This window comes from Amycolatopsis pithecellobii (assembly GCF_009707865.1).
Classification (GTDB): domain Bacteria; phylum Actinomycetota; class Actinomycetes; order Mycobacteriales; family Pseudonocardiaceae; genus Amycolatopsis_E; species Amycolatopsis_E pithecellobii.
Map to the genome: position 1 here is coordinate 1 of NZ_WMBA01000031.1, position 82341 is coordinate 82341.

An 82341-nucleotide genomic window follows, 5' to 3' on the forward strand; every position below is an offset into this window, starting at 1 on the left:
CCCCAGTACGGCTCACGTTCGAACAGTTCGACCTCGACGCCGCGCTCGGCGAGCGCGGTCGCCGCGGTCAGCCCGGCGATCCCGCCACCGACCACGGCGACGCGTTTGCGTCCCGGCACCCGCTCATGCCCGCCGGGCGCCTCGACCCGGACGCGCCGGGAGTCCCTCACGGTTTGCCCGCGCGGAAGGTGTGCACGATGCCGCGCTGCCAGCCGGTCATCGTGCGCGTGTGCACGCGCCCGAACCCGGCCCCGCGCAGCCGTCCGGCGAGCGCGGTCGCCCCGTCGAAGTCCCGCACGCTGCGCCACAGGTACCGGTAGAGCCCCGCGTCACCGGACACGACCCGGCCCAACGGGATGATCACCGACCAGCACACCGCGTGCCAGATCAGCCGCGCCCGCCGGCTGTCGGCGACGCTGTAGTCGTGCACGACGAGCACCCCGCCCGGGCGCAACAGGGCGAACATCGCGGCGAGCGTGGTGTCCGGATCGGGCAGGTTCCGGATGAGATACGCGGCGAAGATCGCGTCGAACGGCCCGTCGAGGGCCACGTCCTCGATCCGGCTGTGCACGAAGCGCACCGTGTCCGGCCAGGGTTTCCGCCTCGCTTCGGCGAGCATGCCCGCCGAGCCGTCCACCCCGACGATCTCCGCGCCCGGCACGACGCGCAGCAACGCGCTCGTCGACGCGCCCGTGCCGCACCCGGCGTCGAGAACCCGCTTCGCGTCAACGGGAATCGCCGCGGCCGAGCGCCGCAGGTGCGCGTGATACCCGGGGTTGAGGCCGACGAGCCGGTCGTAGGCGCGGGCTCCGCGATCGAACGCCGCCGCGAGGGTCATGTGGTTTTCCTTCCGCGAAGCCAAAGCAGCAGGGTGAGCGTGACGAGACTGAAGCCGAACAGGTAGTCCTCGACCGGGATGTCGAACGGGAACCGCAGCCCCGTCAGCTGGTCCGGCTCGTACCGGACGATGGGCGCGGACAGTTTCGTCAGCCAGCCGTCGGCGAGAACCTGGAACGCCACCACGATGACCATGGAAATCCAGTACCCGGGGCGGCGGAACAGGCCCGTGCGCAGCCAGCACAACTCGACCGCGACCACGGCCGGTACCGACAGGACCGCGGGCAGCGTGTAGCCGATCACCGCAGCATCCGCTCCACGGTCTCGAACGTCAGCAGCCCGCACACCGGGATCACCAGGAAGAACAACGCCTCCTCCAGCGGCACGCCGAACGGCAGCGTGACGCCGAGGAGAAAGCGTGGGTTGTAGTTCCACACCCCGCCCGCGATGGCCAGCACGTCCCACACCAGGAACACCGCGGCGGCCGGGAGCACGGCCCGAGCCAGCCGCGCCGGCTGCCGGTACACGCGTGACCCGGTCAGCTCCAGTGGCAGCGTCACGACCAGGCACGCGGCCAGCAGGAGCAGGTACTGCCAGTGATCCATTCCCCTTGCCTTCCCGTTCAGCCCGCGGCCCGTGCCCACAGCGCGCGAGCCGCCGCTCCGCCGGCCAGCGCCAGCCGCCGCCCGCCGCCGACCTTCGCCCGCACCGCGAACACGTTGTGCCCGTGGTCCTCGATGCGGTCGAGGATGCGAGCGTAAAGGCTGAACGCCGTCGCCACACACGGGCGCGACACGGGGTCGAGCAGCGCGATCCCCGGCCGGGCGCGCCGGTACACCGAGCGGGTGACCGCGATCTGGTGGGCGAGTGCGCGCCGCACCCGCGAATCGGCCTCTCCGCTCCGGCGGCACCGGAGGAGCAGCTCCCGGTCGACGCCGAACGCACGCAGTTCGTCGGCCGGCAGGTACACACGGCCGCGGTCGAGGTCCTCGGCGACGTCGCGCAGGAAGTTGGTCAGCTGGAACGCTTCCCCGAGCGCCGCGGCGTAGGGCGCGGCCTCGGCCGGGTCGGTGACGGTGCCCAGGACCGGCAGCAACTGCAGCCCGATGACCTCCGCGGACCCGTGCACGTAGCGGTGCAGGCTTTCCCGGTCCGGGTAACCGGTGACGGTCAGGTCCATCCGCATCGACTCCAGGAACGCCGCGTGCAGTCCCGGGTCGATGCCGAACCGGTTCGTCGTGTCGATCACCGCGGCCAGCACCGGATGCGCCGAGCGCCCGGTGCGCAGTCCCTCCGCCAGCTCGGCCTGGACCCGCTTGAGGCTTTCCGCCACGTCGGCTCCGGGCTCGGGGTGGTCGACGAGATCGTCGGTGTAGCGGGCAAATCCGTACAACGCGTGGATCGCGGGACGCTGGCGGGGACGCAGCAGCCGGGTCGCCAGGAAGTAGGTGCGCCCGTGCTCGGCGTTGAGCGTGCGGCATTGCGTGTACGCCGCGCGCAGCCACGGGTCGGTGATGCGCGCCGCCGCGAGTTCTCGCCGGGACAAGGGCCGCTCCTGGGAATGAGGGGTCTGTCCTCATGATCCCTGCCCCGGCGTGCGGCGGCAGTACGGGGAGTCCGCGTCAGGACGGTGACTTCGGCGGAGCGGTGCGGAGCCCATCGACGAGCAGGTCCAGCTGCCGTCCGGCTTGAGTGCGGTCTTCGGCGGTGAGGAAGATGCCGGCCAACGTGGCGACGACGTCCTCGACCCGCACGTCCGCTCGCAACGTGCCCGCGTGCACACCGGCGGTGATCAGGCTGCCCACCGCGGCGGTAAGGGCCGCTTTCGCATCGCCGGACGGGACGGTGCCCACGGGGATCGCTGTCGCGCGGGTCTTGGCCATGCCGTGCTTGACGGCGACGAACCCGGCGTAGAAGTCCATCCACCTCCGTAACGCGACCACGGGTTCGTGCTCGTCCAGCAGCGGTTTTACCCGCGCGCACAGCTCTTCCCGTTCGGCGCGGAACACCGCGTCGACCAGTGCTTCCCGGGTCGGGTAGTTCCGGTACACCGTGCCCACACCCAAGCCCGCTTCGCGGGCCAGCGCCTCGATCGACGGCATCCGGCCGCTGAGAAAGGCGGCTCGTGCGGCGGCAAGTAAGCGCTCGCGGTTGCGCCGGGCATCGGCCCGTGCGGGGGATCGATCACCAGCCGGCACAAGCGGAATCCCTTCCGGTTATTCTTCGTTGCGGAAGGCCTTCCGCTTATCGTGAACCTACCCGAACGTCAGGAGCGTCCGCCATTGACAGCCATCAACGCGTCGTCACCACGCAACCCCCCGAGCGGCCTTGCCCGCCTGAACGCACGATCCATCGCCCGGATCGGCTACGGCGCGATGCAGCTCGAGCACGGCGACGACGAGTCCGCCCACGCTGTACTGCGCCGCGCCGTGGAGCTGGGCGTCGAACACATCGACACGGCCCAGTTCTACGGGGCGGGGCGGGTGAACGAACGCATCCGCGCCGCCCTGCACCCGTACCCGGAGCGGCTCGTGCTGGTCAGCAAGATCGGCGCCACGAGCGATCCGGACGGTGAGTACGGGCTGCGCCCGGCGCAGCGGCCCGCCGAGATGCGGGCCGCGGTCGAGGACAACCTGCGCTCGCTGCGCCTCGAACGCCTCGAAGTGGTCAACTTCTATCCGATGTACCGGACCGACGGGGTGCCCGCCGCCCAGCGGGTGGACTTCGACGACCAGCTCGCCGAGCTGATCGCCCTGCGGGACGCGGGAAAGATCGGCGGTTTCGGGCTCAGTCACATCGGTGCGGATGACCTGTACCGCGCGCTGCCCGCCGGCGTCATCTGCGTCCAGAACAGCTACAGCATCGTCGACCGCTCGGCCGAACCGCTGCTGCGGATCTGCCGCGAGCACGACATCGCGTGGGTGCCCTACTTTCCGCTCGGGTCGGGGTTTCCCGGCCTGCCGAGGGTCACCGGCCAGGCCGCGGTCAGAACGGTCGCCACGCGGCTGGGCGTGACCCCCGCCCAGGTCGGGCTCGCCTGGATCCTCACCCGCAGTCCTCAGGCGCTGCTCATCCCCGGTACCCGCACGGTCGCGCACCTCGAAGAAAATCTCGCCGCGGGCAGGGTAACCCTCGACGAGGAGTCGCTGAGCATTCTGGAGTGACGACGGTGGCCGCCCCCCCGCGGGCGGCCACCGCCTCCCTCAGTCCGCGAGGATCTTTCCCGTCTCCAGCAACGATTTCAGGTCGCTGAGGATCCACGGCCAGCCGCCGCCGGCACCCTCCTGCTCGCCGGCGCCGTCCACCATGGCGGCCAGTTTCGGCATGCCGTCGAGCTCGTGCACGACGGTGAGTTTCGTCCCGCCCGCGGTCGCGGCCAGTTCGTAGGTCAGCGTGCTGAAACCCTCCTCGGCGACACCGGGGTCCATCAGCATCCGCCAGGTCAGCACCAGTCTGTGTGGTGGCGTCGCCTCGACGACCTCGCCGTCGATGATCACGTCGGGAATCGGGAAACCCTGCTCTTTCGACGCGTCGATCATCGACTGGCTCGGCCGGGTGCCGAACTTCGCGCCCGGCGTCAGGTCGTAGTCGGTGAGCCCGCCGTACCCGTAGCGGTCCGTCCACTCCGGCTTGGTGATGGCTTCCCACACCTTCTGGGGCGCGGCCTTGATGTAGATCCGGTGCACCTGTGTCGTGGTGGTCATGGTTCCCTCTCCAGTTCTTCCTTGAGCTCCGTCAGCGCCGCGGCTTGGCGCTCGGTGTACTTGTCGATCCACCGGTCGTGGATCGACCGGATCGGCACCGGGTTGAGAAAGTGCAGCTTCTCCCGCCCGGACCGGCGTGTGACCACGAGATCGGCGTCCTCGAGCACCTTGAGGTGCTTCGCCACGCCGAACCGGGTCATCTCCAACTCGGACTCCAGCTCGGTGAGCGTGCGGCCGTCACGCGCGAACAGCAGATCGAGCAGGAAGCGACGAGTGGGGTCCGCGAGTGCCTTGAACACCCGGTCGTCGTCGTTCACCGAGCCAGAATAGGTGACCGGAAGGTCACATGTCTACCTTGGACGTATGACACGCGAGCATGCCGACGTTCTCATCATCGGAGCCGGGCTGGCCGGCGTCGGCGCCGCGTGCCGGCTGCGGGACGAGGCGCCCGGCAAGACGTTCGTCGTCCTCGAGGCGCGCGGCGCGGTCGGTGGCACCTGGGATCTGTTCCGCTACCCGGGCATCCGCTCCGACTCGGACATGTTCACCCTCGCCTATGATTTCCGGCCGTGGACCCAGGTACAGTCCATTGTCGACGGTGACGCGATCCGTGGGTACATCCGCGAAACCGCGGCGCAGTACGGCATCGAGGACCGGATCCGCCTTCACCACAAGGTGGTCCGGGTCGAGTGGTCCAGTGAGAGTGCACAGTGGACGGTGCACGCGGTGCGCTCGGACACCGGCGAGAACGTGGAGTTCACCTGTGGCTTCCTGTTCTGCAACACCGGGTACTACGACTACGACGAGGGCTACACCCCGGATTTCCCTGGTGTGGAACGCTTTCGCGGCACAGTGGTGCACCCGCAGCACTGGCCCGAGCACCTCGACTACGCGGGCAAGCGCGTCCTCGTGATCGGCAGCGGCGCGACGGCGGTCACGCTCGTCCCGGCGCTCGCGGAGCATGCCGCGCACGTGACGATGGTGCAGCGTTCGCCGGGCTACCTGCTGGCCCTGCCCACCGCCGACCCGCTCGACGGGAAGCTGTACCGGTTTCTCCCCGCCCGGCTCGCCGTTCCGATCGTGCGCTGGCGGCACGCGCTGCTGACCGGGTTCGCCTACCAGGTCAGCCGGCGCCTGCCGGGAGTGGTGAAAAAGGTGCTGCGCCGGCGCATCGAGCGGCAGCTGCCGCCGGGCTACGACATCGATCGCCACTTCACCCCGCGGTACGAGCCGTGGGACCAGCGCCTGTGCATCGCACGGGACGCCGACCTGTTTCGTGCCCTGCGCGCCGGCACGGCTTCCATTGTCACGGACCGGATCGAAACGTTCACCGAGCGCGGTATCCGGCTGGAATCGGGACAGGAACAGGAAGCCGACATCGTGGTGACCGCGACCGGGCTGAACCTGCTCGTCGCCGGCGGGATCACGTTCACCGTGGACGGTGAGGCCGTCGATTTCAGCAAAACGGTGGAGTACAAGGGAATGATGTTCTCCGGGGTGCCCAACTTCGCGCTCACGGTCGGCTACACCAATACCTCCTGGACACTCAAGGCCGATCTGGTCGCGCATTACGTGACCCGGCTGCTGCGTCATATGGACACGCGCGGTTACCAGGTGTGCCTGCCTGTCGCCCCGCCCGGAAAGCTGCCCAGCGCGCCGTTCATCGATCTGCAATCCGGATATGTGCTGCGCAGTGCCGCGAAACTGCCACGGCAGGGAGCGGCGAGGCCGTGGCGGCTGCACCAGAACTACCCGCGTGACGTGCTGTTCTTGCGCCTCGGCCCGATCGAGGACGAGGGTGTGGTCTTCTCACAGGTGGCCACCGAAGTGGCCGTTTGACCATTTTTCCGCACGTTTCGTTGACCCCCGGCTATGGACACCTCTAGGTTCGGCGGAATGGCGGATTGCGTGAGCTTCGACCTCATTGTCGGGCACCCGCGGGCCGATCTTTGGCCCGTCATCACCAACCCCGAACTCTATCCACGATTCTTCCGCGGTGTCGGCGCGTGCGAACGGATCGCCACCGAGGGCCGTGGCGCGCGCTACCGGATGCGGCTGGGTGTGTGCGGGCCGCCGGCCGAGCACGAGTGGCGGGTGTTGCTCAGCCGCCGCGGCGAGCAGTTCGTGCTGGACTGCGAACCAGGCGGGCAGGGCAGCGTCTCGGTGAAGCTGGCCGACGCCGGCGGCAGGCAAACCCGCGTCCAGTGCATGTTCTTTCTCCCGCCGGGCTCGCGGGCGACGGCGGCCGAGCTCAAGGAGTGGATCACCGACGGGCTCGACCGGGTCGGCCGCAGCCTCAAGGGGATCGGTGAACCCCTGCCGCCGGAACGCACGCCGTCGACCCTGCAGGTGGCGAACGTGCTGGTACAGGCCGGGATCCTGACCACGGCCCGCCCCGACCGGCTGGTCCGCCAGCTGCGTGCGGCCGTGAAATGGGGCGCGACGCTGGCCGGCGGGTACACCTCGGCCGCGTTGCGCTCGCCGAAAGCGCTTTCTCTGATCGACGAGAAAGGCCCGCGGTGGAGCTTCCTCGACCTCGCCGACCGGACCGACCGGCTGGCGTCGGTGCTGCGCAAGATGGGCGCCGCGCCGGACAACAAGGTCGCCGTGCTCGCCCGCAACTCCAGCGCGCTGATCCAGACCCTCGTCGCGTGCGGCAAGCTCGGCGTCGACGCCGTCCTGCTCAACACCGGCCTCGCCGAACCGCAGGTGCTCGAAGGGGTCCACAACAACAACGTCCGCATCGTCGTCGCGGACCCCGAGTTCACCTCGCTGCTGAAAAACCTGCCGCACACCGTCGCGTGGGTGCCCACCGACGCCCTCGACCCGCTGATCGACCGTCACCCGTCGGGGCCGAAGCTGGCGCCGCCCGCCACGACCGGCCGGCTCGTCGTGCTCACGTCGGGCACGACCGGTAACCCGAAAGGCGCGAAGCGGCCGACGCCGAAGGGCCTGTCCGCGGTCGTCGCGCTGCTGTCGCGGGTCCCGTTGCGCAGTCTCGACCGCATCCTCGTGTCCACCCCGCTGTTCCACACCTGGGGGCTGGCGGCGGTGCAGATCGGGATGCCGCTGCGGGCCACTCTCGTGTTGCAGCGGAAGTTCGACGCCGAGGAATGCCTGCGGATGATCGAGGAATCGCGGTGCACGGCGATGTTCGTGGTACCGGTGATGCTGCAACGGATCATGGCGCTGCCGCCGGAGGTCCGGGCCCGCTACGACACTTCGAGCCTGCGCGTCGTGATCAGCAGCGGCTCGGCGATGCCGGCGTCACTCGTCATCGGGTTCATGGACGCGTTCGGTGACGTGCTTTACAACTTCTACGGCTCGACCGAGGTGTCCGCGGCCGCGATCGCCGCCCCCGAGGACCTTCGCGCTTCGCCGACCACCGCGGGCTATCCGCCGCTGGGTTCGCGGCTGGCGATCCTCGGGCCGAACGGGGAACCGTTGCCACCGGGGGAGATCGGCTGGATCTACGTGGGCAACGACATGCTGTTCGACGGCTACACCGACGGCAGCGGCCGCAACGTCCGGCACAACCTGATGGACACCGGCGACCGTGGCTACCTCGACGCCGACGGCCGCCTGTTCATCGCGGGCCGGGACGACGACATGATCATCTCCGGTGGGGAGAACGTGTTCCCGCGCCCGGTCGAGGAGGCACTGTCCACCCTGCCCGGCGTATTGGACACGGCGGTGATCGGGGTGCCGGACCCGGAGTTCGGCCAGCGTCTGGTCGCCTACCTGGTGGCACATCCGCACGCCGGCCTCGACGAACGTGTCGTGCGTGACTTCCTGCGCCACCGGGTGGCGCGCTTCGAGATGCCCCGCGAGGTGCGTTTCGTGGCGGACCTGCCGCGCACCCAGACCGGCAAGGTGCTCAAACGGCTCCTGCTCGAAGACGGCTGGCTCGCCGGGACGTAGTCGACTGTCCCTTGTGGACGCGTCAGTCGAGCCCGTCGCGATCGGCCCACTCCAGCAGGGTTTCCAGTGAGTACACCGCGTCGTCGATCCCCTCGTGCAGGTCGCCGAGTTTCGCGAACCGGTGCGGCACCGTCGCTATCGTGCAGTCACCCGGTTCGACGTCGTCCACTTCGTCCCACGCGATGGGCGTCGACACCGTCGCCTCAGGCACGCCACGGACCGAGTACGCGCTGGCGATCGTGTGATCGCGCGTGTTCTGGTTGTAGTCGACGAAAACCTTGGCGGGGTCACGATCTTTGCGCCACCACGTGGTCGTCGCGTCCTGCGGGGCGCGCCGCTCCACCTCCATCGCGAAGGCGAGCGCGGCCCGGCGGACTTCCTGGAAACCCCAGCGCGGCTCGATGCGGACATACACGTGCAGCCCGTCACCGCCGGAGGTTTTCGGCCAGCCGGTCGCGCCGAGCTCGTCGAGAACCTCGCGCGCGAGATGCGCAACCCGGCGTACCCGCGCGAAATCCGCCTCCGGGCCGGGATCGAGGTCGATCCGCCACTCGTCGGGCCGTTCGGTGTCCGCGCGGCGCGAGTTCCACGGGTGAAACTCCACAGTGGACATCTGGACCGCCCAGATGACACTGGCCGGCTCGGTCACGCACAGCTCGTCGGCGTGCCGGTTGTAGCGCGGGAAGTGCACGCGCACGGTCTCCAGCCACGGTGGTGCCCCGCCGGGGATCCGTTTCTGGTGCACCTTCTCGCCGCTGACCCCGGACGGGAAGCGGTGCAGCATGCACGGGCGTTCCCGCAGCGCGCGCACGATCCCGTCGCCGACCGCGAGGTAGTAGCGGGCGAGGTCGAGCTTCGTCTCGCCACGCGCCGGAAAATACACGCGCTGCGGGTTCGAGATGCGCACGGTCCGCTCGCCGACCTCGAGTTCCACCGCCGGATCCTTGCCCATGGTCGAAATCTAACCCGCGAGCGCTCAACTCGCCCCCCACGAACGGCCGAGTTGAGCGGTTAGGCGACGGGGAGGAGCGCCTCGCGACGGCCGGGGGCGCGTAGTTCCGACAGCGCATCCTGTTCCAGACGCCGCGCCTGCGAGCGGGTCACCCCGACCTGGTCGGCGGCCTGCTGCAGGGTCCGTTGACGGCCGTCGTCCAGGCCGTACCGCAGCGAGATCACCCTCTTCGCCAGCGGCGGCAGACTGTCCAGCGCGTCGTCGAGCAGCCGCGACGTCATCTCGCGCGCGATCGTGTCCGCGACCGGATCCTCGTCGGCGCCTCCGATGAGGTCACCGAGCGCCACCTCGCCGTCCCCGATCGGCACGTCCAGGCTCGTCGTCACCTTCGCCACCCGCTTCAACTCGACGACCCGGGCCAGCGGCAACGACGACGCCTCCGCCAGCTCCTCCATCGTCGGGTCGTGGTCGGCGTCCGCCCGCAGCGCGTTTTCCGCCCGCTCCAGCTTCACCAGCTGGTCACTCGTGTGCTCGGGCACCCGGATCGCCCGGCTGTTGAACGCGATCCCGCGCTGCATCGCCTGGCGGATCCACCACATCGCGTAGGTGGAGAACTTGTAACCCTTGGTGTAGTCGAACTTTTCCACCGCGTGGATCAGCCCGAGGTTGCCCTCCTGCACCAGATCCAGCAACGGCACCGACCGCTCGCGCCGCTTGCGTGCCGCGGCCACCACCAGCCGCAGGTTCGCCTCGATCATGTGGTCCTTCGCGCGCTGACCGTCACGGACGACCAGTTCCAGGTCGCGCCGTCCGGTGGCCGGCTCCTGCTCACCGGCGTCCGCGCGGCGAAGCAGCTCCGCGGCGTACACGCCCGCTTCGATCCGCTTGGCGAGTTCCACCTCCTCGGTCGCCGTCAGCAGCGGAACCGCGCCGATCGCGTCGAGGTAGTCACGCACGGAATCCGGCTCCTCCGTACGCCGGTCCGTCCTTCTCGCCATGATCATCACCCCCTTCCGGAGCATTCCGTCTGCTTCAACGGACAAAGCATGTCCGGAATTCCATTGGGTGGGAACGCTCAGGCGACCGCGGCGTCGAGGAGGGGAGCGAGTTCGCCGGCGACGGCGTCCAGCGGGGCGAGGTCGTGGTGGGCGCGGGCCAGTACGATCGCGCCCTCCAGCGAGCTGATCATGAGCAGCGCCAGGGAGAGGCTGCGTTCCGGCGGGACGCCCATCCGCCGCAGCTCCTCGGCGACCGGTTCCTGCCAGGCCTCGAACGCCGCGCTGACCGCCGCCCGCAACCGCTCGCTGGCCGCCGCGGTGTCGGCCGTCGTGGCGACCAGCGGGCAGCCCCCGGCGTACCCGAGCTTCGTGAACTCGTCGCGCCATTGCCCGACCATCGCGGCGTACAGCTTGCCCGGCGACGGTTCCTCGAGCGACGCGGCGTAGCGGCGGACCCGGCGGGCGGCGTAGGCCCCGGCCCACGCGAGCGCCTCGTCGACGAGCTGTTCCTTGCCGCCGGGAAAGTAGTGCTGCAGCGAACCGCGTGGCGCCTCGGCGTGCTCGACGACCTCACGCATGCCGGTCCCGCTCACCCCCTGTACCCGGATCAGCTGCGCGGCGCTGAACACCATGCGCTCTCGCGGTGACTTCGTCACCCGGCCACCTCCTCCATGACGCGCGTCATGCTAGCCGCTCCGGGTAACCGCAGTTCGAATTCCCGCGAGCCGTCGGCTGAGGAGATGTGCCGGAATCCTTGCCGCGCCAGGAATGCGAGCGCCGCGTCGTTGCCGGCGCGGGCGGTCGCGTACACCGTGTGCCCGGCCCAGTGGCCCGAGCACCACACCGTCTCGGCGAGGCGTGTCCCGACGCCCTGGCGCTGCCACGGGTCGGCCACCAGCAAGCCCAGCTCGGCCACGCCGGGTGCCGCGGCCGCCACGTTGAGCAGGCCGGCCGGGTGGTCACCGGCCCAGGCCACCAGTGCCTCACCGGTCAGCAGGAACTTCCGGTAACGGCACCAGATGTCCCGAGGGTCCGGCTCGCCACCCAGAAAGAAGCGCTGCCGCAGGCTGTTCGCCGAGCAGGTGGTCAGCAACCGCTCGACTGCGCCCGGGGCCGCCGGTGTTATGACAATCGGCATGACGTCCAGTAGAGCAGAAACCCGGGCCGTTCGCCATGACGATCGTCATAGGATCATTCGCGGCCGCGGACGATCGTCGGCTCGAACTCCAGCTCCTCATCGACCGGCTCGACAGCTTCGGCAGGTTCGGGGATTTCGGCTTCCAGTGGGCTCGGCTGTCGCGGCGTGATGATGTCCATGCAGACTTCAATACCCGCGCGACCGCGTTCGCAAGAAGAGGTTGGCTTCAACCCAGGGGAAAACCGCCGGATCGGGGGCGGACGGTTCGCGCGCGGCCCGGGATTGTCGTCCCTGTATGCGAACATATGTTCGTGTCGAATGAAGGGCCGATCCTGCACGCCGATCTCGATTCGTTCTACGCGTCGGTCGAGCAGCGGGACGACGCGAGCCTGCGCGGCCGCCCGGTCATCGTGGGCGGCGGTGTCGTACTGGCCGCGAGCTACGAGGCCAAGGCGTTCGGGGTGCGCACGGCGATGACCGGCGGGCTCGCGCGAACACTGTGCCCGCAGGCCATCGTGGTGCGCCCACGGATGGCGGCTTACGCCGAGGCGAGCAAGGCGGTGTTCGGCGTGTTCGAGCGGACAACGCCACTGGTCGAGGGGTTGTCGATCGACGAGGCGTTCCTCGACGTGGGCGGACTCGCCCGGATTTCCGGTTCGCCGAGCCGGATCGCGGCGGATCTGCGGCGGGCGGTGGCCGAACAGGTCGGGCTGCGGATCACCGTCGGTGTGGCGCGTACGAAGTTTCTCGCGAAGGTTGCGAGCGGGGTCGCGAAGCCCGATGGCCTGCTCGTCGTGCCGCATGACGGGGAGCTGGCGTTCCTGCACCCGCTGCCGGTCGAGCGGTTGTGGGGCGTCGGCCAGGTGACGGCGGGCAAGCTGCGGCGGCGGGGTATCACGACGGTCGGCGAGGTGGCGCGGCTGGGGGAGGCCACGCTGGTGTCGATGCTGGGCCGCGCGTCGGGGCGGCATCTGCATGCGCTGGCGCACAACAGGGATCCGCGTCCGGTACAGACGGGACGGCGGCGCCGGTCGATGGGCGCGCAGCGGGCGCTGGGGCGCCGGCGGCGGTCGGCGGAGGAGCTGGACGCCGTGCTCGCCGCGCTGACCGACCGGCTGGCGCGGCGGCTGCGCGCGGCGAAGCGAGTGTGCCGAACGGTCACGTTGCGGTTGCGGTTCGCCGATTTCAGCCGTGCCACGCGGTCACACACGCTCCGCGACCCGACCGCCGGCACGGCGGCCATCCTCACGACGGCGCGTGGCCTGCTGGCCGCCGCCCGGTCCATGATCGAGGACGACGGGCTGACCCTGCTGGGCCTCACTCTGTCCAATTTGGACAATGACGGTGCGGTGCAGTTGATGCTTCCTTTCGACGGTGCCGAAACCGGTGCCCTGGACGCCACCCTCGACGAGGTCCGCACCCGCTTCGGCGCCACAGCGGTCACCCGCGCCATGCTCCTCGGCCAAGCGGAGGGCCCGACGGTGCCACTGCTCCCGGACTGAGCCGCACACTGCGCGCCGCCACGGCACCGGTTCGTGCGATGCGAGCGTCACGGCCGGCCGCGCCGGTTGAGGTGGCCGACACGATGCGGGTCACCGGTCGGCGGTGACGATGCCGTACTCGTGGATCTTGCGGTAGATCGTCGCGCGGGAAATGCCCAGCAGCTTCGCGGCGCGCACCTTGTTGCCGCCGGCGTCCTCGAGGCTCCGCACGATCGCGTCCCGCTCCACCGCCTCGAACCGGTTGAGCGGTCGCCGGGTGAGCGTGTGGTACTCCGCCGGCAGGTCGGTCGGCACGATCGTGCCGGTGCGGCGGCGCTGGCCGATCTGCTTGAGCACGCCGCACAGCTGCCGGACATTGCCCGGCCAGCCCGCGCGCATCAGCAGGTGCAGGGCCGCGGGGGAGCAGGTCAGCTGCCCGCCCCCGGCGAGCCGGGACAGCATCAACGGCACCAGCTCGGCCAGGTCCTCCGCATGCCGCCGCAGCGGCGGCACGGTCACCGTGCGCGGGAACAGCGCCAGCAGCCCAGGATCGGCGTCGGTGTCCGCGGACACGGTGACCGTCACCCAGGTGCTGCTCGGCGCCTGCTTCAGCACGGACACCAGCGTCCGCACGTCCGGCGCCGCGAGGCGGTCGACGTGCCGGATCACCAGGGTGTCCACCGGGTCCTCGACCAGCTCGCGGAGTAGATCGTCGTGCCAGTCGGCGGTCACCCGCGCCGCGTCGAGCGTGTGCAGCCGGCCGGCAGGATTGCGCCGCTGGTGCACTCCGCGGGCGAGGGTGAACTTGCCGGTGCCGGGCTCACCCGCGAGCACGAGCCACTCGCCGCGGCTGAAGCTCGCGTCCACATCGTGGCTCGCGCGCAGCCACGGGGCCGCCGAGCCGACCACGCCGGGCAGGAACATCGGCACCATCGGCAGCGAGGACTGGCCGGGTGTGGTGTCATCGGCCTCGATGAGTTTCACCGAAAGCACCCCGCCCGCGATGTCGCCGTCGCGGTGGCCCTTGACCCGGCGGCACACCGCGCGCACCTTGCTGCCGCTGGAAAGGACGATCGTCACCGTCGCGCGGCGGGCTTCGGCCAGCTCGTGCTGGGCCCGGCTGAGCAGCAACGTCTGGTCGGCGGGAGCGAGCAGTTGCCGCGCGCTGTCGTTCATCATCACGATGTCCTTGTTGAAGGCCATCACGATGCCCGTGGTGCGGCGGCAGGCCTGCAGGTAAGCCTGGAACAGCACCAGCTCGCGCAGGTCGCTGTGGGTGAGCAGGGCTTGGCGCACCTGCTCGGCCGTCGTGCGCGCGAGCGCGACCAGCAGCCCGCCGGCGTCCTTGCGCCAGCACGTCAGGTCGACCGCGCCGATCGTCTTGCCGGTGATCGGATGCTGGATCGGCACGCCGGCGCAGGCCAGGTTCTCCAGGTGCTCGGCGTAATGCTCGTGACCGAACACGTAGCTGGGGCGGCCGTCTTCGAGTGCGGTGCCGATGCCGTTGGTGCCGACGAAGCGCTCGCCGTAGCTGTAGCCGGGCACCAGCTCGACATGTTCCAGATGCCGGTGCAGGTCGGTGTCCCCGGTCCGCTGGCTCACCACGATGCCGGTGGGATCGGTGAGAATCAGGCTGATCGGCTGTCCTTCGAGCTGGTCACCCAGCCGTTCCAGGACCGGCGCGGCACCGCGGATCAGGGGCGTGTCGAGGTTCTGCTCGCCGGTGTAGGGCAGGTCGATGCGGTCCGCGGGAACGTGGAACTCGCGCGAGCGCCACCACGAGGCCAGGATCGCCTCACGCACCTGGTCGGGCCCCACAGGTTCCGAGGTCAGGAACCGTTCCCGGGTCCGGGCCAGGCCTTCGTCGTCGGGCAGGATCGCGGTCGTGACACGGTCCACTGGGCCTCCCGGCAGATCGTTGTGTCGCGCATTCCAGACTAGGCCAATCGGACGCTTCACCGTGTCTCAAATTGAGACACGCCGGCCGTCGCGCACGGCTGTCTCATGGACACATGGCCGACGAGACGTACAACCCGTGGACCGTCGTCAACGTGGTCTTTCACCACCTGGTGGAGCAGGGACTGCACCCCGAACTCGGCGAGGGCGGCCATCCGGGTGACCCTGCCGCCGAGCTGCTGCGTGCGTTCGGGATCCAGCCCCATGTCGAGGGCGATGCGCGGGTGCACGACAAGGTCCGGCAACAGCTCGCGGACCTGCGCGAGCGGATGCTCGGCGAGCAATGAACCGGGTGTCTCAAATTGAGACCCGCGTCACATCGACGGGGCCTTGTAATCGTCCCATAAGACGTGTGCCCACGCGCCGAACCTGAACTCGCCCGCGATCACGGGTAAGGAGCCGCAATGAGCCGTCAGAGCGTGGCGAAAGCCCACCAGAAAATCCAGGAACTCTCCTGGGAGCCGGCCTATCACGAGCCGGTGTCCCAGTACGGGACCGACTACACCTTCCGCAAGGCCAAGAAGAAGGACCCGTTGAAGCAGGTGCTGCGGTCCTACTTCCCGATGCAGGAGGAAAAGGACCACCGGGTCTACGGTGCCGAGGACGGTGCCATCCGCGGCAACATGTTCCGGCAGGTTCAGGAACGCTGGCTGGAATGGCAGAAACTGTTCCTGTCGATCATCCCGCTGCCGGAGATCTCCGCGGCGCGGGCGATGCCGCTGCTGTTCCGCACCGTTCCCAACCCGGAGCTGCACAACGGACAGGCCATCCAGATGATCGACGAGGTACGGCACTCGACGATCCAGCAGAACCTCAAGCGCCTGTACATGAACAACTACATCGACCCCGCCGGCTTCAACTCGAGCCTGCGCAACTTCCAGAACGACTACTGCGGCACGATCGGCCGCCAGTTCGCGGAAGGGTTCATCACCGGTGACGCGATCACCGCGGCGAGCATCTACCTGACGATCGTCGCCGAAACCGCCTTCACCAACACCCTGTTCGTCGCGATGCCCGCCGAGGCCGCCGCCAACGGCGACTACCTGCTGCCGACGGTGTTCCACTCGGTGCAGTCCGACGAGTCGCGGCACATCTCCAACGGGTACGCGACGCTGCTGATGGCGCTGTCCGACGAAAGCAACCACCAGCTACTCGAACGCGACCTGCGCTACGCGTGGTGGAACAACCACGCCGTGGTGGACGCGGCGATCGGTACCTTCATCGAGTACGGCACCAAGGACCGCCGCAAGGAGCGCGAGAGCTACGCGGAGATGTGGCGCCGGTGGATCTACGACGACTACTACCGCAGTTACCTGGTGCCGCTGGAGAAGTACGGCCTGGTGATCCCGCACGACCTCATCGAGGAGGCGTGGAACCGGATCTGGAACAAGGGGTATGTGCACGAGGTGGCGCAGTTCTTCGCCACCGGGTGGCTCGCCAACTACTGGCGGATCGACCCGATGACCGACGAGGACTTCGAGTGGTTCGAGTACAAGTACCCCGGCTGGTACGACAAGTACGGAAAGTGGTGGGAGAACTACAACCGGCTGTCCGTCCCGAACGGACACAAGCCGATCGCGTTCGAGAACGTCGACTACGTGTACCCGCACCGCTGCTGGACCTGCATGGTGCCGTGCCTCATCCGCGAGGACATGGTCGTGGACAAAGTGGACGGTCAGTGGCGTACCTATTGTTCGGAGACCTGCCGCTGGACCGACGCCGAGGCGTTCCGGCCGACCTACCAGGGGCGCAGCACCCCGAACATGGGCCAGCTCATCGGTGCCCGGGAATGGGAAACCCTTTACCACGGCTGGAACTTCGCGGACATCGTGCAGGACATGGGCTACGTCCGTGACGACGGCAAGACCCTCGTCGCGCAGCCACACCTGGACCTCGACCCGAAGAAGATGTGGACGCTGGACCACCTGCGCAGGTGCCCGGAGTTCCCCAGCCCGAACGTGCTGCTCAACGAGATGACCGACGAACAGCGGTCCGCCTTCGTCGCCGACTACAACCGGCAGGGCCCGGCGGGGCGTCCCGCACCGGCCGAGGGCTGACGGTTGTGGACCGGGGAGGGCGCACGCGCCCTCCCCGCCTGTAGCGCCGATCGAAGGAGTCTCGTTGGCGGACAAGCATGTGGTGCGGTTCGAACCCGTGGGGATCGAGATCGAGGCGGACGAAGACCAGACGATTCTCCGCGCCGCCGCCGAGCAGGGCGTCATGCTGATGCACGGCTGCAAGGAAGGCCAGTGCGCCTCCTGCAAATCCTTCATTCTCGACGGCGATGACGTCGAGCACGACCGGTACTCCACCTTCGCGCTGCCCGATTTCGAAAAGGAGGAGGGATACACCCTGCTGTGCCGGGCACACGCCTACGAGGACCTCACGATCGAGCTGCTCAACTACGACGAGGAGATGATCCACTCCGGACTCCCGATCCAGCAGGCGGTCGTCGAGGTGGTCTCGAAGGACCGTGTCACCCACGACATGCGGCATCTGATCGTGCGGCTGGTGGAGCCGGAAACGGTGAAGTTCTTTCCGGGGCAGTATCTGGACTTCTCGGTGCCCGGCACCGGCGAGACCCGGTCGTTCTCGATGGCGAACACGTCCTCGCGGGAAGGCGGGCGGCTCGAGTTCGTCATCAAGTGCTATCCGGATGGGCTGTTCTCGAACTTCCTCGACACGCGCCTGGAAGTCGGGGACCGGCTGGACGTGACCGGACCGTTCGGGGTGTTCACCTTGCGGGACAACCCGGACGCGGATCTGGTGTTCATCGGCGGGGGCGCCGGTATGGCGCCGATCCTGGCGTTGCTGCGCTCGATGGCCGAGCGCGGTATCGAGCGGAAGACGACCTTCTACTACGGCGCGCGGCGTCGCAAGGACCTCTGTTTCGAGGAGGAACTTCGCGCGCTGGAGGAGAAGCTGGCCGATTTCCGTTACGTACCAGCACTGTCCGAACCGGACGGTGAGGACTGGGACGGGGAGACCGGGTTGATCACCGACGTGCTGCGCCGGTGCGAAACCGGTCTCGACGGTGCCGACGCGTATGTGTGCGGGCCGCCACCGATGGTGGAGGCGGCGCTGGAACTACTGCCCGCCTTGGGTGTGGCTGAGAAACGAGTCTTCTACGACAAGTTCACGACGACGGGTGAGGGATAACGAAATGTCAGCTCCGACAACTGGGTCGACCACCCAAGAACGCAGCGTGCCGAAGCCTGTTTTCACCGACGCCGAGGCGGGCGCTAAACAGTTCCCGGACTCGCAGCTGCGGCGGTTCAACTACTTCAACCCGGCCAAGCGCAAGCAGAGCCACTACGAGGACGTGACCGTCGAGGTTCAGCCGGATCCGCGGCACTATCTCACCCAGGGCTGGCTGTACGGCTTCGCCGACGGCCGCGGCGGATACCCGCTGGAGTGGACGAAACTGAAGGCATGGGGCACGGACCGGCCGGTGCCCGAGCGGTACCCGGGTTCCGGCGGCAAGGGCTATGACTGGCCGGCGCTCGGCTGGCACGAGTTCCGTGACCCCAACGAGGAATGGGAGCTCACCCTCTACCGCTACAACGCCAACGTGGTCCGCCAGCTCAACCAGAACGTCGACGCGGCACGCCAGTCCAAGGCGTTCGAGCAGTGGAACCGCAACTGGGTGCACTTCGTGGCACAGCACGTCGGCGCGTGGATGCACGTGGACCACGGACTTGGTCTGTACCTGTTCGCCAACGCCAACCGGCGTGCGCCGACCAACATGCACAACAACGCGATCTCGGTGAACAGCATGCACCGGATCCGGGCCGCACAGGACCTGGCGCTGTACAACCTGACCCTGTCCGAGGAGATCGAGGACTTCGACGGCGGCGCGCATCTCGTGACCTGGAACGAAGATCCGGCGTGGCAAGGCGTACGGGAGGTCGCCGAGCAGCTGACCGGGATCGACGACTGGTGCGAGGCGATCTTCGCCGCCAACGTCGTGTTCGAGCCGTTGGTGGGCGAGTTGTTCCGCAGCAACCTGGTGCAGCAGGCGGCACCGGCCAACGGCGACTTCGTGACACCGACCCTGATCGGCGCCGAGGAGTTCGACTACGCCGAGCGCGACCTGCGCTACACCCGCGTGATGTTCGATTTGCTGGTCAACGACAAGGAGTTCGCCGAGCACAACCGGGCGCTGTTGCACGAGTGGCTCGGCACGTGGGTGCCACGGTGCATTCGCGCCGCGCGGACGCTGCAACCGTTGTGGTCGCAGCCCGACGCCAAACCCCGGCGCTTCGAAGACGGTCTCGACCGTGCGAAGAGCCGCTTCGGCGGCATCCTGTCCGATCTGGGTCTGCAAGCACCGAAGGAGCTGGCGCAGTGACCACGTTCAAGACGGCCGAGAGCCCCTACAAGTCCGACAACACCGCCTCCAACAGGTGCGGTTTCACGCTGATGAACAACCAAGTCGGCGTGATCGTCGCCGAGGTGCTGGAGAAACTGCCCAACGTCACCATCACCCACCTGCCTTCGATGATCCGGGTGGACGGTCAGAACAGGTTCGACGTGGTGTACGCCGACGTCGACGAGGCCGCCGGTGAGGAGGAAGGCTGGTTCAACGCGGCCGAGTTCGAGGAGAGCATGTCCACCCACTACGGCCGGATGGTGCACCTCGACGACCGCACGATCATGTTCGCCAACCCCGAGGACGCGGCCGAGTATCTCGACTTCGACCTCAAGCCCATCCGTTAAAACCATGCTGAGCGTGGCTTGCGTGGCGGCGTGGGCAGCAGAGTGCCGGTTAACGGCCCACAGCAAGCGGCTCCGCCGCTTCAACAAGACGATCGAAAGGGGGTCAACCCGATGTACGAGAAGGATGGCGAGAAGTACTTCGTCGTCGACGGGCACACCCATTTCTGGGACGCGAGCCCGGAGAACTGGGTACCGGGACAGGAAGAGTACGCCAAAGGCTGGATCGAGTGCTTCCACGCCTACCAGGGGCTCGGTCCACAGGACACGCACTGGCCGATCGACCGGTTCCAGAAGTACTCCGAGGAACTGATGATGCACGACCTGTTCGAGGTCGGGCACGTGGACAAGGCGATTTTCCAGCCGACGAACCTGCGGCAGTGGTACATCAACGGCTTCAACACCACCGAGTCCGACGGCGCGATGGCCGAGCGGCACCCCGGAAAGTTCCTGGTGAACACCACGTTCGACCCGCGTGAGGGCGACGCCGGGATGCGGGCCTTCGAAGAGCGGGTCAAGCGTTACGGCTGCAAGGGTGTCAAGCTCTACACCGCCGAATGGCGCGGGGACTCGCGGGGCTGGAACTTGAAGGACCCGGAAGCCGCGCGGTATCTGGAAAAGTGTGAGGAGCTGGGCGTCAAGAACATCCACGTCCACAAGGGACCGACGATCTGGCCGCTGGACAAGGACGCCTTCGATGTGTCCGATGTGGACTATGTCGCGACGAACTTCCAGGGGCTCAACTTCATCGTCGAGCACGTCGGCCTGCCACGGATCGAGGACTTCTGCTTCATGGCGACGCAGGAGCGCAACGTCTACGCGGGCCTGGCGGTGGTCATCGGCGGGCTGATGCACGCCCGGCCGAAGTTCTTCGCGAAGGTCATGGGCGAGCTGATGTTCTGGCTCGGTGAAGACAAGCTGATCTTCGGTGCCGACTACGCGATCTGGGAACCGAAGTGGCAGGTCGAAGGGTTCGTCGACTGGAACATGCCCTCGGACGAGGAGCTGTCGGACTTCCCGCCGCTGACCGTGGCGCAGAAGAAGAAGATTCTCGGGCTCAACGCCGCGCGGCTGTACGGCATCGATGTGCCCGCGGAGCTTGACCTTCAGGCGCCGAAGGTCGTCGAGCCCGTCGGCGTGCCGAACCCATGACGGCACTGCACGAGCGGGGTGCCCGCGCCGGCTACGCCGAGGTGTGGTCGGCGCTGGGCACCGTCCGGGATCCGGAACTGGACGAACCGTTGACGGACCTGGGTTTTGTCGCGCGGTGCGAGGTTTCCGCCGGCAGAGCCCAGGTCCAGTTGCGGCTGCCGACGTATTTCTGCGCGCCGAACTTCGCCTTCCTGATGGTCGCGGACGCCTACGACGCGGTGTCCGCGGTGCCGGGCATCGAGGAAACCGAAGTCGTGCTGCAGGATCACTTCGCGGCCGAAGCCATCAACCGGGGCGTCGCGGCACGCTCTGGTTTCGTCGCTTCGTTCGAGGGTGAGGCCGTGGACGAGCTCGATTCGCTGCGCGCGGACTTCCTGCGCAAGGCGGTGCTCGCCGGGACCGACCGGGTATGCCGTGCACTGGTTTCCGCCGGGCTCGACACGGCGCGCCTGGCGGAGCTGACTCTCGGCGAGATACCGTCCACTGTGGACATTACCAGGCTGCGGGAGCGCCGCCACGAGCTGGGTTTGCCTGCCGGCGACGACGCTCCGCTGCTGATCGATCCCGGCAGCGGTACCGGTGTCGGCGCCGGGGATGTCAAGCGGCACCTGGCCTTCGCCCGCCTCACCCGCACCAGCATGGAGGCGAACTCGGGGGTGTGCCGCGGGATGTTGCGCGTCCGTTACCAGTCCGACCGGAAGTAGGCGGACACGGACCGCAGCCGATGCGCTTGTAGCACCCGTTTCCGCCGTGGCTGCCATCGGATTGGTAACAACAGCACAGTCGCAGATCGACAACGAGGAGGGTGCGGGATGAAAGCCGTCCGGCTGCACAAATACCACCAGCAGCCCGTCGTGGAACAGGTGCCGGAGCCGGCCGCGAAGGAACCCTTCGACGTGGTCGTCAAGATCGGCGGAGCCGGGGTGTGCCGGACCGATCTGCACATCATCGAGGAGCAGTGGGCGGAGAAGTCGGGGGTCACCCTGCCTTACACGATTGGGCACGAAAACGCGGGCTGGGTGCACGAAGTCGGTCCCGGAGTGTCCAATGTGGAGGTCGGTGACACGGTGATCCTGCACCCGACGCCGACCTGCGGGCTGTGTCATGCGTGCCGGGCCGGCAACGACATGCACTGCGAGAACAGCAGGTTTCCCGGCATCGACAGTGATGGCGGGATGGCCGAATACCTGCTCACCTCCGCACGGGCGTGCATCAAGCTCGACCCGGGAACGCAGCCAGCCGATGTCGCCGCGCTCGCGGACGCGGGCATCACGGCCTACCACGCCGTCCGCAAGGCCGTACCGCTGCTGTACCCGGGCACCGTATGTGTCGTCAACGGGGCCGGGGGACTGGGGCACATCGGTATCCAGTCGCTGAAAGCGCTGACCGCGACGAAGATCGTGGTGGTGGACCGCAACGCCGACGCGCTGAAGCTCGCGGCCGAACTGGGCGCGGACGAAACCGTGCCGGCGGACGGGAAACAGGTCGGCGCCGTGCTCGACCTGACCGGCGGCAACGGGGCCGAGGTCGTGCTCGACTTCGTCGCCGAGCAAGGCGCGCAGCAGGACGCGTTCGCGATGACGCGTGCGGGCGGCTCGCACTTCGTGATCGGCTATGGCAGCAACATCGACATTCCGACGATCGACATCATCTCCACCGAGCGGAACGTGGTGGGGAACCTGGTCGGCACCTACAACGATCTCGTCGAGCTGATGGTGCTGGCGCAGGCGGGAAAGGTGACCCTGCACACGAAGAAGTATCCGCTGGATGCCGCGCTCGACGCGCTGGCCGATCTCGACGCCGGTCACGTCCGCGGCCGCGCGATCCTGACCCCTTAAGCTGGAGGAGTAGGCGATGGCCAAAGAACTGCGGTTCGGTTCGGACGCCCGCGAGCTGCTGCTGTCCGGAGTGGACAAGCTCGCCGAGGCGGTCAAGTCCACGCTGGGCCCCAAGGGGCGCAACGTGATCATCGAGAAGATCACCGGCTCCCCGGTGGTGACCAACGACGGGGTCACCATCGCCCGCGAGATCCATTTGAAGAACCAGTTCGAGAACATGGGGGCGCAGCTGGTCAAGGAAGCGGCGATCAAGACGAACGACATCGTGGGCGACGGCACGACCACCGCGACGGTGCTCGCCCAGGCCATCGTGCGTGAGGGGATGAAGGCCATCGGCAGCGGCGGGAATCCGGTGCTGGTCAAGCGCGGGATCGACTATGCCGTCGCGAGGCTGGTGGAGCGCCTGGAAGAGGTGGCGCATCCTGTGGTGTCCGAAGCGGACTATGCGCGGGTCGCCGCCATCTCCGCCAACGACGACGACGTGGTCGGCGCCGTCATCGCCACGGCGTTGCACACCGTGGGTGAGGGCGGTGTGGTAACGGTCGAAGAGGCGCCGCAGATCGGGATGTCGGTGGACTTCGTCGAGGGCTTCGAGTTCGACAACGGTTACCTTTCGCCTTACCTGGTCACGGATCCGGGACGGCTGGAGGCCGTGCTCGACGACCCGTACATCCTGATGTGCGCGGAAAAGGTCACCAGCGTCCAGCAGCTGATGCCGGTGCTGGACAAGATCATGCGCGCACCGCGGCCACTCGTGCTGATCGCCGAAACCGTCGAGGGGTCGGCGCTGTCCATGCTGGTGCACAACCACGTCAACGGCACGTTCCAATCCGTCGCGGTGCGTGCGCCCGGGTTCGGGGACCGCCGGCTGCACAAGCTGGAGGACCTCGCGGCGGTCGTCGGCGGCTCTGTCCTTTCGCGACAGTCCTCGTTTTCCATGGAGACGATGACGCTCGAGCATCTCGGCCGCGCGAAGCAGGTCCGGGTGACCGAGAACATGACCACGATCGTCGGCGGTGCCGGTGGCCCCGCCGAGGTGGAGTTCCGCGTGAACCAGCTGCGTGCCGAGCTGGAGCGGGCGCAGTTCGGCATCGACGAGGACGTGCTGACCGAGCGGATCGGCGCGCTCACCGGCAAGGTCGCGATGATCCGGGTCGGCGCGGCCACCCCCTCGGAGCTCAAGGAGCTGCAGCACCGCGTGGAAGACGCGCTCTCGGCGACTCGCGCGGCGATGGCGGAGGGCATCGTCGCCGGTGGCGGCGCGGCTCTGCTGCACGCCGAAAAGGTCCTTGCCGGAGGAGAACTCGAAGGCGACTATGCGACCGGCGCCGAGATCGTGCGGCGGGCGTTGAGCGAGCCGGCGTTCCTCATCGCGCGGAACGCCGGCTACGCGGCGCACGAGGTGATCGAACACATCCGCCGGCTCGGTGACGACGACGGGTTCGACGCCTTGCTGGATCGCTACGGGAACATGATCGACATGGGCATCATCGACCCGTTGCGGGTGTGCCGCTCGGCCTTGCAGAACGGCGCCTCGGTCGCCGGGCTATTGCTCACCACGAACTCGCTGATCGCGGAGGAGCAGACGCCGTGGGGCGGCAGTCCCGCGCTGATGACCGAATACGGGCCGCTGGACGAGGGCCTGCGGCAGCCGTCACCGGACGCGAGCACCCCGCAGTCGCTCGGGCTGGGGCCGTCGGTCGGCTGAGCGTTATCTCGCGGCGCCGCCGGCGTGGGACTTCGGGTCTCACGCCGGCGGCATTTTCTTGCGCGGTCGTGAAGTCTGCACCGGATCGGCTCTTGTTTAGTTGGTTCAGACCATGCATACTTCGTTGTCACCAACAACAAACGTTGATCCGCTGGTGGTGACGCCGATGTCCCTCCGCACGTTGTTTCCGCTTCTTGCGGTCGTGGGTGCGCTCGTATTGACCGTCGTGTCCCCGTTCGCCGCGCAGGCGGCGACCGGGCAGATCACCGGCTACGGCGGCAAATGCGTCGACGTGGCGGGGGCCGCCACCGCGAACGGAACGCATGTCCAGCTCTACGACTGCAACGGTACGGCCGCGCAGCGGTGGACCACCGGCGACGGCACCGTCCGCGCGCTCGGCAAGTGCCTCGACGTCACCGGCGGCGCCACTGCCAACGGCGCCAAGGTCCAGCTGTATGACTGCAACGGCACGAGCGCGCAGAGCTGGACCTACAACAGTGGTACGAAAGCCTTGGTGCACAACGGATCCGGCAAGTGTCTCGACGACACCGACTGGAACACCGCGAACGGGACCCAGCTGCAGATCTGGGACTGTGCCGGCACGGCCAACCAGCAGTGGTCCGCGCCCGGCGGCACCGCCACGGGCGGGTCGATGGCCGTCGCGCCTTACCTTTACGAAGGCTGGGGAAACCCGCCGAATCCGGCCGACATCATGTCCGCCACCGGGGTCAAATGGTTCACCCTCGCGTTCGTGCTGTCCGGCGGCAGCTGCAACCCGCAATGGGACGGCGCGCGCCCGCTGACCGGGGGCGCGGACCAGTCGGCCGTCACCACGATCCGGGCCGGCGGCGGCGACGTGATCCCCTCCTTCGGCGGCTACAGCGGCAACAAGCTCGAACAGTCCTGCGGGAACGCGGGCGCGCTCGCCGGGGCGTACCAGGCCGTCATCAACGCGCTGGGCTTCAAGGCGATCGACATCGACCTCGAAGCCGACGCGTACAACGACCCCGCCGTGCAGCAGCGCACCGTGGACGCGCTCAAGACGATCCGCGCGAACAACGCGGGAATCAAGATCTACGTCACCATCGGCACTGGGCAGGCCGGCCCCGACACGAGCCTGATCAACCGGGCGGCCTCCTCCGGATTCGAGGCCGACGCATGGACGATCATGCCGTTCGACTTCGGTGGCGCCGGCCAGAACATGGGCACCCTGACCACGCAGGCGGCCGAAGGACTCAAGAACGCGTTGAAGAACGCGTACGGCTACAACGACGACACCGCTTACCGCCACAGCGGTATTTCATCGATGAACGGGATCACCGACCAGTCGGAGACCGTCACGGTGGGCGACTTCACCACGATCCTCGGCTACGCGAACGCGCATCACCTGGCGCGGCTCACTTTCTGGTCGGCGAACCGGGACCGCCCGTGCCCCGGCGGCCTGACCGACTCGTGCTCGGGCGTGGCACAGTCCAATTGGGACTACACCAGGGTCTTCGCCCAGTACGCCGGTTAGCCACCCATCACTTCTCCCTGACACGAAAGGTAATCAGTCACCCCATGGCGTGGGGCTCACCGGGTCGGCGGTGGGCCCCACTTCGCGTCGTCCGTCCATAGTGGACGTTAGGTGCGCCCGCGCGTGCAGAGGTACGGTGAACTGGCATCGGTTCGACGACGAAACGAGGTGCACGATGACGGGCAACAAAGCCGTTGCGTACGTCGGCAAGGGCACCGTCGAGGTCGAGGAAATCGACTATCCGACCTTTGTCCTGCACGACGGCCCCGGGGTCAACAAAGCCAACGTGGGACGCGAAGTTCACCACGGCGTGATCCTGAAGAACGTGGCGACGAACATCTGTGGCAGTGACCAGCACATGGTGCGCGGGCGCACGACCGCGCCGGAAGGACTGGTACTGGGCCACGAGATCACCGGCGAGGTGGTCGAAGTCGGCCGGGACGTGGAGTTCGTGCATGAGGGGGACCTGGTCTCGGTACCGTTCAACATCGCGTGCGGGCGGTGCCGCAACTGCAAGGAGGGAAAGACCGGGATCTGTCTGAATGTCAACCCGGACCGGCCGGGCTCGGCCTACGGGTACGTGGACATGGGCGGCTGGGTCGGCGGGCAGGCCGAGTACGTGCTGGTGCCCTACGCCGACTGGAACGTGCTGAAGTTCCCGGATCGCGACCAGGCGATGGAGAAGATCCTTGACCTGGCCATGCTTTCCGACATCTTCCCGACCGGATTCCACGGCTGCGTGTCGGCCGGGGTCACGGTCGGTTCGACGGTCTACATCGCCGGTGCCGGGCCGGTCGGGCTGGCGGCCGCGGCGTCGGCACAGCTGCTGGGCGCGGCGGTGGTCATCGTCGGCGATCTCAACGCCGACCGGCTCGCGCAGGCCCGCTCGTTCGGCTGCGAGACCGTGGATGTGTCGCAGGGTGACCCCAAGGACCAGATCGCGGAAATCCTGCACACACCGGAAGTCGACTGCGGCGTGGACGCGGTCGGGTTCGAGGCGCGCGGCCACGGTCGTGAGGCGGAAACGGAAAAACCGGCCACCGTGCTCAATTCGCTGATGGACATCACCAGGGCCGGCGGTGCGCTGGGCATTCCGGGCCTGTACGTCACCGGTGACCCTGGCGCGGCGGACCCGGCGGCCCGCGAAGGTTCGCTGTCCATCCGGATCGGCCTCGGCTGGGCGAAATCGCACGAGTTCACCACCGGCCAGTGCCCGGTCATGCGCTATCACCGCAAGCTGATGATGGCCATCCTGCACGACCGGGTCCAGATCGCGAAGGCGGTCAACGCGACGCCGATCCCGCTCACCGAAGCGCCGCGCGGGTACCGCGAGTTCGACAGCGGTGCCGCCCGCAAGTATGTGCTCGACCCGCACGGGTCCCTTGCGCGGACCTGACACCGGCGGCGGCACACTCGGGTTCCGCCGGGCCACTGGCTAGAGTGACCCCGGCGGAAACCCGAGCGTGCAGCCGAACCATGAGCCGGCAGCCGCGTGTGACAGTGCGGAGGTCGACTCGTGGACTACGGCCGTGGTCGTCGCGTGCCGCGGCGGGCGTTGTGGCGCCGCGTGCGCCGGACCCTTTACGTCGTACTGGGACTGGGCATGTTCGTGCCGGTGGCGGCCTTCGTCATCGGCTACTTCCTGGTCGACGTGCCGGACCCGAACGCGCTCGCGGCGAGCCTCAACCAGCCGGTCACGCTGTACTACGCGGACGGCTCGACGCTGTATACGAAATCGACCCAGAACAGCCACAGTGTGGTGACCTGGGACCAGATCCCGGCGTCGATGAAGAACGCGCAGATCGCGGCCGAGGACGAGACGTTCATGACGAACTCGGGCTTCGACCTCAAGGCGATCCTGCGCACCGTGTGGAACCGGGTGACCGGCGGCACCGGCGGCGGTTCGACGATCGGGCAGGAATACGTCAAGAACGCCACCGGCAACGACGATCCGACGCTGTCCCGCAAGTTCGTGGAAATGGTCGAGTCGTACAAGATGACCCGTACCTATTCCAAAGAGGACATTCTGACCGCGTACCTCAACACTGTCTATTTCGGACGTGGTGCGTACGGGATCGCCGCGGCGGCGAAGGCGTACTACAACGAGGACGTGTCGCAGCTGAACACCGGGCAGGCCGCGTTGCTTGCGGGTCTCGTGCAGTTGCCGGCGCAGGCGGACAATCCCGCGTACCAGCAGCGCCGCTACGCCTACGTGATGGGGCGGTTGCTGGCCAATCACTGGATCACGGCCGCGGACCTCGCGTCGGCGCCGTTTCCCACGCCGGTACCGGGCCCGGCGAAGAACGGCGGATCGGCGCTGGCCGACCGGCAGTACATCGTGTCGCAGGCCTTCGCGGAACTCGCGCAGGCCGGCTACTCCGAGCAGTCGCTGGCGGCCGAGGGCGCGAAGATCTACCTGACTGTCGAACCGGCCGCGCAAGCCGCCGCGGAGCAGGCCGTCACGAAGATCATGGCCGCGGACAAGGATTATCCCGACGAAGGCAGCGCGCTGGTGTCGGCCGACCCGCGCACCGGGAAGATCCTCGCGTACTACGGCGGCGACGGCTCGACGGCGTACGACCTGGCGACCACACCGCAGCAACCCGGTTCCTCGTTCAAGCCGTACGTGCTCGCGGCGGGAGTGCGGGCGCAGCCGGAGACGATCGGGCTGAACACGATCTACGACGGCAGTGACAACCAGACCATCGCCGGTCAGGTGGTGCACAACTCCGACGGCGAGGGTGCGCCGCAGATCACCGTCAAGGACGCGATGACCCAGTCGGTGAACACGGTGTTCTACCGGATGGGCGCCGACATCGGGGTGCGGGACGTGCGGCAGGCGGCCTGGGACGCCGGAATTCCCCGGCAGATCACCACTTCGCTGGGATCGACGTACGACTCGCTGCAGAACGACGATGCGGATGGGAAGGGCACCGGCACCACGGAACTGGGCATCACACTCGGCCAGTACGCGGTGCGCCCGCTCGACCAGGCGCAGGGGTACGCGACGTTCGCGGCGAACGGGCAGTATGTGCCGCTGCACCTGGTGGCGCGGGTGACCGATGACGCGGGCCGGGCGCTGTACGGGTTCACGGCCACCCCGAAACCCGCGTTCTCCACCGATCCGGAAACGAACTCGGCCATCGCGGCCATCGTGACGCAGTCGATGACATCGGTGTCGGAGTCCTCGGGAGACGGGTTGCCGGACTCGCGGCCGAACGCGGCGAAGACGGGCACCGCGCAGTACCAGGACAGCGGGCACAACTCGGAGGCGTGGATGGTCGGGTACACGCCGCAGGTGGTGACCGCGGTGTGGTTCGGCAACAAGAAGCAGCCGGCGCCGATCTACGGGAACTACCACAACGGCAAGGGAAAGGCGCGCGGGTACGACGTGTACGGGCGCGAGGAGCCGGGCTACATCTGGCAGGCATACATGGGCGGCTACCTGGACGGCAAGCCCGCGATGGCGTTCCCGGACGCGCCGGACCTGACCGCCCCTTCGACGACCGAGGCCCCGCCGACGACCGAAGAACCGACCACGACGGAGCCCGACGAGACGACGACGGAGGAACAGCCGCCCAGCACGGTCCCGTGGACCCGCCCGCCATGGCGCACCTCCACCGCGCCGGACTGCTTCCCGGGCGACGGGTGCGACACGAGCACGGACACCCCGACGTCGAGTTCGCGGCAGCGGCCCGTCACGGGCTGACGGCCTGGCGTCGGCGCGGGTCCGGGTGTGCGGTGGCGTCTCGTCCTGTGCGGCAGCCGTGCGGTGCGTGGTGCAGGGTCGACTCGTGCAACGGCAACGTTCAACTCGTGCAACGGCAACGTTCAACTCGCGCGGCGGGAATGCTCGACTCGTGCAACGGCAACGTTCAACTCGCGCGGCGGGAATGCTCGACTCGCGCGACGGGAATGCTCGACTCGCGCGACGGGAACGTTCGACTCGCGCGAACGGAACGCTCGACTCGCGCGACCGGAACCGGGGGTTAGGTCGGCGGGGTGGTTTGGTGGCGGGTGAGCATGCCGTCGGGTGGGGCGGTCGGCGACCATTTGCCTTCGGCGGCGATCCAGGTCTGGCCGTCGAAGGTGACGCGGTCGACGGCGAACCGGGTCGCGTTGGCGACCAGCCAGGTCGCCAGTGCCCACCCCGGTGCCGGGTCGTGCCTGCCGGTGAACGCCGCCGTGCCGAGTTCCGCGTTCGCGGCCGCGATCAGCGCGGGTGCCGTGGCGGTGCCGAGGACGAGATCGTGGCAGGCGAGCGTGGCCGGGGTCTGACCCGTCAGCGCGCCGGCGAGTACCCGGGCTTCCGGTTCCCACTGGGCATACGCGTCGGGCGCGCCGGAACGCTGCACCAGCTGCGCCGCCTGCGTCACGCTCAGCTGCGTCCAGTTCGGCTGCTGGCGCAACCGCTGATAGAACGCCGTCGTCGCGTAGACCGGGTCGGTCACCTGCTCGTAGCTGCCCCAGCCCTGGCTCGGCCGCTGCTGGAACAACCCCGCCGAATCCCGGTCACCGCCGGTCAGGTTCCGAAGCTTCGATTCCTGCAGCACAGTGGCGAGCGCGACCGTGACGGCGTGGTCCGGCATGCCGAGCCGCATCCCGACCGCCGCGATCGTCGCCGCGTTCTGTGCCTGGTCCGGGGTCAGGCTGTACTGGCCGGCCGAACACGCCGGAGCCGGTGGCTTGCGCAGCACGAGGACCAGCCACGTCACGCCACCGGCCACCACGGCGATGACGAGCACCAGACATCCCCACCGGCGCGCCTGCACATTCTCTTCTTACCAGGGGTCTTGTCACGCCTGGTCAGGGTTCCAGGTCAGCAGCCGCACGCGGCGGACCGTGTCCAGATGCGCCCGCATCGCCTCCGCCGCGGCCGGAGGGTCCTGAGCGCGGATCGCCTCGGCGATCTTCGTGTGCTGCGCGAGCGACCGCGGGGGACGAGCGGGCTGGCGCAACGATTCCCGCCGCGTTTCCGCGATCTGCGCGCCGATCCGGGCCATGAAGTCGGCCAGCAGCTCGCTGTGCGCGGCCGCGGTCACCGCGGCGTGGAACCGGCGATCCCCGTCCTCACCGAAGGCCCCGTCCTCGATTTCGGCGCGCATCGCGTCCAGCGCCGCGTCGATCTCGGCGAGATCGGCGTCGGTTCGCCGGGCCGCGGCCAGCTCGGCGAGTTTCGTCTCCATCGCCTCGCGCGCGTCCAGCACATCGGGCAGTCGCCGGCGCCGTTCGACGAGCTCGTCCACCGGCTCCGGATGCAGGCTGTCGGTGCGCAGGTAGGTGCCGCCGCCGTGCCGGATTTCCACCAGCCCCTGGACTTCCAGCACCACGATGGCCTGTTTCAGCGACGCACGGCTGACCCGGAGCCGGTCGGCGAGATCCCGTTCGGAGGGCAGCCGGTCACCGGAGCGCAGGCCCGCGGCATCGGCGTACGCTCGCAGCTGCCGCACCACCTGTTCGTACAGGCGCAGGCGCGTGACCGGGCGAAGCGGATCGGACATCCGCGTCAGCCTAGTGGATGAGTGGCTCAGCCAGCCGGATTGGCTTGCGGTGTCTCAGATTGAGACGCGCGGCATGGGGGAGCGGGTCTCCAATAGGTCCGATAGGACTGCCCACTCGAAGGTGGATCGCCATGTCACAGGTGCAGCGCAACGAGTCCACACCCACCCCCACCGCCCACGAGGTCCGTTCGATGGTCGAGCGGTCAGGGCCGGCAGGCGTCGTCGTCGGCGCCGGCGGGGACCCGCTGATCATCGGGTTGCCGATCTTCGCCGTCGGTTCGCTCGCGCTCGGCATGGCGCTGATCGGGGTGATCCCGGCGACCGCGCTCGGCGCCGTCGTGCCGATCATCGTGTTCGGCACCGGGCTCTTCCTCACCATCGTGACCGTCTGGGCGGCACTGCTCGCCCAGACGATGGTCGCGGGTATCACCGGCACGTTCGCCGGATTCTGGCTCAGCCTCGGCGCGTTGCTGCTCGGGCTCGGCCACAACTGGTACGGCGTGACCACCGCGCAGGCAGGCTCGGTGCAGGAACTGTTCTTCATCGCGTGGGGGTGCTTGTTCCTGTTCCTGCTGGTACCCACGTTGCGATTGCCGGCGATCTACCCGGCGGTCGTCGCGCTCGTCGTGGCGGCGCTGGCGCTCGCCGCGGCCGGCGCGGCCACCGGTGACGCGAACCTGCTGAAGGCAGCCGGATACGTCATTCTCCTCTTCGCGCTCCTCGGTTTTTGTGCTTTTGTGAACGTCGGACTCACCGCTATGGGCGCGAAAAGGCCGTTCCCGCCGCTCGGCCGGGCACTCGTCGACTGAGGCGATCGGCTCCGCGTGTGCCGCCGCCGGGAGAACCCCGCGTGCCGGTAAGGTTCTGTGGTGGACGGGACCGAGGACCGGCCCGGCACGACGTTGGGGGAGCTGCTGCGACGGCACCGGCGTCGTCGTCGGCTGACCCAGAGCGAACTTGCCGAGACGGCCGGGATCAGCGTGCGCACGCTGAGCAATCTCGAGCGCGGCCGGTCCCGTACCGCGCAGCGCCGGTCCGCCGAGGTACTCGCCGACGCGCTCGGTCTCGACGGCACGGATCGCGCGGTTTTCCTTGCGGCGGCCAAGGAAGGGCGGCGGTTTCCCGAACCCGCACCGGTCGCGGGCGCGCCGCCGCCCGCTGTCGCGGACCTGGTCGGGCGCGTCGGTGAGCTCGCGTTCCTGCGCCACGCCGCCGAGGCCGCGGAGGACGCGCCGGCCGGTGTGGTGGTGCCGGTGATCGGGCAGCCCGGGGTCGGCAAGACCGCACTGGTCCAGACCGCCGCGCACGCGCTGAGTTCCTTGTTCCCACACGGATTCCTGTCGGTGGACCTGCGTGGCATGGACGACCAGCCGGTCGGCCCGCGTGTCGCGCTGGATTCGCTGCTGCGCTCACTGGCCGTGCCCGCCACGCGGATCCCGGCGACCGTCGGCGAACAGGCCGCGCTCTACCGGTCCCTGCTGGCCGGGCGGCGGTTGCTGGTCGTGCTCGACAATGCCGCCGGCGAGGACCAGGTCCGGCCGCTGCTGGCGGAAACCCAGGGCTGTCTCACGCTGATCACCTGCCGCCGCGCGCTCACCGGGCTGCCGTCCGCGCGCCCGTTGCGGCTGAACCCGCTCGCGGAGGCCGACGCCACGGCACTCGTCGGGTCGATCATCGGCGCGGAGCGGGCCGCCGCCGAGCCGGCGGCCACGGCCGAACTCGTCGAGCTGTGCGGGAATCTGCCGCTGGCCGTGCGCATCGCCGGGAACCGGCTGGCCAGCAGGCCCGACTGGTCGGTGACGTACCTGGTCGGCCAGCTGCGTGACGAGCGCACCCGGCTCGGCGCGCTGTCGGCCGGTGATCTGCGGGTGCGGCCGGCGTTCGAGATCTCCCACTGGCGGCTGTCCCCGGACGCGCGGCTGGTGTTCCGGCGGGCCGCGGTGATCCCCGGCCCGGATTTCGGGGTGGCCCTTGCCGCCGTCGCCACCGGGTTGCCCGAAACCGAGGTGCGGCGGCATCTCGACGAGCTGGTCGACGCGAGCATGCTGCGCCCGGCGGCCGCGCCGGGACGCTACGCCTATCACGACCTGATCCGCATCTACGCCCGCGAACAGCTCAAGGACGAGGAACAGACCGGGCGAAGACAGGAACAGGCGGTCGTCGATCATCTGCTCGCCGCGGCCACCGAAGCGGGAAAGATGTTCCTGCCCGAAGCCCGCACGAGCGACGGCCGGTTCGCCACCCTCGACGAGGCCGCCGCGTGGCTCGACGCCGAAGCCGGGAACTGGCTGGCCGCGCAACGCATCGCGGCGCGCGCCGGGCAGCATCGCGAGGTGCTCGATCTGGCCGAGGCGCTGCACTGGTACGCCGACGTCCGGCTCCAGCAGTACCCGTGGGACGAGGTCGCCGAGCTCGGTCTCGCCGCGGCCCGCGCGCTGGGCAGCCGCACCGAGGAAGCGTCGATGCTCAATGCCCTTGGCTGGGCACGGTATTACTGCCTGGGTGACGACGAGGGCGGCCGTGCCGTGCTCGAGGAGGCGCTGGCGCTCGCGAGCCGGATCGGTGACCGGCGTCAGGAGACCTGGGCGCTGGGGTATCTCGGTGCGGTGTTCATGAAGCTGGGCCGTTCCGACGAAGCGCTGCGCCATATCCGCCGTGCCGTCTCGATGTCCGGTGATCTCGGGTTCTGGCTCGGCCAGAGCACGATCCGCAACGCGCTCGGCCGGATCCTGTGCGCCGTCGGGCGCGCCGACGAAGGGCTCGCGGTGCACCGGGCCGTGCTCGTGGACGCGGAATTCAACCGCGACGCGACCAACGCCGATTCCTACCGGATGCTCAAGGCCTACACCATCCAGTGCATCGGCATGGCGCTGGAAGCGCTGGAGGACTGGCTGCGCGCCGGCGCCACGTTCGGCACCGCCCGCGCCCTGTTCGCCTCGATCCCGTTGCCGTTGCGGGAAGCCGAATCCGCGTTGCACGAGGGCATGGCATGGCGCCGGGCCGGACGTCGTTACCTGCCGTTGGCGGCCGGGTCGCTGCGCACGGCGCTGTCGGTGTTCACCGGTCCGCTGAACCGGTGGGACCGGGCACAGACGCTGTCCGAGCTGGCCGCGGTGCTCGAACTCACCAGCGATCCCGCCGGTGCCCGCCAGTGCCGTGCGGAAGCCGTTGCGCTGTATGAAGAACTGGGCACCGACCGGGCCAAGGAGCTCGCGGCGCAACTGGCCGCTCCGCGACCACGGCCCGCACGCCTGTCGGACCGGTTGTCCGCCGCCCGCAACCGCGCGTTCGCCGGGCGCGCCGAAGAGCTGGCACTGGTGCGGGCCGCGCGGCGCGCGCAGGAGCCGCCGTTCCACGTGCTGTGGCTGCACGGCCCCGGAGGGATCGGGAAAACCGCGTTGCTGCGGCGGATCGCCGACGACGCCGGCGCGGACGGCGAATCGTGCGTCATGCTCGACGCCCGCACGTTCACCCCGACACCGCAAGGTTTTCGCGGCGCGCTGGGTTCGCCCGACTGGCCCGCCGGGGTCCGGTTGATCGTGCTGGACACCGCGGAGCTGATCGGGTCGCTGGAAACCTGGCTGCGTGAGGCATTCCTGCCGACCGCGCCACAGGACGCCATCCTGGTCATCGCGAGCCGCGACGAACCGGCGCCCGAGTGGCTGTCGGACCGATCGTGGTGGAAGTCGTTGCGCACCATGCCCGTTCCGCCTCTGGCCGCAGGTGAGGCCGCGGATCTGTTGCGGCAGCGCGGATTCCCGGACAACGCCGTGGCACTGGAGTTCGCCGGCGGTCACCCGCTGTCGCTCGGCCTCGCCGCGGACGTGCTGCGGCAGCACGGTGCGGGCGCCCCGGACTGGGAGATCGGTTCCGATGTCGTCGCGTCACTGACCCGGCACCTGATGGAGACGGCGCCGTCGTTCGCGCATCGCGAGGCGCTGGAGGTCATGGCACTGGCCAGAGCGACCACCGCGGATCTGTTGCGGCACAGCCTTTCCGAGCCGCCGCCGGACGCGGGGACACTGCTCGAATGGCTGCGTGAACTGTCGTTTGTGGACAGTAGCGGCGCGGGGCTGGTGCCGGACCGGGGCGTGCGGGCGGCACTGGCCGCGCAGGTGTCGCAGGACAGTTACCAGCGGGTGTTCCGGTATGTCGCGGAGCGGATGCTCGCGGCACCGCAGGAACACCGCCGGGTGCTCGACTTCCTTTACCTGAGCCGGTTTCGCATCGACGGTGCCGGCGAACTGGCCCCGGACACCCGGGTCGACGCGGCGGCGCCACCGGATGAGCAGGCCGTGCTGAAACTGATCGAGCACACCTCGGGCGCGCGTTCGGCACGGCTGGCGCGGCGGTGGTGGCGGGCGCAACCCGGGGCGTTCACCGTGCTGCGCCGGCGCGACGGCGGGATCGACGGTGTGGCGGTGCTGCCCCGGCTGACGGCAGGGGAGCCGGACGTGCCCGACGACCCGGCGGCGCGGGCGGCGCTGGCGTGGGCGCGGGAGCATGCCCCGCTCCAGCCGGGGCAGCACCTGCTGCTCGGCCGGTGGCTGGCCGGCGACGATCTGTGCGACCAGACCGTGTCGTTGCTCGTGCGCCGGTGGTTGAGCACACCCGGGCCGGCCCTGAGCTACGCCGTGGCCGGGGACGACGCGTCGACGGCGATGTTCTCCTTCCTCGGGCAGCGGCCGTTGCCGCGGATACCCGATGCGGGCACGCCGTTCGTGTTCGACTGGCGGGAAACCCCGCCGGCGGAATGGATCCGGCTCATCGCGAAGTGAACGCCGCCAGCACCGCGTCGGCGGAGCGGTCGACGTCGGCTTCGGTGGTGCGCCAGCTGGACACCGAGATCCGCATGTACTCGCGGCCATGCCAGGTCGTGCCACCCATCCAGCACACCCCGGACCGCTGCACCGCCGCGAGTACTTCCCGGGTGCGCTCGTCGTCGCCGAAGGAGGCGAGAACCTGGTTGAGCACCACGTCGTTGCCGATCGTCACGCCACCATCGGCCAGGCGGGCGGCGAACCTGCGGGCCAGGGCGCAGCAGCGGTCCACGAGCTCGGCGAAACCGGAGCGGCCGAGTTCGCGCAGCACTGCCCAGGTCGCGAAACCGCGGGCGCGCCGCGAGGATTCGGGGGCGAAGGCGCTCGGCGAGCGGAACCCGTCCTGGGCCCGTCAGGTAGGCCGCGTGATACGCGGTCGCGGCGGCGTGCGCGTCCGGATGCGCGCAGAACGCGTAACCGCTGTCGTAGGGGACGTTGAGCCATTTGTGCCCGTCGGTCGACCACGAATCCGCGTCCTCGACGCCGTTCGTCAGCTGTCGCAGGGCGGGGCTGGCGGCGGCCCACAGCCCGACCGCGCCGTCGACGTGCACCCATGCGCCGTGGGCGTGCGCCGCCTCGATCGCGGCGGGGAAGTCGTCGAACGCGCCGGTGTTGACGTCCCCCGCCTGCAGGCACACGATCCGTGGACCGTCCACTTCGGACAGAAGGCGGCGGAGCTCGCCGACGTCGGCGCGGCCCTGGGCATCGGTGCGCACCGGGATGATGGCCGCGGTACCCAGCCCGAGCAGCCGCAGCGCCCTGTCGATGGTCGCGTGCCGGTCGGCGGTGGCCAGCACCCGGACGCGGGGTGCGCCGGAGAGACCGTCACGCTCCACATCCCACCCGGCGGCGGCCAGCACGTGGTGCCGCGCCGCGGCGAGGCAGACGGTGTTGGCGGCCTGCCCGCCGGTGACGAACCCGGCCGACGCGCCGGCGGGCAGCCCGAGCAGTTCCTTGAGCCAGGTCGCGGCGACGTCTTCGACGGCCGCTGCGGCGGGGGAGCTGATGGCGTTGGCGGCGTTCTGGTCCCAGGCGGTGGTCAGCAGGTCGGCGGCGGTGGCGGCGTCGGTCGAACCACCGATGACGAAACCGAAGTACCGTGGGCCGGTGCTGGCGACCAGCGCCGGTTCGGCCACCTTTGCGAGCTCCTCGACGACCTGGGCCGCGGGCGTCGGCCCGTCGGGCAACTCGCCGCCGAGCGCGTCCCGCACGGATTCCGGGCTCGTGGCAGGGAAAACCGGCTCGCCGGCGGCCCGCTCCCGATAGTCGGCGGCCCTCGCCGCGGTGGTCACGAGCAGTTCACGCAGTTCCATGCCCTGAGCCTAGCGAGGGGGAAGGTGCTGTTTCCTCAGCGGCACAGCCGCTTGTTGTGGGCCGTCAGCTTGCATCGCCACCTGCACCGCCACGCAAGCCTTCACCCCATTCTCTAACCTCGGGTCCATGAGCGTTTCGGTGCTGGAGCTGGTGCGGGCGCGAGCGGCGGACGGCAGCGTCCCGGGGGCGCGGGAGGATCCGTACCGGCTGGGGCTGGCGATCGAGGGTGGCGGGAGCCGGGGGACCTACGCCAGTGGGATGGCCGTGGAACTCGAGCGTCGCGGGCTGACGCGGGTGTTCGACGACGTGTACGGCTCGTCGATGGGCGCGATCACCGGGGCGTGGCTGCTGTCGGGCAAGGCCGAGCACGGCACGTCGTTCTGGTGGCATCCCGAGGTCATGCCGAATGTCATCAAGCCAAGGGCCGCGCTGCGCCGGAAACCGGTGGTGGACCTGGAATTCCTGATGAACGAGGTGTATCAGCGCTGGGCCGGGCTCGACTTCGCGGGCGTGCTGGCCGCCCCGGCGCGGTTGCATCCGATCGCCACCGACGCCGACAGCGGTGAGGGCATCGACCTCGCGCCGCACCTGACCGACGCCGAGTCGCTCAAGCTCGCCTTGCGCGGTTCGGCCGGCCTGCCGCTGCTCGCCGGTCCGCTCATCCGGCTCGACGGCCGCCGGTTGCTGGACGGCGGGCTCACCGAGCCGATCCCGTTTCACTCGGCCCTGCGCGACGGCTGCACCCACGTGCTCGTGTTGCGCACCCGCCGCGCCGATGAACGTCCCCTGCCGCCGTCGCGGATGGAAAACCTTGCGGTGACGGCATTTCTGCGCCGGACCGCACCCGCGGCGCTCGGCGCGTGGCGCGAGCGCACCCGCCACCGCCGCGCCGACGACGAACACCTCTCCTCGGCCGGGCCACTGACCCAGGTCCTCGTCCCACCCGGCGCACCGGAGGTCTCCCGCCTCGCCGTCGACCCCGCCCTGCTGCGCCGCGCGCTCGACCTCGGCGCCGCGGCCATGGCCACCGCGCTCGACATCGAGACCTAGGCTTTCCGCCTACAGCAACTTGTCCAGGGTGATGGGCAGGTCATGGACACGGCGGCCGGTGGCGTTGTGCACGGCGTTGGCGACCGCCGCCGCCGAGCCCACGGTGCCCAGTTCGCCGATACCGCGCACCCCGGCCGGATTGAACACGGTGTCCGCGTGCTGCACGAACCGGACGTCGATATCGGGCACGTCGGGATTGACCGGCAGCAGATACTCGGCGAGGTTGGCGTTGGCGAACCGTCCGGTGGCCGCCTCGACCCGGGTGCCTTCCAGGAGCGCCTGACCGATGCCGAAGATGACCCCGCCCGCGATCTGGCTGCGTGCCGCTTTCATGTTGACGATCAGCCCCGCGTCGATCACGGTGGTGAACCGCGACAGCCGTGGTTCCCCGGTCAGCCGGTGGACGCGGACCTCGCAGAAGTGAGCGCCGAACGAGTGGAACGCGTATTTCGCCGGGTCACCGCCGGCAGGTCCGCTCTCGGTGGCTTCCACGGCCGGCGTACCGGTCAACTCCAGCAGGGTGCCGAAACCGATGGTGCGGCCACCCCCGATGAGCGAACCGTCGCCATAGCGCACGTCGTCCGGTGCCATCCCGTGGAACGGCGAACGCGGGTTGTCGAGCGCGAGCCGGGTCAGCGCACGCGTGGCGGAATCGGCCGCGGCACGCACACCCGGCGCGACACCGGCGGTGGAGGCGGAACCGAAAGCGCCGTAGTTGTTCGGCAGCGCCGAGTCGCCGAGGTCCGGCCTGACCCGCTCCAGCGGGATGCCCAGTGCGTCGGCGCCGAGGATCGCCAGCACCGTCCACATGCCCGTGCCCAGGTCGGCGGTGGCGCTGGAGACCGCGGCGGTGCCGTCGGCCTGCAGGCGCACCTTCACCGAGGTCGCGAACCGGTTCGCCGGGTAGATCGCGGTGGACATGCCCATGCCGACCAGCCACTCGCCGTCTTCGTTGGTGACGGAGCGGGGCACCGGGTTGCGCCGGGCCCAGCCGAACGCCTCCGCGCCGACGCGGTAACACTCGTCGAGATGCTTGCTGGACCAGGCCCGGTCGGTGCCGGGCAGGACCGTGGCGTAGTTCCGCATCCGCAGTTCGATCGGGTCGATCCGGAGCCGGATCGCCAGTTCGTCCATGGCGCTCTCGATCGCGAAGGAACCCGAGTTCTCGCCCGGCGCCCGCATGAAGGTGGGTACCGGCACATCGAGGGCGACGACCTTCTGCCCGACATGCAGGTTCGGCGACCGGTACAGCACGCGCGACGTGGTGCCGGGCCCGGACTCGGGACGGCCCCCCGAGGCCGACGTGCTGGAGTAGGCGTCGTGCTTCACCGCGGTGAGCACACCGTCCCGGGTGGCGCCCAGTGCCACGGTTTGCGCCACCGTCGAGCGGTGCCCGGTGACCGTGAACGTCTGCTCGCGGGTGAGCACGGTCCGCACCGGGCGGCCCAGCGCCTGCGCGGCGGCCACCGTGAGCGGGGCGCAGGACCAGGTGGTTGCCTTGTTGCCGAAGCCGCCGCCGACGAACGGGCTGATCACGTGCACCTTCGCCGGATCCACTCCGGTCCACGCCGCGATGTCACCGGCGTGCCTGTTCGGCGACTGGGTGCCGCTGTAGACCGTGACGTGGCCGTCCTGCCACACCGCGGTCGTCGAGTGCGGCTCCATCGCGTTGTGGTTTTCGATCGGCTGGCTGTAGTCGCCGGTCACCGTGACTTCGCTGGCGGCGAGCGCGTCGTCGATCGAGGACACCCCGGGGGCCAGGAAGTCCTGCACCGCCGGCTCGCCGAAACTGGGCGGCGGGATCGTCGCCGTGGGGAAGCCGGCCTCGAACGACGCGGCGGGTGGCCGGGCGTCATAGCTGGTCCGGACCAATGCGGCGGCATTGCGGGCCTGCTCGAACGTCTCGGCCACCACCAGCCCGATGATCTGCCCGTGGTAACGGATTTCGGTGTCCTGCAAGGGCGCCCAGTTCTGCGCGCCCGCCGCGTCCGCGGGGGCGAACAACTTCAGCGGATTGAACGGCGTGAAGACGGCCAGCACGCCGGGTGAGTGCTCCGCGGCGCCGGTATCCATCGACCGGATGCTGCCGCGGCCGATCGTGCTCACCACCAGGTAGCCGTTGGCCAGCCGGTCGAAGCGGAAGTCCGCCCCATACCGGGCGCCACCGGTGACCTTGAGCCGGCCGTCGATCCGGTTGACCGCGGTCCCGAAAGGAGATCGTCGAGGCATGTCTCAGTCCTTCAAACTCATCAGGGCGCGAACGATGGTCCGCTGCAGCAGCGCTACCTTGAATCCGTTGTGTGCCAAGGGATGAGCTCCCTCGACGGCGCGCTGCGCCGCGGATTCGGCCAGATCCTGGCGCAGCGGCCGGTTCCGTAACGCGTCCTCGACCGCGGGCAGCCGCCACGGTGTGGTGGCGACGCCGCCCACCGCGACCCGCACGTCCCGCACGATCGGCCCGTCCAGGTCCACCGCGACCGCCGCCGACGAGAGGGCGAACTCGTACGACGCCCTGTCGCGGATCTTGAGGTAGGCCGAGCGACGTGCCCAGTCGAGCCGCGGTACCAGCACACCGGTGACCAGCTCGCCGGGATGCAGATCGAACTCCCGCTCCGGCGAGTCGCCGGGCCGGAGGTAGAACTCGGCCAGCCGCACGCTGCGCGTGCCCGTCCGGCCCCGGAGTTCGACCGAGGCATCCAGCGCCACCAGCGCGACCGCCAGGTCGCTGGGATGGGTGGACACGCAGGAGCCGCTGGTGCCGAGGATGGCGTGCATGCGGTTTTCGCCGTTCAGCGCCGGACATCCGGTGCCGGGTTCCCGCTTGTTGCACGGCGTCGCGGTGTCCCGGAAGTAGCCGCACCGGCTGCGCTGCAACAGATTGCCGCCGATACTGGCCATGTTGCGCAGTTGTGGCGAGGCACTGGCCAGCAGCGCCTGGGCGAGCACCGGGTAGCCGGCCGTCACCAGCGGATGGGCGGCGACGTCGCTCATCCGCTCCAGCGCCCCGAGGTGCAGACCTCGTTGATCCAGCCGGATCCCGGGCAACGCCAGGTGATTGATGTCGACCACGTGCCGGGGTGTCATCACCTCGAGCTTCATCAGGTCGACCAAGGTGGTACCACCGGCCAGGTAGGCGGAACCGTCCACGGGCGCCGCGAGCGCCTCGTCCACGGTGCGTGCGGTGGCGAAATCGTAGGGCCGCATCAGCGGGCACCCCCGGTGCCATGGACGGCTTTGATCGCGCCGACGATGTTCGGGTACGCCCCGCACCGGCAGATGTTGCCCGCCATGAACTCCTGGATCTCCGCGTCGGACCCGGCGTGTCCTTCGGCCACCACGGCCACGGCGGACATGATCTGACCGGACGTGCAGAATCCACATTGGAACGCGTCGTGGTCGATGAACGCCTGCTGCATGGGATGGAGCCGGTCACCGTTCCCGCCCGCCGGCGGCAGGCCCTCGATGGTGGTGACCGCCCGGCCGTCCGCCGCACCGGCCAGGGTGAGGCAGGACAGCACCCGCCTGCCGTCCACGTGGACGGTGCACGCGCCACATTGGCCGCGATCGCAGCCCTTTTTCGTGCCGGTCAGCCCGAGCCGGTCGCGCAGTGTGTCGAGGAGGGTCGCCCGGGGGTCGGCGCGCAGCCGCTCGGTGTGCCCGTTCACCGTCAGCATGACGTCGACCAGGTTTTCCCCGCCCGGAACGGCGGCCGGTCCGGCGCCGGGGCCCGCGGCGGCCGCCGGTGCCACGTGTGCGCCGGCGGCGAGACCGGCGGACGCGATCGCCGACCGGGTCAGGAAATTGCGGCGGGACACCGGATCGGTCCGGCCCGCCTCGGCCGTCGAATCCGGCAACGGTTCTGTCAAAGCCATTCGTGCTCCCCAGTTTTTCTGATGCGCGGCCGGGATGCCCGGCCCGCCGGCTCACCGTATCTCAAGCGTCGAATTAGCGTCAAACGCTTGATACTGATCAGCATGCCGTATAGTTCTCCGCGGTGGCACGGGAGGGGGCAGGGTGGCGGAATTGGTCTGGGCGCTGCGGAAGGCCGAGGTCGCGGTGGCGGCGCGTAAGGAGCAGGGGCTGCGGAAGGTGGGGATGGCGCCGGCACACTTCTCGCTGCTCATGGCGATCAGCCGCCAGCCCGGCCTCACCGGCGCGGAGATGGCTCGCCGGCTGAACGTGACGCCGCAGGCGGTCGCGTCACTGGTGGCCAGGCTGGAGGGCAAGGGCCAGCTGGAACGCCGGCCGCATCCACGGCACGGCCATGTGCAGGAGCTCCATCTGACCGAGGCCGGCCGTGACGCGCTGCAGGCCGCCAAGCCCGTGGTCGCGGAGATCGAGCGGAAACTCAGGCGGGACCTGGGCTCCGCGGAGGCGGACCGGCTCGCCGCGATGCTCGACCGGGTGGCCGAGGTCGTCAAGGACGATCGGGATCTTCCGCGACGCACGGCCGCCGCCGAGCAGCCCTGAGAATCCGCCTGCCGTCTGCGCACGGTCCATTGTGGACTCGGTTGCGCGACGCCGCGCTGAGCATTCCCGGAAAACGGTGGTGGGAACCATCCGAATCGGGCATCCTGGGCGCACTGGGGAAGGCGCGGCACAGGGGAGGGTGCTATGCGGATCATCGTCGCGGGCGCGGGAATCGGCGGCCTTGTCACCGCGCTCCGGTTGCACCACCTGGGAATCCACTGCGAAATCTACGAGCAGAGCGATCTCGTCCACGAACTCGGCGTCGGCATCAACGCATTACCGCATGCGGTCAAGGAACTGAGCGAACTCGGGCTGCTCGACCGGCTCGACGAGGTCGCCATCCGCACCCGCGAACTGGTCTACAGCCACCGGCTCGGGCACGAGATCATGCGCCGGCCATGTGGGCTGGCAGCAGGATTCGCCTTGCCGCAGTTCAGCGTGCACCGCGGCCGGTTGCAGGGCGTGCTGCTGCGCGCGGTGCGCGAACGCCTCGGCAAGCACGCCGTGCGCACCGGGCACCGCCTGGTCGGTTTCGACCAGGACGCGGGTGAAGTCGAGGTGCGGTTCGCGGGCCGGGAACCGGTGCGTGCCGACGCGCTCATCGCGGCCGACGGGATCCACTCCGAGGTGCGCGCGATGCTGTTTCCCGCCGAGGGCCCGCCCCGGTGGAACGGCGTGCTGATGTGGCGCGGGGCAACGGAATGGCCGCGGTTCGGCGACGGGCACCGGATGGTCATCGCGGGCGGGACCGCCGCGAAGGTCGTCATCTACCCGATCGCCCCCGGCCGGACCCCGGAAACGCGGCTGACGAACTGGGCGATCGGCGTGCTGGCCGGGCAGGCCGGTGACCCGCCGCCGCAGCGCCAGGACTGGTCCCGCCGGGTCGATCCCACCACGCTGGCCGGACCGCTCGCGCGATTCCGCATGCCCCACACCGATCTGCCCGGTCTCGTCGCGGCGACGAGCGAGGTGTACGAATTCCCCATGTGCGACCGCGATCCGTTGCCGTACTGGACACACGGACGGGTCACGCTGCTCGGTGACGCCGCGCATCCGATGTACCCGATGGGGTCGAACGGTGCCGGACAGGCGATCCTCGACGCGAAAAGTCTCAGCGAGCAGCTCGCCCGCTACCATGATCCGGTCGAAGCATTGAAGGCGTATCAGGACGAGCGTCTCCCGGCGACCAGCGAAGTGGTGCTGCGCAACCGCATCGGCGGGCCCGAGAGCGTCATCGACGAGGTGGAACGCCGTGCACCGGAAGGGTTTTCCCGCATCGACGACGTGATCGACCCGGCGGAGCTGGAGGCGACCGTGGCCGCCTATGCCAAGGCGGCCGGGGCATCGCGTGAGCAGGTGAACCGTGGACACAGTGGGGAGCAGACATGACGAATCTCGGCCCGATCGGCGCCGCGACCCGGACGGACGACACCGCGGTGCTGGCCGAGCTGGAACAGCTCGGCTACGGCACATTGTGGCTGCCCGGCGGGGAAGGCGACGCGCCGGCGCGGGTGAGCGAAGCCGTCCGCGCCACCCGTACCGCCACGATCACCACGGGGATCATGTCGGTCGACCAGGTGCCCGCGGCCGATGTCGCAGCCACGTACACGAAGCTCGCCGAGTCGCACCCCGGCCGGTTCGTCCCGGGCCTCGGCGGCGCGCACGGCGCGAAACCCCTTGCCACGCTGAACGCGTACTTCGACGCACTGGACCCGGTGGTGCCGGCGACGGCACGGATCCTGTCCGCGCTCGGCCCGAAGATGCTGCGCCTCGCCCGGGACAGGGCAGCCGCCGCATATCCCTTCCTCGTCACACCGGACTATGTCGCCTCGGCGCGCGAAATCGTCGGCCCTGACACGGGATTGGCGGTGCTGCTGACCGTGGTCGCGGACGCCGATCCCGGGCAGGCGCGGGAAAAGCTGCGCGACAGCGGGTTGCGGTTCCTGTCCGGAGTGCCTGGTTACGTCGCGAACTTCCGTCGCATGGGCTTCACCGAGGACGACGTCGCGAACCTGTCCGACCGGCTCGTCGACGGGGTCACGGTGTGGGGCGATTTCGACACCGTGGTCCGGCGGCTGCGGGAATACCAGGCCGCGGGCGCCGACCAGCTCGTCATCCAGATCGACGCGCTGCCCCGTGACTGGTGGTCCGCGCTCGCGACGGCGATCACCGGCTGAGCGTTTTGCCCCTGCCCCTGCCGGGTAGGTGACCGGCGTATCTGTGCCCGGCACCAGGGGAGGTTTTCATGACACAGCCGTTCACCACGACGGATGCCGGTATCCCGGCTGAAAGCGACGAACATTCGCTGACCGCGGGCCCGGGTGGTCCGATCCTGTTGCAGGACGGCTATCTGATCGAGCAGATGGCCCAGTTCAACCGGGAGCGGATTCCGGAACGGCAGCCGCACGCGAAGGGCAGCGGTGCGTTCGGCCATTTCGAGGTGACTCAGGACGTCAGCCGGTACACGAAGGCCGCGGTGTTCCAGCCCGGCGCGAAAACCGAGCTGGTGGCCCGGTTTTCGACGGTGGCGGGGGAGCGGGGCAGCCCCGACACCTGGCGGGACCCGCGCGGGTTCGCGTTGAAGTTCTATACCACGCAAGGCAATTACGACATGGTCGGCAACAACACGCCGGTCTTCTTCGTCAAGGACCCGATGAAGTTCCAGCATTTCATCCGGTCGCAGAAACGTCGTGCCGACAACAACCTGCGTGACCACGACATGCAGTGGGATTTCTGGACGCTGTCACCGGAATCGGCGCACCAGGTGACCTGGCTGATGGGAGATCGCGGTATCCCGCGCACGTGGCGTCACATGAACGGCTACACCTCGCACACCTATATGTGGGTCAACGCCGAAGGCAAACGGCACTGGGTGAAATACCATTTCAAGACCGACCAGGGCATCGAGTTCTTCACCCAGCACGAGGCCGACCAGATGGCCGCGGCGGACACCGACTACCACATGCGTGACCTGTTCGAGCACATCGCCGACGGCGACTACCCGAGCTGGACGTTGTCCGTGCAGATCATGCCGTACGAGGACGCCGAGAACTACCGGTTCAACCCGTTCGACCTGACGAAGGTCTGGCCGCACGGCGACTACCCGCTGATCGAGGTCGGGCGGATGACGCTGGACCGCAACCCGACCGACAACCACGCGCAGATCGAGCAGGCCGCGTTCCAGCCGAACAACCTGGTGCCCGGGATCGGGCCCAGCCCGGACCGCATGCTGCTGGCCCGGTTGTTCTCCTACGCCGACGCACACCGCCACCGGATCGGCGCGAACTACCAGCAGCTCCCGGTGAACGCGCCCGCCGTGCCGGTGCACACCTACTCCAAGGACGGTGCGATGGCCTACCGCACCACCACGGACCCGGTGTACGCGCCGAATTCGAAGGGCGGCCCGGCCGCCGACACCGAGCGGTACGGTTCTCCGCCGAGCTGGGAGACCGACGGCACGATCGTCCGCTCCGCCTACGTTTCGCATGCCGAGGACGACGACTGGGGCCAGCCCGGCACCCTGGTGCGCGAGGTGATGGACGACGCGGCGCGCGACCGGCTGGTCGACAACGTCGTGGGGCATCTGCTCAACGGGGTGTCCGAACCGGTGCTGGAGCGCGCTTTCGACTACTGGCACAACATCGACAAGAACGTCGGCGACCGCATCCAGGACGGGGTGCGGGCCAAACAGGGTGAGCAGGACCCGAAGGCGGCCCAGCAAGGGAACCCGGCGCGCCGCAGCATGCAAGACAAGGCCTGACTCGTCCGTTCGGAGCAAACCGCCCGCGACGGGAGGGGTGATCGCGACCCGGTGGGCGGGTAGCTGGCAGCATGCCGCGCATGCGCGTACGCCGATTGATCGCGGCTGTGACGGTGGTGCCGGTGGTGGCCGGCTGTTCGGTGTCGGCCGGGCGGCTGCCGCCGCTGCCCGCACCGCCACCGGTGACCATCCCGGCCGACCCCGGGTTCAACGTCGTGGCGACCGGTGACGTGCTGATCCATCCCGAGCTGACCGCGCAGGCGACGGCCGACGGTTCCGGGCGGCGCGACTACCGGCCGATGCTCGCCGGGATCCGCGACGTCATCAGCCGCGCCGATCTCGCGATCTGCCATCTGGAAACGCCGATCGCCCCGCCGGGCGGACCGTTCGCGGGCTACCCCGATTTCAGCGCGCCACCGGAGATCACCACCGCGCTCGCCGCCACCGGATACGACGACTGCTCCACCGCGTCCAACCACACGCTCGACCAGGGTGCCGCCGGGGTCGCCCGCACCGAGGACGCGCTCGATGCCGCGGGCGTGCGCCACACCGGGTCGGCCCGGAGTGAACAGGAAGCGCGGACCCCGCTCGTGCTCGACGTGCACGGGGTGAAGGTCGGGCATGTCGCGTTCACCTTTGGCTACAACGGCCGGAAGGTGCCGGCGGCCACGCCGTGGCTGGCCAACACCCTCGACGTGGACGCCGTGCTCGCCGCGGCGCGGGCCGCCCGCGCGGCCGGGGCGCAGATCGTGATCGTGAGCCTGCACTGGGGCACGGAGTACCAGCAGGAGGTGACCGCCGACCAGCGCCGGATCGCGCAGCGCCTGCTGAACGATCCCGCGATCGACCTGATCATCGGTCACCACGCGCATGTGGTGCAGCCGTTCGAAAACATCAACGGCAAGTGGGTCGCCTACGGCCTCGGCAACTCCATCGCCCGGCATTCCGAACCGCGTGGCACCACCGAGGAAGGCGTCATCGCCCGCTTCCATTTCGTGCCTTCGGCCACCGGGTGGAGCGTGGACCGCGCCGAGTACCTGCCGACCGTGATCGACCTCGGCCCGCCGATCCGGCTCGACCTGGCCGGCAGCCCGCAGCTGGACCCGGCTCGTGCGGCGAAAGCCTTGCAGGACACCGATTCCGTGGTACTCAGCCGCGGTGCCGCGAACGCCGGCCTGATGCGCGCGATGAACTGACCTTGCCGTGGAGGGCACGATGATCGAGATCCCCGAAGGCACCCACCCCGCGCTGGCCGCCGTCGCTCGTGCGGCCGCGACGGCGTTCCACGACGCGCGGAGCGGCCACGACCGGGCGGCGCTGGCCGAGAAGATCGGCATGGGCGCGGACGGCACGCCCACCACCCGGCTCGACCAGCTCGTCGACACCGCGGTCGCGGAAACCGCTGCCGCGCACCGGGTCAACCTGATCAGCGAGGAAATCGGGGTGGTGGACAACGGTTCCGCGGTCACCCTCGTCGTCGATCCCGTCGACGGCACCGCGAACGCCGTCGCCGGGGTTCCGCTGGCCGCGTTCGCCGGAGTCGTCGCCATCGACGGCACGGCCGTGGAATCGCTGACCACATGGCTCGACACCGGCCGCAGCTGGCATGCGAAAGCCGGGGAACGGGGGCCGTGGCGCACCAGCGGACGCCGGGAGCTCGACGGCGCCGCGGTGAACCTGCTGCGCCCGCACCCGGGGAACGAGGCGGCGTGGCTGCGGATCAGCCGTCGCGCCGGGCGGGTGCGGATCCTGTCCAGCAGCTGCATCGAAGCCGCGCTCGTTGCCCAGGGCAGCACGGATGCGTTCGCCGACGCCGGTTCCGACACCCACCGCATCATGGACATCGCCGCGGCGGCGGTGCTGGTGCCCGCCGCGGGTGGCGTGGTGATCGACGCCTTCGGCCGCACGGTCGAGATCGACCCGGACCTGAGCCGCCGCTGGTCGGGGGTGGTCGCCGCGACGCCGGAGCTGGCGGAGGAGATCGCGGCGACGATCGTGGGGTGAACTGATTTCCGATGACCGCCGTCTACCCGGTGGAATCCGGAACGCAGTACACCGAGGAGAGACATGCGCACGACCGTGGTCACCCTGACCGGCGCCGTTCTGCTGACCGCCGGGCTGGCGGCCTGTGCGACCAGCACGGCCGCGAGCACCCCGCTCACCGCAGCCGCCGTGGCCGCTCCCGCAAAGTCCGGCGCGCAGCCCGCGGCGCTCACCTACGACACCGAGCGGGTCCCCGCCGGAGCGAAACTCGGCACCTTCACGACCGTCGACAATGGACAGACGACGGTGCACCTGACCGCGAGTGGTCTGCTGCCCGGGACTCAGTACGGCTCGCATGTGCACACCAAGCCGTGTGGCGCGAAGCCTGCCGACTCGGGCCCGCACTACCAGAACGAGAAGGACCCGGTGTCGCCCAGCGTGGACCCGAAGTACGCCAACGCCCAGAACGAGGTGTGGCTCGACTTCACGACGGACTCGTCAGGCACGGCGAACGCTTCGGCGACCGTCGGGTGGCGGTTCCGGCCGGGCGAGGCCAACGCGATCGTCCTGCACGCCATGCACACCTCGACCGAGCCCGGCAAGGCGGGCGGGGCGGGCGATCGGCTGGCGTGCCTGACCGCGAAGTTCTGACGCCCGGCTGAACTCCCCGCCGCGTCAAGATGCCGTCAAAATCCGGTGTCGTGGCGCACGAAGCGCGGCAACGGCGGGAGCTGCGGGCCGGAAGTGCTCGTGCAATAAGGGTATGCGCACGTCACGTTGGCCGGCGCCGCCGGTGTCCGGCAGGTTCGGGTTTCCGCTGGGGTTCGCCGCGGGGATCGGGGCCACGATCCTCATGGTCGCGGCCGGGGCGACCGCGCGGCCCGGCTGGTCGGTGGCCATGCTGGTGGTCGTGGTGGCCGGCATCGCGGCACTGAGCACCCCGGCCGCCGCGTTCGGTACGGCGGTGCTTGCCTGGTGCCTGCACGACGGGTTCGTGCTCGGCCGGCACGGGAACCTGGTCTTCACCCCCGCCGCCGGGGCCGTGGCCGCGATTTTCGCCGGCGCCGCGCTCGTCGCGATCACCATTGCCGCGCTGGTCCGGTTGTCGCGGCGGATGACCGCCCCGGCGGTGCCGGCCCCACGTGTGGCGAGGGAAAGCCTGGCGCGCCTGCCACACTAGGGTGGCGCGCATGGCTCGCACGAGGCTTTACCGCGACGGTGTCCTGGAGGCGGAAAACTTCCCCGTCGCTGACGTATCCGACCATCTTGCCGACACCGGGGCCACGGTGTGGCTGGACATGTGCGGCCCCACGGAGGAAGACCTGGCGTCGATCGCCGAGGAACTGAACCTGCACCGGCTCGCCGTCGAGGACGCCGTGCACGAACATCAGCGGCCCAAGCTCGACCGGTACCAGACGCACGCCTTCCTCACCGCGTACGCCGTGCGGCTGGACACCACGACCGGGATGCTCGGCAAGTTCGAGGTCGCCGCCTTCCTCACCGAGGGCGCGCTGGTGACGGTCCGCAAGGACGAAGGGTTCGCCATCGACGAGGTCGTCGCCCGCTGGGACGGCGCGCAGGACCTGGCCAAAGGCGGCGTCGGTTTCCTCGTGCACGGCCTGCTCGACTACGTGGTCGACAGCCACTTCGACGCCGTGCAGACCCTCGACGAGGAGATCGAGGCGCTGGAGGATCTCGTGTTCGCCGACAACGCCGATCACAAGGAGATTCAGCGCCGGTCGCTGCACCTGCGCAAGAGCCTGGTCACGTTGCGCCGGGTGGTGCTGCCGATGCGGGAGGTCGTGAACACCTTGATGCGCCGCGATCTGCACATCGTCGACGACATGCTGATGCCGTACTACCAGGATGTCTACGATCACGTGCTGCGCGCCACCGAATGGACGGAATCGTTGCGGGACCTGGTCACCACGATCCGCGAGACCCAGTTGAGCCTGCAGGGCAACCGGCTCAACACGGTCATGAAGAAGGTCACCAGCTGGGCCGCGATCATCGCCGTGCCCACCGCCGTGACCGGTTTCTACGGCCAGAACGTGCCGTACCCGGGCTTCGACAAGCTTTGGGGCTTCTGGGCTTCCACGATCGCGATCGTCGCACTGGGCGGTGGGCTCTACGTAGCCTTCCGGCGCCGCGACTGGTTATGAGAGCGATGAGATGGCTTTGCGTCGCGGTCAATATCCGCGCGAGTTGCGCGTTCCCGGTGCGCGAGTTGCGCGTTCCCGTCGCACGCAACGCTCGACTCGCGCGCACGCAACGCTCAACTCGCGCGGGCCTGGGCGCGCGGTAGTGTCCGCGTCGGTGCGCGGGGGACACGCCGCCCGCGCGGAGGAGGGCGTGCGGTGGCCGATCGGCAGCAAGTGACCACACCGGACGTGACGGCGCCACCCGGCGGTCACGGCGCACCGGACAGCGCCCGGCTCGCGCTGGTCATCGGTGCGCTGGGCGTGGTGTTCGGCGACATCGGCACCAGCCCGATCTACACCCTGCAGACGGTGTTCAACCCGGCCGACCCGCATCCCGTCCCGGTCAGCACGCAGAACGTGTTCGGCGTGGTGTCACTGGTGTTCTGGTCCGTGATGATCATCGTCACGGTCACCTACGTGCTGCTGGCCATGCGCGCCGACAACGACGGCGAGGGCGGCATCATGGCCCTGATCACCTTGCTGCGGCGGTGGCGCGGGCAACGCGGGCGCCGCGCCGCGCTCGTGCTCGCCGGGGCCGGCATCTTCGGTGCATCCCTGTTCTTCGGTGACAGCATGATCACCCCGGCGATCTCGGTGCTGTCGGCCGTGGAAGGGCTCAAAGTCGTCCAGCCATCGCTGGAGGAACTGGTCGTGCCGATCACCGCGGTGATCATCGTGCTGCTGTTTTTGTTCCAGCGCAAGGGAACCGCGGCGGTCGGCCGGGTGTTCGGGCCGGTGATGATCCTGTGGTTCACCGTCATCGGCGTCTGCGGGATCGGCGGTATCACCAAGAACCCGCGCATTCTGGAAGCGCTTTCACCGACCTACGCCATCGGCTTCGCGGTGCAGCACTTCGGCATCGCGTTCTTCGCACTCGCCGCGGTCGTGCTGGCCGTCACCGGCGCCGAGGCCCTGTATGCCGACATGGGACACTTCGGCCGCAAGGCGATCACGCGCGGCTGGGTTTTCCTGGTATTTCCCGCTTTGACCCTCAGCTACCTCGGCCAGGGCGCGCTGATCCTCGAGGACCCGGCGAACATTTCCAGCCCGTTCTTCCTGCTGGTGCCCGGCTGGGGCCGAATCCTGATGATCGTGCTCGCCACCGCGGCGACCGTGATCGCCTCCCAGGCCGTGATCACCGGCGCGTATTCGGTGACATCGCAGGCCGCGCAGCTCGGTTACCTGCCGCGGTTGCGGATCGCGCACACCTCGGCGTCCACCATGGGCCAGATCTACGTCCCGTGGATCAACTGGCTGCTGATGGTTTCGGTGCTGACGCTGGTTTTCGCGTTCCGCAGCTCGGCGGCGCTGGCGTTCGCCTTCGGTATGGCGGTGACCGGCACGATCACCATCACCACCGTGCTGTTCTTCTTCATCGCCCGGGAGAAATGGCGCACCCCGGCGTGGCTCGCCGGGATCGGCGCGACCGTGCTGCTGGTGGTGGATCTGCTGTTCCTCGCCGCGAACTTCACCAAGCTGCTGCACGGGGCGTGGCTGCCGCTGCTGATCGGCCTGACCGCGTTCACGATCATGATGACCTGGCAGCACGGTCGCCGGATCGTGACCGCGGAACGCGAACGGCGCGAAGGCACGCTGGCGGAGTTCGTGGAAAAGCTGCGGAGCAAGAAGGCCCTGATCCGGCGGGTGCCCGGCACGGCCATCTTTCTCAACCGTGGCAAGGAAACCGCACCGCTGGCGCTGCGGGCCAATGTGGACCACAACCATGTGCGGCACGAGCACGTGGTGATCGTGGCGATGGAGACCGAGCCGGTGCCGCGGGTGCCGGAGGATCAGCGGGTGGTCGTCGACGACCTGGGCTACCGCGACGACGGGATCACTCACGTCACCGTCCGCTTCGGCTATATGGAGTCCCCGGACGTGCCGCGGGCGCTGCGCGTGCTCGACCCCGACGAGACCGAGGGCAGGCTGGATCTGGCGAACGCGTCCTACTTCCTGTCCACGATCGAACTGCGCCGTGGCACCGAACCGACGATGGCGTCGTGGCGGAAGCGGTTGTTCATCGCGACCTCCTACATCGCCGCGGATGCGGCCGAATACTTCAACCTGCCGCGCGAGCGCACCGTGATCATGGGCTCCCATATCGAGGTCTGACGCCGGCCGTGACCAGGCTCTCACCGCGGGCGACCCCGGTGCCGCCGGGGGAGTGCCAGGTCAGGCTCGGCGTTTGGAGGGTTCCCACAAAAAACGCCGTCCGGCACGCAACATGGCCGATGAGCACATACCGGCCGGTAAGCGGAATGCTGGACGGCGGCCAAGCTGCCACGTTCCGTCGTCGATTTTTGTGAGGCTCGTTCGGTGTTCAGTCGTGTCGCGATCGTCAACCGGGGAGAGGCCGCGATGCGGCTCATCCACGCCGTCGGTGAGCTCAATGCGGAGGGCGGGCCGCGGATCGAGACGGTCGCCCTCTACACCGACGCCGACGCCACGGCCACTTTCGTCCGCGAGGCCGACCTGACCTACGACCTCGGGCCCGCCTCGGCGCGCCCGTATCTCGATCTCGAGGTGCTGGCGCGTGCGCTGACCGAGACGGGCGCCGACGCGGCGTGGGTCGGCTGGGGGTTCGTCGCCGAGGACCCGGCGTTCGCGCAACTGTGCGAGAAGCTCGGCGTGACCTTCATCGGCCCCGGTCCGGATGCGATGCGCAAGCTGGGCGACAAGATCGGCGCCAAGCTGCTCGCCGAGGAGGTCGGTGTCCCGGTCGCGCCGTGGAGCCGTGGCCCGGTCGAAGATCTCGGCGCGGCGCTGCGCGCGGCCGAGTGGATCGGCTACCCGTTGATGCTCAAGGCGACCGCGGGCGGTGGTGGCCGCGGGATCCGCGTCATTACGGGTCCCGACGAGCTCACCGAGGCCTACGAGCGCACCAGCCTGGAGGCCGAGCGCGCGTTCGGCAGCGGGGTGGTGTTCCTCGAGCGCCTGGTCACCGGGGCGCGGCATGTCGAGGTCCAGGTGATCGCGGACGGTCAGGGCACCGCGTGGGCGCTGGGCGTGCGCGACTGTTCCGTGCAGCGGCGCAACCAGAAGATCATCGAGGAGTCGGCCTCGCCGGTGCTGGGCCCGGAACAGGTGGCCGAGCTCAAGGCGTCGGCGGAACGCCTCGCGGTCGCCGTCGGCTACCGCGGCGCGGCGACCGTGGAGTTCCTGTACCACCCGGCCGACAAGCTGTTCGCCTTCCTCGAGGTCAACACGCGGCTGCAGGTCGAGCACCCGATCACCGAGGCCACCACCGGGATGGACCTGGTCAAGGCGCAGCTGCAGGTGGCATCGGGCGGGCGGCTCACCGGCACCCGGCCCACCGAGACCGGGCACGCGATCGAGGCACGGTTGAACGCCGAGGATCCCGACCGTGACTTCGCACCGGCCCCAGGCCGGATCGCGCTGCTGGATCTGCCGGCGGGCCCGGGGATCAGGGTGGACACCGGGGTCAGCGAGGGCGACGTGATCCCGGCCGACTTCGACTCGATGATCGCGAAGATCATCGCCTACGGCCGTACCCGCGACGAGGCCCTGTCCCGGCTGCGGCGCGCGATGCGGGAGACCACCGTCCTCATCGAGGGCGGCACCACGAACAAGAGCTTCGTGCTCGACCTGCTCGGCGAGCCCGAGGTGATCGACGGAAGCGCCGACACCGGCTGGATCGACCGTGTCCGCGCCGAGGGACGCCTGGTGTCGCACCAGCATTCCGGCGTCGCGCTCGCCGCCGCGGCGATCGAGGCGTACCAGGACGAGAAGCAGGTCGAATTGCAGCGGCTGCTGGACACCGCGCACGGCGGGCGGCCGCAGGTGCAGCACGAAAGCGGCCGCCCCGTGGACCTCAAGCTGCGCGGCGCCGGCTACCGGGTCACCGTCGCCGAAACCGGACCCGGCCGCTACCGCGTCGGGTTCGTCACCGGGGACGACGTGCGGACCGTCGACGCCGAGCTGGAGCGGTTCGACGAGCACACCGGGCGGATCCGGCTCAACGGGCAGCCGTTCCGCCTGGTCACCGGCACCCACGGGCCGATCCACCTGGTCGAGGTGGACGGGGTCACGCACCGGATCAGCCGCGACGAGGGTGGTGTGGTGCGGTCCCCGGCGCCCGCGCTGGTGGTCGCGACGCCGGTCGCGGCCGGTGACGAGGTGGAGGCGGGCGCGCCGCTGCTGGTGCTGGAGAGCATGAAGATGGAGACCGTGCTGCGGGCCCCGTTCCGCGCGCTGCTGCGGGAATGCGTGGTCTCCGTCGGCAGCCAGGTCGGGACCGGCGCGCCGTTGCTGCGCCTGGAACCGCTCGACGACACCGCCGCCGAAACCTCGTCCGACACCGGGGCGGTCGAGCTGGACCTGCCCGCCGAACCCGTGCCCAGCGCGGAACAGCGCGTCCGGCAAGGCCTCGCGGATCTGCGCAGCATGCTGCTCGGGTTCGACCTCGACCCGCGCGACGGCGGGCGTACGGTGAAGCACTACCTCGCGGCTCGCGCCGAGTTGCCGCAGCGACCGCTGGACGCCGAGGTCGGCCTGCTGGAGGTCTTCGCCGACCTGTCGGAGCTGTCCCAGAACAAGCCGGTCGGCGAGGAAACCGAAGTCCACACGCGGGTGCACAGCCCCCGCGAGCACTTCCACGCCTACCTGCAAAGCCTCGACGCCGAGCGGGCCGGGCTGTCGGAAACCTTCCAGGGCCGGCTGACCCGGGTGCTCGGGCACTACGGCGTCGATGGTCTGGACCGCACGCCCGCACTGGAAGAGGCGGTGTTCCGGATCTTCCTCGCCCAGCGGCGGGCCGGTGCGGACGCCGCGGTGATCACCTCGGTGCTGCGGCAGTGGCTCGAGGAGGCGCCGCCGCGCGGGGCGCTGCGGCAGACCGTCGGGCAGGCGCTGGAGCGGCTGATCGTGGCCACGCAGCTGAGGTTTCCCGCGATCGGGGACCTCGCGCGCAGCCTGGTGTTCCGCTGGGCCGCCCAGCCCCTGCTGCGGCGCAACCGCGCCGAGGTCTACACCCGGGTGCGCCGCCATCTGCGTTATCTGGACCAGCATCCGGACGCGCCCGACCGCGACGAGCGGATTGCCGAGATGGTCGCCAGTCCCGAACCGCTCGTCCGGTTGCTCGGTCAGCGCATGACCCGCCCCGGCGAAGATCCGGGCGCGCTGCTGGAAGTCATCAGCCGGCGTTACTACCGCGAGTACCGGCTGTCCGGGGTGCGGTGTGCGCCGGAGGGGGAGCGGCCGGTCGTCACCGGCGGGTTCGAGATCGACGGCCGCCGGATGCGGTTGCTGTCCACGGTCGCGGACTTCGATGACCTGCCCGAGGCGCTGGCGACCGTGGCGCGACTGGTCGGAACCGAGCCGGACGCAACGGATTCCGTCGCCGACGTCTACCTGACCTGGGCCGGTCAGCCTGCCGACGCCGAAGAAATGGCGAGGCGGTTGCACACGGTGCTGTCCGCCGTCGCCCTGCCCACGCGGCTGCGCCGGATCACCACCACGGTCGCCGGCAGCACCGGTGCCGTGCCGCACCACCACTTCACCTTCCAGCCCTCGGCCGAAGGGCTCGGCGAGGACAGGCTGATCCGCGGCCTGCACCCGCTCATCGCGGAAAGCCTGCAGCTGTGGCGGTTGCGGCAGTTCGACCTCACCCGGCTGCCCTCGGCCGACGAGGACGTGTCGCTGTTCCGTTGTGTCGCACCGGAAAACCCGGCCGACGAGCGGCTGGTCGCGATGGCACAGGTGCGTGACCTGACCCCGCTGCGCGACGACGCGGGCCGGATCCTCGCGCTGCCCGCCGTCGAGGGCGCGCTCGGCGCGTGCCTCGACGCGATCCGCAAGGTCCAGGCACAGCGCCCGGCGAAGAAACGCTTGGACACCAACCGGATCGTGCTGTACGTGTGGCCGCCGAGTGACCTCAGCCTCGAGGACCTGGAGGCGGTCGCCCGGCGGGTCGTGCCCACCACGGCCGGTGCCGGGGTCGAGGAGGTGCTCGTCCTCGGCCGCCGCCGCGACGCGGAAACCCGGCAGCTGCGCCCGATCGCGGTGCGCGTCTCCTATGACGTCGCCACCGGCGTCCGGCTGGAACCCACCGAACCGCCGGCCGAGCCCATTCAGCCGCTCGACGACTACGGCCAGAAGGTGTTGCGGGCGCGGCGCCGCGGCACGGTCTACCCGTACGAGCTGGCGGGCATGATCGCCGGCCCCGGCGGGGCGTTCACCGAGTACGACCTCGACGACAAGGGCGTGCTGGCGCCGGTGGACCGGCCGAAGGGGCTCAACAAGGCGGCCATCGTCGCGGCTGTGGCGACCACGCCCACCGAGCGTTACGCCGAGGGCATGACGCGCGTGGTGCTGCTCGGCGACCCGACGAAGGCGCTCGGCGCACTGTCCGAACCGGAATGCGCGCGGGTCATCGCGGCGCTGGATCTGGCGCAGCGGCTGGGAGTTCCCCTCGAGTGGTACGCGCTGTCGGCGGGCGCGCGGATCGCGATGGACTCGGGCACCGAGAACATGGACTGGATCGCCGCGGCACTCAAGCGGATCGTCGAGTTCACCCAGGACGGCGGTGAGATCAACATCGTGGTGGCCGGGATCAACGTGGGTGCCCAGCCGTACTGGAACGCCGAGGCCACGATGCTCATGCACACCAAGGGAATCCTCGTGATGACCCCGGACTCGGCGATGGTGCTGACCGGCAAGGAGGCGCTGGACTTCTCCGGTGGCGTGTCGGCCGAGGACAACTTCGGCATCGGCGGCTACGACCGCGTGATGGGTCCCAACGGCCAGGCCCAGTACTGGGCGCCGGACCTGCGCGCCGCGCACCGCGTGCTGCTTTCGCACTACGACCACAGTTACGTGGCGCCGGGCGAAACGGGTCCTCGCCGGGCGGTCACCACCGACCCGGTGGACCGCGACGTGTCGGCCTTCCCGCACGCGGTGGTGGGCAGTGATTTCACCACGGTGGGCCAGATCTTCTCCCGCGAGACCAACCCGGACCGCAAGAAACCGTTCGACATCAGGACGGTCATGCGGGCACTGTCCGATCAGGACCATCCGGTGCTGGAACGGTGGGCGGGCATGGCCGACGCGGACACCGCGGTCGTGCAGGACGTGCACCTCGGTGGCCGTCCGGTGTGCCTGGTGGGCATCGAGTCGCGATCGGTGCCGCGGCGCGGGTTCCTGCCCACCGACGGGCCGGACGCCTACACCGCGGGCACGCTGTTCCCGCGCTCGTCGAAGAAGGTCGCGCGGGCGATCAACGCGGCGAGCGGGAACCGGCCGCTGGTGGTGCTGGCGAACCTGTCCGGGTTCGACGGGTCGCCGGAGTCGCTGCGCAAGCTGCAACTGGAGTACGGCGCGGAGATCGGCCGCGCGATCGTGAACTTCCGTGGTCCCATCGTGTTCTGCGTGATCTCGCGGTATCACGGCGGCGCGTTCGTGGTGTTCTCGAAGACCCTCAACCCGGGCATGACGGTGCTGGCCGTGGATGGCTCGTACGCCTCGGTGCTGGGCGGCGCGCCCGCCGCGGCGGTCGTGTTCGCCGCCGACGTCAACGGCCGGACCGCTCGTGACCCGCGGGTGACGGAGCTGGAAGCTCAGCTCGCGCCGGCCGAGGGCGCGCAGCGGGCCGCGCTCGTCGCCCGGCTGGCGGATGTCCGGGCATCGGTGCGGGCGGAGAAACTGGGCGAGGTCGCGGCCGAGTTCGACGGGGTGCATTCGATCCAGCGGGCCCAGCAGGTGGGCTCGGTGGACGCGATCATCCGGCCGGAAGAGCTGCGGCCACAGATCATCGCCGCCGTCGAACGGGGACTGGCCCGGTGACTCCGGGTGTCACCGCCGGCGGGGGTTTCCTCGCCGGCGGGGCGGGGTCTTCGCGGCCGGCTTGCGCTTGACGGGGGCTTTGGCCTGGGCCGGTGCCGGTCGTCCGCGGGTGCTGTTGACCGTGCGCCCGCGGACGATCCCGATGAACTGTTCCATCTCATCGGTCGTCTCGTCCTCGGGCCACGACAACGCGACGCGGGACTCCGGGACGTCCGAGAGCGGGCGATAGGTGAGGTCCCGGCGGTGGTGCAACCGGGCGAGCGACTGCGGCACCACGAGCAGGCCGGCCCCGGCCGCGACCAGTTCGATCGCGTCCCCGGTCGTCGCGGGGCGCTGGATCGCGGGCAGGCCGGGCGGCTGTTCCCAGCCGAGGGTGTCGTCGAGCGGGTGCAGCACGACGTCGTCGGCGAGATCGCCCGGGCTCACCTCGTCGGCCGCGGCGACGAGATGGTCCTTGGGGACCACGACGACGGTGGTCTCGGTGTAGAGCGGGATGGCGTGCAGACCGGACCGGTCCGTGGGCAGCCGGAGCAGGACCGCGTCCACGTCACGGCTGCGTACCAGGTCAGCGGCTTCGGCGGCGGCCACTGCGACAAGGGTGAGCGGGACGCGCGGCATGCGTTCGCCCCAGATCCGGACCCATTTCGCGGGCGTGACGCCGGGGACGTAGGCGAGCCGGAACGACGTCATACGGCCAAGATTACTGGCAGTGATCGCGACCCCTATCCTTGAGCCCATGACGGCGCGCAAGACCCCGCAGACGATGAAGCCCGCGACGGCGGCGAAGAAGCTCGGGGTGTACCTCGAGGCCACTCCCGCCCAGTTCCGGGAGGGCGTCGTCTCGCGCGACGAGCTGAACGCCCTGCAGGCCGACCCGCCCGAGTGGCTGCGCGAACTGCGCCGCAACGGCCCGCACCCCCGGCCGGTCGTCGCCGCGAAACTCGGCATCTCGATCAGCGGCCTCGCCCGCGGCGGCATCACCGAGGCGCTCACCACCGAGCAGATCGACGCGCTGAAAGCCGAGGCGCCCGACTGGCTGGAGCGGGAACGCGCCACGCAGGCGGAGGTCCGCCGGGAAGCCGCCCGGCTCAAGGAAACCAGGCCGGAGTGACGCGCGGTCAGCTTCCGTAGGGCCGGGTGATGATCTCCAGGCGGTGGCCGTTGGGGTCGTTCCAGTAGACGCCGCGGCCGCCGTCGTGGTGGTTGATCCGGCCGGGTTCGCGCTCGTACGGGTCGGCCCAGTACGGCAGCCCGCGGTCGGTGATCCGGCCGAAGATCTGGTCGAACTCGTCCTCGGCGACCAGGAACGCGTAGTGCTGGGGGTGCACGGGGCCGTCGGTGTCGGCCACGTCGAGCGAGACGTCGTTGGTCACCTGGACGACCGCGAACGGGCCGTAGCTCACCGCTTTGGGCAGGCCGAGGATGTCCGTGAGAAACGCCGCCGTCTCGTGCTTGTCCCGTGCTTCGACGATCGTGTGGTTCAGCTGTACCGGCATCGTTACCTCCTGCTACCGACGCTACTCCCGCGTCGCCAGCGCGAGGTAGCGTTCGTCGCCGTCGTCGACGGAATCGCAGTGCCAGCCCGCTCCGGCCAGTGCGGCACGGATGTTCGGCTCCGCACGAATGTCCTCTGTGGACAGTTCGCGGCCGTGCCTGCGGGCCAGTGCCGCGCGGCCCAGGGGATGGAACACCGCGAGCCGCCCGCCGGGGCGGCACACCCGGGCGAGCTCGGCCAGCCCGGCGAGCGGGTCGCCGAGATGGGCCAGCAGGCCGGCGGCGAACACCGCGTCGAGGCGCCCGGTGGGAAACGGGAGCCGCATCGCGTCGGCGAGGACAAGGGTGGCCACCTTGTCCCGGCCGCGCGCGGCGGCTTCGGCGAGCATCTCGGCGGTCACGTCGACCCCGAATACCGCGCCACCGGCGCCGACCGCGTCCCGCAGCTCCGGCAGGGCGCGACCGGTCCCGCACGCGACGTCCGCGACCGCCCCGCCTGCCGGGGGAGCCAGCTCGGCGACCGCCTGCCGGTAACGCGGGCCGTCGCCGGGGAACTTGGCCTCCCACCCGGCCGCCCGCGGACCGAAGAAGGCGCGCGTCGCCGCAAGGTCACCGCTCATGAACACCGGATTCTAGTCCCGCCCGTGACCGGCGCCACGATGCCGCGAACCCCGCCAGAGGACTAAGTTCGGGAATTAGCGAAATAACGAAGGTGGTCCCGTGCTCGACCAGTGCAAGGCCCTGGCCAACGACACCCGGCTGCGGATCCTCGAATGGCTCAAGGACCCGGCCGCCAACTTCGGCTGCCCGGAGGTCGTCGAACTCGGTGTGTGCGCCGGGCTGATCCAGCGGAAGGCCGGCACGTCGGCGTCCACGATGTCGGCGCATCTTGCGGTCCTGCAGCGGGCCGGATTCCTGACGGCGACGCGCCGCGGCCAGTGGATCTACTACCGGCGCGACGAGGACCGCATCCGGGCGTTCACCGAACATCTCAACCAGGTCCTCGTGCACGCGAGCGCGACGACACAGAAAGGCCGTTGACCATGCCCGTCGCCCTGTCCATCCTCGACCTGGCGCCGATCGCGCCGGGCCAGACCGCGCGCGAGACCTTCGCCGCCAGCGTCGAGCTCGCCCGCGCCGCCGAGCGCAACGGGTACCGCCGGGTCTGGTACGCCGAGCACCACAACGCGGCGACGATCGCGTCGAGCGCGACCAGCATCGTGATCGCGCATGTCGCCGAGCACACCGACAGCATCCGGCTCGGTTCCGGCGGGATCATGCTGCCCAACCACTCGCCGCTGGTGATCGCGGAGCAGTTCGGCACCCTGGGCTCGCTGTTCCCGGAGCGGATCGACCTCGGGCTCGGCCGCGCGCCCGGCACGGACCAGACCACGATGCACGCCATGCGCCGCGACGCGATGTCGGCGGACACGTTCCCGCAGGATGTGCTGGAACTGCAGGGGTATCTGCGCGGCAGGTCGCGTGTCTCGGGGGTGCAGGCCGTGCCCCGGCCTGAAGGTGAGGTGCCGCTGTACATCCTGGGTTCGTCGCTGTTCGGCGCCCAGCTCGCCGCACAGCTGGGCCTGCCCTACGGTTTTGCGTCGCATTTCGCGCCGGACGCGCTGCACCAGGCGGTGGCCGTCTACCGGCAGCATTTCCAGCCGTCGGACCAGCTCGCCGAGCCGTACGTCATCGCGGGGGTCAACGTGTACGCGGCCGACAATCGCGAAGACGCGTTGGTACAGCAGAAGATCGCAGGCCGGTTCCGGACGAGGTTGTTCATCGAGCGCGGCGCCGGCGGCAGGACCTACACCGACGAAGAGGTGGACGCTTTCATCGAGTCGCCGGGAGGGCGCCAGCTGAAGAGCATGACGAAGTACTCCGTCGCGGGCACTCAGGACGAAGTGCGCGAATACCTGACGGACTTTGCCGATTCCGTCGAGGCCGACGAGCTGATCACCGTGCACCACGCGGTGGATATCGCCGACCGGGTTCGTTCGGTGGAGCTGACCGCCGAGGCGATGCTGCAGGCGCACGTCTGAGCTCTCGCCACCGTCCGTGGTCCTCTTCGGACGGTGGCGGGAATAGCGCGTCCGGGTTCCGCGCTGTAGCCCGTGGTGGGGAGAGTGCCACGGAGGTGCGGAGATGAACGGCTCCGGTCAACGCCGGACTGTCGAGACCCGGTGTGGTCGGGAGATCTCGATCGGGCGGACGGTGCTGCCGGCGGTGCCGTTGCGCTGGGTCACGGTGCGGATCTCGTCAGGCCTTGGTGACGGCGGCGCGGAATGGGTGACCCTGAGCGGCGCCGAAGCGGCCGCACTCGCCGAGGCCCTGCTCGAACAGGCCAGGACCGTCTAGGGAGCACCGCGCGAGTTGACCTTTCCCGCTGCGCGAGTTGCGCGTTCCCGTCGCAAGCAACGCTCAACTCGCGCGCTCCCAACGCTCAACTCGCGCCGGCCTACCGTACGGCGACGGCTTTTCCGGACGGGGACAGCAGCTGCGCCAGCACCGCGCGATGGGTCGGCTTGGCCTGCCGGTAGCGTTCCCGGCCGGCGTCGGTGAGGGTGACGAAAATGCCGCGCCGGTCGGACTCGCACATCGACCGCTCGGCCAGACCTTCCCGCTCCAGCCGGGCGACGAGCCGGGACGTCGCGCTCTGGCTCAGGTGCACGACCTCCGTCAGGTCCGCGCCGCGGCACTGCCCGGTTTCGTTGCGCGCCAGCGCTTCCAGAGCTTCGAACTCGGTGACGCCGAGCCCGTGTTCTTCCTGCAGGCGGGTTTCGAGCGTGCCGGACACGGCCGCGTGAAGGGCCAGCAGGTCATGCCACTGGCGCACGAGACGTTGTTCGGCGACATCGCTCACGACGGGAATCTTAACATGCGGGAAAATATTATGCAAACGGATTAAATTCTCACGCATTAGATGCGTGCGCATGTAGTGTCGTCGTCATGAGCCCAACCGGACCACTGTCCACCACCTCCAACCGCTGGAACGCCCGGCTGTGGGGCGTCCTGCTCACCGTTTCCACCGTCATCGGGCTCGACGCGCTCGACGTGTCGATGGTCGGGGTCGCGCTCCCGTCCATCCGGACCGACCTGGGGCTGTCCACCAGCGCGCTGCAATGGGTCGTCAGCGGCTACGTCCTCGGCTACGGCGGCCTGCTCCTGCTCGGCGGCCGCGCGGCCGATCTGCTCGGCCGGCGTCGCGTCTTCCTCGTCGCGGTGAGCGTGTTCGCGCTCGCCTCGCTGCTCGGCGGCCTCGTCGACAGCGGCGCCCTGCTGATCGCGAGCCGGTTCGTCAAGGGACTGGCCGCGGCGTTCACCGCACCGGCCGCGCTGTCGATCATCACCACGACCTTCAAGGAAGGCCCCGCGCGCAACCGCGCGATCAGCATCTTCGCCGTGTTCGGTGCGAGCGGGTATTCGGCCGGGCTGGTGTTGTCCGGCCTGCTGACCGAAGTCGGCTGGCGCTGGACGTTCCTGCTGCCGGTGCCGATCGCACTCGCCGCGCTCGCCTTCGGCTCCCGGTTCATCCCCGCCTACCAGGCGGAGCGCTCCGGTGGTTACGACCTGCCCGGCGCGGTGACAGGTGCGCTCGGCGCGCTGCTGCTCGTGTTCGCGGTCGTCGAAGCGCCGCAGATCGGCTGGGGCGCGCCGCGCACGCTGATCTCGTTCGCCGCTGCGGCCGCGTTGCTGGCGGCGTTCGTGATCATCGAGAAACGCAGCCGGCATCCCTTGCTGCGCCTGGGCATCCTGCGTTCGGGGCCGCTCGCGCGGGCGAACCTGGGCGGGGTGTTGTTCTTCGGTCCGTACATCGGATTCCAGTTCGTCGTGATGCTCTACCTCCAGTCGGTGCTGCACTGGTCGGCGCTGCAGACCGCGCTCGGGTTCCTGCCGATGGCGCTGATCGTGGCGGTGAGTTCCCCGCGGATCGAGCCGCTCATCGAGCGCGCCGGCACGTCGCGCGCGATTCTCGGGGGCGTGGTCGCGCATGTCGCGGGCTACCTGCTGTTCCTGCGGGTCGACGAGCACTCCGGGTACTTCGGTTCGGTGTTCCCGAGCATGGTCCTGCTGGGGATCGGCTTCACGCTCGGATTCGCGGCGCTCAACATCCAGGCGACCGCCGGGATCGCCGACGACGAGCAGGGCCTGGCCGGTGGTTTGCTGAACACGTCGTTGCAGGTCGGCGGCGCGATCGGGCTCGCCATCACGACGGCCGTGCTGACCGCGAACGGCGGCCAGGACGCGTCCGCAGCCGCGCTGCTCACCGGACTGCGGCCCGCACTGACGGTGGTCAGTGGAATCGCCGCGCTCGGTCTGCTGATCGCCCTGTCCGGGATCCGTGCCCGCCGCGCACCGGAACCTTCGACGTTACCGGCAGTGTCGGCGGACGAGCTGGTTTGAACCGTCGGGGAGCCTTTTTCCCGGAAACGCACGCAAACGGTCACCGAGCAAAAGCACCGCATCCTCCGATTGGTGGATCGCGCGAAGAATGGCGCGAATTGTTCGCCGCGGGGTCACAATCGGAAAGGTGACCGTTGTCGAGAACCCGTGGCAGGCGCGACTCGACCGCCTGCGCCGGACCGCGCCGTTGCCCCTGCTGGCCGTTTCGACGGCCGTTTCCTTTGTCACACCGGAAAATCGGCCCACGGTCGGCGAAGCGGTGCTGGTTGTGGCCGCGGCGGTGTGGGCGTTACTGATCGGCACGCGGAAACAACAGGACCTGCCATGGCAGGTGAGTGCGCTCGCGGTGCACACCGGGCTCGCGGCCATCCTGGTGGGGACCGACCCGGCGTTCGGGATTTTCGCCTACACGGGTTTCTTGTTTGCCTATCCGCTCGCGAAACCGTGGCGCCTTGTCGGTTTCGCGGCCACCGCGCTGATTGTGTCGGCGTCGATTTCCGGCGGCTATCCGAGCGCGTTCAGCGGGCGTGGTCTCACCTATCTGCTCGTGGCGGCGGTGGTGCTGGTGCTGATGTTCCATTCCGCCGGCATCACCAGCCATGCGCTGGCACGCGACGACGAACGCGGCCGCATCGTCGCCGAGAACACCCGGCTGCAGGAGCAACTGGTCACGCAGGTGCGTGACGCGGGGATCGTCGAGGAGCGGCAGCGGATCGCCGGCGAAGTCCACGACACCCTGGCGCAGGGCCTCACCGGGATCATCGCCCAGCTCGCCGCGGCCGACCATGTCCGCGACGACCGGGAACAGCTGCGCCGGCATCTGGACCTGGCACGGTCGCTCGCGCGGGCCAGCCTCACCGAGGCGCGGCGGTCGGTGCGGGCGCTGCGCCCGGAGCAACTCGAAGGCGCGAACCTGCCGGCCGAGATCGGGACGCTGGCCAGGGAGTGGACCGAGCAGGCAGGCGTCCCCGCGCAGCTGAGCACCACCGGCAGGCCGCTGCGGGCCGCGGCGGGCATTCAGGACGTGCTGTTCCGGGTGGCGCAGGAGGCGCTCGCCAACGTCGCCAAGCACGCGCAGGCGGAGCAGGTCATGATCACGCTGACCTTTCTCGACGACACGCTGCTGCTCGATGTGCACGACGACGGGCACGGGTTCGACCCGGGCGCGCCGACCGACGGCTACGGCCTCGCCGGGATGCGCAAGCGGCTGGCGGGCGTCGGGGGAGTGCTGACCATCGAATCGGAGCCGGGTGACGGCGTCACGGTCAACGCGGCGGTACCACTGAGATGACGCCGATCCGCCTGCTCATCGTCGACGATCACCCGGTCGTCCGCGACGGGTTGTGCGGGTTGTTCAGCCGTGACGACGAATTCGAGGTGGTCGGGTCGGTGGGCACCGGGGCGGACGCGGTCCGGCTCGCCGAACACCACGAGGTGGACGTCGTGCTGATGGATCTGCGGATGCCGCGGATGAGCGGGGTCGACGCGACCCTGCGGTTGCGCGAAATCGGTCATCCCGCCCGGGTGCTCATCCTGACCACGTACGACACCGACCGGGAAGTGCTGCCCGCCATCGACGCGGGTGCCACCGGTTACCTGCTCAAGGACGCGCCGCGGGACGAGCTGGTGGGTGCGGTGCGGGCGGCCCATGCCGAGAAGGCCGTGCCCGCGCCGCCGGTCACGGACACGATGAGCCGGCCGGCTGGTGACGGCATGCTCAACGCCCGTGAGCTGGAGGTGCTGCGCCTGGTCGCTGAGGGCGCGAGCACCAAGGCGGTGGCCCGGCGGCTGCTGGTCAGCGAGACGACGATCAGGACCCAGCTGCGGCACATCTACCCGAAGCTCGGCGTCGGCGACCGCGCGGAGGCCGTGGCCGTCGCGTACCGGCGCGGGCTGATTCCTCGGTGACCGGTGCGGCGGCGGCCGTGCGAATGTCCACAAAGGACATCGCGGACCTGGCGGTGCTGCTGCCCCACCATGGCCGCAGGCCCGCTTCGCGTCTATCGTCGGTGTGACGACGGTCATACGAGGGAGTGTGTTTGTGGCCCGGATCATCGCCGTACAGACCAACGACGTGCGGTTTCCCACCTCGCGGACCCTCGACGGCTCCGACGCGATGAACCCCGATCCCGATTATTCGGTCGCCTACCTGCGAATCCGTACCGACGCCGCGGACGGCCACGAAGGGCACGGCTTCGTTTTCACCATCGGCCGCGGCAACGATGTCCAGGTCGCGGCCGTGCGTGCCCTCGGAGACCACCTCATCGGACGCGATGTCGCCGGGACCCTCGCGGATCTCGGCGGCGTGTGGCGAGAGCTGGTGCACGACTCGCAGCTGCGCTGGCTCGGCCCCGAGAAGGGGATCATGCACATGGCCATCGGCGCGGTCGTCAACGCGTTGTGGGATCTGCGCGCGAAGCGCGAGGGCAAACCGCTGTGGCAGCTGCTCGCGTCGCTGCCGCCCGGGGAACTCGTCGATCTCGTCGACTTCCGGTACCTCACCGACGCCCTCACCCGCGACGAGGCGCTCGGCATCCTCCGGGCCGCCGAGCCGGGCCGCGAGGAGCGCGAGGCGCGGTTGCTGGCCGAGGGCTATCCCGCGTACACGACCACCCCCGGCTGGCTCGGCTACGACGACGCCAAGCTCGCCCGGCTCTGCCGTGAGGCGGTCGCCGACGGGTTCACCCAGATCAAAATCAAGATCGGCGACGATCTCGGCGACGACATCCGGCGCCTGGGTATCGCACGCGAGGTGTGCGGGCCGGACATCCGGATCGCCGTCGACGCCAACCAGCGCTGGGACGTCGGCGACGCGATCACCTGGCTCGACGCGCTGCGCCCGTTCGAGCCGGCCTGGATCGAGGAGCCCACCAGCCCGGACGACGTGCTCGGGCATGCGGCGATCGCGAAGGCCGTCGCGCCGCTCCCGGTCGCCACCGGCGAGCACATCGCCAACCGTGTCGTGTTCAAGCAGTTCCTGCAGGCGGGGGCGCTGTCGGTGCTGCAACTGGACGCGACGCGAGTGGCCGGGGTCAACGAGAACGTCGCGATCCTGTTGCTGGCGGCCAAATTCGGCGTCCGGGTCTGCCCGCACGCGGGCGGGGCCGGATTGTGTGAAGCCGTGCAGCACCTGTCGATGTTCGACTATATAGCGGTTTCGGGCAGCGTCGAGAACCGCGTGATCGAGTTCATCGACCATCTTCACCAGCATTTCGTGACCCCGGTCGACGTGCGCGGCGGGCGGTACTACCCGCCGAAGGCCCCGGGCGCCGGCACCGAGATGCGGCAGGAGTCCATTGTGGAGTACAGCCATGGTTACCGATCCGTCCGAAAGTAGGCGGACACGGTCCGCAGCCGATCTGCCTGTAGACACCCATTTCCGCCGTGGCTGCCGTCGGATTGGTAACGAACGGCGCAGTAGCGTGCTGCCCGGCGGGCTCGGGCTCGGCGGGGCCACCCTCGGCAACCTGTTCGCGCCGATGGACGACGAGCAGGCACACGCGGTGCTGGAAGCCGCCTGGGACAGCGGGATCCGCTACTTCGACACCGCACCGCACTACGGTCTCGGCCTTTCCGAGCGCCGCCTCGGCGAATTCCTCGCCACCAAGCCGCGTGCGGAGTTCATGGTGTCCACCAAGGTGGGACGACTGCTGGAACCCGACCCCGGCGGCACCGGGCTGGACGACGCCAACCACTTCTCCGTGCCCGCGAAATACCGCCGGGTGTGGGATTTTTCCGCGACCGGTGTGCGGCGCAGCCTCGATGAGTCCCTCACCAGGCTCGGGCTCGACTCGGTGGATGTGGTGTACCTGCACGATCCGGACGAGTACGAGCTGGGCCCGGCGCTGGCCGAAGGGCTGCCCGCGGTGACCGCGCTGCGGGACGAGGGCGTCGTGTCCGCGGTCGGCCTCGGGTCGAAGTCACCCGAGGCGCTCGCCGCCGGTGCCCGCTCCGGAATGCTGGACCTGCTCATGGTCGCCGGGCGGTACACCGTGCTCGACCAGAGTTTCCTCCCGCCCGGAACCATGGAGGTCGTGGCTGCCGGGGTGTTCAACTCCGGTGTGCTGGCCACTTCGGAACCGTCCGAGTCGGCGCATTACGAATACGCGCCGGTGCCGCCCGAAGTGCTCGTGCGGGCGCGCGAGATTTCCGCGGTCTGCGCGGAGTTCGGGGTCGAACTGCCGGCCGCCGCGTTGCACTTCCCGTTGCGGCACAAGGATGTCCGCACGGTGGTCGTCGGCGCCACGACACCGGGTCAGGTATGGCGGGACCACGCGCACCTGCATGCCGTCGTGCCCGGTGAGTTGTGGACGGTCCTGCGGGACAAGGGGTTGATCCGGTGACACGGACGGACACCCACCTGCATCTGTGGGATCTGCGGGTGAGTGACTACGCGTGGCTGCCGGAAGGCCCGTTGCGCCGCACGTTCACCGCAGGTGAGGCCAAGTCCGAATTGGACGCTGCGGGCATCGGCTCGGCGATCCTGGTGCAGGCCGAGGATTCCGAAGTGGACACCGGGTTCCTGCTCGGTCAGGCGGCCGCACACGACTGGATCGCCGGGGTGGTCGGCTGGATCCGCCTCGATGAACCGGCGACTGCTCAGCGTCAACTCGAGCGGTGGCAAGGGAATCCGGCGTTAAGCGGCGTGCGGCATCTCGTACACGACGACCCGCGCGACGAGTTCCTCGAGCTGCCCACCGTGCGCCGCTCGCTGTCGCTTGTGGCCGAACACGGGCTGCCCTTCGACGTTCCCGACGCGTGGCCACGCCACCTCGCACGGACCGCCGAACTCGCCGATGCGCTGCCGGAACTCACCATCATCGTCGACCATCTCGGCAAACCGCCCCGGGCCCCTGACGCCTTCGCGAGCTGGCGGAGCACCATGCGTGATGTTGCCGCCCGGCCGAACACCGTCGCCAAGCTCTCCGGGCTCCAGCTGCCCGGGGAACCGTTCACCGTGGCCGCCGTGCGGCCCGCCGTCGAGGCGTCGTTCGAGCTGTTCGGCCAGGACCGGCTGATGTACGGGGGAGACTGGCCGATGACCGTCCACTTCGGAGGGTACGGCCCAGCGTGGAAAATCTATTCGGCCCTGCTCGGCGAGCTGTCCGAGAACGAACGGACGGCCGTGCTGTCCACGACCGCGGCCACCGTCTATGGGATCGGGCGCCGCGGCGCCACCGTCAGCCGTCACCAGGCCCGCCCTCCGCGGCGATGACAGCGAGCTCAGCCCGGCAGCGGCACCTCGTGCCACGGGCGGTGTGCGGCCAGGTTCACCTGCCACCGGTGCGCCCGCGCGCACATCAGCGCCTCGGTGCCGCGGGCGTGGTCGACCACCTGGCCGTCCGCCCACAGGATCAGCGCGGTCACCCCGCCCGGACCCGGCGTGAGCCCGATGCGCCAGACGCGCCCGCCCTGATCGAGGGTCGTTTCGGCGGTGGTCCAGCGGCCGGTGGACCCCGCGGTGATCCGCCACGCCGGATCACCGGCGAGGTCGGCCACCGATCCCGGCGGTTGTGCGCCGTTCATACTCCCTGCTCCTGGTGTTCAGCTTCCGTTCCCCTCCTCGCAATATAACCGCTTCCCGGCGGAACGCGGAGCGGTTGCGATCTGAATGACCGGGTAGCCGACCGCGGGCGGCGCGATCGCGGCGAGGCCGGCCAGCAGGAGCGTCAGCGGTTGCTCGCGCAGCAACGCCCCGAACGGCAACCGACGGGGAGAGCAGCGCGCCGAACACCAGCGCGGACGCGCTGCCGAAGATGTAGCTCCTTTTGGCGGCTATAGAAGCGACGGTTCCGGCCGTACCATGGCGCAAGTCTTCGGCCGTGTTGTTCGTCGCATGTGGACAGATGCGGCGGAAAGGGTTGTCCTGTGCTCACATGCGCCGGGCTCACCCTGTTCGTCGGCGGCCTGCCGATCCGGGACGCACTGGAGCGCCTCGGCTCGACGCTCGTGCCGATCGGCACCGGCGCGTCGGAGAAAGCGGTGCTGGCCATGGAAGCCCTCGGCGTCACCGCGTTGCATTCGACCCCGTCCTACGCCCGGGGCGCGCCGGTCACCGAAGGGCTCGGCAACGCCGACATGGCACCGGTGCTGTTCGGTGAGGAACCGGGCAGCGACGGCATGCGGTTCACCGGCGGACGGCATGTCGTGGCGGAGCTCATCGACCCGGACAGCGGCGAGCCCATCCCGGCCGAACATGGCGTCTCCGGCGAACTGGTCTATACCTCGGTGGACCGCGAACGCTGCCCGCCGGTGCGTTTCCGCACCCGCGACCGGGTCGTCGTGACCGATATGGCCGCTGACGGCGCACCGCTGATCCGCTGCATCGGCCGCACGGACGACATGCTGACCGTGCTCGGCGTCAACGTTTTCCCGTCCGCTGTCAGGGATCTCGTGCAGAGCCGGCATCCCCGCACGACCGGCGCGGTGCAGATCGTGGTGCCCGGCGCCGGGCCGCGGGTGGAGCCGCCGTTGCGCGTCGAAGCCGAATGGGGTGAGGCACCGGGTGACCGGGCGCAGCTGCGTGAAGAGCTGGAAAACCTCATCCGCGCCCGGCTTTCCGTGCGGGCCGAGGTCACCCTCGTGCCACCGGGCACGGTGGAACGTTCGGAAATGAAGTCTCGGCTCGTCCGTCCCGCGGGCTGGCCACAGCCTGAACACCGCCACGGTAAGTTCACCGGTATGGCAGTCATCCGCACGGGAATCGCAGGCTTCGGTCTCGCGGGCCGGATCTTTCACGCGCCGTTCATCGAGGCCGACCCGTCGTACTCGCTCGAGGCCGTCGTCACCCGTGACGAGACTCGCCGCGCCGAAGCCGCCGCGTACCCGTCGGTGCGGGTCGTGCCCACTGTGGACGATCTTCATGGTCTGGACCTCGATCTCGTCGTCATCGGCACACCCCCGGCCACGCACGCCGGACTCGCGCACACCTTGCTCGACGCCGGGATCTCCGTCGTGATCGACAAGCCGTTCTGTGTCACGGCGGACGAAGGCCGGGAGCTGGTCGCGAAGGCGGAGCGGCGGGGCCTGACGCTCACTGTGTTCCAGAATCGCCGGTGGGACGGCGACTTCCAGACGGTGCGGGAACTCGTGGCCGACGGCGCTCTGGGTGACGTGTGGCGGTTCGAGTCGCGGTTCGAACGATGGCGGACCGGTCGGGCCACGTCGTGGAAAACCTCGGCCACCATCGGCGAGGGCGGCGGCATCCTGTACGACCTGGGCACCCACCTGATCGATCAGGCGCTGCACCTGTTCGGCGACGCGCAACCGGAGTACGCCGAGGTGACCGGGCGCGGCGCGGGCGCGGTGGCCGATGACGACGCGTTCGTGGTGCTGAAACACCAGTCCGGTGTGCGCTCGCACCTGTGGCTCAGCGGTGTCGCCGCACAGGCCGGCCCCCGGTTCCGGCTGCTGGGCTCAGCCGGCGGCTACACCAAATACGGCCTCGACCCGCAGGAGGGCGCGCTCAAGTCGGGCGTCTCGCCCACCGCCCCCGGGTTCGGGAACGAACCGGACGAAGCGTGGGGCTCGCTCGGTATCGACGGGGACACCCGGCGAATTCCCACGAAACCCGGCAACTACGCGGGCTTCTACGCCGAACTGGCGCGGACCCTGCGTGACGGCGCCCCGCCGCCGGTGGACCCTCGTGACGCGATCCGGGTCCTCGACCTCATCGAAGCGATCCACCGCGGGGTTACTCTGGCTCCTCGTTGACCGGCTGGTCCGGCAGGGGCCGCGCACTGCCTGGCCGCATGGCGTCGATCCCCTCCGGGTCCAGGTCCGGGTCCCGCAGCAACGATCCGACCGCCGACTTCACCACCGCGAGGATCGGCACCGCGAGCAACGCGCCGACGATTCCGGAGACCTCCACCCCCACCGCGATGGCCAGCACCACGGCGAGCGGGTGCAGCCGGACCGCGCGCCCGAGCAGGAACGGTTGCAGCACATGGCCTTCCAGCTGCATCACGCCGATGAGGATGGCCAGCACGATGAGCGCGGCGACGAACCCCTTGGCCACGAGCGCGACCAGCACCGCGACCGCGCCGGCCGCGACCGCGCCGATGATGGGGATGAACGCGCCGACGAAGATGATCGCGGCGAGGGGCACGGCCAGTGGCACCCCGACGATCCAGATCCCGACGCCGATGCACACCGCGTCCAGGCACGCGACGGCGACGGTCGCCCGGACGTAGCTGACGAGCGAGGCGAACCCGCGGCGCCCGGCGACGTCCACCTTGTTCCGCACGTCCCGCGGAACGGCCCGCAGCGTGAACTCCCACACCTGCGAACCGCCGTACAGGAAGAAGATCAGGGTGAACAGCGCGAGCAGCGCCTCCGTCGCGGTGGTGCCGATGGTGGTCGCAGTGCTGAGCGCACGGCCGACCCATTCGTTGGAGTTGCCCTGCAGCGCGCCGACCGTGCGATCGATGAACTGCTGAAGCTGGTCGTGGGACAGGTGCAGCGGGCCGCGCTGCAGCCAGCCGTTGATGTTGCCGAGGCTCGCCGAGAGTTGTTGCTGCAGCTGCGGCAGGCTCGCGGCGATCGTGGTGATGACGAGGGTGAGGATGCCGCCGACCACGAGCAGCCCCACGACGATGGCGATGACCGTCGCGAGCGCGCGCGGGACGTGCCATCGCACGAGCCGGTTCACCAGGGGCGCGAACAGCGCGGACACCAGCAGTGCGATGCCGACCGGGATGGTGACCGCGGACAGGTAACCCAGCACCCAGCCGATGACGCCGACCGCCGCGATGATGAGCAGGAACCGCCAGCTCAGCGCCGCGGCGACGCGGACCCGCCACGGCACGGCATGCCCGGCATTGCGGTACTGGCTCCCCGCGGCACCCGGCGTGCTGCCGCCGCCCGCCGGACGTTCCGCCCCGTCACCCATCGTGCACCTCCCATTGACCTGCTCTACTCGCAGTGTCCCGCACACGGTGATGGAACCACGCCACGACGGCGCACACCTGCGATATTTCCGGGGGAGTTCCCACTGGGCGGTCCGCGCCAACCTCTCCGGCCGCCGACTTTCGGGCACTGCCCGGGTAATGCGCGGGAAAGGCAAGGCAAACAGCCAGGAATGTCGCTGCGGGTGACCGGCGCGGGGCTATATCATCGGCGAGGCCGGGGGGAAAGGCCGCCCGGACAACGAGGACCCGGGGGCATGGAGTGCGACGTGCGGACGGCGCCGGTGAGACAGGCCGAAGATTCGGCGGTCAGAAGGCGAAGGCCGGTGCGCTCGCGGCCGCATCGCTCGCCTTGGTCCCTTTCCTTGCCGGCGGCGGTGTTCCGATAGCACTCACGTCCACTGTGGACACTCCGCAGGTCGGTGTGGACGGTCAGCCCGCCACCGGTCCCGCGCTGAGCCCTGAGGTTCTCGGCGCCGCCGGCAGCCCGATGTTGCTGCTCCAGCAACTGCCTTCGTTCGCCGACGTGCCGCTGACCCCGCTGGGCGCGCCCGTGGTGAGCGCGCTCGGCATTCCCGAGTCCGCGCTGAACGCCTACCACCGCGCCGAGCGGGACCTGGCGCGGCTGGCGCCGGGGTGTCACCTGAGCTGGTCGCTGCTGGCGGCGATCGGCCGGATCGAGTCGAATCATGCCCGTGGTGGCCGGGTGAACGCGGCCGGCGCGGCGGTGTCCCCGATCCTGGGGCCGATTCTCAACGGCGTCGGGGTCGCCGCGATCCCGGACACCGACGGCGGCCGCTACGACGGTGATACGCACTGGGACCGTGCGGTCGGTCCCATGCAGTTCATCCCGGGCACCTGGCGTAATTACGCTTCGGATGGCAACGGTGACGGGGTGGCTGATCCGGACAACCTCTACGACGCGGCGCTGGCCGCCGGGAAGTACCTGTGTGCCGGCGGCGGAGATCTGCGGGATCCGCGGCAGCGGGCGGAGGCGGTGTTCCGGTACAACCAGTCCGACACGTATGTGCGCACGGTGCTGCTGTGGGCCGATGCCTACGAGCGGGGGGCCGGCTCGGTGCCTGATGGCCTGTTGCCCGCCGGGCCGATCGCCGGGGCCGCGGGTTTGCCGGGTCCGGTCGCGGTGCCGCCGCCTCCGGTGACGGTGCCTGCCGCGCCACCCGTGCCGCCCGCGCCGCCGGCAGGGACGGTGCCTGGTTCGCCGCCCGCGCCGCCGTCCGGTCCGCCGGGCGCGCCAGGCCCGTCTGGTCCGCCGGGGCCGTCCGGTCCTGCCGGTCCGCCGGGGCCGGGCGACGGGACGCGGCCGCCGAGTTCCACCACCACCACCACCACCACGCCGTCCACGACGACTACTACTTCGACGACGACGACCACCACCACCACGTCGCCGGGCACAACGACCACGACGGCGCCATCCTGCACGACGACACCGTCCACATCGGACAGTACGACCACGACCGCGCCGTCGAGCACGACGACGGCGCCGTCCACCACTCAGCCACCGGCGTGCGGCTGACCGGGCTTCAGGACAGGGTGCGAGACCGCTTCACGGCCTGGACGTACTCGTTGGACGTGCCGAGCCAGGCGAACACCAGCCCGGCCACGGCGAGTACCAGCGCTATGTACCCGACGACGCCGCTGGCACGGCCCGTCGCCAGTGAGATCAGCTGGATCACGGTGAGCACGGTGAGCGTGATGCGTGCCCAGTTGCGTCCGGCGCGGAGCTTGAACGCGAGCCAGAGGTAGATCAGCGAGATCAGCAGGGCGACGACCAGCGAGACGATGAGGATGAGGTTGGCGCCGTTCTGGATCTGGCTCTCGGTGAGGCCGGCGGTGTTGTTCCGGCGGATGGTGTCCACGATCTGGTCCTTGCTGCCGAGCAGGAGCAGGGCGGAGACGATCCCGATGACGGTGGACCCGAGGTAGCAGTAGAACGCCACGGTGATCGTGGTCGGGATGGGAGGCTTGGCGGCGGGTGGGGAGGCGTCCCCGCCGGAGGGGAAGGGCTCGTAGGGTCCTGGTGACTCGGTCATGCAGGAAATCTAGAGCACGCCGGTGCGTTCCGCCGCACAATGGGCTTTTCCGCGTGCACGATGGGAGCAGGCCATGGCCGACTGGCCGGATGACAACGATGACGAGGTCTTCGAGCAGCTCGACGGCGACGACACCCTGGAATACGGGCGCCCCGAAGATCCACTCGACGAGGGCTACACCGCCGCTGAACGCCCTTGGGCCGTGGATGACTGGGGCACCACGCCGCGAGAGGAACGATCGGGCGAGGGCCTGGACCGCCGCCTGGCGCGGGAGTTACCCGACGAGGACGGCGATTTCGGCGACCTCGGCGACACGGACGACACGGACGGCGAGCTACGAGACGACGAGGTCGGCGACTCCCGCGCGGGCCGCCTGGTCGCGGCGGAGGCAGGGGACGAAGAACTCCGCGCGACCGACCTCGGCATCGACGGCGCCGCCGCGTCAGCCGAAGAGGCAGCGATCCACGTAGTCCCCGGCCCGGACGACGGCTGACGCCGCGGTGCGTGGGCGCGGGAATGCATGTTCTCGGGGTGAGTGGGCTGGGCCTGGCCACGGCGTGGGTGCCTGCCGGGTGCTCGGCGGCGGTGAGATCGGGACCGGGCGCTGGTGCCGCGGAGCGCGGGCGCCGGGGTCTCTGTGGGGTCAGGGTCTCTGTGGCGGCGGGAGCGCCTGGTTCCGCGGGTGCGCGTGGCCTCGGTGAGACCGGGACCGACCGCTGCGACGCGGGAGCACTGTCGCCGCACGGGCTGCCGATGCCGCGGAGGGGCCGGGAAGCCTGATACTGCCGAGCGCTGATGCCGTGGAGCGCCGGTGCCGTGGACCGCGTCGGCTGGCCGTCCCGCCGAGCCTTGGTGCCGCTGAGTACCGAGGCTGCGAAGGACGCCATCCCCCGGAGGCCACCCCGGAGGCCACGGCGGGCGTCAGTCGGCGGCGGCTTTGCTCAGGCGGGCCTTCGCCTCGGCGATCGCGGCGGGGGGTTTCGGTGCTGGGTCGCGGGGTTTCGGTGTCGCCTTCTCCGTCAGGCGCTCGGTCACCAGGTCCACGGTCTGGCCGATCTTCACCAGCTGCTCCAGCAACTCCGCACGGGTTTCGCGCAGCTTCGCGACGTCCTTCTCGGCGCGCTCCACCATCCGCCGGGACTCCTCGGCCGACGCCTTCGCCGCCTGGTCGCGGAAGCGCCTGGCCTGGTCGGCTTCCTGTTCCAGCTCCGCCCGCAACTGGGCGACCTCCTCCACCGCCTGCTCGCGGATCTCCCTGGCCTCCGACTCGGCCAGCGCCACGATCCGCTCCACCCGCGCGCCCATGGTGCCGGACCCCGGCGAGGGCAACGGCACCGCCGGGTCCGCCGCCAGCTCGTCCAGCCGTTGCTCGGCTTCCCGCAACGCGGCGGCCAGGCGTTCCGCCTTCACCCGCGCCGATCGCACATACTCGTCGACCTCCTGGCGGTCGTAGCCACGAAAGGTCGTCGGGAACGTAGGCGTTTCCTCGTCCGATGACATGTCCCGATCCTGAGCGGCCGCTCGAAGGACGGCAAACCGGATCGTGTGAACCCGCCCGTTCGGTTGAACTCGCCTCCGTGTGCGGGAGGGCAAGGCCGGTGGCATTTCGGGCACAGACCCGGTCAAGTGCTACTTGCCCCCCGGATGTGTTACCTAATCTGCTGGCAACTCAGGCGGCATGCCATCGCAAAGGAGCAGGCATGGAGACCGGATAGTGTTGCGCGTTCCCCTCGGCGACGACGGCGCCGAACTCCGGCTGCTCGAGCCGTACCAGGCTGTGGAGTTCATCGCCCTCGTCGACCGGGGCCGCGAGTTCATCGGACGATATCTCCGGTTTCCGGACACCGTCACGGATCTCGCCTCCGGACGGTCGTTCCTCCAGGACTTCGCCGACAAGACCGCGGCCGACACGGGACGGATCTACGGAATCTGGCTGGCCGGCCAGCTCGTCGGCAGCGTCATCTTCGCGATGATCGACGCCGGGACCGGGATCGCGGAAGCGGGCTGCTGGCTCGAACCTTCCGCGGCGGGCAAAGGCCTTGTCACCAGGGCCGCGCGCGCCATCATCGACTGGGCCATCAACGAGCGCGGAATTCACCGGGTGGAATGGCGGGCCGCCGTCGCCAACGAAGCCAGTATCGCGGTGGCCAAACGGCTCGGCATGACGCGGGAAGGTGTGCTGCGCGAATATTATCTCCATCGCGGCACGCGTTTTGACGTGGAGGTTTGGTCGATACTGGCACCGGAATGGAAAGCCGCCGGCGCCTAAATCGACAAAGACTTGACTACATCATCCGAAACCTGGTTATGATTCGTCGCCCCCACTGGTCGGGGCGTTCTGAAATAACAGTCGAAGGGATGTTAGCAATGAAGCGCACCTCGAAGACCGACAGTATCAAGCGCCCGCTCCGCACCATGCTGTAGAAAACCGGTGGGGTGGTCACGTTGCGACGGCACGCGACCACCCCACGCGGGCCGCGATAACGGAATGCCACATCCGAGAATACCGATAGGCATCTCATGAAACTGCGGGCTGAGGAGTTCACCACGTTGCGGGCGAGTCATTTCGCGCCCATACCCGAAGTAACAGGTGCCGGGCATGTGAAGTCGTTCGCCGAAACCTGGAATTGGCTCGAGCCGCTTTTGTCGCGCGTGCCGATCACTCGTGTCTACGACGCAACCCCCATTGACGTGGTCGGGCTCCCGGTGTGGTCCGCCGTGGCTCCGATGGCCCGCGATCTGACCGTTCACGCAGGTAAGGGCACCACCGCGCAGGCGGCGAAGATCAGCGCCGTGATGGAAGCCATCGAGCGGACGTCCGCCGAGGAATTGTCGCCGGACCGCGTGGTGCGAGGTTCCTACCGCGATCTGATGAATTCTGACGCCATCGATCCGGCTTTGTTCGACCTTTCGTTCGATACCGGCTACACGCCGGATACGAAGGTAATGTGGACCGGCGCCTATGACCTGATCAGCGGCAGGCATTCTCTCGTTCCGGCTGATCTGGTGATCAGCCCCGCCGCGGAGGAAATGTGCACCGGTCCCGAAACCAATGGGCTGGCGTCCGGAAACACCTACACCGAAGCGACCTTGCACGCCCTGTATGAGGTGGTCGAGCGGAATTCCGTTTCCGCGGAGGATTTCTATCATACCCATCACGACCCGATGTGGTCACGGAATCGAGGGCTCCGGATAATCGATCCGGCCAGCTTGCCCGAACGGGTCTCGGAACTGGTCGCGAAACTCGCCGGAAACGGTCTCGACGTCTGCATCGACGAGGTGTCCGCCGGCGTCGATATCCCGGTCATCCGGGTGACCCTGCTCGATGAATATTTTCCCGGTTACGAAGGAAGAACAACCTCGTTCCTCGGCTGTGGGGCCGACCTGAATCCGGCCCGTGCGGCGATCCGGGCCATTACCGAAGCGGCGCAGGCACATACGGTCGTCGCCATCGGAGCCCGTGACGAATTCGAGGGGATGCGCCCGGTGCCACAGCGCCCGGCCATGCTGCAGCGTCAGAACCTCTTGCGGTACGGGCCGGCCCGGCATCCGTTCCCGGCTGATTCGGACACCGGCGACCTGTACCGCAACCTGGGCGAGGTCCTGCGCCGATTGCGCCTCGCCGGTCACTCGCGGTGCCTGGTCAGCGAACTGACTCGCCGTGACGTCGGGGTGCCGGTGGTGCGGGTGCTCGTTCCCGGCCTCGCGGCGCCCTACGGCGACAGTTCCCGTGCCCCCACTCGGCGCCTGCTGGAAGAGGTGGTCTAGTCCAGTGACGACGACGGTCTTCACCGGTCCATCGCTGGGACCGGACGAGGTGCGACGCCTGCTTCCCGGCGTCCAGGTCCTGCCTCCGGCCCGGCGCGGTGATCTGTACGCGGTCAGGGAAGCGGGAAGCGGCCGCCTTCTCATCATCGACGGCACTTTCTCCCACACGCTCGCGATTTCACCGCGCGAAGTGATCGAGGTGACGAGCGACGGAGCCGAGGTCATCGGCGCGTCGAGCATGGGTGCGATCCGCGCGGCGGAATGCCACCCCATGGGGACCCGGGGGATCGGCGCGATCTACCGGGCGTACCGGGCGGGGATTCTCACCTCGGACGACGCGGTTGCCGTCACGACGAACCCGGACGACAACTACGCGGCGGTGAGCGTGGCGCTGGTCAACGTCCACGCGGCAGCGACCCAGCTACGGGGCCGTGGCCTGCTCAGCGCATCGGAAGCGGTCGCGCTGAAAAAGGCGGCCGCCGAAACGTTCTTCGCCGATCGATCCTGGCCGCACCTGTTGAGACAGGCCGGAATCGGGGACCGTGGCGGACTGCTGGAAACGGCGTGCCGCCGCGTCGACCTCAAACGCCGGGACGCCCTTCGCGCGGTGCGGTTCGTGGCGGGCCTCGCGGCTGCGGTCCCCTCACCGCACACCACGGCGTTCACCCGGCCCGTCCGTTACACCGGTCACGATCCCTTGCTGGGCAACGATTCCCGGACGGCAGGGGAGGAGCTCGTTCGCTGGCTTTTCGGCAGTGGGCGATATCAGAAGTACGTGTGGCCGCTGGTCGTCGGCGAACCGGAGTTCGCCCGCTCGCCGGGGGCGCAGGACCGGCCGCACCAGCTCCGAGAACGTCTCGCCACGACGCTCGCTCGCGTGCTGCGTGACACTCGCCTGATCGCCGACCGCCTGGTGTGCGAGCTGACGTTTCTCGAGGAGTTCGAGACCGAGTTGATGCAGTGGCACGCCGTTCGCCGCGTCGCCGGGTTGAAGAAGGCCGAGGGCGTCGAACCCGGGGACAAGCTGATCAGGCGCACCAGGGAATCGCTCGCCATCGCGCACGGCTACGAGGACTGGCGGTCGCTGGCCTCGGACAGCACCGATGGGAAGGTGTTCGGCGCGATACCGTTGACCTGGATCGAAGAGGCCTGCGCGAACCTGTCGCTCGCGCGTGCCTGACGGTGCCGCCACAACCAGTGCACGTCGCGGCCGAAGGACCAGGTCAGCAGCGCGAGCGCGCAGGCGGTCACCACGACCGTGACAACAAGAGGCAGCACACCCGACGCGGCGACCACCAGCACGATGCCCTGGAGCGCCGCGACCGTCTTGCGCGCGAAACTCGGCGGCAGGGCCCCGCCCAGCCACGGCATCGCCCAGGCCGCCGCGACGAAGGCGTACCGCATCGCGCCGATCGCGAGCACCCACAGCCCGTGTGCCAGCGCGACCTGGACGCTCAGCACCAGGATCAGGAACGCGTCCACCTCCATGTCGAAGCGCGCGCCGAGCGCCGACGTCGTGCCGGTGCGCCGGGCGACCTGCCCGTCCACCCCGTCGAGCACAAGCGCCACCGAGGCCAGCGTCACGAACAGCGCCACCGGTTGCGCCGTGCCGGCGCGGTCGACGACCAGCGCGGCGACACCACCGACGAGGACCGCCCTGGCGAGCGTCACAAGATCGGCCGGACCCAGCGTGGACGAGCGGGAACGCCGCGTCGCGGACGTGAGCAGCGCCCACAGCGCGGCGCCGAACACACTGCCGGTCAGCCAGCCTGCCGGCCCGAGGCCGGCGAGCGCGCCGAGCCCCGCCAGCAGCAGGATCTGCGCGGCCAATCCGGCGGCGAGCTCCTGACCGGCGGGGACTGTGCTGTACTCGGCTCGTGTGATCATCGTTTCCCTTGTGCGCGAAATGGAAGGACATCGATGACACGAACCGCGCGGGCGTTCTGGTTCAATCCGCCCGGCCACGGTGAGCTCCGCACGGCCGACGTCGGCACCCCGGGGGCCGGGGAAGTGCTGGTGCGCACGCTGTTCTCCGGGGTGAGCCGCGGCACCGAATCGCTCGTGCTGCGGGGCGGCGTGCCACCGAGCCAGTACGAGCTCATGCGCGCGCCGTTCCAGGAAGGGGAGTTCCCCGGGCCGGTCAAGTACGGCTACCTCAACGTCGGCGTGGTCGAGGAAGGAGAGCCGGATCTGCTCGGGCGCACCGTGTTCTGTCTGTACCCGCATCAAACCCATTACATCGTGCCGTCGTCCGCCGTCACCGTGGTGCCCGACGCGGTCCCGGCGAACCGGGCGATCCTGGCCGGCACCGTGGAGACTGCGGTCAACGCGTTGTGGGACGCCGCGCCGCTGATCGGAGACCGGATCGCGGTGGTCGGCGCCGGCATGGTCGGGGCCAGTGTCGCCGGGCTGCTGGCCGGGTTCCCGGGCGCGCGGGTGCAGCTGGTCGACGCCGACCCGGCGCGCCGGGAGATCGCGGACGCGTTCGGAATCTCCTTTGCCACCCCGGAAACCGCCGCGCACGACTGTGATCTCGTGGTGCATGCGAGCGCGACCGACGCCGGGCTCGCGCGGTCACTCGAACTGCTCGGCACGGAGGGCGAGGTCGTCGAGCTGAGCTGGTACGGGGACCGGAAGGTGAGCGTGCCTCTCGGTGAGTTCTTCCATTCGCGGCGGCTGTCCGTCCGCGCCAGCCAGGTCGGCATGGTCTCGCCGGCACGGCGCGCGCGCCGCACGTTCGGCGACCGGGTCGCGCTCGCGCTCGAGCTGCTGGCCAACCCGGCGTTCGAGGTGCTGATCACGGGGGAGAGCGGTTTCGACGAGCTGCCCGAGGTGCTGCCACGGCTCGCGGACGGTTCACTTCCCGCGCTGTGCCACAGAGTTGTCTACGCGCCAGCCC

At 69.5% G+C, this 82341-nt stretch carries 75 protein-coding genes and 1 pseudogene; 47 read left to right on the top strand and 29 right to left on the bottom strand.

Translation table 11 applies throughout. From position 1 onward, the window contains the following. From GKO32_RS39190 to GKO32_RS19740, 6 genes are all read right to left on the bottom strand, one after another. The coding region (locus tag GKO32_RS39190; RefSeq protein WP_312868187.1) for an FAD-dependent oxidoreductase at positions 1-170 on the bottom strand (170 nt) is incomplete at its 3' end. Then, a complete protein-coding gene (locus tag GKO32_RS19720; protein ID WP_154758363.1) occupies positions 167-838 on the bottom strand; it encodes a class I SAM-dependent methyltransferase in 672 nt (223 codons plus the stop codon). The genes GKO32_RS39190 and GKO32_RS19720, both read right to left, overlap by 4 nt. Further along, a complete protein-coding gene (locus tag GKO32_RS19725; RefSeq protein ID WP_312868165.1) occupies positions 835-1140 on the bottom strand; it encodes a lycopene cyclase domain-containing protein in 306 nt (101 codons plus the stop codon). Before GKO32_RS19725 ends, GKO32_RS19720 begins: the two co-directional genes overlap by 4 nt. Then, positions 1137-1442 carry a lycopene cyclase domain-containing protein gene (locus GKO32_RS19730; protein ID WP_154758364.1) on the bottom strand — a complete coding sequence of 102 codons (306 nt, stop codon included), beginning with the start codon at positions 1440-1442 and terminating at the stop codon, positions 1137-1139. The genes GKO32_RS19725 and GKO32_RS19730 overlap by 4 nt, the downstream gene beginning before the upstream one ends. A gap of 17 nt (positions 1443-1459) precedes the next feature. Continuing rightward, a complete protein-coding gene (locus GKO32_RS19735; protein WP_154758365.1) occupies positions 1460-2383 on the bottom strand; it encodes a phytoene/squalene synthase family protein in 924 nt (307 codons plus the stop codon). Positions 2384-2459: 76 nt separating this feature from the next. Then, entirely contained in the window at positions 2460-3035 is a 576-nt protein-coding gene (locus tag GKO32_RS19740) for a TetR/AcrR family transcriptional regulator (RefSeq protein WP_312868166.1), read from the bottom strand. 84 nt (positions 3036-3119) lie between these two features. On the opposite strand from GKO32_RS19740, the gene GKO32_RS19745 reads away from it, so the two are divergent. Beyond that, positions 3120-4001, top strand: coding sequence for an aldo/keto reductase (locus GKO32_RS19745; protein ID WP_154758366.1), 882 nt, complete (start codon positions 3120-3122; stop codon positions 3999-4001). Positions 4002-4040: 39 nt separating this feature from the next. On the opposite strand, the gene GKO32_RS19750 is transcribed toward GKO32_RS19745, so the two are convergent. Beyond that, the gene (locus GKO32_RS19750; RefSeq protein ID WP_154758367.1) at positions 4041-4541 is read right to left on the bottom strand and encodes an SRPBCC domain-containing protein; all 501 of its coding nucleotides are present in this window, start codon (positions 4539-4541) and stop codon (positions 4041-4043) included. Then, positions 4538-4858 carry an ArsR/SmtB family transcription factor gene (locus tag GKO32_RS19755; protein ID WP_312868167.1) on the bottom strand — a complete coding sequence of 107 codons (321 nt, stop codon included), beginning with the start codon at positions 4856-4858 and terminating at the stop codon, positions 4538-4540. The genes GKO32_RS19750 and GKO32_RS19755 overlap by 4 nt, the downstream gene beginning before the upstream one ends. A 46-nt stretch (positions 4859-4904) precedes the next feature. Here GKO32_RS19755 and GKO32_RS19760 point away from each other — a divergent pair, with 46 nt between their 5' ends. Beyond that, positions 4905-6380 (top strand): flavin-containing monooxygenase, encoded by a 1476-nt coding sequence (locus tag GKO32_RS19760; protein WP_154758368.1) that lies wholly within the window; start codon positions 4905-4907, stop codon positions 6378-6380. A 57-nt stretch (positions 6381-6437) separates the two neighbouring features. Next, the gene (locus GKO32_RS19765; RefSeq protein ID WP_154758369.1) at positions 6438-8462 is read left to right on the top strand and encodes an AMP-binding protein; all 2025 of its coding nucleotides are present in this window, start codon (positions 6438-6440) and stop codon (positions 8460-8462) included. A gap of 22 nt (positions 8463-8484) precedes the next feature. On the opposite strand, the gene ligD is transcribed toward GKO32_RS19765, so the two are convergent. The 5 genes from ligD to GKO32_RS39865 all read right to left on the bottom strand — a co-directional run bounded on the left by ligD (position 8485) and on the right by GKO32_RS39865 (position 11729). After that, entirely contained in the window at positions 8485-9414 is a 930-nt protein-coding gene (ligD, locus tag GKO32_RS19770; protein ID WP_154758370.1) for a non-homologous end-joining DNA ligase, read from the bottom strand. Between the two features lie 59 nt (positions 9415-9473). After that, positions 9474-10412, bottom strand: coding sequence for a sigma-70 family RNA polymerase sigma factor (locus tag GKO32_RS19775; RefSeq protein ID WP_154758371.1), 939 nt, complete (start codon positions 10410-10412; stop codon positions 9474-9476). A 77-nt stretch (positions 10413-10489) separates the two neighbouring features. Beyond that, positions 10490-11068: a TetR/AcrR family transcriptional regulator gene (locus GKO32_RS19780; protein WP_312868168.1), complete on the bottom strand. Its 579-nt coding sequence runs from the start codon at positions 11066-11068 to the stop codon at positions 10490-10492. Then, positions 11065-11550 carry a GNAT family N-acetyltransferase gene (locus GKO32_RS19785; RefSeq protein WP_154758372.1) on the bottom strand — a complete coding sequence of 162 codons (486 nt, stop codon included), beginning with the start codon at positions 11548-11550 and terminating at the stop codon, positions 11065-11067. Before GKO32_RS19785 ends, GKO32_RS19780 begins: the two co-directional genes overlap by 4 nt. Before the next feature lie 53 nt (positions 11551-11603). Further along, positions 11604-11729, bottom strand: a complete 126-nt coding sequence (locus GKO32_RS39865; RefSeq protein WP_281353898.1) for a hypothetical protein — start codon at positions 11727-11729, stop codon at positions 11604-11606. A gap of 126 nt (positions 11730-11855) precedes the next feature. Here GKO32_RS39865 and dinB point away from each other — a divergent pair, with 126 nt between their 5' ends. Beyond that, a complete protein-coding gene (dinB, locus tag GKO32_RS19790) occupies positions 11856-13052 on the top strand; it encodes a DNA polymerase IV (RefSeq protein ID WP_154758373.1) in 1197 nt (398 codons plus the stop codon). Between the two features lie 90 nt (positions 13053-13142). Here the strand turns inward: dinB and GKO32_RS19795 are convergent, their stop codons facing one another. After that, positions 13143-14930, bottom strand: a complete 1788-nt coding sequence (locus GKO32_RS19795; RefSeq protein WP_312868169.1) for a sigma-54-dependent Fis family transcriptional regulator — start codon at positions 14928-14930, stop codon at positions 13143-13145. Between the two features lie 113 nt (positions 14931-15043). Between GKO32_RS19795 and GKO32_RS19800 the strand changes: the two genes are divergently transcribed. The 12 genes from GKO32_RS19800 to GKO32_RS19855 all read left to right on the top strand — a co-directional run bounded on the left by GKO32_RS19800 (position 15044) and on the right by GKO32_RS19855 (position 29626). After that, positions 15044-15274, top strand: a complete 231-nt coding sequence (locus GKO32_RS19800) for a hypothetical protein (protein ID WP_154758374.1) — start codon at positions 15044-15046, stop codon at positions 15272-15274. Positions 15275-15391: 117 nt separating this feature from the next. Then, positions 15392-17044 (top strand): ferritin family protein, encoded by a 1653-nt coding sequence (locus GKO32_RS19805; protein ID WP_154758375.1) that lies wholly within the window; start codon positions 15392-15394, stop codon positions 17042-17044. 64 nt (positions 17045-17108) lie between these two features. Continuing rightward, positions 17109-18146, top strand: a complete 1038-nt coding sequence (locus tag GKO32_RS19810) for an FAD-binding oxidoreductase (RefSeq protein WP_154758376.1) — start codon at positions 17109-17111, stop codon at positions 18144-18146. A gap of 4 nt (positions 18147-18150) precedes the next feature. Beyond that, the gene (locus tag GKO32_RS19815; RefSeq protein ID WP_154758377.1) at positions 18151-19338 is read left to right on the top strand and encodes a ferritin family protein; all 1188 of its coding nucleotides are present in this window, start codon (positions 18151-18153) and stop codon (positions 19336-19338) included. Further along, positions 19335-19706, top strand: coding sequence for a propane 2-monooxygenase effector subunit MimD (gene mimD, locus GKO32_RS19820; protein ID WP_312868170.1), 372 nt, complete (start codon positions 19335-19337; stop codon positions 19704-19706). The genes GKO32_RS19815 and mimD overlap by 4 nt, the downstream gene beginning before the upstream one ends. 111 nt (positions 19707-19817) lie before the next feature. Beyond that, a complete protein-coding gene (locus tag GKO32_RS19825) occupies positions 19818-20855 on the top strand; it encodes an amidohydrolase family protein (RefSeq protein WP_154758378.1) in 1038 nt (345 codons plus the stop codon). Continuing rightward, the gene (locus GKO32_RS19830; protein ID WP_154758379.1) at positions 20852-21559 is read left to right on the top strand and encodes an iron-sulfur cluster assembly protein; all 708 of its coding nucleotides are present in this window, start codon (positions 20852-20854) and stop codon (positions 21557-21559) included. The genes GKO32_RS19825 and GKO32_RS19830 overlap by 4 nt, the downstream gene beginning before the upstream one ends. A 108-nt stretch (positions 21560-21667) precedes the next feature. Next, the gene (locus GKO32_RS19835) at positions 21668-22693 is read left to right on the top strand and encodes an NAD(P)-dependent alcohol dehydrogenase (RefSeq protein ID WP_154758380.1); all 1026 of its coding nucleotides are present in this window, start codon (positions 21668-21670) and stop codon (positions 22691-22693) included. 16 nt (positions 22694-22709) lie between these two features. Beyond that, positions 22710-24401: a chaperonin GroEL gene (groL, locus tag GKO32_RS19840; RefSeq protein ID WP_154758381.1), complete on the top strand. Its 1692-nt coding sequence runs from the start codon at positions 22710-22712 to the stop codon at positions 24399-24401. Between the two features lie 166 nt (positions 24402-24567). Next, positions 24568-25917, top strand: a complete 1350-nt coding sequence (locus GKO32_RS19845) for a chitinase (protein WP_154758382.1) — start codon at positions 24568-24570, stop codon at positions 25915-25917. 175 nt (positions 25918-26092) lie between these two features. Continuing rightward, complete coding sequence (gene fdhA, locus GKO32_RS19850) at positions 26093-27313, top strand: formaldehyde dehydrogenase, glutathione-independent (RefSeq protein ID WP_154758383.1); 1221 nt, start codon at positions 26093-26095, stop codon at positions 27311-27313. 120 nt (positions 27314-27433) lie between these two features. Further along, positions 27434-29626 carry a transglycosylase domain-containing protein gene (locus tag GKO32_RS19855; protein WP_154758384.1) on the top strand — a complete coding sequence of 731 codons (2193 nt, stop codon included), beginning with the start codon at positions 27434-27436 and terminating at the stop codon, positions 29624-29626. A 280-nt stretch (positions 29627-29906) separates the two neighbouring features. Here the strand turns inward: GKO32_RS19855 and GKO32_RS19860 are convergent, their stop codons facing one another. Together GKO32_RS19860 and GKO32_RS19865 are read right to left on the bottom strand one after the other, a co-directional pair. Then, a complete protein-coding gene (locus GKO32_RS19860) occupies positions 29907-30689 on the bottom strand; it encodes a hypothetical protein (protein ID WP_312868171.1) in 783 nt (260 codons plus the stop codon). A 24-nt stretch (positions 30690-30713) separates the two neighbouring features. Further along, complete coding sequence (locus tag GKO32_RS19865) at positions 30714-31418, bottom strand: FadR/GntR family transcriptional regulator (RefSeq protein WP_154758385.1); 705 nt, start codon at positions 31416-31418, stop codon at positions 30714-30716. Between the two features lie 131 nt (positions 31419-31549). On the opposite strand from GKO32_RS19865, the gene GKO32_RS19870 reads away from it, so the two are divergent. After that, a complete protein-coding gene (locus tag GKO32_RS19870) occupies positions 31550-32227 on the top strand; it encodes a GPR1/FUN34/YaaH family transporter (protein WP_154758386.1) in 678 nt (225 codons plus the stop codon). 60 nt (positions 32228-32287) lie between these two features. Continuing rightward, complete coding sequence (locus tag GKO32_RS38440; protein WP_312868172.1) at positions 32288-36196, top strand: helix-turn-helix domain-containing protein; 3909 nt, start codon at positions 32288-32290, stop codon at positions 36194-36196. Positions 36197-36648: 452 nt separating this feature from the next. On the opposite strand, the pseudogene GKO32_RS19880 reads toward GKO32_RS38440, so the two are convergent. Further along, positions 36649-37551, bottom strand: a pseudogene (locus GKO32_RS19880) (pyridoxal phosphate-dependent decarboxylase family protein); the annotation flags it as partial. Between the two features lie 127 nt (positions 37552-37678). Here GKO32_RS19880 and GKO32_RS19885 point away from each other — a divergent pair. Then, positions 37679-38602: a patatin-like phospholipase family protein gene (locus tag GKO32_RS19885; RefSeq protein ID WP_154758387.1), complete on the top strand. Its 924-nt coding sequence runs from the start codon at positions 37679-37681 to the stop codon at positions 38600-38602. A 9-nt stretch (positions 38603-38611) separates the two neighbouring features. Here the strand turns inward: GKO32_RS19885 and GKO32_RS19890 are convergent, their stop codons facing one another. The 3 genes from GKO32_RS19890 to GKO32_RS19900 are packed head-to-tail and all read right to left on the bottom strand — an operon-like array spanning position 38612 to position 42474. After that, a complete protein-coding gene (locus GKO32_RS19890; RefSeq protein WP_154758388.1) occupies positions 38612-40831 on the bottom strand; it encodes a xanthine dehydrogenase family protein molybdopterin-binding subunit in 2220 nt (739 codons plus the stop codon). A gap of 3 nt (positions 40832-40834) precedes the next feature. Further along, positions 40835-41806 carry an FAD binding domain-containing protein gene (locus GKO32_RS19895; protein ID WP_154758389.1) on the bottom strand — a complete coding sequence of 324 codons (972 nt, stop codon included), beginning with the start codon at positions 41804-41806 and terminating at the stop codon, positions 40835-40837. Beyond that, positions 41806-42474 carry a (2Fe-2S)-binding protein gene (locus GKO32_RS19900; protein WP_154758390.1) on the bottom strand — a complete coding sequence of 223 codons (669 nt, stop codon included), beginning with the start codon at positions 42472-42474 and terminating at the stop codon, positions 41806-41808. Before GKO32_RS19900 ends, GKO32_RS19895 begins: the two co-directional genes overlap by 1 nt. Before the next feature lie 142 nt (positions 42475-42616). On the opposite strand from GKO32_RS19900, the gene GKO32_RS19905 reads away from it, so the two are divergent. The 11 genes from GKO32_RS19905 (at position 42617) to GKO32_RS19955 (ending at position 58816) form a co-directional block, all read left to right on the top strand. Beyond that, the gene (locus tag GKO32_RS19905) at positions 42617-43072 is read left to right on the top strand and encodes a MarR family winged helix-turn-helix transcriptional regulator (RefSeq protein ID WP_312868174.1); all 456 of its coding nucleotides are present in this window, start codon (positions 42617-42619) and stop codon (positions 43070-43072) included. A 144-nt stretch (positions 43073-43216) separates the two neighbouring features. Then, positions 43217-44461, top strand: coding sequence for a flavin-dependent oxidoreductase (locus GKO32_RS19910; RefSeq protein WP_154758391.1), 1245 nt, complete (start codon positions 43217-43219; stop codon positions 44459-44461). Beyond that, entirely contained in the window at positions 44458-45249 is a 792-nt protein-coding gene (locus tag GKO32_RS19915; protein ID WP_154758392.1) for a TIGR03620 family F420-dependent LLM class oxidoreductase, read from the top strand. Before GKO32_RS19910 ends, GKO32_RS19915 begins: the two co-directional genes overlap by 4 nt. Before the next feature lie 68 nt (positions 45250-45317). Then, positions 45318-46832 (top strand): catalase, encoded by a 1515-nt coding sequence (locus GKO32_RS19920; protein WP_154758393.1) that lies wholly within the window; start codon positions 45318-45320, stop codon positions 46830-46832. Between the two features lie 80 nt (positions 46833-46912). Further along, a complete protein-coding gene (locus GKO32_RS19925) occupies positions 46913-48028 on the top strand; it encodes a CapA family protein (RefSeq protein ID WP_154758394.1) in 1116 nt (371 codons plus the stop codon). A 19-nt stretch (positions 48029-48047) separates the two neighbouring features. Further along, the gene (locus GKO32_RS19930) at positions 48048-48836 is read left to right on the top strand and encodes an inositol monophosphatase family protein (protein ID WP_154758395.1); all 789 of its coding nucleotides are present in this window, start codon (positions 48048-48050) and stop codon (positions 48834-48836) included. A 63-nt stretch (positions 48837-48899) separates the two neighbouring features. Next, positions 48900-49466, top strand: a complete 567-nt coding sequence (locus GKO32_RS19935; protein ID WP_154758396.1) for a superoxide dismutase family protein — start codon at positions 48900-48902, stop codon at positions 49464-49466. Between the two features lie 112 nt (positions 49467-49578). Continuing rightward, a complete protein-coding gene (locus tag GKO32_RS19940) occupies positions 49579-49995 on the top strand; it encodes a hypothetical protein (RefSeq protein WP_154758397.1) in 417 nt (138 codons plus the stop codon). Between the two features lie 10 nt (positions 49996-50005). Next, the gene (locus GKO32_RS19945) at positions 50006-50977 is read left to right on the top strand and encodes a magnesium transporter CorA family protein (RefSeq protein ID WP_154758398.1); all 972 of its coding nucleotides are present in this window, start codon (positions 50006-50008) and stop codon (positions 50975-50977) included. A gap of 195 nt (positions 50978-51172) precedes the next feature. Next, the gene (locus GKO32_RS19950) at positions 51173-53128 is read left to right on the top strand and encodes a potassium transporter Kup (RefSeq protein ID WP_312868175.1); all 1956 of its coding nucleotides are present in this window, start codon (positions 51173-51175) and stop codon (positions 53126-53128) included. Between the two features lie 204 nt (positions 53129-53332). Then, on the top strand, positions 53333-58816 hold the full coding sequence (locus GKO32_RS19955; RefSeq protein WP_312868177.1) for an ATP-binding protein: 5484 nt from the start codon (positions 53333-53335) through the stop codon (positions 58814-58816). A 9-nt stretch (positions 58817-58825) separates the two neighbouring features. On the opposite strand, the gene GKO32_RS19960 is transcribed toward GKO32_RS19955, so the two are convergent. Further along, a complete protein-coding gene (locus GKO32_RS19960; RefSeq protein WP_154758399.1) occupies positions 58826-59506 on the bottom strand; it encodes a LysR substrate-binding domain-containing protein in 681 nt (226 codons plus the stop codon). A gap of 46 nt (positions 59507-59552) precedes the next feature. Between GKO32_RS19960 and GKO32_RS19965 the strand changes: the two genes are divergently transcribed. Beyond that, the gene (locus GKO32_RS19965) at positions 59553-59927 is read left to right on the top strand and encodes a DUF5997 family protein (RefSeq protein WP_154758400.1); all 375 of its coding nucleotides are present in this window, start codon (positions 59553-59555) and stop codon (positions 59925-59927) included. Positions 59928-59934: 7 nt separating this feature from the next. On the opposite strand, the gene GKO32_RS19970 is transcribed toward GKO32_RS19965, so the two are convergent. Further along, the gene (locus GKO32_RS19970) at positions 59935-60312 is read right to left on the bottom strand and encodes a VOC family protein (protein ID WP_154758401.1); all 378 of its coding nucleotides are present in this window, start codon (positions 60310-60312) and stop codon (positions 59935-59937) included. A 21-nt stretch (positions 60313-60333) separates the two neighbouring features. Continuing rightward, positions 60334-60930 (bottom strand): class I SAM-dependent methyltransferase, encoded by a 597-nt coding sequence (locus tag GKO32_RS19975; protein ID WP_154758402.1) that lies wholly within the window; start codon positions 60928-60930, stop codon positions 60334-60336. A 100-nt stretch (positions 60931-61030) separates the two neighbouring features. Here GKO32_RS19975 and GKO32_RS19980 point away from each other — a divergent pair, with 100 nt between their 5' ends. The 3 genes from GKO32_RS19980 (at position 61031) to GKO32_RS19990 (ending at position 62668) form a co-directional block, all read left to right on the top strand. Next, on the top strand, positions 61031-61351 hold the full coding sequence (locus tag GKO32_RS19980; protein ID WP_312868178.1) for an ArsR/SmtB family transcription factor: 321 nt from the start codon (positions 61031-61033) through the stop codon (positions 61349-61351). Positions 61352-61353: 2 nt separating this feature from the next. Then, the gene (locus GKO32_RS19985; protein ID WP_154758429.1) at positions 61354-62352 is read left to right on the top strand and encodes an LLM class flavin-dependent oxidoreductase; all 999 of its coding nucleotides are present in this window, start codon (positions 61354-61356) and stop codon (positions 62350-62352) included. 103 nt (positions 62353-62455) lie between these two features. Continuing rightward, positions 62456-62668 (top strand): hypothetical protein, encoded by a 213-nt coding sequence (locus tag GKO32_RS19990; protein ID WP_154758403.1) that lies wholly within the window; start codon positions 62456-62458, stop codon positions 62666-62668. Positions 62669-62768: 100 nt separating this feature from the next. Here the strand turns inward: GKO32_RS19990 and GKO32_RS19995 are convergent, their stop codons facing one another. Next, positions 62769-63173 carry a MarR family winged helix-turn-helix transcriptional regulator gene (locus tag GKO32_RS19995; RefSeq protein WP_312868179.1) on the bottom strand — a complete coding sequence of 135 codons (405 nt, stop codon included), beginning with the start codon at positions 63171-63173 and terminating at the stop codon, positions 62769-62771. Between the two features lie 86 nt (positions 63174-63259). Here GKO32_RS19995 and GKO32_RS20000 point away from each other — a divergent pair, with 86 nt between their 5' ends. From GKO32_RS20000 to GKO32_RS20025, 6 genes are all read left to right on the top strand, one after another. Beyond that, on the top strand, positions 63260-64714 hold the full coding sequence (locus GKO32_RS20000; RefSeq protein ID WP_154758404.1) for an MFS transporter: 1455 nt from the start codon (positions 63260-63262) through the stop codon (positions 64712-64714). Between the two features lie 127 nt (positions 64715-64841). Continuing rightward, complete coding sequence (locus GKO32_RS40200) at positions 64842-66005, top strand: sensor histidine kinase (RefSeq protein ID WP_166459658.1); 1164 nt, start codon at positions 64842-64844, stop codon at positions 66003-66005. Next, positions 66002-66622, top strand: coding sequence for a response regulator (locus tag GKO32_RS20010; RefSeq protein WP_154758406.1), 621 nt, complete (start codon positions 66002-66004; stop codon positions 66620-66622). The genes GKO32_RS40200 and GKO32_RS20010 overlap by 4 nt, the downstream gene beginning before the upstream one ends. Before the next feature lie 133 nt (positions 66623-66755). Further along, positions 66756-68051, top strand: coding sequence for an enolase C-terminal domain-like protein (locus tag GKO32_RS20015; protein ID WP_312868180.1), 1296 nt, complete (start codon positions 66756-66758; stop codon positions 68049-68051). 85 nt (positions 68052-68136) lie between these two features. Next, positions 68137-69057, top strand: a complete 921-nt coding sequence (locus GKO32_RS20020; RefSeq protein ID WP_312868181.1) for an aldo/keto reductase — start codon at positions 68137-68139, stop codon at positions 69055-69057. Further along, the gene (locus GKO32_RS20025) at positions 69054-69929 is read left to right on the top strand and encodes an amidohydrolase family protein (protein WP_312868182.1); all 876 of its coding nucleotides are present in this window, start codon (positions 69054-69056) and stop codon (positions 69927-69929) included. Before GKO32_RS20020 ends, GKO32_RS20025 begins: the two co-directional genes overlap by 4 nt. Positions 69930-69937: 8 nt before the next feature. Here GKO32_RS20025 and GKO32_RS20030 read toward each other — a convergent pair whose 3' ends face one another. Beyond that, positions 69938-70240 (bottom strand): hypothetical protein, encoded by a 303-nt coding sequence (locus tag GKO32_RS20030; protein WP_154758408.1) that lies wholly within the window; start codon positions 70238-70240, stop codon positions 69938-69940. A gap of 342 nt (positions 70241-70582) precedes the next feature. Between GKO32_RS20030 and GKO32_RS20040 the strand changes: the two genes are divergently transcribed. Then, complete coding sequence (locus tag GKO32_RS20040) at positions 70583-72427, top strand: Gfo/Idh/MocA family protein (RefSeq protein WP_312868183.1); 1845 nt, start codon at positions 70583-70585, stop codon at positions 72425-72427. On the opposite strand, the gene GKO32_RS20045 is transcribed toward GKO32_RS20040, so the two are convergent. Continuing rightward, complete coding sequence (locus GKO32_RS20045) at positions 72408-73604, bottom strand: AI-2E family transporter (RefSeq protein WP_154758409.1); 1197 nt, start codon at positions 73602-73604, stop codon at positions 72408-72410. The two genes, GKO32_RS20040 and GKO32_RS20045, sit on opposite strands and share 20 nt — an antisense overlap. A gap of 278 nt (positions 73605-73882) precedes the next feature. On the opposite strand from GKO32_RS20045, the gene GKO32_RS20050 reads away from it, so the two are divergent. Further along, on the top strand, positions 73883-75157 hold the full coding sequence (locus GKO32_RS20050) for a lytic transglycosylase domain-containing protein (RefSeq protein ID WP_312868184.1): 1275 nt from the start codon (positions 73883-73885) through the stop codon (positions 75155-75157). Between the two features lie 7 nt (positions 75158-75164). Here the strand turns inward: GKO32_RS20050 and GKO32_RS20055 are convergent, their stop codons facing one another. After that, positions 75165-75674, bottom strand: coding sequence for a hypothetical protein (locus GKO32_RS20055; protein WP_154758410.1), 510 nt, complete (start codon positions 75672-75674; stop codon positions 75165-75167). A 73-nt stretch (positions 75675-75747) separates the two neighbouring features. On the opposite strand from GKO32_RS20055, the gene GKO32_RS20060 reads away from it, so the two are divergent. Further along, positions 75748-76167: a DUF5709 domain-containing protein gene (locus tag GKO32_RS20060; protein ID WP_154758411.1), complete on the top strand. Its 420-nt coding sequence runs from the start codon at positions 75748-75750 to the stop codon at positions 76165-76167. Between the two features lie 428 nt (positions 76168-76595). Here the strand turns inward: GKO32_RS20060 and GKO32_RS20065 are convergent, their stop codons facing one another. Continuing rightward, on the bottom strand, positions 76596-77174 hold the full coding sequence (locus tag GKO32_RS20065) for a DivIVA domain-containing protein (protein WP_166459659.1): 579 nt from the start codon (positions 77172-77174) through the stop codon (positions 76596-76598). Between the two features lie 214 nt (positions 77175-77388). Here GKO32_RS20065 and GKO32_RS20070 point away from each other — a divergent pair, with 214 nt between their 5' ends. From GKO32_RS20070 to GKO32_RS20080, 3 genes are all read left to right on the top strand, one after another. Beyond that, a complete protein-coding gene (locus GKO32_RS20070; protein ID WP_312868186.1) occupies positions 77389-77943 on the top strand; it encodes a GNAT family N-acetyltransferase in 555 nt (184 codons plus the stop codon). Positions 77944-78194: 251 nt separating this feature from the next. Next, positions 78195-79442: a YcaO-like family protein gene (locus GKO32_RS20075; protein ID WP_154758414.1), complete on the top strand. Its 1248-nt coding sequence runs from the start codon at positions 78195-78197 to the stop codon at positions 79440-79442. 4 nt (positions 79443-79446) lie between these two features. After that, a complete protein-coding gene (locus GKO32_RS20080; protein ID WP_154758415.1) occupies positions 79447-80622 on the top strand; it encodes a TfuA-like protein in 1176 nt (391 codons plus the stop codon). Here the strand turns inward: GKO32_RS20080 and GKO32_RS20085 are convergent. After that, on the bottom strand, positions 80508-81329 hold the full coding sequence (locus tag GKO32_RS20085; RefSeq protein ID WP_154758416.1) for a CDP-alcohol phosphatidyltransferase family protein: 822 nt from the start codon (positions 81327-81329) through the stop codon (positions 80508-80510). The two genes, GKO32_RS20080 and GKO32_RS20085, sit on opposite strands and share 115 nt — an antisense overlap. Positions 81330-81362: 33 nt before the next feature. Between GKO32_RS20085 and GKO32_RS20090 the strand changes: the two genes are divergently transcribed. Beyond that, the coding region (locus GKO32_RS20090) for a zinc-dependent alcohol dehydrogenase (protein WP_154758417.1) at positions 81363-82341 on the top strand (979 nt) is incomplete at its 3' end.

What these genes read in the sequence shown, in the direction of transcription:
- GKO32_RS19975 (WP_154758402.1), bottom strand. Translation starts at nt 60,930, where the DNA reads ATGAGCGGTGACCTTGCGGCGACGCGCGCCTTCTTCGGTCCGCGGGCG.
- GKO32_RS19815 (WP_154758377.1), top strand. Translation starts at nt 18,151, where the DNA reads ATGTCAGCTCCGACAACTGGGTCGACCACCCAAGAACGCAGCGTGCCG.
- GKO32_RS19760 (WP_154758368.1), top strand. Translation starts at nt 4,905, where the DNA reads ATGACACGCGAGCATGCCGACGTTCTCATCATCGGAGCCGGGCTGGCC.
- ligD (WP_154758370.1), bottom strand. Translation starts at nt 9,414, where the DNA reads ATGGGCAAGGATCCGGCGGTGGAACTCGAGGTCGGCGAGCGGACCGTG.
- GKO32_RS19915 (WP_154758392.1), top strand. Translation starts at nt 44,458, where the DNA reads ATGACGAATCTCGGCCCGATCGGCGCCGCGACCCGGACGGACGACACC.
- GKO32_RS19930 (WP_154758395.1), top strand. Translation starts at nt 48,048, where the DNA reads ATGATCGAGATCCCCGAAGGCACCCACCCCGCGCTGGCCGCCGTCGCT.
- GKO32_RS19885 (WP_154758387.1), top strand. Translation starts at nt 37,679, where the DNA reads ATGAGCGTTTCGGTGCTGGAGCTGGTGCGGGCGCGAGCGGCGGACGGC.
- GKO32_RS19895 (WP_154758389.1), bottom strand. Translation starts at nt 41,806, where the DNA reads ATGCGGCCCTACGATTTCGCCACCGCACGCACCGTGGACGAGGCGCTC.
- GKO32_RS19985 (WP_154758429.1), top strand. Translation starts at nt 61,354, where the DNA reads ATGCCCGTCGCCCTGTCCATCCTCGACCTGGCGCCGATCGCGCCGGGC.
- GKO32_RS19765 (WP_154758369.1), top strand. Translation starts at nt 6,438, where the DNA reads ATGGCGGATTGCGTGAGCTTCGACCTCATTGTCGGGCACCCGCGGGCC.
- GKO32_RS20030 (WP_154758408.1), bottom strand. Translation starts at nt 70,240, where the DNA reads ATGAACGGCGCACAACCGCCGGGATCGGTGGCCGACCTCGCCGGTGAT.
- GKO32_RS20055 (WP_154758410.1), bottom strand. Translation starts at nt 75,674, where the DNA reads ATGACCGAGTCACCAGGACCCTACGAGCCCTTCCCCTCCGGCGGGGAC.
- GKO32_RS19965 (WP_154758400.1), top strand. Translation starts at nt 59,553, where the DNA reads ATGACGGCGCGCAAGACCCCGCAGACGATGAAGCCCGCGACGGCGGCG.
- GKO32_RS20075 (WP_154758414.1), top strand. Translation starts at nt 78,195, where the DNA reads ATGAAACTGCGGGCTGAGGAGTTCACCACGTTGCGGGCGAGTCATTTC.
- GKO32_RS19935 (WP_154758396.1), top strand. Translation starts at nt 48,900, where the DNA reads ATGCGCACGACCGTGGTCACCCTGACCGGCGCCGTTCTGCTGACCGCC.
- GKO32_RS19920 (WP_154758393.1), top strand. Translation starts at nt 45,318, where the DNA reads ATGACACAGCCGTTCACCACGACGGATGCCGGTATCCCGGCTGAAAGC.
- GKO32_RS19830 (WP_154758379.1), top strand. Translation starts at nt 20,852, where the DNA reads ATGACGGCACTGCACGAGCGGGGTGCCCGCGCCGGCTACGCCGAGGTG.
- GKO32_RS19960 (WP_154758399.1), bottom strand. Translation starts at nt 59,506, where the DNA reads ATGACGTCGTTCCGGCTCGCCTACGTCCCCGGCGTCACGCCCGCGAAA.
- GKO32_RS19940 (WP_154758397.1), top strand. Translation starts at nt 49,579, where the DNA reads ATGCGCACGTCACGTTGGCCGGCGCCGCCGGTGTCCGGCAGGTTCGGG.
- GKO32_RS39865 (WP_281353898.1), bottom strand. Translation starts at nt 11,729, where the DNA reads ATGGACATCATCACGCCGCGACAGCCGAGCCCACTGGAAGCCGAAATC.
- GKO32_RS20010 (WP_154758406.1), top strand. Translation starts at nt 66,002, where the DNA reads ATGACGCCGATCCGCCTGCTCATCGTCGACGATCACCCGGTCGTCCGC.
- GKO32_RS19800 (WP_154758374.1), top strand. Translation starts at nt 15,044, where the DNA reads ATGGCCGACGAGACGTACAACCCGTGGACCGTCGTCAACGTGGTCTTT.
- GKO32_RS20000 (WP_154758404.1), top strand. Translation starts at nt 63,260, where the DNA reads ATGAGCCCAACCGGACCACTGTCCACCACCTCCAACCGCTGGAACGCC.
- GKO32_RS20065 (WP_166459659.1), bottom strand. Translation starts at nt 77,174, where the DNA reads ATGTCATCGGACGAGGAAACGCCTACGTTCCCGACGACCTTTCGTGGC.
- GKO32_RS20045 (WP_154758409.1), bottom strand. Translation starts at nt 73,604, where the DNA reads ATGGGTGACGGGGCGGAACGTCCGGCGGGCGGCGGCAGCACGCCGGGT.
- GKO32_RS19945 (WP_154758398.1), top strand. Translation starts at nt 50,006, where the DNA reads ATGGCTCGCACGAGGCTTTACCGCGACGGTGTCCTGGAGGCGGAAAAC.
- fdhA (WP_154758383.1), top strand. Translation starts at nt 26,093, where the DNA reads ATGACGGGCAACAAAGCCGTTGCGTACGTCGGCAAGGGCACCGTCGAG.
- GKO32_RS20060 (WP_154758411.1), top strand. Translation starts at nt 75,748, where the DNA reads ATGGCCGACTGGCCGGATGACAACGATGACGAGGTCTTCGAGCAGCTC.
- dinB (WP_154758373.1), top strand. Translation starts at nt 11,856, where the DNA reads ATGTTCGTGTCGAATGAAGGGCCGATCCTGCACGCCGATCTCGATTCG.
- GKO32_RS19730 (WP_154758364.1), bottom strand. Translation starts at nt 1,442, where the DNA reads ATGGATCACTGGCAGTACCTGCTCCTGCTGGCCGCGTGCCTGGTCGTG.
- GKO32_RS19720 (WP_154758363.1), bottom strand. Translation starts at nt 838, where the DNA reads ATGACCCTCGCGGCGGCGTTCGATCGCGGAGCCCGCGCCTACGACCGG.
- GKO32_RS19835 (WP_154758380.1), top strand. Translation starts at nt 21,668, where the DNA reads ATGAAAGCCGTCCGGCTGCACAAATACCACCAGCAGCCCGTCGTGGAA.
- GKO32_RS19825 (WP_154758378.1), top strand. Translation starts at nt 19,818, where the DNA reads ATGTACGAGAAGGATGGCGAGAAGTACTTCGTCGTCGACGGGCACACC.
- GKO32_RS19900 (WP_154758390.1), bottom strand. Translation starts at nt 42,474, where the DNA reads ATGGCTTTGACAGAACCGTTGCCGGATTCGACGGCCGAGGCGGGCCGG.
- GKO32_RS19785 (WP_154758372.1), bottom strand. Translation starts at nt 11,550, where the DNA reads ATGCCGATTGTCATAACACCGGCGGCCCCGGGCGCAGTCGAGCGGTTG.
- GKO32_RS19845 (WP_154758382.1), top strand. Translation starts at nt 24,568, where the DNA reads ATGTCCCTCCGCACGTTGTTTCCGCTTCTTGCGGTCGTGGGTGCGCTC.
- GKO32_RS20085 (WP_154758416.1), bottom strand. Translation starts at nt 81,329, where the DNA reads ATGATCACACGAGCCGAGTACAGCACAGTCCCCGCCGGTCAGGAGCTC.
- GKO32_RS19925 (WP_154758394.1), top strand. Translation starts at nt 46,913, where the DNA reads ATGCGCGTACGCCGATTGATCGCGGCTGTGACGGTGGTGCCGGTGGTG.
- groL (WP_154758381.1), top strand. Translation starts at nt 22,710, where the DNA reads ATGGCCAAAGAACTGCGGTTCGGTTCGGACGCCCGCGAGCTGCTGCTG.
- GKO32_RS19870 (WP_154758386.1), top strand. Translation starts at nt 31,550, where the DNA reads ATGTCACAGGTGCAGCGCAACGAGTCCACACCCACCCCCACCGCCCAC.
- GKO32_RS19890 (WP_154758388.1), bottom strand. Translation starts at nt 40,831, where the DNA reads ATGCCTCGACGATCTCCTTTCGGGACCGCGGTCAACCGGATCGACGGC.
- GKO32_RS19775 (WP_154758371.1), bottom strand. Translation starts at nt 10,412, where the DNA reads ATGGCGAGAAGGACGGACCGGCGTACGGAGGAGCCGGATTCCGTGCGT.
- GKO32_RS19910 (WP_154758391.1), top strand. Translation starts at nt 43,217, where the DNA reads ATGCGGATCATCGTCGCGGGCGCGGGAATCGGCGGCCTTGTCACCGCG.
- GKO32_RS19750 (WP_154758367.1), bottom strand. Translation starts at nt 4,541, where the DNA reads ATGACCACCACGACACAGGTGCACCGGATCTACATCAAGGCCGCGCCC.
- GKO32_RS19865 (WP_154758385.1), bottom strand. Translation starts at nt 31,418, where the DNA reads ATGTCCGATCCGCTTCGCCCGGTCACGCGCCTGCGCCTGTACGAACAG.
- GKO32_RS19805 (WP_154758375.1), top strand. Translation starts at nt 15,392, where the DNA reads ATGAGCCGTCAGAGCGTGGCGAAAGCCCACCAGAAAATCCAGGAACTC.
- GKO32_RS19970 (WP_154758401.1), bottom strand. Translation starts at nt 60,312, where the DNA reads ATGCCGGTACAGCTGAACCACACGATCGTCGAAGCACGGGACAAGCAC.
- GKO32_RS19990 (WP_154758403.1), top strand. Translation starts at nt 62,456, where the DNA reads ATGAACGGCTCCGGTCAACGCCGGACTGTCGAGACCCGGTGTGGTCGG.